Below are 109,324 nucleotides of genomic sequence, written 5' to 3' on the forward strand. Positions count from 1 at the left end.
ACGCGGATCTCGTGGGGCGCGATGCTGCACCAGGCGCAGCTGCACGGGGCGGTGCCGCAGCGGGCGTGGTGGTTCCTGCTGCCGCCCGGTGTCGCGATCGTGGTGGTGGTGCTGGCGTTCACGCTCGTCGGGCGCGCCCTCGAAGCCGTTGTGACGCCGAAGAGGTGACCGGATGCTGGAACTGAGGAACCTCACCGTCCACTACGGGCACAAGCGCGTCGTGCACGACGTGAACCTGACCCTCGCGCCCGGTCAGACGCTGGGGCTCGCGGGTGAGTCGGGGTCGGGCAAGTCGACGGTGGCGATGTCGGTGCTGCGGTTGCTGCCCAGGACCGCGCGGGTCGACGGCGAGATCCTGCTGGACGGCGACGACGTCCAGGCGATGTCGTGGGGGCGGCTGCGGGCGGTGCGGTGGGCGGCGGCGTCGATCGTGTTCCAGGGCGCGATGCACTCGCTCAACCCCGTGCGCCGCGTCGGTGACCAGATCGCCGAGCCGATGCGCCTGCACGGCACCACGGGCAGTGTGCGTGAGCTGCTGGAGCAGGTGGAGCTGCCGGCGGAGAAGGCGCGGGCGTATCCGCACGAGCTCTCCGGCGGGCAGAGACAGCGGGTCATGATCGCGATGGCCCTGGCGTGCGGACCGCGGCTGGTGATCGCGGACGAGCCGACGACCGCGCTGGACGTGGTGGTGCAGGCGCAGGTGCTGTCGGTGCTCACCCGGCTGGTCGCCGAGCAGGACCTCGGGCTGCTGATGATCAGCCACGACCTGTCGGTGCTCGCGGAGACGTGCGCGGACCTGGCGGTGATGTACCGCGGTGAACTGGTGGAGCGCGGTGGCACGCGGGAGGTGATCGCGAACCCTCGGCACCCGCACACGGCGGCGCTGGCGGCGGCGTTCCCGGTGATCGGCGATCCGGCGCACCGGTGGGTGGAGCCGGTGGCCGCTCCGGAGCCGTTGCTCCAGGTGCGTGGGCTCGCGGTGGACTACGGTCGGGCACGCGCGGTCGACGGGGTCGATCTGACGATCGGCCGGGGCGAGATCGTGGCGTTGGTCGGGCAGTCCGGCTCCGGCAAAACGACACTGGCTCGTACCATAATGGGGCTGCGGAAACCGTCCTCCGGTCGGGTGATCTTCGACGGGGTTCCGGTGCCGCTCGGGGGCAAGGCGCTCAAGGCGTTCCGGAGGCAGGTGCAGCTCGTCCTGCAGGACCCGGCGAGCGCGCTGAACCCCCGCCACACGGTGCTCGACGCGGTCGCGGAGGGACTGCGCGTCCACGGCATTCCCGGCGACGAGGAATCGCTGGTCAGCGCCGCTGTCGAACGTGCGGAACTACGTCCGGCGGACCTCTACCTGGAGTCGCTGCCGCACGAGCTGTCCGGGGGTCAGCAGCAACGCGTGGTGATCGCCGGCGCACTGGTGCTGCAACCCCGTCTGCTGGTCGCCGACGAGCCCGTCGCCTCCCTCGACGCCTCGGTGCGCGGGGAGATCGTGGCGCTGCTGCTCCGGTTGCGGCGCGAGCTGGGCCTTGCTTCATTGATCATCACACACGACCTCGGGCTGGCCTGGCAGATCGCCGACCGGGTCGCGGTGATGCATCAGGGGAAGATCGTGGAACAAGGCTCGGTGGAACAAGTGCTGCTCAACCCCACTCACGACTACACGCGCGCGCTGCTGCGTGCCGTGCCTCAGGTCTGACGTGATCCCGATGGAACACGCCCGCTACCGGGCCTCGCTGACGCCTGCCGAGATCGGCCGGGGCGGGGCCGACGGCTGGGTGAGTGTCGACGACGTGCCGACGCTGGCGTGGCTGGCGTGGAACGACCTGGGCCGCCCACCGGGAGTCCTGGGCGAGCTCGCCGAGGCCACGGACCCGCGGCACGTGCTGGCGCTGTGCCGGATCCTCGCCTCCACCTCCCGCGCGGACACCGCAGCGGTGTGGCGCTACTTAGCCGCGGACTGGGAACGCACGGGGGAGCGTTCCGACGGCAGGCAGCGTTTCCTGCTCGACCGGGCGAGGCGTGGTGAGGGCATGAACTGGCGCGACTTCTCCGCGTTGATGGGCACCGACCGCCCAGAAGACGTCGACGCGGCGTTCGACCGCGGCGAGGACATGGTCGGCATCTCGGTGATCGGCCTCGCGCTGTCGTACCCGGATCCGTGGGCGACCCTGCGCCGCGTCGCGCGCGCGTTGGACCACGACCGCACCGAGGTCCGCCGCCAGGGCGCCACAGCCCTGGCGCACGTGGCACGGATCCACGGGGTCGTGTCCCGGGAATGCCTGGAGGTGCTGCGCCGTCGCCACGACAACGTGGCCGAAGACGACCTGTGGACGTTCATCGCCCACCACAAGCTGCCGGCGTGGCTGTGGTGGCGGCGGATCAAGGCCCGGCTGGGGCGGCGAGTTCCGCGCGAACGGCGGCCTCGGTTAACAGGTTGCGCTGTCCCACGGCCCGCCTGAGCGCCTCCAGCAGGTGCTCGCGGGCCCCCGCGTCGTCCCCAGCGGCTCTCGCGATGCGCCCGCGTTCGAACGCGATGTGGCAGCGCATCTCGTCGGGGCTGTACCAGCCGCCGGGCGTCAGCTCCCACGCCCGGTCGCACTCCGCCCGCGCGGTATCCAGATCGCCGTTGCGGCGGGCGAGCTCGGCCCGGCCCAGGTGGCAGTTGGCCTGCACGAGCGGCGAACCCACCCTTCTCGCCTGCTCGAACGCCTCGTCGTAGTCCGCCGCGGCACCCTCGGCGTCACCTGAGACGAGACGGGCACGGGCCCGCACGACGAGCAGCTCGGCGATGTCCTCGGTGGCACCCAGCTCCGTGAGCAGCGTGTACGCACGGCCGATCGCGTCGAGCGCCGGTTCACCGGCCTCCAGCGCGATCTCACCGAGCTGGTGGTGCGCGAGCGCCGCACCCCACCGGTCACCGACCCGTTCGAACCCCTCCGCGCCCCGCCGCAGCAGCTCCCGGCCCGCGATCGGATCACCCTGCATGCGGGCCATCAGACCGTCACCGACCAGGGCCAGTGCCCGGCTCCACGAGTCGGTGCCGATGAGGCGGTTGCGGTGGTGCCAGGTCTGGGAGTCGTTCTCCGGCGCGCCCAGCGCCATGCCCCACATCATCGTCATGATCGGGTAACGCGGCGGCCCGTCCAGCGCGCAGAGCAACGCGTCGGCCTGGCCGATCCTGCCGCTCTGGTCACCGGTCGCGATCGGCCACGCAAGGAGCAGGCACAACGCGTACTCCTGCGCACGACCCGGCGGCGCCGTCTCGCCACACGCGCGGATGACCGCCTCCGCACGCTGGGCGGCCTCGGTGCGCAGCCCCCGGCACCAGTAGTAGGTCGCCAGCGCCGCCACCAGCTCGAGCGCGAGGCCGACGTCGTGGACGGTGGCCCACCTGAGGGCCGCGGTGAGGTTGTCGTGGTCGGCGCCGAGCCTCGTCAGCCACTCGACCTGGTCGTGCGCCCGCAGATGCGGCTCCGCCTCCTGAGCCCTGGCGAGGAACCAGCGGGCGTGACGTTCGGCCAGATCGGGCGCGCGGGTCGCGCAGAACGCGCGGATGGTGTCGAGCATCCGGTACCGCTCACCGGTCACCTCGATCAGCGACTTGTCCACCAGCGACGACAGGGTGTCCACGTCGGAGCCGGTGATGGCGACGGCGGCGTCCAGGCCCGCGCTGCCGTGGAACACGGTGAAACGGGCGGCGAGATCACGTTCGGCCTCGGTGAGCAGGTCCCAGCTCCACTCGACCACCGCGTGCAGCGTGCGATGGCGGGGCGCGGCGGTCCGGCTGCCCCGCGACAGCAACCGGAACCTGTCGTCGAGCCGGGCCGCGATCTCGGCGATCGGCAGCGACCGCACCCGTGCCGCGGCCAGTTCGATGGCGAGCGCGATCCCGTCGAGACGCCGGCACACGTCGGCGATGACCTCACGATCGGCGCGGAACCCCGGTTTGACCGCCTGGGCCCGATCCTCGAAGAGCCGGACAGCGGCCCCGTCGTCCAGCGCGGACACCGGGCTGAGCGTCTCGCCGGTGATGCCGAGCGGCTCACGGCTCGTCGCAAGCACCCGCACGCCCGGACACGCGGCCAGCACCGCGCCGAGAACACGGGCGGCGTCGTCGACGACGTGTTCGCAGTTGTCGACGACCAGCAGCACATCTCTCGTGGCCAGCGCCGCGTGCAGCCGGTCCTCGACGCTCAACGCTCCCGCCGACAACAGCCCGGCCTCCCGGACGCCGGCACCGTCGAGCAGTGCCCGCGCGACATCGGTCGTGGCGCTGAGGTCCACGAACGCCACCTCACCCTGCTCACGGCTCGCGACCTCGACCGCGAGACGAGTCTTGCCGGTACCACCGGGGCCGATGAGCGTCACCAGGCGGTTCTCCTGCAACCACTTGGCCACGCGCCGCAGATCCTCGTCCCTGCCGACGAAACTCGTCAGCTGCGCCGGCACACCCCGGTGCGGCGCCTGCGCCCGCAGGATCTCGACGTGCGCGGCGGCGAGCGCGGGGGAGGGATCCACCCCGAGCTCGTCGGCCAGCAGCTCCCTGCCCCTGGCGAACACCTCGAGCGCCTCGGTCTGACGGCCCTCGCGGTGCAGCGCCCGCATCAACGCCGCGCGGACGTCCTCACGCAGCGGGTGCCGGGCCAGCAGGTCACGCAGATCGCCGGCCGTGCCCGCGGCGATGACGCAGCTGATCCGCAGCTCCTCCAGCCGCTGCCGGGCATCGTCGGCGAACGGCGCGTCCACGTCCGCCAACGCCGGCCCACGCCACAACCGCAGCGCTTCGAGGCCACGCCCGGCGGCGAGCAGCTCCGCACAGTACGTCGCGTCCACTTCGGACGGTCCGGCGACCAGCCGATAACCGGCCGGATGGTGCTCGACCACCAGGCCCGGAACCGTCCTGCGCAGCCGCGAGACCTGGGACTGCAACGCGTTCGCCGCACCGGCGGGCGGCTCACCGTAGAGACCCTCCAGCAGCCGCGCGTGACCGACGATCCCGCCCGCGTCCAGCGCCAGCATCGCGAGCAGAGCCCGTTGACGCGGCGCGGGCACGGCGATCACCACTCCCGCGCCGTCACGCACCTCGACCGGCCCCAGCACCCCGAACCTCACGGGACGCGATTCTTCCGCACCACGCCCGGCGAACCGGCGGATCACCCCAGCGCGCGCAGAACGATCCGCTCCACCACCCGCGTCTTCGCGTCCGCGTAGTCCTGCACCCGCTCCCAGCCCCGCGCCGCCAGCTCCCGCTTCACCGCCTCGTACTCCGCCCGCTCGTCCGCGTTCTCCCGCAACCGGTCCCGGAACGCCAGCATCCGGTCGACCTCCTCACACGCGGGGGAGAAGACGTGCAGGTTCACCTCCGGGTCGGAGTCCCTCAGCAACCGGTGCCGATACCAGCCCGGCTCCCGCAACCGCAGGTGATAACCGGCCTCCACCAACGCCGGCACGTACGCGTCCTCGTCATCGGAATCCGGCACCACCAGCAGAATGTCGATCAACGGCTTCGCCGCCAGCCCCGGAACCGACGTCGAACCCACGTGCTCCAGCCGCACGACCTCCGAGCCGAGCGCGCCGCGAATCCGCTCCTCCTCCCGGGCGTACCAGTCAGGCCACGCCGGGTTGTAGTCCTCCAGCGTGATCCGCACGTCCCCCGCCGGCGTCTCCGTCACGTACTCCACGTCGTCCGACGACGGCCGCCACGCCAGAAAAGCGCGCTCGAGAATCTCCAGCACCACCTCCCTCTTGGCCGCCGCGTAGTCCTGCACCCGCTCCCACTCCCGCGCCGCCAGCTCCCGCTTCGTCAGCGCGTACAACTCCCGGTCGTCATCGTTGACACGCAACCAGTCCCGGAACACCAGATGCCGCCGCACCTGCGCACACCCACGAGGAAACACGTGCAGGTTCACATTCGTGTCCGGCCCCTTGAGGATGCGGTGGTCGTGCCAGTCGTCCTCCCGGACGGTCACCCGATACCCCGCGACCTCCAGCGCGGGCACGTACGACGCCTCATCACGCGGATCGTCCACCACCAGCATCATGTCGATCAGCGGCTTCGCACACAGCCCCGGCACCGACGTCGACCCCACGTGCTCCAGCTCGGCGTCCGGCAACGCGGCCACGATCCGCTCACGTTCTCGCTGGTACAAGCCCGGCCAGGCAGCGTCGTACTCGGACAGCTCGATCTTCATGGCGACCCCCGGACAGGCAACAGGCAGTCGGCCAGAATATCAACTGCCGAACAGGTCACCCGCCGAATCCACCCGATCCAGCACCTCGTCCGCCGTGAACACCAGATCCTCCGGCACCTGACACTCCTCGACCTCGTCCCACGTGATCGGAGTCGACACCGCCGGCCGCTCCCGAGCCCGCAACGAGTACGGCGCCACCGTCGTCTTCGCCGGATTGTTCTGCGACCAGTCGATGAACACCTTTCCGGTGCGCTGCACCTTCGCCATCGTCGCCACCACCAGGCTCGGCATCTCCTTCGCCAGCCGCCGCGCCACCGCCTTCGCGTACTCCGACGTGTCCTTCGCCGGGGCATACGCGTACACCTGCATCCCCTTGTTCCCCGACGTCTTCGCCCACGAGTCCACACCGTCGTCGTCCAGCACCACCCGCACCTGCTCGGCGACCCGGCAACACTCCACCACCGTCGCCGGCGCCCCCGGATCCAGGTCGAACACCAGCAGATCAGGATCCCGCTTACCCCCGCGCGGACCCACCGTCCACTGCGGCACGTGCAACTCCAACGCCGCCAGGTTCGCCAGCCACACCAACGTCGCCAACTCGTCCACCATCACGTAGTTGACCGTCTCGTTGCCCTTCGAGCTGCCCGGCGACTCCAGCCGCATCGTCCGCACCCAGTCCGGACGGTGCTCCGGCGCGTTCTTCTCGAAGAACCACTTCCCGTCCACGCCGTTCGGATAGCGCTTGAGCGTGACAGGACGGTCCTTGAGATGGGGGAGCAGCACAGGGGAGATCCGCGTGTAGTAGTCGATCACCTCGCCCTTGGTGAACCCGAACTCCGGATACAGCACCTTGTCCAGGTTCGTCAGCTTCAGCACGCGGTCCTCAACCCGCACGGTTGCGTCATTGGTCAACGCGACGCACCTCCTCGGGCGACTTGTCCGGCCGCAACCCCCGCCACGCCGGAAACCGCATCCGCCCGTCCGGCGTCCACTGCCGGAACACCACCTCCGCCACCAGCTCCGGCTCCACCCACTTCGCGCCCTTCGCCCGCTCCCTCGGCATCTCCGTCACGAACGGGGACGTCCTGCGCGCCAACGCCTTCAACCGCGGCGTCAACACCGCCAGCTCCGCGTCGTTGAACCCGGTACCCACCGACCCCGCGAACGCCAACCCGCCGTCCTGAGGAATACCCAGCAGCAACGCGCCGATCACCCCGGCCCGCTTGCCTTCACCCATCCGCCAGCCACCGATCACCACCTCCTGCGCCATCAGATCGGTGATCTTGCGCCACACCGGCGACCGCGTCCCCGGCTGATAGACCGAATCCAGCCGCTTCGCCACCACCCCCTCCAGACCCTGCTCACGACTCGCCGCCAGGACCGCCGCGCCATCGGTGTCGTACGACGGGGGAGTCAGCCAGTTCGGACCCCTGAGCTCCAGCTCCCGGAGCAGCTCACGACGCTGACGAAAAGGCAGCTGCAGCGTCGACCGGCCATCGAGGTGCAACAGATCGAACAACAGCAAAGTGACCGGATACTGACGAGCCGCCTTCCGCGCGGCCTCCGACTTGCTCACGTGCATCCGGTTCTGCAACGCGCTGAAACTCGGCCGCCCGTTCTGCAACGCCACGATCTCACCGTCGAGCAACGCCTCCGTCGAACCGAGCTGCTCACCCACACCCTGCAACTCCGGATAAGCCACCGTGATGTCGTTGCCCAGACGCGACCACGCCTGCACACGACCACCCTCGACCCTCAGAATCGCGCGAACGCCATCCCACTTGAACTCATAAGCCCAAAGATCATCATCATCCTGGGGGAGGGGACCGGGCATCGCCAGCATCGGCTTCACCTGCTCGGGCAGCGGCTCCCAATCCGGACGCGCCGGCGCGTGCCGACGCTTCATCATCCAGTTCTTGCCCTGCTCACCCGAGCGGAAGAACACGAACCGACCCTCGACCCGATGACCGTGCAAGATCACATCGACCTCACGGTCCGACCACTTCACCGTCTCATAGCGACCGCGATCCCAGATGAACATCTCGCCGCCGCCGTACTCACCCTTCGGAATCTCCCCGGAGAACTCCGCATACTCCAGAGGATGATCCTCGGTGTGCACCGCCAGCCTGATCACATCAGTCGTCGGCGGAAGCCCCTTCGGCACCGCCCACGACACCAGCACACCATCACGCTCCAGCCGCACATCCCAATGCAGACTGCTCGCGTGATGCTCCTGAATCACAAACGTGTCGTCATCACCGTGAGGAAGCTCCTCAGCACTCGGCACGGGCTCCGGCGTCCTCGCCGGATCCCGCTTGCGCCGGTACTCGTCGAGCCCGGCCATCTACGCCGACGAAGCCTTCTTCTTCGGCGGAGACTTCTTGGCCGCACCCTTCCGACCGGCCTTCGCCTTCTCCACACTGCGCTCCAGAGCCGTCATCAGGTCGATCACATCACCCTTGTCCTCGACCTCCGGCTGCTCCGGCAGCTCAGCACCCTCCGCCTTCGCCGCGATGACCTTCTCCAGCGCATCCCGGTAGTCGTCGGTGAACGTGTCCGGATCGAAGTCCCCGGCCATCGACTCCACCAGCGACGTCGCCATCTTCAACTCCTGCGGCCGCACCTCGACGTTCTGATCCAGGAAGTCGAACTCCGCCTTGCGGATCTCGTCCGGCCACAACATCGTGTGCATCACCAGCACGTCATCCCGCGCCCGGATCGTCGCCAGCGTCTCCTTCTGCCGGATCGTGATCTTCACGACCGCCAGCTGACCCGTCTTCACCAGCGCATCCCGCAACAACACGTACGGCCGCGCCGCAGCCTTGTCCGGCTCCAGGTAATACGTCTTCTGGAAGTAGATCGGATCGATCTCCTCCGCGGGCACGAACTCCAGGACATCGATCGACTTGTCGGTCTTCACCGGCAGCTTCTCGAAGTCCTCGTTCTCCATGATCACCATCCGGCCGTCGTCCAACTCATAGCCCTTGGTGATGTCCGAATACTCCACCTCGTTGCCGCACACCGAACAGACGCGCTTGTACTTGATGCGCCCGCCGTCCTCCCGGTGCACCTGGTTGAAACGGAAGTCGTGCTCCTCGACAGCCGTGTAGAGGCGCACGGCGATCGTCACCAACCCGAAGGAGATGGCCCCACGCCACACGGATCTCATTCTCATTGGGTACCCCTGAAATGCGGTTTTCGCACTATCAGGTCACCCACTTGGCCTAACGATCCGGCAACTGAGCGACCCCCGGCTCACGTGTCCACAGCCGAGAGTGCCGCACCGGAGTGGAGCATCGCTAGTGGGGTGGGGCCCGCAACGTTGCCGGGCGAATTCGCGGTCAGACGGGTGCATCGTGGTGCCGCCCCCGCGCCCTCATACCGGAGTCGTATACGGGCGTCGGGGTGCCCTGCTGAGCGTGAATTACCCAGCCAACGTTCCGGGCCACGCCGCTAGATGTCCTTGAGCGCCCGATACGTCCTGTTGCTCGCCACCGCCGCCCGACGCTCCCGCGCCGTCGCCTCGATGTAGTTCTGACTCGTCGCCAAACTCGCGTGCCCCAGCAACGCCATGATCTCGCTGGCACTCGCACCGTCCTCGGCCAAACGCGTCGCGAACGTGTGCCGCAAAGCGTGCAGATTCGCACCCGTCGGCACCCTGTCGTTCAGCCCCGCCCACCGAAAACACGACTTCACCAGGTACTCCAGCCCGCCCCTGCCGATCGGCTCACCGTGCCGGTCCCTCAGCAACGCGCTGTCCCGATCGAACCGGCCCTGCGGAAAACGCTGCCGGCAGCTCTTCAGATAGGCGTCGACGATCCGCTCCATCGGAGGCTCGATCGGAACACTCCGGTCACGGTTGCCCTTGCCCTTCACGTGCAACCTCTGATCACCCTCCCTGCCGACGATCGACGACAGCGTCAACGTCCGCATCTCGGCGCTCCTCAAGCCCGCGACCAGCCCCAGCGCGATGACCAGCACGTCGCGCTCCGGCCACGGGTCACGACCCTTGCGCGCGCCTTCCGCGGCGGCTGTGAGCAGCTGTTCCGGCGTGTCCTCACCCCGTAGCGGCTTGGGGACGAGCGGAGGGGTCTTCGGGCGGGCGACCGCGCCCATCGGGTTGCCGGCGATGAGGTCCTCGGCCACGCAGAACGTCAGGAACTGGTTCCACGTCGACCAGGCCCGCAGCACGGAGCTCTTGGCGTGGGTGTCGGCGAACAACCCGAAGGCCTGGCGGAGGTTGGCCCCGGTGAGATCGCGGACGGTGAGGTCCTCGACAGGGGAGTGGAGCGTCTCGGCCAGGAGTGTGTTCACGCCGGCGAGATCGCGCTGGTAGGCCGCCGTTGTGTGCGGCGAGTCCTTGCGCGTCCGGCGGGCGAGGAAGAAGGCGTCCTGAGCGGCGAGCACGTGCATATGGATCTTGTACCGCACAGCACCGACAATCCCGTGTCCCGTGCTGGATAATGGCGATTATGCATGAAATGTCCGTTTCACCCGAGTTCGCCGGACGCTGGACCAGGTGGCGTCACTTATCGGGGATCGTGAGCGTAATGAGGCATCTCTACGTACGTCTCACTGACGAGTCGTCGGTGTCGACCGCGCTCCGACATCGCCGGTGTTCAGATGTTGCGGCGTCTGCAAGTACGGCCAGCCTGCCCGCTGGTGGTGCTTGCAGACGCGCAACACGAGCCGTTTCAGCCCCTTCTGAGGACGATCTTCGCAGGTCACCGTTTCGCCGATAATCTACATTATGTCAAGTAACGTGGATCGGGACTTCTGGCGGGGCCTCTCCCGCCATGCTGTGCGCCGTGTCCGGCTGGGGTCGGTACCTGGAATGCGTGCCGTGGTTCGTGGAGCCGGGCGCTGAGGTCGTCGTCGGTCCTTCGTCCGTTTGGACGCGTGGGTCGCTATCGGGCTTGCCTCGGCTGTCCGCTGTCTGTGACCGGCCGCCGATATGAGTTGCTGGTGTGGGGTTCTGCCGGGTGGCTCAGTGAGCCGCCTCCGCAGACCGGTTCGGAGTCGCCCTCGGTGCTTCGTCGTCTGCGGAGTGTCTTCGGCGGGACTGTCGAGCAGTTCGGCGGACCGTCGACGTTGTGGTTGAACCAGAACGCTGTGCTGACGGCGGGCGCCGCGGCGACGTCGCTGCGGGATTACGTCACCGTGGCGATAGAGGCCAATGGGAACCCTGACGGCCGCGCACCGCGAGACTGGGCACCTTGTGCTGTTTGCGCCTGACCACTCGTTGTACTCGTTCGACGGGTTGCCGGATCTGGGTTCGTGGGTCTCGGCGCGTGGCAGGGTGTCCTCTCATGATCGACGACTTCGCCAAGGCGTATCTGCACAGCGATCTGCGTGAGTTGCGTGAGGTGATGCTGTGGAAGCTGGAGGGTCTCCCCGAGGCTGATGTGCGCCGGCCGCTCACCGCGAGCGGTACGAATCTGCTGGGTCTGGTGAAGCATCTGACGTTGACGGAGTCGCGGTACTTCGGCGAGGTGTTCGGCCGGGCGTTTCCTGAGCCGTTGCCGCGGTGGGACGACCTTTCGGCGCGTGGCAAGGACATGCGGGCGGCGGAGCATGAGACGCGTGAGGAGATCGTTGGTCGTTATCGGCGCGCGTGGGCGCATTCCGACGCGACGATCGATGTGCTGGCGGTGGACTCCCCCGGGTTTGTGCCGTGGTGGCCGCGTCCTGACGTGATGTTGTTCAACGTTCTGGTGCATGTGCTGACGGAGACGGCGCGGCACGCCGGGCATGCGGACATCTTGCGGGAGCAGCTCGATGGTGCGACGGGTGTCGGGCCGTGAGGTGGGGGCTCCCCCGCGTTTGGATGATCTTGTCGGGGGTGGTTGCCACACTCGGGGTATGCGCTATGCGATCTATGTGCCGAATTTTGGTTCGTCGCTCGGTGATCCGTCGGTGTTGGTGTCGCTCGCCGTCGCAGCGGAGGAAGCGGGGTGGGACGGGTTTTTCTTGTGGGACCACGTGGTGCGGCCTGGTGAGTCGGTGCTGGCTGATGTGTGGGTGACGTTGGGGGCGGTGGCGGCGCGGACGTCGTCGATCCGGTTGGGGCCGATGGTGACGTCGCTGGGGCGTCGGCGGCCGTGGAAGGTGGCGTTGGAGGCGTCGACGCTGCAGCGGTTGTCGGGTGGGCGGCTGGTGCTGGGTGTTGGTGCGGGTGTGCCTGATGACTTCGTGCCGTTCGGTGAGCGGGTCTCGCGGGCTGCGGCGTTGTCGGAGGGTGTGGCGTTGTTGCGGGCCTTGTTGTCGGGCGGGCCTGTTGAGCATCACGGCGAGATCTTCGACGTGTCGGGGGTGCGGTTCGCGCCGGTGGAGGTGCCGGTGTGGGTCGGTGGGGTCTGGCCGCGGTCGATTCCGTTTCGTGCGGCGGAGCACGCGGCGGGTGTGGTGCCGGCGACGTTCGCGGGTGCCGAGTTGGCGGTGATCTCCCCCGCTGACGCTGCCGCGTTGAAGGCGGCGTTCGTGGCGTCGGGTGGGCCGGCTGACTGCGATGTGGCGATCTGGGGTGGTGGTGAGTTGCGGGGGGCGGTGCGGGAGTACGAGGAGGCCGGGGTGACGTGGATGTTCACCGATGGTGGTGCGCTGGAGCTGGAGGGGTTGCGGGCGTTTGTGGCGGCTGGTCCCCCGCGTTCAGGCGCGTAGGCCTCTGAGGAGGGTGTCGAGGTAGCGGCGGGCGGTGGGGAGCCGGTCGGCGGGTGTGGCGCTGTGGACGTAGGTGGCGTAGGCGATGCCGCACATGAGTGGGACGAGGTCGCCGTCGGCGAGGTCGGGGCGGACGGCTCCGGCTTTCCTGGCGCGGGCGAGCAGTTCGCGGCCGATCGCGATCACCTGCTGTTTGAGTTCGGTGGTGCGTGGCAGTGCGTCCTGGGTGTTGGCCGCGACCTTGGCCAGTGACGGGTCGCCGACCTGGGCGTCGACGAGTCGTTGGAGGAACCCGGCGAACGCCTGCCAGGGGTCGTCTCGGGTCAGTGCTTGCTCGCCGTGGCCGGCGAGGGCTTCCAGGCAGGGCGTGGCGACGGTCTCGAGCAGTGCTTCGGTGGTCGGGAAGTGCCGGTAGACCGTGCCGACGCCCAGGCCCGCGCGGCGTGCGACGTCGTTGAGCTGCAGCGGTGTGCCTTCGTCGACGAGTTCTCTGGCGACGGTGACGATGCGGTCCCAGTTGCGGGCGGCATCCTTGCGCAGCGACGTCATGTTTCCAGGTTAATTGGATACGCCATCCGGAACGTGTGCCGGCGGCACGTGTTGCTCGGTCAGCCTGCGCACGGCCTGGATCGCTTCGGGGTCCTCGGCTGCCCTGATGGGTGCGACGGGCTTCGTCTGTGCTCCGATCACCACGCCCGTCCGCCCTGTCAGCGTCTCGTCGGTCGCGGCCACGATCGACGAGCGTGCCGCGTCCGAGGCCGGTCCCGAGGTGGAGTGTTCGAACTTGCGCCGCACCAGTGGCCACAGCAGCCGCAGTCCGGGTGACACGATCTTGGATTGTCGCAGGGTGTCGTCGGTCATGTCGGTGGCGGCCCCTCCCGGATCGGCCGCGAACACCGACACCCCGCTTCCTCTGTTCGACCTCGTGGTGCGGTTGTTCGCGGCGCGCGACGAACGGCGGCTGTCTCGTGGCGAGTACGAACCCGTGCAGCTGACCGATTCTGCGAGGGATGCGACGTACTCGCTGAACTTGATCGTGCTGGTGCTGGTGCTGCGCCAGAAGGTCTGCGCGACTGACCTCCGGATGGAAGTCCCGCCTGTCGTCCAGCGCATGGGTGAGTGTCGTGCGCGGCTTCTGGGTCGAACGGGTTCACGGCAAGGTTTTGTGCGTCAGCCCGAGAGTCGCGCCGGGGGACGCGGACGCGGGCTCGGTGTTGATGTCGGAGCCGTGTGTGACGCGGGACGAGGTCGCTGCGACGTTGCGGGAGGTGGTGGCGCCGTTGGCGGAAACGTACGGCGTCGCACTCGCGGCTCTGTTGATCGAGCTGTCGGCGACACCGGTGGAGAAGTGTTTACCCGTGCTGGAGCAGCTTGCCCGACATCCACTGGGATCGACGCTGTTCGCCAAGGAGATCTGTGCGCGGATAGGACGTGGTGGTGACGATCTGGCGATCCTGCGGAGGTTGGGCGTCGCCGCAGCTGTGCGGGACGCTGAGACTCTGGACGCGTGGCTGCGGCTGCACGAGCGCGGGTTCCGGTTCCCGGACGATCGTGACTATCCCGACGTGACGGAGTACCTGCTGGCGTACGATCCCCGCGCTGACCGCGGGCCGGCCGGATCTGCTCAAGCGGGCCAGGGCGGCTGCTGACGAGCTGGGTCTTGAATGGCCGCCGCCAGAGCCTGCGCGATCGCGGTCAGGTCGGTCTCGCTGAGGTCGCGCTCCCCCACCCTGCGCAGGATCTCGGCGCGGGAGCACACGACGATCGCGCCGGTGTGGCCGCCGAGGTCGGCGGCGGCGACGATCTCGGGTGTTCCGTTGTGGACCACCAGGATCGGGTCCGGGGTTTCGGTGTAGAGCAGGTGCTCGATGTCCCGTCCGGTGATGGCCATGCTCAGTCTTGTACGGCGCGGGCGTAGCGGGCCGCAAGGGTGCGAACGTGTGCCACGAGCTCCGGTGGTGAGGTGACTTCGAAGTCGAAGCCGAGCATGCCGATCCACACGGCGAGCATTTCGACGGAGTCGGCGCCGGTGACGAGGACGCAGGAGGTGTCGTCGACGGCTTCGACGGTGCCGACGGCGGCGGTGATGCGGGTGGCCACGGCGTCGGCCGGGGCGTGGACGAGGACGCGGGCGGTGAAGCGCCACGCGGCTGAGGAGGTGCTGGAGGCGACGTAGGTGGTGGCGTCGAAGTCGCGTGGGGTGAAGCGCGGGCCGAACGGGGGCTGGGGCTGGGCGATGCGATCGACGCGGAAGCTGCGCCAGTCGGCGCGGTCGCAGTCCCAGGCGACGAGGTACCAGCGGCGGCCCCAGTTGACCAGGCGGTGTGGTTCGACGCGGCGGCGGGACGGTGTGCCGTCGTGGGAGTGGTAGTCGAAGCGGATGGTGTCGCTGTCGCGGCAGACGGCGGCGAGGGTGGACAGCAGTTCCGGGTCGAGGGCGGGTCCCGCGGAGTCGCGTGGGACGGATTCGACGTGTTGCAGGGCGGAGACGCGGTGGCGCAGGCGGGACGGCAGGACCTGCTCGAGTTTGAGCAGCGCGCGCAGGGAGACCTCTTCCAGGCCGGTGACGGCGTTGGTGCGCAGGGCCGCGGCGACAGCAACGGCCTCGTTGTCGTCGAGCAGCAGTGGCGGGAGCTCGGCGCCGGCGCCGAGGCGGTAGCCGCCGAAGGTGCCGGTGGTGGCGTTGACCGGGTAGCCGAGCTCGCGCAGGCGGTCGATGTCGCGGCGCACGGTGCGCTGGCTGATCTGGAGCTCCTCGGCGAGTTCGCCGCCCTGCCAGTCGCGGCGGGACTGGAGGAGGGCGAGCAGGCGCAGCAGGCGCGCCGAAGTTTCCAACATGACTCCAGACTTTAGGACAGGAGGTGGCCGCAATGCCTTCTAGCCTTGGGTTATGACGGAGATCAGGGAATTCCACATCGCGGTCGACGAGGCGGACGTCGAGGAGCTGCGTTTCCGGTTGGCGCGGACCCGGTGGACCGACCAGGTGCCGGGGGCCGGTGCGCGTTACGGGGACGCCGTCGAGACGGTGCAGGAGATGGCCCGGTACTGGGCGGAGGAGTTCGACTGGCGGGCGGTCGAGCGCAGGCTCAACTCCTACCCGCAGTTCATCACCGAGATCGACGGCACGAACGTTCACTTCCTGCACGTCACGAGCACGAACCCCGACGCGTTGCCGTTGCTGATGATCCACGGGTGGCCGGGGTCGGTCATGGAGTTCGTGGACGTGATCGAGCGGTTGCGCGGCGACTTCCACCTGGTGATCCCCTCGATCCCGGGTTTCGGGTTCTCCGGTCCGACGACGGAGACCGGCTGGCACTCCGGGCGGATCGCGAAGGCGTTCGCGGAGCTGATGGGGCGGCTGGGGTACGAGCGGTACGGGGTGCACGGCAACGACGCCGGGTCGCTCATCGCGCCCGAGGTCGGCCGGGTGGACCCCGGGCACGTGGCGGGGGTGCACGTCACGCAGATCTTCTCGTTCCCGTCGGGTGATCCGGCGGAGATGGAGGGGCTGACCGAGGACGACCAGCGGCGGCTCGGGGTGCTGCAGAACTTCTGGCAGGACATGTCCGGTTACGCGAGCCTTCAGCAGTCGCGGCCGCAGAACGTCGCGTTCGCGCTCGCCGACTCCCCGGCAGGGCAGCTGGCCTGGACGATGCAGCTGATGGGCGAACCGGCCGTCACCAGGGACTTCCTGCTGGCGAACGTGTCGATCTACTGGTTCACCCGCACCGCGGGTTCCTCTGCGCGGCTGTACTTCGAGGACGCGCACCGCGAGGACGCGCCGGCCGAGCCGACGACGTTCCCGATGGGTGTGGCGGTGTTCCGCGACGACTTCCAGACCATCCGCCGGTTCGCCGAGCGCGACCACCACAACCTGGTGCACTGGTCGGAGTTCGACACCGGCGGGCACTACTCGGGGCACGACGCGCCGGAGCAGCTGGCCGGTGACCTGGTGGGGTTTTTCGCGAAGAGGTAGCGGTGGCGGGGCGCTCGTACGGGGCGCCCCGCCGCCGTGGAACGCCGCGGCGGCGTGCTGGCCGTGGTGGAGCGGTTGGGCTGGTTCGTCTGGTGCTGGAGGGCCGGTGGCGGTAGGAGTGCAGCCATGGGTGTTCCGCTGGTGGATTTGACCGGGTGGTTCGACGGCACGCGGCGTGCCGAGGTGGCGGCGCGGGTCGACGCGGCGTTGCGGGAGTCGGGGTTTCTGCTGATCACCGGGCACGGTGTGCCGGACGAGCTGCGTGGCCGCACGCGGGAGCTGACGCGCCGGTTCTTCGCGCTGCCGGCCGGTGCGAAGGAGCCGTACGCCGTGCGCACGGGCGGGCGGGGCTGGTTGCCGCCCGACGAGCAGGCCACCGGCAGGGCCGGCGGTGGTATGGCGCCACCGGATCTGAAGGAGACGCTGGCGTTCGGGTCGGACGATCCGGCGGGTGACGACCCGTTCTTCTTCCGCCCCAACGTCTTCCCCTCCGAGGTGCCGGGGCTCGAACAGGCGGTGACCGAGTACGCGGGGCGGATGCGGGCGCTGGCCGAGGAGCTGCTGACGATCTTCGCGGTGGCGCTCGGTGAGCAGGAGGACCTCTTCACCCGGCACACCGGCAAGGCCTCGTACACGTTGAACGTCAACCACTATCCGCCGTTGCGGCAGGTCGGGCCCGCTGGGCCGGGACAGTTCCGCATCGGTGAGCACACCGACTTCGGCACCGTGACGATCCTGGATCGTCAGCACGGTGTGGGCGGGCTGCAGGTGCGCAGCGTCGACGGGGTGTGGGAGGACGCGCCGTTCGACCCGGCCGCCTTCACCGTGAACATCGGTGATCTGATGGCCCGCTGGGTGTCGGACCGGTGGCGTTCCACCCCGCACCGCGTGCTGCCGCCGGACGCCTCGGCGCCGGACGAGGACCTGGTGTCGCTGATCTTCTTCTACAACACCGACACCGACGCGCGGATCGTGTCGCTCGACGGCCGCTACCCCGAGGTCGGTGGTGGCGAGTACCTGCGGGCCAAGCTCGCGGCGATCTCGCTCGGATGACCGGGGCGGACGACTGGGGTGTTTCGTGGCGATCGGTGAGCTCTACGACGTGGTGATCGGCTGCCCGGACCCGGACGGGCTCGCCGAGTTCTACCGGCAGGTGATCGGCGGGAGGATCGCCGACTCCGGCGGCGAGTGGACGACGCTGGTGACGCCGGACGGCAGGCGGGTGTCGTTCCAGCGCGTCGAGGGCTTCTCGCCGCCGCGGTGGCCGGGCCAGGAGCACCCTCGGCAGATCCACCTCGACGTCAAGGTCACCGACCTCGACGAGTCCGAGCCGCTCGTGCTGCGGCTGGGTGCGACGTTGCTGGAGGGCTCGCCCAAGCCGATCGGGTTCCGCGTCTACGCCGACCCCGCGGGGCACCCGTTCTGCCTGGTGACCAACTAGGCGCGCCACACCGTCGCGCTGCGGGTCTCGGTGCTCTCCAGCGTGAGCGGCACCGGTACCTCGTAGCGGGCCTGGGCGGTGAACCGGGTGCGCGGCAGGTGCGCGCGGTCCGGGTCGCCGAGCAGGACGAGCGCGCCCCGTGCCGCGGCCCTGGTCAGGAACGGCAGCACGAGCGCGGTGATCTCCGCGTCGTAGAAGACGTCCCCGGCCAGCACGACGTCGGCGCCGTGGGCGTCGCTGTCGAGCTGGTCACCGGGCAGCGTGCGGACCGCGACGCCGTTGGCCTCGGCGTTGAGCTCCACGGCGGCCAGCGAGAGCGGGTCGATGTCGTTGGCCGTCACCGAGTCCGCGCCCGCCAGCGCCGCGGCGATCGCGACCAGTCCCGAACCGGAGGCGAGGTCGAAGACCTTCTGGTCGCGCACCAGGCCGGGGTGGTCGAGCAGGTGCCGCGCCAGCGCTTGGCCGCCCGCCCACGGGAACGCCCAGAACGGCGGCTGGTCGTGGTCGGTGAGCTCCCACAGGTCCATCGCCTCGGCCGCGCTGTGCAGGACGACCTCGGGCACCAGCGGCACCGGCGTGAGGGTCGTGTTGGCGAGCACGAAGTCGGTGAGCGTGGCCGCGGACATGACGGAGAAGCTTAGGGGCAGCGCCGCCGGGGGCTTCAGAGGCGAAAGTCCGCACGTTCGCGCGGGGTCACGTCCCGCCCGTCACGCGCAGGATGGCGCCCGTCGCGTAGGAGGCCTCCTCCGACAGCAGCCACGCGATGGCGTTCGCGATCTCCTCCGCCTCACCGGGGCGTCCCATCGGCACCCGCCCGGCGACCTTGTCGGGCCGGTCGGGCTGGCCCGACAGCTGGTGGATCTCCGTGCGGATCGTGCCCGGCTGCACGCAGTTCACCCGGATCCCGCGCGGCGCGAGCTCCTTGCCCAGGCCGATCGTCATCGCGTCCACTGCGGCCTTGGTGGCGGCGTAGTGGACGTACTCCCCCGGGCTGCCCAGCGTCGCCGCGCCCGACGACACGTTCACGATCGCCCCGCGGGTCATCCGCCGCGCGGCCTCGCGGGCGACCAACAACGCGCCGACCACGTTCACGTCCACGACGCGGCGCAGGTCCTCGGTGCGCAGCTGCGCGAGCGGGCCCGACGGTGAGGTGATGCCGGCGTTGTTCACCACGCCGGTGATGTCGTCCCCGGCGGCGTCGAACAGCCGCGCGACGTCGTCCTCGTTCGCGGTGTCGGCCTGCACGGCGAGGACGCCGAGCTCTTTCTCCAGCGCGCGGGCCTCGTCGGCGGCCTGGCGATAGCTGATCACGACCCGGTGCCCGTCGCGCACGAGCCTGCGCGCGGTCGCGGCACCGATACCCCGGCTTCCCCCGGTGATCACCGTTGTCATGCCGTTCACCCTATACTCGGTTCCGGATATTTGGGAGCGGATATGACGTTCAGGCGCACGAACCCCCTGGCCCTCGCCGTGCTGGCGCTGCTGTCGGAGCGGCCCATGCACCCCTACGAGATGGCGCAGACCATGCGCGAACGCCACCAGGAGGAGGTGATCAAGCTCAACTACGGCTCGCTCTACACCGTCGTCGAGTCGCTGCGGCGCCACGAGCTGATCGCCGCGAGCGCCACCCAGAAAGCCGGCAACCGCCCCGAACGCACCGTCTACGCGATCACCGAGGCCGGCACCGCGGAGCTGCACGGCTGGCTGCGCGAGCTCATCGCCGTCCCGGCCAAGGAGTACCCGCGGTTCGAGGCCGGGATCTCCCTGGTCGGCCTGCTGCCCCCGCACGACGCGCTCGCCGTCGTCGAGCAGCGTCTCGCGGCGCTCGGCGAGCAGCTCACCGCGCTGGCCGTCCTGCTGGAGAAGCTGGCCGGGATGGGGCTGCCGCAGCTCGCGTGGATCGAGCTCGACTACCGGATGGCCGTGCTGCGCGCCGAACGCGCCTGGCTCACCTGGTTCGCCACCGCCACCCGCGAAGGCACCGTCGGAGGGTACGACGACTGGGAGGAACGACACCGATGAGACTGCTGTTCGAAGTGTCCGGCGTGGTGCGCGCGCCGCTGGAGGACGTGCGGGAACGCATGTTCGCCGATGCCGGTGAGTCCGGGCCGCACCGGCTCGTCGACCGCGCGCGGGGCGTAATCGCCTACTGGGGCGACTGGTGGTACCGCGGCGAGGACTCGCTGCACCCCCATCCCGAGGGCGCGCTGCTCGTGCACCGCGTCCACAACATCGCCAAGCAGGGCAACTGGGCCCCGTACCTGGCGAACAAGCTGTTCATCGGCTACCGGGCACGGCTCGAGGAGGGTCTGCGGCAGCGGATCGCCGAGCTCGAGGCTCAGACCTGACCGTAACGGACCGCCGCGACGAACACGGCCAGCGCGCACAGCACGAGGTTGATCGGCACCGTGGCCCACTCTCCGCGCCGCCCGTGCACGATCGCGGCCCCGACCTGCAGCAACGCCAGCCCCACCGCAGCGACCGGGGTGAGGATCGTGGCGACGCCGGTCAGCCACGGCACGACCAGCCCGAGCGCACCCGCGATCTCCGCCGCGCCGATCGCCTTGACCTGGCCGGGCGAGAAGTCCGCGACCCACCCCAGGCGCGGCTCGGTGAGCAGGTCCTGTTTCGGCTTCGCGACCTTCGTGAACCCAGCCATCAGGTACAGCGCCGCCAGCACGGCGGACACGATCCACGCAGCCACGTCCATGACCGGAAACCTAACCGCGGTTCGACGGGAGAACCACCAGCGTGCAAGCCGGAAGCAGTGAAGTAAGGGTGACCTTATTCCTCACCCGATCGGCCGTATAGAGTGTGCAGATGAGGTGCTCGATACTCTCCGACTTCGCGGGCGAACCGCTGGCCGGCACGGCCGCGACCGCGACAGCGTGGCTGTGCCTGGAGCAGCCGGGCCCGTGGGGCCGCGACGCGATCGTGGAGAGCCACCTCGACCCCGAGCTCGGCGCGGAGCTGCAACGCCGCGCCGCCGGCACCGGTGTCCGCATCCTGCTGATCCGCCGCCCGGGCAGGCACGCCGACACCCGCGTCGGTGGCAGTCGCCGCCTGTACCTGGCCTCGGCAAAGCCCGGCACGTCGTGGCTGGAGCAAGCCGACCTCGCCTCCCCGGAAGAGGCTCTCGAGCTCGACTTCGAGGCGCTGGGGCAAGGCCGCTCGACCGCGTTCGGCACGCCCGTCGAAGATCCGCTCCTGCTCGTCTGCACCAACAGCAAACGCGATGTCTGCTGTGCCTTGTACGGCCGTCCGATCGCCACCGCGCTCAACCTCTGGGAGTGCACGCACACGGGCGGGCACCGTTTCGCGCCCACCGGCGTCCTGCTGCCCACCGGCCACCTGTACGGGCGACTCGACCACCAGTTGGCCGAACGTGTCGTCACGGAGGGCATCCTCGCCGACCGGTGCCGGGGCCGCTCCTGCTTCACCCCGCGGGGGCAGGTCGCCGAGGTCGCCGTCCGCGCCCAGCTCGGCGAGACCCGCGACGTGCTCACCGTCGTCGGCGAGACCGCCGACTCCGCGACCGTGCGGCACACCGACGGCCGGGAGTGGCGGGTGGCACTCGCCGAACAGCCGGTCCCGCCGCGGCCCGCGAGCTGCGGCAAGTCCCCCGACATCGCGATCGCCCTCGTCGCCACCGCCATCGACCAGCTGGTGAAGGTCGGCCGCTAGATTTCGTGTGGTGCCCAGGCTGATCCACCTCAACGGCCCCACCGGCGTCGGCAAGTCGACCATCGCCGCCCGCTACGCCGCCGCCCACCCCAGGACGCTCAACCTCGACGCAGACGAGATCGTCCGGCTCATCGGCGGCTGGCAAGACGACTTCCACGGCACCGTCGGCCTCGTGCGGCCGCTCGCGATCACCATGGCCACCCACCACCTGGCCACCGGGCACGACGTGGTGATGCCGCAGCTCATCGCCCGCCACGCCGAACGGGAACGGTTCGCCGAGGCCGCCCGCTCGGCAGGCGCGCAGTACCTGGAGTTCGTGCTGCTCGCGCCCGCCGGCGTCGTGACACGGCGGTTCCAGCAGCGGGATCACCACATCGACCGCGTCGTCGAGGCGCTGGGCGGGGTGACGGCGGTCGAGCGGAGCTGCGCCCTGCTGGCCGGCTACGTCACGGCGGACTCGATCGTGATCGAGACCGGGGGCGACGACGCCGACCGGACATGCGAAACGCTGATCACCGCCCTGTCGGCGCGGCCCTGAACTGTCGGAGCCGCGCGGCTCCGACAGTGCGCCCCCGCGGTGATCAGCTTGACTCTGCTGATCTCCGTTCCGGTGACGGGCCGGCGCTGGGCACGGTCGCGGAGAACACGCCGATCCCCAGCGCGTACGGGTCGTCGAGGCCCACGGTCTCGAGCGTCTCCACCGGCAGCGCCAGCAGCGAGATCGCCACACCGAGGAAGTAGGCGTCGAGCAGGCCGGTGTCGCGCACGGTCGAGGGCAGCCCGGCCGCCTGCTGCAACGCCGCACCGGCCTCGGCGTTGGCCAGCACCATGCCCGACAACGCCGCGCGCACTCCCGGACGGCGCACGGCCTCCAGGTAGAGCTCGACCATCGCGAGCATCTGGGTCGGGTCGTCGGCCACCGCGCGGCGCAGCAGGGCCGGGTAGAGCTCGGCCACGTCGGCGGGGCTGATGTCGGCCGGTGTGGTCTCGCGCAGGCGGTCGACGGCGGCCCGGTGCAGCGAGGTCATGCGCGCGGCGGCGGCCTCGAGGATCGACTCGCGCGTCGGGAAGTAGTTCTTGGTGGTGCCGATGGGGACGCCGGCCTCGCGGTCGATCGCGCGGTGGGTCAGTCCCCGGCCGCCTTCCACCGCGAGGATCTGGATCGCGGTGTCGCACAGAAGATCACGACGGCTCACGGTCCGGGACACTAGCAAGATCACCACGGGTGTGGTGAACCGGGGCGAACGTGCTGGTCCCGGCGGTCGCGACGACCACGCCGCGTTCGACGACGAGGAACAGCCCGCAGACACAGCGGACGTAGGACACCGCGCCGTGCCCGGAGGCGTGCACGGACGTGGCGGACGAGCAGGACCAGCGGCAGGCGGGGCAGGTGGCGATCATGTGCCCCAGCGTGATGTCATGGTCTAGTGCATTTCAACCCTTACGGAGGGACGGCGGCCGGGCTCGCCGCGAAGCTGGTCAACGCCGACCCGGCCACACCCCTCATCGACGTGCTGAAAGCGTCGGACTACAAGCCGCTGGGCTCGCTCGACGCCCGGCAGGAACGTGACGTAAGAGACTGGGTGGAGCGGCTGCGGCAGGTCTTCCGCGCGCCCACCGTGGACCTGCTCAACGAGCTGCTGGCCGAGTCGTCGACCACGCACTACATCTCCACCCACGACGACCGCGCCCCGCACCTGCACTACGCGCGCGAGGACGCGCCCACCGACGTCCGGGTCAAGGCGTACACGGCCGCGGGCTTGGCGGCGTTGTTCTGCGAGGACGCCCAGCGCATCGGCTGGTGTGGCAGGGACGGCTGCGACACGGTGTTCGTCGACACCAGCCGCAACGGACGCCGCCGCTTCTGCTCCACGAAATGCGCGAACCGCGTCGCCGTGGCCAACCACCGCAGCCGCCAGGCCGGATAGCTCAGCCGGCGTGAACGCGATGCCCGAACCGGGTGTTCTCGAACCGGGTGTTCTCGAACGACGACTCGCCCCCGAACGCGGCCTCCACGAAGTCCTCCCGGCCGCGGAACCACGTGCCCGCGAACGACGCCGCCCCCGCGAACCAGGCACGCCGGAACACCGCGCGGCCGCCGAAACGCACCCCTGAGCAGTCCAGGTCCGAGCCGAACCGGGTGCCGGTGAAGTCGGCGCGGCCGGAGAACCGGGTACCGCGCAGCGTCACCGCACCGGCGGCGTGGATGTTCGAGAACTCGCCGTTCCCCGCACACCGTCGCCCCGCGCAGACCGAGACCGCGGGCGAACACCGACTGCGTGAACAGCACGTGCCGGCCGAAGAACGCGCCGGGCGCCTCGACCTCACCGAGGAACGTCGCCTGGTCGAACCGCGTGTCGCCGAGGAACCGGGCGCCGTCGAACCGTGCCGTGCCCAGACGGCACTGCGAGAGGTCGAAGTCGACGAGCGTGGCGCGCCGCAGGTCGATCTCGCCGCCCAGCCAGAAACCTGGCCCCGGCCGCAGGTGCGCGGCCAGCGTCGCCTGCAGCACCATCCGCCACCGCTGGTCGGCCTCGGTCCCCGGCCACGGCAGCCCGCGCAGCGCCTCACACAGCACGTCCAGCGCCGGCTGCCGGTTCTGCACCGCCCGCCCGCCGTACTCGACCCAGTCCCGCAGGCCGCTCAGCCGCGCATCGGCCTCGGGGGCAGTGAGCCGGCGGCGGATGTCCTCCAGCGGTGACCGTGGTGGGGTTTCTCGCCGCGCGCGTGGGCGACCTGACCACCGCCTGGGACCACTGCCAGGCCGCACTCACGCTCAACCGGCAGCTCCACAACCCCGACGGCGAGGCGGGCACCCTGGACAGCCTCGGGTTCATCGCCCACCGCAGCGGCGACCACCACCAGGCCCTCGACCTCTACCAGCAGGCGCTCACCCGTACCGCGGCCACGGCCACGGCAACGAGGTCCCGGACATCCTCGACCACGTCGGCCATCCCCACGCCGCCCTCGGACAGCACGACCACGCCCGCGCGGTCTGGCAGGAGGCCCTGGAGCTGTACCGCGACCAGGGCCGCGACAACGACGCCGCCCGCGTACAACGGCAACTCGACGGCCTCACCCCGGCACCGGGCGGGTGAGGCCGGCACGCGGCGCGAGCCGCGTGCCCGGTTCACCGCAACCACATCGCGTCGTGGCAATCGGCTGGTCAGCGCGGGTTTTCAGCCGGTGACGTTGTTGAGCTTGCGCGGGTAGTAGCCGTCGGTACCGCTCAGGCCGTACTTCAGGACGCGGTACGTCGTGCCGTAGACGTCGCGCTGCTCGTACGCCCAGTACGCGGTCTTGTAGGGGTCGGCCCACTTGTCGAAGATCACGACGTGACGGGTGGTGCCGGTGCCCACGGGGTCGACGACGATGTCACCCCACCGCATGTCCTTGGCGGCGATCTTGGTCGAGTAGGTGTCGTACAGCTCGACGGTGCGCTGGCCGGGCGCGCCGATCTTGGCGGCCATCGAGACGTAGCCCGAGCAGTCCTGGCGGTAGCCCTCGGCACCCCAGTAGCTGGTCTGGCTGTACGGGACGGGCCCGCCGTTGTTCGCGGTGAGCCAGGTCTTCGCGCGGGCGATCAGGTCCGCCCGGCTGATGGTCGCGGCCTGGGCCGGCAACGCGGAGACCAGGGTCGTGCTCACGGCTACGAGGACGGCGGCGGCCATTGCGAGGACTCTCATGCGTGGAACTCCCATTCCGTAGATCACCTGTCGGCGCTTAGGGTCGGTTCATGGAGCTGACGGAGCTGTGTTTCGCCGGGGTCGCGAGGCAGGCGCACGCCGTGCGGTCCGGCGGGGTGACCGCGAGGGACCTGGTCGCCGATCACCTCGGCCGCATCGAGCGCGTCGATCCGCAGCTCAACGCGTTCCGCACGGTGTTCGCCGAGAAAGCCCTGGCAGAGGCCGAGGCCGCGGACGAACGCCGGGCGAACGGGGAGGATCTGCCGTTGCTGGGCGTGCCGATCGCGGTCAAGGAGGACATCGCGATCGCGGGCCTCCCGACGACCAAGGGCACGAACGCGGCCCGCGCCCCGGAACCGGCGGACTCGGCGATCGTGGCGCGCCTGCGCGCGGCCGGAGCGGTGATCATCGGCCGCACCCGCATGCCCGAGCTGGGGCTGTGGCCCTACACCGAGAGCGGCTGGGCGGGGCCGACGCGCAACCCGTGGTCGCTGACGCACTCCCCCGGCGGTTCCAGCGGCGGGTCCGCCGCGGCGGTCGCGGCCGGGCTCGCGGCGGCGGCCATCGGCACCGACGGCGCCGGGTCGATCCGCATCCCCTCGGCGGTGACGGGCCTGTTCGGGCTCAAGCCCCAGCGCGGCCGCGTCTCGCTGGCGCCCGAGCGCGAGGTGTGGGGCGGTCTCGTGGTGGCCGGGCCGATCACCCGCACGGTGCTGGACTGGGCGTTGGTCGCCGACCAGATCCACGGCGCGGTGCCCGGTGACCCGCACGTCGCGCACCCGCCGCGCACCAGCTTCACCGAGGCCGCCACGACCGATCCGGGGAAGCTGCGGATCGGGGTGTCGCTGCGGCCGTGGGGTCCGGGCATACCGATCGCCGACGAGGTCCGCGACGCCGTGCAGGACACCGCGGCGCTGCTCACCGACCTCGGCCACGACGTCGTGCGCATCGACCCGCCGATGCGCGACGTCGTCGCGTCCACCCAGTTCGCCGTGCGGTACCTGCACAACGCGCACCTGGCGCGCGCCGGTATGGAGTTCCCGGACCTGCTCGAGCCCCGCACCCGCGCGGTCGGCGAGCTGGGCCGGCGGCTGCCGCGGGGACTGGTGCGCTGGGCCCGCAAGGACGACGCGGCGCTGACCGCGCACGCGAACCGGATCTTCACGTCGGTCGACGTGCTGCTCACCCCGGCGCTGACCCGCCCGCCGATCCGTGTCGGCGAGTGGGACCGCCGCAACGTCGTGGCCGCGTTGCTGGCCGCCTCGCACTACACGTCGTTCCTGCAGATGTGGAACGTCGTGGGCAATCCCGCGGCCGCCGTTCCCGCCGGGCGCACGTCGTCCGGCCTGCCGCTCGCGGTGCAGCTGGTGGGCCGCCGCCACGACGAGTGCACGCTGCTGTCGGTGTCCGCCCAGCTGGAACGCGCGCGGCCGTGGGCGGACCGAACCCCCTCCGGCCTCGGTCATGCGAACTAGGATAGTACGAGGACGGACTATCCGAACTGGAAATGGTCAGAGTCCGCGTCTGGACAACTCGTCGAGCAGCTGACTGTCCGCGACGTGCCGCGACTTGATGTGTTCCAGGTAGTCCGCGAACGCGTCCGGCTGCAGGCCGCGTAGTTGTTCGAGCCATTCGACCACCAGGTCCTGCTCCTCGAGGCCGCGACGCGCGAGCTCGACCTCGACGATGCGCCGGTACACCTCGACCGCGAGACGGCTGCCGTCCTGCACCAGGTGGTTGACCAGCTCGGCCCGCAGCGGCGGCCACTCGTCGGTGTGCACGACCAGCGCGCGCATCTTGAGGTAGACGTCGAGGTTGGGCCGGGCGAAGAACGCCTCCTTGCACACCTGCACCGCCCGCTGCGGAGCGCCGTGACGCAGGTGTTCCTCCACGGCCAGGTCGATCAGCCGCAGCGCCGCGCCACGCCCGCCGACGGCGCGCAGACCGCGCTCGACCCATTCGAGGGCGTCCTCGCCGCGGCCGTTGTCGCGCAGCACGGTCGCGACCTGCAGGTAGTGCCAGCCCGAGGACAGGTCCTTCGACAGCACCAGCAGCTGCAGGTCGACGTCCTCGGTGTACTCGGCCAGCTCCTCCATCACCCGCAACAGGGCCCAGCGGGCGCGGTCGTAGCGGCCGGTCTCGCCGAACCCGATCACCGGCAGCGGCTCGAACAACGCCACCGCGCGCTCGCGGTAGTGGGCCAGGCCCTCGTCGTCGAGGGCGTCGGCGTAGGCGGAGAGGCTCACGTCGGGTGCGTCGGGGTGGTGCAGCTGCAGGTCGAGCAGCCAGTCCGCGAGCCGGACCGGGTCGGGACGGGTCTGGGCGCACGCGCGGGCGTGGATGCCCAGCACGCGGTGGGCCAGTTCGGCGAGCTCGACCCGGTGTCTTCGGCTGTTCGCCACTCCGTCGGCCAGCTGGGTGACGATCTGTTCGATCAACCCGACCAGCTCCGGGCCGGGGTCGGTGACCAGCAACGACTGCAGTTCGACCGACACGCCGATGAGGGCCTGCCAGCGGGCGGGCCAGTCCCCGTTCTCACCGTCGGCCTCGAGCAACGCGGAGGCGACGGTGGCGGGCAGCGTGGTCATCACAACATCATTCCCGCGTAGCCCGGTCGAGTGCCACAGATGTCGCCCTAACGGATTTAAGGTTCACCCCGCGTGGTCAGACGCCTACAGGTCAGCGAGTTTGCGGGTCAGCACGGCGCGTTCACGTTCGTTTCCGCACAGGCGAATCGCCTGCTCCAGCTCGGTGCGCGCCTCGTCGAGGCGGCCCAGGCGGCGCAGCAGCTCCCCGCGCACTCCCGGTAGTTGGTGCGAGTCCTTGAACGCGTCCCCGCCCGCGAGGTCGTCGACGATCGGCAGCGCGGCGGCCGGGCCCCGCGCCATGGAGACGGCGACCGCGCGGTTGAGCTCCACCACCGGGGACGGGGCGAGACGGCCGAGCGCTTCGTAGAGCACGACGATGCGGTTCCAGTCGGTCTCCGGCACCGAGGGGGCCACCGCATGGCACTCGGCGATCGCGGCCTGCAGCCCGTAGTAGCCATAGCCGCGGCCGGCGTCGGCGGCCTTGGCCAGCGCCGCACGTCCGCGGGCGATCGCGGACCGGTCCCAGCGGCGGCGGTCCTGGTCCTCCAGCAGCACGGTCTCGCCGTCGGGGCCGCGACGGGCCGGGAAGCGGGCGGCGGTGAGCTCGAGCAGTGCGAGCAGGCTGTGGACCTCGGGTTCGGACGGCATCAGCCGCGACATGATCCGCGCGAGCCGCTGCGCCTCACCAGCCAGGTCCAGGCGTATGACCTCGTCGCCGGAGCTGGCGGAGGAGCCCTCGGTGAAGATCAGGTAGATGACGCTGAGCACCTGCGCCAGCCGCGCGGGGCGTTCGTTGACCGGCGGTACCTCGAACGGCACCTTCGCCGCGCCGAGGGTCTTCTTCGCACGGGTGATGCGGGCCTGCACGGTCGCGGTCGGCACGAGGAAAGCCCGCGCGATCTCGTCGCTGGTCAGACCGCCGATCACGCGCAACGTCAGCGCCACCCCCGCTTCCCGCGACAGCACCGGGTGGCAGGAGGTGAACATCAGGGCGAGGGTGTCGTCGTCGATCTGGTCGGGGTCCCACAGCACGTCGTCCGGCGCGGGCCCGGGATCGGTGGCACCGGTGAGCGCGCCGCCCTCGGCCAGGTTGTGGGCAAGGGCGGCGTACTTCTCGTCACGAGTGCTGCGGCGGCGGAACGCGTCGATCGCGCGGCGCCGCCCGACCGTGAGCAACCATCCGGCCGGGTTGTTCGGCACGCCTTCGCGCGGCCACGTCACCAGTGCCTCGGCCAGCGCTTCCTGGGCGAGGTCCTCGGCCAGCGCGAAGTCGCCGGTGTAGCGGGTCAGCGCACCGACGATCCGAGCCGAGTCGATGCGCCAGACCGCGGCTACGGCCTTGCGGCCGGTGGGGTCGCTCATGGGGCCCCATTAGATCAAACGCCGCAGATCAGAGCTGGCCGGTCCGCTCGCGCCATGCCCGTTCCTTCTTGATCCACTCGTTGTCCGCGGGGAACTCGTCGATCGTGGGGACGCGGCGGATCTCGGTCTTGAAACCGGCGGCGGTCATCGGCGTCCTCTTCGCCCACTCGATGGCGTCGGCCATGCTGGGGACGTTGATCAGGTAGAAACCGTTGAACAGCTCCTTGGTCTCCCCGTACGGGCCGTCGGTGACCACCGGCGGTTCGCTGGAGAAGTCCACGACCACGCCTTCCTCGGCGGGCGCGAGGCCTTCCGCGGCGAGCAGTACGCCGGCCTCGATCAGCTCCTCGTTGAACCGTCCGACGGTCTCGAGCATCTGGTCGAAGTCGATCTCGCCGAGGTTGCTCCAGGCCTCATCGGAGGTCACGCGCCAGATCAGCATGAACTTCATGTTTCACTCCCCAGTGGGATCGCGAGGGTCCGTTGTGGACCCTTTCACGCCAAGGTCGAACGGGCGGGCTCTTCCGTCGACACCCGGCCCGGAATTTCCAGAACTTTCTGTTCGCGCAGGTCAGACGACTGAGCGGCCCACCCCGGCGTCCGGGATGGGCCGCTCGCGTGTCGTTGCTCAGGCCTGCTCGTCCGGCTGGTGCAGCGAGCGCGGCTGCTCCGCCTCCAGCTCCGGTACAGCGGCGGCGGTGCCGACCGAACGCGGCGCGCTCAGCGGGCCGGGCACCTCCTTGCGCGCCACGGCCTCCGCGGCGGCGACGGCCTCGGCGACCTTCGGGTCCGACGCGGTGTCGAACCAGTCGGCGACCGAGGGGTCGTCCTCCTCGGGCCTGGGCCGTTCACCGGTGTCGGCGGGCGGCTCGTAGCGGAAGACGCCGTCGTCGCCGGGCGCGCCGAGCATGCGGGCGAACCCTTCGAGGGCCTTGCCGTAGTCGGACGGGATCATCCAGACCTTGTTCGCGTCGCCCTGCGCCATCTGCGGCAGCGTCTGCAGGTACTGGTAGGCCAGCACCTCCGGCGTCGGGCGGCCGTCCTTGATCGCGGCGAAGACCTTCTCGATGGCCTTCGCCTGGCCCTGGGCCTGCAGGTAGCGGGCGGCGCGTTCACCCTGGGCGCGCAGGATCTGCGACTGGCGCTCGGCCTCGGCGGCGAGGATCGCGGCCTGCTTGGCGCCCTCGGCCGCGAGGATCTGCGACTGCTTCTGACCCTCCGCGGTCTTGATCGAGGACTCCCGCTGGCCCTCGGCGTTGAGGATCATGGCGCGCTTCTCCCGGTCGGCGCGCATCTGCTTCTCCATCGAGTCCTGAATGGACGGTGGCGGGTCGATGGACTTCAGCTCGACGCGGGCGACCCGCAGGCCCCACCGGCCGGTCGCCTCGTCGAGCACGCCGCGCAGCTGGCCGTTGATGTAGTCGCGGGAGGTGAGGGTCTCCTCCAGGCTCATGCCACCGACGAGGTTGCGCAGCGTCGTGATCGTCATCTGCTCGACGCCGATGATGTAGTTGGAGATCTCGTACACCGCACTGCGCGGGTCCGTGACCTGGAAGTACACGACCGTGTCGATCGACACCGTGAGGTTGTCCTGGGTGATCACCGGCTGCGGCGGGAACGACACGACCTGCTCGCGCAGGTCGATGCGGGCCCGCACCTTGTCGATGAACGGCACGATGATGTTCAGGCCGGGCGCCGCGATGGTGCGGAAGCGGCCGAGGCGTTCGATGACGGCGGCCTGCGCCTGCGGGATGACCAGTACCGATTTGACGGCGATGGTCAGCACGAAGATCGCGACGACGGCCACGATCACGGCGGTGATCGGGTCCAACTCGGTTCACATCCTTCTGAGAAGAGCTCTACACCGCGGCGATGACCACGGCGGTCGCACCCGAGATCTCGACAACGGTGACGGCTTCGCCTGCTTCGATCACGGACCCGTCGAGGGTGCGCGCGCTCCAGGTGTCGCCGCCGATCTTGACCTGCCCGCTGTGCTCGTCGACCGGGGTCAGCGCGACGGCCCTGCTGCCGAGCAGGGCCTCGTGGTGCATCTTGATCCCGGATCCGAGCTGCAGCCGTTTCTTGAGCACCGGCCTGGCGCCGACGATCAGGCCGAGCGATGTCACGGCGAAAACGAGCACACTGACCAGCTCACCCGCACCCAGTGCGGACACACCCGCCGCTGCCAGCGCGGCGGCGCCGAGCATGACCAGCACGAAGTCACCGGAGAGAACCTCGGCGACGACGAGCAGTATCCCGACGATCAGCCAGATCAGCGCGGCCATGCGCCCATACATACACCAACACCGCGCGCGTGGCTGCGAGATTCACCGTGCTGGGCCCTCGACCGTAACGAAATCGATCAACCGCTCGACCGCGCCGAGCAGATCGGACTCGATGTCGCGGTAGCTGCTGACCGCGCCGAGCACCCGCTGCCAGCCTTCCCAGGTCTCGCCCCAGCCGAGCTGCGCGCAGACGCCTTCCTTCCAGGGCACGTTCCTGGGGATGACGGGCCAGGCGTCGATCCTGAGCGCCTGTGGCTTCACGGCCTGCCAGATGTCGACGTACGGGTGGCCGGTGACCAGGACGTTGTCGTCGTGGATCCGGTCGACGATGCGCTGTTCCTTCGAGTTGTGCACCAGATGGTCGACCAGGACGCCGAGGCGGCGGTGGGGCGCGGTGCCGAACTCGGCGATGCGCTGCGGCAGTTCGTCGACGCCGTCGAGCGGTTCCACGACGATGCCCTCGACGCGCAGGTCGTGGCCCCAGACGCGTTCGACGAGCTCGGCGTCGTGCTTGCCCTCGACCCAGATGCGGCTGGCCTTGGCGGTCTGGGCGCGCAGGCCTTCGACCTTGACGGAGCCGGACGCGCTGATGCGGGGTTTCTGCTGCTGCGGCGCGGGTTTGACGAGGGTGACGGGCCGGCCGTCGAGCAGGAACCCCGCGGGGTTGAGCGGGAACAGGCGGTGGCGGCCGTGGCGGTCCTCCAGGACGACCTGGCCGTGCTCGAACTTCACGACGGCGCCGCAGAATCCGCTGGCGGGGTCCTCGACGACGAGGCCGGGTTCTGCCGGGACCTCGGGGACCTTCTTGCGCTTCGGGGTGGACAGGATGTCGCGGCCGTAGTCGTGAGATCGCACGACCGCGAACCCTAGCCGTAGAACGGTTTGAAGGCGGTGAGCCACTCGTGGACGCGGTCGAGGTCGACGTCGGCGCCGTGCAGGTCGTGGCCGTCGTGGACGAGGTCCATCCAGTCGAACGCCGGGTCGCCCACGTGGGCCCGCGGGTCGATGGCTTTCGGGCCGTCGGGGCTCTGCAGGACGTTGCCGGGGTGCATGTCGCCGTGCAGCAGCACCTGGTCGACGTCGTCCTCGGCCAGTTTGCGGGCGCGGTGGTGCTCGGTGGCGTAATAGATGCCGGTGCGGCGGGTGAGGACGGTTTCGAAGAGGAAGTCGACGCGGTCACGCAGCGGCGGGAAGCCGGCGGGATTCGCGGTGTGCAGGTGCGGGAGGACGCGCGCGGGGTCGGTGGCGGGGGTGCCGGGGTCGATCTTCTCCAGCAGCAGGGCGCCGCGGGCGAGGTCGGTGTCGAGCACGTCGACCATGGCGGGTGTGCCGGCCCAGGCGGTGAGGGCGCGGGCTTCGAGGGCGGCGACGTCGTGGTCGGGGGTCACCTTCAGCACGGCGTTGGTGCACAGGAAGGTGACGCCGGTGCCGCCGGGCGCGAGCGTGACGACGGTTAGGCCCCAGCGGGCGGACAGGGTGGCGATCAGGCCGGGCAGCGCGTCGATCCACGCGGTGACGTCGTCGCCGAACCGCCGGACGAGGCGGGATCTGGAGTCGTCGTCGATCACCCGGCTCAGGTTAGCGAGCCGGCGCCGAGCCGATCGGGTGCGGTTCAGCAGGTGACGGTGATCGTCCGCTGCGGCCCGTCGATCCTGATGGTGCCGCCGACCGGGATGATGACCTGCGGGTCGGTGTGGCCGAGGTCGACGTCGAACACGATCATCGTGTCCGGCGCGTACTCGGCGAACGCCTTGAGGACCGCCTGGCGCTGCGCGGTGGCGCGGTCGGTGTCCTGGTTGGTGAAGAACCACGACTTGGCCCGCCCGACCAGCACGCCGGCGAACCGCTGCAGCAGCCCGCGTTCCCCCATGTTGCGCAGGATCCGGTAGACCTCGACGTCGGTGGGCATCTCCTCGGAGGTCTCGAAGAACAGGATGTCGCCCTCGTAGTGCTCGGGCGCTTTGATCTCCTTGTCGGCCATCATCAGCCACGACAGGATCTCCAGGTTGCCGCCCCACGACCTGCCTTCCGCCACGTGATCCGGCTGGTGCCAGATCCACCCGCCGCTGGCCTCCAGCACGGGCTCGGTGTCGAAGGTGCCCGGCTCCTCCCACGGCAGATCCTTGTCGCCGTAGGCGAAGCTCTCGGTCAGCCGGTACGGCCCCGGCGTGAACAGCGCGGCCTTGAGCGAGCCGGCGCTGGTGGGGTGCATGGCGCCGGGCCGCCCGAAGTGGACCATGACGCTGCCGCCGGAGAACCCGACGATCCCCCGGTTCCGCAGCCACAGCAGCAGGTTGGTGTTGTCGCTGTGCCCGAAGAACGGCTTGGGATTCGCGGTGATCAGCTCGGTGTCGAGGTGCGGCAGCACGGTGATCTGGTCGTCGCCGCCGATGGTGGCGATCACGGCCCTGATGGTGGGGTCTGCGAACGCCTCGTGCAGGTCGGCGGCGCGTTCCCGCGGGGTCGCGCCCCATCTTGCGGGTGGTGGGGTATTCGACCGGTTCCAGGCCGAACTCGGTTTTCAGGCGGTGCAGGCCGAGTTCGTAGGGCAGCGGGAACAGGCCCGGTAATCCCGCGGCCGGGGAGACGATCGCGACTCGGTCACCGGGCTGGGGCTTGGGCGGGTTGATCATCGGCATGGTTGCCGAGGGTAACGCCGGGTTCCGCGGTCGCGGCCGGTCGCGCGGTGATCAGAAGGCGGGCCAGGGGATGGCGGGCCAGTCACCGGAGGGTTCGGGGTAGACGCTGGCGGCGAGGAGCTTGTCCGTGCGCTCCCCCACGGCGCGGACCTCGGCGCGGGTGAGGTGGTCGTGCAACTGTTCCCCCAGCGTGCCGTCGAGCTCGGATCTGAGACGCCGCAGCGACTCCAGGACCTCCTCGGGCAGGGGCTCGCGGGCCCAGCCCCACAGGACGGTGCGGAGTTTCGGTTCGGTGTGCAGGCAGATGCCGTGGTCGACGCCGTAGACCGCGCCGTCGAGGGCGTGCAGGACGTGACCGCCTTTGCGGTCGGCGTTGTTGACGACGACGTCGAAGGCGGACATCAGGGCGATGCGCGGGTGGTCGGCGTGCACGAGGACCGCGGGGTCGCCGAAGCGGTCGTGGGCGTGGAAGACGGGGATCCAGCCGGGTTTGACGTCGTCGACGCCGATGATGTCGACGAGCTCGTCCTCTTCGCGGGTGTCGATCCAGAGCTGGACCATGCCGCTGCCGAACGGGCCGGGGCGCAGCACGGTCGGCGGCACCAGGTCCAGGCCCGCGCCGGCCGAGATCAGGTAGGTGGCGACCTCGCGGCCCGCCAGGGTGCCGTCGGGGAAGTCCCACAGGGGACGTTCGCCGCGCACGGGTTTGTAGACGCACTGGGCGTCGACGCCGTCGAGCGAGATCTTGCAGAACAGGGTGGCGTTGGAGGCGTCGACCAGGCGGCCCTCGACCTCGATGCGGCCGTGGTTCAGCAACTCCAGAGCCGCGGCGGCGTCCACGTCAGTCTTCTTCGCTGCGGCGGTAGCCGTTCTGCCGCGGGCAGATGTGGCCGTCCGGGTCGAGCGGTTCGGCGCACAGGGGGCACGGTTTGCGGCCGGCGTTGACGACGCGGTCGGCGCGCTCGGCGAAGGCGCGGGCAGCCGACGGGGACAGGAAGACCCGCACGGCGTCGGGGCCCTCCTCGGTGTCGTCGAGGACGACGGCTTCGTCGACCTCCTCCTCGGAGATCGCGAGGAGCTCGATCACGACGGCTTTGGACTCGGCGTCCCAGCCGAGGCCCATGGTGCCGACGCGGAACTCCTCCTCGACGGGCACGTCGAGGGGTTCGGTGTCGAGGTCGTCGGGCGGCGCGTCGTCGGGCACGTCGGTGCCGAAGCGGCGGTGCACCTCCTCGAGCAGCGAGCCGATGCGTTCGGCGAGGACCTGGACCTGCTGCTTCTCGAGCGCGACGCTGATCAACCTGCTCTGCTCGGAGGCCTGCAGGTAGAAGGTGCGGTCGCCGGGCTGCCCGACGGTTCCTGCGACGAACCGGTCGGGTGCGCGGAATACGTGGATGACACGAGCCATGGCCCTTACGACCCTAGGCCACGTGGAGATCGTCGGCAGGTCCTCCCCCACCAAACACTCCGCGTATAGGGTCGGGTTGTGGTGAAGATCGCTTCGTACGGGACGTGGACCTCGCCGATCAGCGCCGGCGACACCTCGAAGCCGGGTGGTGGGTTCCAGTGGGCCGACCTCGCCGGTGAGCGCGTGTGGTGGGCGGAGAGCCGGCCGGCGGAGGGCGGCAGGGTCACGCTGGTGCGTGACGGTGCCGAGGTGCTGCCCGCCCCGTGGAACGCCCGCAACCGGGTGCACGAGTACGGCGGCAGGCCGTTCGTGGTGCTGGCCGAGGACCGGGTGGCGTTCACGAACTGGGACGACCAGCGCGTTTATGTGTTCAACCCGGACGATCCGAGGCCGGTGCCGCTCACGCCCGAGCCGCCGCGGCATCACGGGCTGCGCTACGCCGACCTCTCGGCAGGCCCGGACGGCGAGGTGTGGTGCGTGCGGGAGACGATCACCGGTGACGCGCGCACCGACGTGCGCCGCGACCTGGTGGCGATCACCCCGGACGGCGAGGTGCGGGTGCTGGGCGCCTCGCACCACTTCATGACCGGCCCGAAGATCAGCCCGGACGGCACGAAGTTCGCGTGGATCGGCTGGAACCACCCGCAGATGCCGTGGGACGGCACCGAGCTGTGCGTCGCCGACGTCGGATCCGCCGAGCACCGGGTGCTGTGCGGCTCGCCGACCGAGGCGGTGTGCCAGTTCGAGTGGGAGGGCGACTCCCTGTTGGCGCTGACGGACCCGGACGGCTGGTGGAACCTGTTCCGCGTCGGCCTGGACGGTTCGCGCAAGAACCTCGCGCCGTGCGAGGAGGAGCTGGGCGGGCCGATGTGGCGGCTGGGCAACCGCTGGTTCGCCACGCTGTCGCCCGGCCGGTACCTCGTGGTCCGCTCAGGTCACCTCGCGGTGCTCGACGAGCGGTCGGCGACGGTGACCGACGTGCAGACCGACCTGCCGACGTGGGCACCGGAACTGTCGGTGCGCGACGGCGTGGTGATCTGCGGTGCGGCGGGGCCCACGTCGGAGTTCGCGGTCGTGCGGCTGGACCTGTCCAACGGTGAGCTGACGTATCTGACCGGCGGCGAGTCATCGCCGGAGGACGCGTATCTGCCGGTGCCGGTCGAGCGGATGTTCGGGGAGATCCCGGCGTACGTGTACGCACCGTCCAACCCGGGCTTCGCCGCGCCCGAGGGCGAGCTGCCGCCGTACGTGGTGCACGTGCACGGCGGCCCGACGGGGCGCGCGTTGCCGAAGCTCGACTCCGACATCGCGTACTTCACCAGCCGCGGCATCGGTGTGGTGGCGGTGAACTACGGCGGCTCCACCGGCTACGGCAGGGCGTTCCGGGAGCGGCTGCGTGAGCAGTGGGGTGTCGTGGACGTGGAGGACTGCGCGTTCGTGGCCCAGCAGCTGGCCAAGGAGGGCACGGCGGATCCGCAGCGCCTGGGCATCCGGGGTGGCTCGGCGGGCGGCTGGACGTCGGCGGCGTCGCTGACCTCGACGGACGTGTACCAGTGCGGCATGGTGGCGTTCCCGATCCTGGATCTGAAGGGCTGGACGTCGGAGGGCGGCGAGACGCACGACTTCGAGTCCCGCTACGTGGAGGGCCTGGTCGGCACGCTGCCGGAGGCCGAGGAGCGGTATCGGGAGCGGTCGCCGTCGACGAAGGCTCGGTCGGTGTCGGGTCCGGTGCTGTTGCTGCAGGGCCTGGAGGACGAGATCTGCCCGCCGGAGCAGGCCGACCGGTTCGCCGCCGATCTGGCGGGGTCGGGGATCCGGCACGCCTACCTGACGTTCGAGGGTGAGCAGCACGGGTTCCGCAAGGCGGAGAACATCAAGACGGCGCTGGAGGCGGAGCTGTCGTTCTACGGCCAGGTGTTCGGGTTCGTCCCGCCGGGCGTGCCGGTGCTGGAACTGTCGGAGTGACGTTGCTGTCGCGCGGGGACCGGGTCGCGCTGGTGTCACCGGCCGGCCCGGCTCCGGAGTCGAAGGTCGACGCGGGTGTGGCGGTGCTGCGCTCGTGGGGACTCGAGGTCACCACACCTGTGGTGGAGCGGTGGTCGCTGCCGTATCTGGCCGGGCCGGACGAGGTGCGGGCGGCGGAGTTCGTGTCGGCATGGTGCTCGGACGTGGCCGCGGTGGTGTGCGTGCGGGGCGGCTACGGGTGTCTGCGGATGACCGACCTGGTGCCGTGGAAGGACCTGCCACCACGGGTTTTCGTGGGTTCGTCGGACGTGACGGTGCTGCACGCGGAGCTCAACGCGGTCGGTCGGGCGACGGTGTTCGGGCCGATGCCGGGCACGTCGGACTTCGTGGACGACCCGGTGGCGCAGCAGCGGTTGCGGGCGTTGTTGTTCGAGGGCACGTCGTCGTGGACGGCCGGAACCGCTGTGGTGGCGGGGACCGCGCGTGGGGTGCTCACGGGCGGGAACGCGACGTTGCTGGCAGCGTCGGTGGGCGGGCCGCGGTGGGCGCCGCCGGTCGACGGCGCGATCGCGTTGCTGGAGGACATCGGCGAGGAGCCCTACCGGCTGGACCGCATCCTGACGCAGCTGGTACGGGCGGGCTGGTTCGAGCCGGTGTCGGGGATCGTGCTGGGGTCGTGGACGGACTGCGGTGACGTCGGCTCGGTGCTGCACGACCGGCTGTCGGGGCTGGGGGTGCCGGTGCTGGGTGACTTCGGGTTCGGGCATTGCGCCGGGCAGTGGTCGCTGCCGCTGGGGGTGCGGGCGGTGCTGGACGCGGCGGCGGGGACGTTGACGCTCGCCTGATCGGTGAGGCCTTCGCGGCCGGCGTGGCGGTGCTCGGGTTCCGGCGGCTGGGCGCGGTGGCGGGGAGGCTGATGCCGGTCAGACCGGTTGGGGGGCTTCGCGGGCGGCGCGGCGATGGTCGCCACGCCTCGGTTCCGGCCGCTGGGCGCGTTGCCGTTGGTCTGAGCGGTTGGGGCCTCGCGGGTGGCATGGCGGTGGTTGTCGCCGCTGCTGGGCCGACAGCTCGCCGCCGGCCCAGCCGTTCTGAGCTAGTTGTTGAGTGCTTCCCTCGCGGCGATGGCGGCGCGGCAGGCGTGGACGAAGTCCCAGAAGACCTCGGTCGTGGTGTGCCGGCGGTCGGAGCGGGAGTTCTCGGCGAACATGGCGTTGCGCAGCGGCGTGGTGAGTTCCAGCTGGCCGCCCTGCCTGGAGCGGGTGCGGTTGGCGATGTTCGCGCGGTCGTAGCCGCCCAGTATCGGGTGGTCGACGGCGTCGACGGTGTGGAACCCGGCGCGGCGCAGCCTGGTCAGCAGTTCCAGGCGCAGCAGCGCGTCGCGGCCGCCGACGAGCACGGCGCGGTCGTGGTCTTCCAGCCCGGCGGCCGCGGCGGTGCAGCCGTGCAGGCCCAGGGCGTGGGAGGCGCCGGAGACGAGGGTGCGGGCCACGCGGTCGTCGCAGTTGGACGAGGTGACGTGCAGCTCGTCGTTGGCGATCGACCGCAGGCCCTCGAACATCCAGTAGTCGTGCGTCTGGCCGATCGGCACGCGGGTGGAGGGGTGGTAGCCCGCGATCGCGAGGCAGAGTTCCGAGGTGCCGATCTCGATGCCGCCGCCGTGCGGGGCGAGGATCACCGAGGGCGTGCGGGGCCGGTGCCGCTTGAATCGGCGCCGGTAGTCCACCCGTTCCACCAGGCGTGGATCGGCGTAGAGGTCGGAATTGGACGCGTAGACGTCTAACGCCGTCCACTGGGGCTGGGGTCTCATGGCGGGCGGAAGCCTACCTGGCGTCACCCGGTCGGCCGCCGCCCGCCGGGTGAGTCACGCGTCGATCTGCTTGGGCGCTTCCTCGCCCGAGCTGATGGCGATCTTGCGGGGCTTCGCGCGCTCGGCGATCGGGATCCGCAGCGTCAGCACACCCGCGTCGTACTTGGCGTCGATGTGGTCGGTGTCGAGCGTGTCGCCCAGGAACAGCTGGCGCGAGAAGGCGCCCAGCGGCCTCTCCGACACCTGCATCTCGACGTCCTTGCCGACCGGCCGGCGCTCGGCCCTGACGGTGAGGACGTTGCGCTCGACGTCGAGCTCGATCGCGTCCGGTGTCACGCCGGGCAGGTCGAAGCACACGACGAACTGGTCACCGTCGCGGTAGGCGTCCATCGGCATCGCCGTGGGCCGCGACCACGTCCCCGGCGTCCCGAAGACCTGCTGCGTCAGCCGGTCCAGCTCGCGGAACGGGTCAGTGCGCATCAACATCTGACACCTCCTGTTTATCCCTCTGTGGACTGTCAATGCGCTGTGCCTCCGTTGTAGCATGTCGTCGGAACGATGACAAGCCCATCGGTCATCGGAAGGATGACATGACGAGTGACTACGAAACCGTCCGCAAGACCGCCTCGTCCCCCGGCGATGCGAACCAGGTGCTCGCCGCGCTGATGTTGCTGCGGCAGCTGCGCGACGAGCTGTCGGGCTGGGAACCGCAGCTGATCGAGGCGGCTCGCGCGCTGGGGACGAGCTGGGCCGATCTCGCGCCGGCGCTGGGGGTGGCGAGCCGGCAGGCGGCGGAGCGCCGGTATCTGCGGGTGCGGCGGACCGGCGAGGCCGGGACGGGTGACGAGCGGGTGCAGGCCGAGCGCGACCGGCGGGCCGGCGACAGGGCGGTGGCGGCGTGGGCTCGGGAGAACGCGGGCGTGCTGCGGATGCTGGCCGCGCAGGTCGGGCAGCACTCGCCGGAGGTGCGGCAGGCGCTGGGCAGTGAGGACGCCGCGGGCCTGCTGGGGCCGCTGGCGGACGCGCAGCACGGCTTGCGGGCCGGGCAGCCGGGGCTCGCGGAGCAGATCGCGGAGATCGGGGCGCAGACCGACCAGGTGCGGACGGACGCGCTGAATCGCCGCGGCTAGCGTGGAGGGCATGCGCGTCAACGCGGTCACTGTCGGCACCTCGAAGCCGCGAGAGCTTGCCGGCTTCTACGCGCGGTTGCTCGGCGCCGGGGTGGGCGGTGCCGATGACGACTGGGTCGAGGTGCGGGTGCCGGGCGGGTTCACCCTGGGATTCGAGCGGAAGCGGGTGAGCGGACGGCGTCACAGCACCTGGACGTCGAGGTCGACGACCTGGACGAGGCGGTGAGGCGCGCCGTGGCGTGTGGGGCGGTGCCGGCCGGGGTGCAGCCGCAGGAGGACGTGCGGGTGCTGTTCGATCCGGACTGGCACCCGTTCTGCCTCTTCTTGGGCTAGAGCCGCTGGGCGAGCAGTCGTCCTGGCCAGGTGCCGTCCTTGGCGGTGAACGTCGCGATCGGGGTGAAGCCCTGCTTCTCGTAGTAGGCGACGAGGCGGTGGTCGTCGCCGTCGTAGCAGTCGACACGCAGGAGTTCCGCGCCGGCGGCGCGTGCCTCGGTGCGGGCGTGGGCCAGCAAGGTGGCTCCGACGCCCGCACCGGCGAAGGCGCGTGCGGTGACCAGCAGGGACACGTAGTGCTCGGGTTCCGTCGCGGGTGGCACGTAGTCCGGGGACGTGGTGGACGTGATGACCACCCCGGCCACCACCCCGTCGACGACGGCGAGCCACACGGTGCCGGACGACGCGAGCTGGGTGAACCGGTCGACGGCGGCCGGAATGGCGGACCAGTGGCCGGTCCCCCACTGGCCGGTGCGCCCCCGGGAGGCGAGCCAGTCCTGGGCGTCGTCGAGCATCCGCATGATCGCCGGCACGTCGGCCGGTCCACCCCGCACCACATCCATGGCTCTACTGGTACTTCTTGAGCTCCCGCTTGGCCAGCGACATGCGGTGGACCTCGTCGGGGCCGTCGGCGATGCGCAGGGTGCGGGTGGCGGCCCAGAGTTCGGCGAGGGGGAAGTCCTGGCTGACGCCGGCGCCGCCGTGGGCCTGGATGGCCTTGTCGAGGACCCATTCGGCCATCAGCGGGGTGCCGATCTTGATGGCCTGGATCTCGGTGTGGGCGCCCTTGTTGCCGACGGTGTCCATCAGCCACGCGGTCTTCAACACGAGTAGCCGGGCCTGTTCGATGCGGACGCGGGACTCGGCGATCCACTCGTGCACGACGCCCTGGGCGGCGATGGGCTTGCCGAACGCGACGCGGGAGGCGGCGCGCCTGCACATCAGTTCCAGGGCGCGTTCGGCCATGCCGATCAGGCGCATGCAGTGGTGGATGCGGCCGGGGCCGAGCCGGGCCTGCGCGATGGCGAAGCCCTCGCCCTCCCCGGCGATGAGGTTGGACGCCGGGACGCGCACGTTGTCGAAGACGATCTCGGCGTGGCCGCCGTGCGCGTAGTCCTGATAGCCGAAGACGTGCATGGCGCGCTTGACGGTGATGCCGGGGGTGTCGCGCGGGACGAGGATCTGCGACTGCTGGCGGTGCCGGTCGGCTTCGGGGTCGGTCTTGCCCATCACGATGAAGATGGCGCAGTTGGGGTTCATCGCGCCGGAGGACCACCACTTGCGGCCGTTGATGACGTACTCGTCGCCGTCGCGTTCGATGCGGGTCGCGATGTTGGTGGCGTCGGAGGAGGCGACGTCGGGTTCGGTCATGCAGAACGCCGAGCGGATCTCGCCGTCGAGCAGCGGCTGCAGCCACTGCTTCTTCTGCTCGTCGGTGCCGAACATGGCCAGCACCTCCATGTTGCCGGTGTCCGGCGCGGCGCAGTTGAGCGCTTCGGGGGCGAGGTGCGGGCTGCGGCCGGTGATCTCGGCCAGGGGCGCGTACTGCAGGTTCGTCAGGCCCGCGCCGTGCTCGGCGTCGGGCAGGAACAGGTTCCACAGGCCTTGCTTGCGGGCCTCGGCCTTGAGTTCCTCGAGGACGGGCTGGCGTTCCCACGGGTCGGCGGCGTCGTGGAGTTGCTGCTCCAGCACGGCTTCGGCCGGGTAGACGTGGGAGTCCATGAAGGCCAGCAGGCGGGAGCGGAGTTCCTCGGTCGTGGCGTCGTAGGCGAAGTCCATGTCAGAGCTCCTTGTGGGCGGCGGCGAGTCCCTGCCGCACGAGGGGGACGGTGAAGGCGCCGAGCTTTTCGAAGCCGGCTCCGACGGTCTTGCCGCCGGCGAAGCGGTAGTGGATGCCTTCGACGATGACGGCGAGCTTGAAGTAGCCGAAGGCGATGTACCAGCCGAGGCCGGAGGTGTCGGTGCCGGTGCGGGCGGTGTAGCGGGCGACGAGCTCGTCGGGGGTCAGGAATCCCGGCAGGGAGGGGACGCTGCCGGTGATGGGGTCGTTGTCGACGCCGAGGCCCGCCCAGTAGACGTGGAGCAGGCCGAGGTCGGCGAGCGGGTCGCCGAGGGTGGCCATCTCCCAGTCCAGGACGGCGCTGATCTCGAGCGGGTCGCGGGTGACGAGCGCGTTGTCGAGGCGGTAGTCGCCGTGGATGATCGCGGCGCGAGCCGAGGCCGGGATGGTGTCGGCGAGCTTGGCGCGCAGGTCGTCGATGCCGGGCAGGTCGCGGCTGCGGGAGGCGTCGAGCTGCTTGCCCCACCGCGCGACCTGGCGGGCGAGGAATCCTTCCGGCCGGCCGAAGTCCTGCAGGCCGACCGAGGCCGGGTCGACGGAGTGCAGGTCGGCGAGCACGTCGACCAGCCGCTCCGAGAGCGTGCGCGCCATGTCCGGGGTGAGCCACGGGCACTGCGACCGTTCGCGCAGCGCGGCGCCGGGCATCTCCTCCATCAGGTAGAACGGCGCGCCGATCACGGAGGTGTCCTCGACGAGCAGCTTCGCGCCCGGCACCGGCACGGTCGTGCCCGCCAGCGCGGAGATGACGCGGAACTCGCGCGCCATGTCGTGCGCGGTCGCGAGGACGTGGCCCAGCGGCGGGCGGCGCAGGACCCACCGCTGGGTGCCGTCGGTGACGCGGTAGGTGAGGTTGGAGCGGCCGCCGGGGAACAGTTCGCCGGTGAGCGGTCCTGTGCCGAGGTGGGCGGCGAGTGCCCCGAGGTCGAGGCCGGGGAGGTCGGTCACAGGGTCACTCCGAGGGTGGCGAGGTTGGCGCGGGTGTCGTCGGCGGTGGTGTGACGGAAGGCGTGCATGCCGGCGGACTTGGCGGCTTCGACGTTGACGGGGGCGTCGTCGAAGAACACGGCGCGGCCGGCGGGGACCCCGATCTGGCCGAGGGTGTGGTGGTAGATGCGCTCGTCGGGTTTGCGCAGACCGACGCGGCCGCTGATCACGATGGTGTCGAACAGCTCGATCAGCAGGTCCTTGGGATAGCCCTCGCCCCAGCTGTTGGACAGCAGCGCGGTGTGCAGGCCGGCGGCGCGGGCTTTGCGGACGAGCTCGACCATCGCCGGATCGGGGGTGGCGCCGCCGAACATGCGCCGCAGCAGCCCTGTCTCCTCGACCTTGGCGCCGCTGGAGGTGATCAGCTCGGCGGCGAGCAGCCGTTCGAACTGCGCGACCGTCAGCTCGCCGGTCTCCAGGCGGTGGACGGGGTTGCCCGGGAGCGCGTCGCGGCTCATCCACTCGCGCATGACGCGGTTGTAGACGTCCCGGTCGATGGCTTCGGCGTGCAGCCACGCGCCGACGAACTCGGGCACGGAGACCGTCATGACGCCGCCCCAGTCGAAGACCAGTGCGTCGACGAGCGGTTCCGGAAGTGTCGTGTCACCCACGAGTCGGAGGGTACCGACCGGTCGGTATGTCGGCAACCGGTGATCGGGAACATCGACTTTCGGATGATGGAACAAGTCGTCCTTCAGCCGTTTTATCCCTTTGCGGATGTCGATACGTTCGAGTCCGAAGGGGGTTGTAACTACACATGGCAGGGAAGCTGGCGGTGGCCGTGGCCGCCGCGATGACGCTTGCCCTCGCCGGGGTCCCGCGGGCGGGGGCAGACGGTGGGGGCAGGGTCGTCCAGACCGACAAGGGTGCCGTGTCCGGCACTGTGACCAGCGGTTATCGCCTGTTCGGCAGCATTCCGCACGCGGCCGCGCCGGTCGGGCCGAACCGGTGGCGTGATCCGCGGCCGGTGGCGCCGTGGCGGGGAGTGCGGGACGCGTCGAAGCCCTCCCCGGCGTGCGCGCAGACGCCGCAGCTGGGTGAGCGGGGCTCCGACGTCGAGGACTGTCTCTACTTGGTGTCGGGCTACGAGTTCGCGGAACGGGACATGCCGATGATCTTTCCGGACATGCTGCCGTTCCCCGGCGGTTACGGGGCTTATCACGCCTCGGAGCTGCCGTTGCTGTTCGAGTTCGAGGGTGTGCCGCTGACGCCGGGTCAGAGGGCGCTGTCGGACTACGTGGTCACCGCCTGGGGGCGGTTCGCACGGACCGGTGATCCGGGCTGGGAGGCGCAGGTGCTGTCGCTGGCCGCGGGGGCGGTCGGGCCGGCGGACTTCACCTCTGATCGCCGGTGCGATTTCTGGGGACAACAGTGAGAGGTGTTCAACCGATGAAACGACTGCTCACGACGGCGGTGGTGGCCGCGTTGGCGTTCACCACCACGCAGGTACCGGCAGTGGCCGAAGGGACCGGCCGGGTCGTGCAGACCGACAAGGGCGCGGTGTCGGGCACCGTGACCAGCACTTATCGCACGTTCGGCAACATTCCGTTCGCCGCTCCCCCGGTCGGTGAGAACCGGTGGCGTGATCCGCAGCCGGCGGCGGCGTGGCAGGGCGTGCGGGACGCGACGGTGCCGAGCCCGGACTGCGCGCAGACGCCGCAGCTCAACCAGCCGGCCTCGGAGACCGAGGACTGCCTCTACCTCAACGTCACGACGCCGGCGAAGGCGGCGACGAAGCCGCGACCGGTCATGGTGTGGATCCACGGCGGCGGGTTCACCAGTGGTGCGGCGCGCATGTACGACGCGCGGTGGCTCGCCACGAAGAACGACGCCGTGATCGTGACGATCAACTACCGGCTCGGCGTGTTCGGCTTCTTCGGTCATCCCGGTTTGCCGGACTCGGGCGCGTACGGGATCTCCGATCAGCAGGCGGCGCTGAAGTGGGTGCAGCGCAACGCGCGTGCGTTCGGCGGCAACCCCGGCAACGTGACGATCTTCGGTGAGTCGGCCGGTGGGCTGAGTGTGTGCGCGCAGCTGGCGTCGCCGCGGGCGGCCGGTCTGTTCCACAAGGCGATCATCCAGTCGGGGCCGTGCGCGACCACGTTCCCCGGCCAGGAGTCCGGATGGAGGTCGCGCGAGGACGTCGAGAAGCTCGGTGCCGCGCAGCCGCTGGGCTGCCAGGACGTCGCGTGCCTGCGCGACCTGCCGGTGGCGAAGCTGCTGGAGGTCCACAACGTGTTCACGGTGCCGGCGTACGACACGCGGGTGCTGCCGGTGGACCCGGCGGTGGCGCAGCAGACCGGCCGCATGCACCGGGTGCCGACGCTGGTGGGGTCGACGCACGACGAGGCGACGTTGCTCATCGCGATGATCTGGCCCGCGACGGTGCCCGAGACCGAATACCGGACGCTGATCGCCGGGCAGTACGGCGAGAACAAAGCAGACCAGATCGTGGCGCGGTATCCGGTCAACGGCAACGGCGACGCCCGCGACGAGATCGCGACCGTGCTGACCGACGGGTCGTGGGCGTGCACCACACACGACACGCGGCAGCAGCTCGGGCGTCGGGCGAAGGTGTCGGGCTACGAGTTCACGGACACCAACGTTCCGATGATCTTCCCGGACATGCCGGAGTTTCCCGGCGGGTACAAGGCGTATCACGCCTCGGAGCTGCCGTTGCTGTTCGACTTCGGGGTGCCGTTGACGCCGGGGCAGCAGAAGTTGTCGGACTACATGATCGCCGCGTGGGGACGGTTCGCCCGCACCGGTGAGCCGGGGTGGCGTTCGCAGGTGCAGTCGCTGGCGCCTGGAGCAATCACCGGCACCGATTTCGCCCGTGATCACCAGTGCGGGTTCTGGTCGTCCACCATGTAACGCATGCCCGGCTACCGCGAGCTCGCCCGTGACGGTGAGTTCCGCGCCTTGTTCGTGGCGCACGTGGTGTCGGTGGCCGGAGACCAGTTCGCGAGGGTCGCGCTGACGGTGCACGTCTACCACCGCACCGCCAGCGCGGGCCTGACCGCGCTGACCTACGCGTTGACGTTCCTGCCGGACCTCGTCGGCGGGCCCCTGCTCTCGGGGCTCGCCGACCGGTTCGCCCGCAAAGAGGTGATGGTGGCCGCCGACCTGGTTCGAGCGGCCCTCTTGTCGTTGATGGCGATACCGGGGACGCCGCTGTGGGTGCTGGCGGCACTGCTGGTGCTGGTGCAGTTCGCCGGGGCACCGCACGGAGCGGCGCGCGCGGCGCTGCTGCCGCAGATCCTGCCCGACGAACGGTATCCGCGCGGTCAAGCGGTGCTGAGCACGGTGACGCAGGCGGCCCAGGTCGCCGGGTTCCTCGCCGGCGGGGCGCTGGTCGCCTGGCTGGGACCGGAGCTGGTGCTCGTGGCCGACGGGGTCACGTTCGGCCTGTCGGCGTTCCTCATCGGGGTGTTCCTCCTGGACAGACCCGCGCCGCACCGCCCGCACGAGCGGGCCTGGCCCGCCGACCTGGTCGGCGGGGCACGACTGGTGTGGGGTGATCGGCGGTTGCGGGCGCTGGTCGCACTCGCCTGCGTCTCGGGCTTCTACATCGTCGGCGAGGCGCTCGCCGCGCCGTACGCCGCCCAGCTGGGAGCGGGCCCGGCGGGAGTCGGGTCCATCTTCGGTGCCTACGCCGCGGGTGCGGCGGCAGGCATGCTCCTGGTGGCACGGCTGAGCGAGCGGCGCCAGCTTCAGGTCATGCCGTGGCTGGCGATCGCCGCGTGCGCTGTTCTCGTCCCGGCCGCGCTGCGGCCGGGACTGGCCGTCAGTGTGGGGTTGTTCGCGCTGTCCGGTGCGGCCAGTGCATATCACCTGGTCGCGAACACGACGTTCGTGCGCGCGGTACCGGACGCGTCGCGCGGGCAGGCGTTCGGCCTGGCCGTGACCGCCTTGCGGGTCTCCCAGGGCATCGGTGTGGCCCTGGCCGGACTGGCCGCGGAAACCCTCGCGGTCCACCAGGTCGTCGCCGCCGCCGGAGCACTCGGGGTGCTCGCGGCGAGCGGTGCGGCGACCGTGTGGTGGCTCAGCGGGTCTCGCTGGAACGCCAGTCGTTCGGACGGAACCAGTCGTTCGGACGAACCGGGCGGGGGGAAGAGGTACGAACGATCATGACGCTCTCCTTCAAGGGATGCGGAATTCGTGAGTACTACTCAGGGTGAGGTCCCCCACATGGAGCCACGACTTTGCGTTACCCGGTAGCTACAGTTGTTTGTTCCTGACAGTGGTGTGGGGGTGGCAGCGTGCCTTGGCTCGACCCGCGCCGATGGAGGTTATGGTCGCTTCCTCCTGTGGTGCTGGCCTATGTCGTGACGGTGGATGTTTCGGCGTCCCTCGTCACGCTCGCCACCGCATGGCGTACCCCTGCCGAGGCGTTCGTCTCACCGCTGTTCCTGCTGCTCGCCGCCGGCGCGGTGCTGCATCTTGAAGCGGCTCAAGGAATCGAACGGATCCGCGAGATTTCCCGCGAGGGTTCCCCACACGCCCACATGCAGTCCGTGTGGCTGTTCGCGGGCGTGCTCGTATTGCCGATGCCACTGCTGGTCGCGCTGATCACCATCAGCTACCTGCACGCGTGGCTTCGGGTCTACAAGCGGCGGGCGGTCCTGTTCCGCAAGGTGTTCTCCGCAGCCACTGTCGTACTCGCCTGCGCTGCAGCGCAACTGGTTCTGGGATTCTTCTCGGACCAGCCTCTTGACGTTGACGGCCCCCTCGGACTGCTCGCCCTGGCGAGCGCGGGCCTGGCGTACTGGCTCGTGAACTACGCGCTGGTGGTTGGCGCCATCGTGATGACCAACCGCGACCAGCCCGCCCGCGCAGCCCTGGGCAACGCCTCCGATCAGCTCATCATCCTCGCCTCGATCGGACTGGGTTCGGTGCTGGCCATCATGATGAGCAACCGGCCGTGGCTGACACCGATGCTGCTGCTCACGGTGCTGGCCCTGCACATGGGGCTGTTGCTGCCGCAATTCCGCGTCGCGGCACGCACCGACTCCAAGACCGGGCTGGTGGACGCCACCTTCTGGCACGACGTCGCCGGACGCGAGATCGAGCGGGCCCGCCGTCTGCTGTCCACCGTCGGCGTGTTGATCCTGGACCTCGACCACTTCAAACAGATCAACGACACCTACGGCCACCTAGCCGGCGACCGCGTCCTGCGCGCCGTGGCGGACGCGTTGAAACACTCCGTGCGGTCTTACGACCTCGTGGGCAGATTCGGCGGTGAGGAGTTCGCCGTGCTGCTGCCCGGCGTCAGCACCGACGAAGTCCGTGCCACCGCCGAACGCATCCGCTTCGAGATCGCGAGCCTGCACATCGTCGTCGACGACCGCCTGGGCCACGACCAGGTCGTCTCCGGCCTGACCGCGTCCGTGGGCGCGGCGGTGTTCCCCGACACCGCCACCGAGCTCAGCCCGCTGCTGCTGGCCGCGGACGAAGCGCTCTACCAGGCCAAGAACAACGGCCGTGACCGCGTCGCGACCGCCCGCGTGCACTAGGCGTCCAGGAACGTCGCGATCCGCTTCACGACCGGGCCCGGCTCCTCCACCCACGGGTAATGCCCCACACCCTCGTGCACGTACATCGTCACGTCCGGGAACAACTCCGCGAGCTCGGCACAACGGCGGACCGGCGAGATCGGGTCCTCCCCACAGGCGTAGATCAGCACCGGGTGGTCGAAGTCCGCCAACGCCCGCCGCAGGACGCCCGGCACGAACGCCCCTTCGGCGTTGTAGCCCAGCGCCACGTGGTACTTCCACTGCCCCAGCTCCGCGTTGGCGTGGGCCTGGGCACGCCCGTCCCACCGGGCGTAGAGCAGCGGCGACGCGGCGACCCGGTTCTCCACCGACGTGTCACCGGCCGCGGTGCGCTGCAACGCCGTCGTCGCGCTCTCGAACCACGGCTCGTCCGCACGGGCGGCGAGGAAGGTGTCCCAGTCGCTCTGCTCCGGCGACAGACCAACGCTGCGCAGGGCCGGAGTGAGCAGCACCAGCTTCCCCACGCGGTCCGGGAAATCGGCGGCATACCCCATCGCGATCCCCGCACCCGCGGAATGACCCAGCACATCGACCACGTCCAGGCCCAGATGGCGGCGCAGCATCTCCACATCCCGCACCAGCATGTCCCGGCGATACGTGAACGGATCCGCCGGCTCAGCGGACTCACCGGTGCCCCGGTTGTCCAGAACCACCAACCTGCGGTGCGCGTCCAGACCGCCGAGATTCTCCAGGTACCCAGAAGACCTGCCAGGACCACCGGCCAGAACGACCAGCGGCGCACCCTCCCCCGCCTCCCGGTAGGCGAGTTCGGTGCCGTCGAACGAGGTGAACCGTGCCATGCTGCACATCATGCCGAAGATCGCCACCGCCGACCTCGTCGACCGGCCGCAGCTGCTCGAGTTCCTCCGCCCCCGCCACCACGGCGTCCTGATCACCCGCCGCTCCACCACCGACGGCGTGCAGGTCTCCCCCGTCTCCTGCGGCGTCGACACCGAAGGCCGCATCGTCGTGTCGACGTATCCGCAGCGCGCGAAAGCCCGCAACGCACGCCGCAACCCGTCCGTCACCATGTGCGTGCTCTCCGACGACTGGGACGGCCCCTACGTCCAGATCGACGGCACCGCCGAGGTCCTCGACCTGCCGGACGCACTGGAGGACTTCGTCGACTACTACCGCTGCATCGCGGGCGAACACCCCGACTGGGACGAGTACCGCGCCGCCATGCTGCGCCAGGGCAAAGCACTGATCCGCATCACCATCGACAGCTGGGGCCCCATCGCCACCGGCGGCTTCCCGCCCGAACTCGAAGCCTGAGCCCTTAGCCGGACCAGTTCCCACCCCACGCCACCGGCTTCTCCAGCAGCTGGCAGTATCCGCCGTGCGGGCCCTCGATCGACGCGATCATCCCGATCGGCAACGGTCCAGGGCCGAACGACACCTCACCGTCCAACTCGGACACACGCGCGCACGCGGCCTGGATGTCGTCGACAGCGAAGTAGACGCTCCAGTTGGACTCGGCACCCAAGCAGGAGTTCATGGTCCCCGCAACCGGACGCGGATCACCATGCCGCGCCGACGTGTACAAACCCAGACCCGGCTGCCCCTCCGCGGCGTCCCAGCCGAGCTCACGCTTCCAGTACGCCCCGTCCTCATCCGGCGCACTCGTCAGCAACTCCACCCAGCACGGCTCACCGTGCCGCGGCGGCGGCGCCCACGGACCGTGCAACACCCGACCACTGTCCACAGAGGAATTGGCCATCAACGCGCGCGGCTCGTCACCACCGAAGAACAACCGCCAACCCTCTTCACCCGCAACAACCTGCGCCGCGAGTCTGTCACCCACCCAACCCGTGAACGAGCCACCCGGCTCCGCGATCACCGTCCACCCGAGCACACCGGCGAAAAAATCCACCGACGACTCAGGCTCGGCAACACTCAACTCAAGACGACGCAAACCACAAGACGACACGGGCATCCCATCAAGGCGGTGATCAGGAGCGCGCACCATCCTCTGCTCCGACCACCCGAGACGACAATGCACCATTCGGCGGCATGCGCTCCGCGTTCACCACGTCACGCAACGGCACCGGCCTGCCGAGGTGAAAACCCTGCCCCACCCGCACACCCAGCTTCTTGAGAGCCTCCACCTGCGACGGCCGCTCCACCCACTCCGCCACCGCGGACAACCCCAGCCCGTTCGCGATCTGCACGATCCCCGACACCAGCACCGCGTCCGCGTCACTGGTCTCGATGCCCTTCACGAACTCACCGTCGATCTTGATCCCCGTGATCGGCAGATGCTTCAGATGCACGAACGACCCGAACCCCGACCCGAAGTCGTCCAACGTGATCCGGCACCCGAAACTCCGCAACTGCGTCGCCAGAGTCACCGCGGCGTCCAAATTGGTCACCGCCGCCGTCTCCGTGATCTCCAAACCCAGACGCCCGGGCGCGACACCCGCCGAACCCAGCTTGTCCAGCACGAAACCACCGAAGTCAGGATCCTCCAACGTCCGGCCCGACACGTTGACGTTGAACCGCAGCCGCGAATCCGGCTCCTCCACCAACGCGTCGATCGCGGTCGACAACACCCACCGATCAACCTCGAGAATCAGGTTGCTCCGCTCAGCCACCGGCAGGAAGTCCGCCGGACCGAGATACGGCTCCTGCCCGTCCTCCAACCGCAACAACAACTCGTGACCAAGAGTCGTACCGGTGCTCAGCTCCACCATCGGCATGCCGTACAACGCCAGACCACCACCGGCCAGCGCCGACCTCAGCCGATCCAGCACACTCACCCGCTTCACCGTGTCCGCGTAGTGATTCGGCTCGTACACCGTCACCCGGTCCCGGCCCGCCGCCTTCGACGCGTACAACGCCAGATCCGCGTTCGCCAGCACCAGCTCCCACGAGTCACCAGGACCGAACTCCGCCAGCCCCGTGCTCACCGTGATCCGCGCCGGCGTACCGATCCCCGCCAGCGGAAAACCCGCCACCGCTTCCTTCAGGTTGTCCGCCACACCCGACGCGTCCTCCAAGGACGCACCCGGCAGCACCACCGCGAACTCGTCACCACCCAGCCTGGCGATCAACCTGTCACCGAGCCGCGACTGCAGAGCACTCGCCAGCATCCGCATCACCCGGTCACCAACCGCATGACCACGCAGATCGTTGACATCCTTGAAGTTGTCCAGGTCCAGAACGAGCAGAGCACCCGAACCGTTGTTCGCCAGCTCCTGCTCCAACGCCCTCGTCAGAGCCCTTCGGTTCGGCAGACCCGTGAGCGGATCCTGCTCCGCCATCCTCACCAGCTCGTCGTGCACCCGCGACGACTGAGTGACATCGTGCGCGGTCCCCAACGCCCGCACCGGCGTGCCGTCGTCGTCCACGACGACCTCACCGAAACACTCGAACACCCGCTCCTTGCCATCAGGCCGCAGCATCCGATGCGTGTACGTGAAGACCGAACCCGTCTTCAGCGCCGCGTCGAGCGTCTCCTCGATCATCGGCAGGTCGTCCGGGTGCACCAGCCGCGAGTACAACTCGAAGTCGAACGCCGTCCCCGGCGCGAACCCGAACATCTCCAGCAGAGTGTCCGACCAGGTCACCTGGTCCTCCGAGATGGACCACTCCCAGGTACCCATCCGCCCCAGAGCCTGAGCCCGCCGCAGAGCATCCGCCTCCTGGGTGACCGTCAGCTCACGATCACGCCACACCGACACGTCCACGACCTCGTACATCAGGTCGTCACCCAGCCGCGAGCACCGCACCTCGAGCCACTTCGGACCCGGCGCCAGCACCTCCCTGGTCGGCGCGGGCGCCTCAGGCACCCCCGGCAACAGGGCAGGCAACGACCGCCCGTACGCCTGCTCGACCGGAACACCGAGCACCGCACCCAACGCACGGTTGCACCACAACAGGTTCCCGCGCGCGTCCGTCACGGCATAGCCGACATCCGCTCGGTCCAGCACCGTGCGGCAGTAGGAGGTCACGCGCGTCATGATCGTCCGATCACCGGACGTAAGCAACCCGCTACGCCGGTAAGTTCGCTGTTTTGCGAACGGCTATCGCAGCCGCTCCAACCCCTTGGCCGACTCCACCAGCTCCGCGGCCAGCTTCCGCAGCTCCTCGTTCTCCGCCCCGTCCTGCGCCGCCGTCACCACGTCCTCCGCGGCACACCGCAGCTGGAACAACCTGTCCTGCAGATCAGCCAGCTCGGCGGTGGACAACACGACGGCGTCCTCCGGAAGCCCACCCCGCTGCAACGCCGCCCTGCGCTCATACGCACGCTGACGACACGGCTGCGCGCAGTACCGCCTCGGCCGGCCTATCCGCCCACTCCCCGGCAACCGCCTCCCGCACCACGCACAGTGCTTGGGCTCATCCGCCTCCATGGAGCGCTCCATGGCGCGCGACGGTAGCGGGTGGCGGGTGGTGGGCTCCAGCGACGCGCCAGAAACCCCGACCTTCGTAGGGGACCGGACAGTACTGGTTCGACGATTGGTGTTGGTTTTGGGTTGGGTTTGGTTTTGTTGCGATGGGTTCGTTGGGGTGCGGGCGCCTTGCGCGGGCGGTGGACGAGCGTTGGTTTCGTCATCGTGGCTTCGTGACGATTGTGGTTCCGGTGGTGAAGGCTGGGACAGTGGACCGTTAGGCTTGAATTTAGTCCACACTGAAACAATAGAGATTAAGAAGAAAGTGTCACGCCACCCACTGTCCACCCTGGAGCCACTGGTGGAAGGCACACTCAAGGGGTGACCCACCCGTACCTCGCCGGCCCGCACCCCCGAGCCTTCGCCCACCGCGGCTGGCACGTCGACGACCTCAGCGGCATGGAGAACTCGCTGAGCTCGTTCCGGCGTGCCGTACGGGAGGGCTACCGCTACATCGAGACCGATGTGCACGCCACGGCCGATGGTGTCGTTGTGGTGCACCACGACCACACCCTCGACCGCACCACCGACGGGCAGGGACGAGTGGCCGACCTGCCCTGGACCGAGGTCCGGCAGGCACGGGTCGGCGGACGGGAGCCCATCGCCCGGCTCGCGGACGTGCTGGAGGAGTTGCCGGACACCTTCTTCAACATCGACGTGAAGACCGACCGCGCGGTCGAGCCGATCCTCGGGCTGCTGCGCAAGGCCAAGGCGCTGCACCGGGTCTGCCTGGCGAGCTTCTCGGACAACCGGCTCGCCCGGCTGCGGCGCAGTGGCGGGCCAGAACTGCTCACCTCCATGGGACCGCGGTCCGCCGGCGCGCTGTGGGCGGCCGGGCGGATTCCGTTCGCCGGGCTGGCGGTGCGCGGGCAGGTCGCGCAGGTGCCGGTCAACCAGGGACGGCTCACCGTCGTGGACCGCAGGTTCGTCCAGGCGGCACACCGGCGCGATCTTGAAGTGCACGTCTGGACCATCGACGACGAGGCCGACATGCGGGCGTTGCTCGACATCGGAGTCGACGGGCTCGTGACCGACCGGCCCGACGTCCTGCGGGAAGTACTCCGGTCGCGCGGCACCTGGTAACAGGTTGGACAGTCGATCATTGGACGTATCAGCGGACAAGTACAGTCCGCCGACATGAAGGTCAAGGGCGACGACGCCGCCGACGCCAAAACCGCCCGCCGCCGGGAACAGCGCGGCTGGGTCTGGTACGACGTGGCGAACTCCGTGTTCCCCACGTCCGTGGTCACAGTCTTCTTCTCGCTGTACCTCACGAGCATCGCGACCAACGCCGCCAAGGCCGACACCGCGCTCAACGGTGCCACCCCCTGCGCCAACGACAGCGCGTTCGAGCGCTGCGACGTCACGATCCTCGGGCTGCAGTTCCCCGCCGGCTCGCTGTGGGGCTACCTGCTCTCGATCGCGACCGTGATCCAGGTCGTCGTCCTGCCGGTCATGGGCGCCATCGCCGACCGGACCCAGAACAAGAAGAAGATGCTCGCCGCCTTCGCCTTCACCGGCTCCGCGGCCACCATCGCCCTCGCGGCCGTCGAAGGCACCAACTGGAAACTCGGCGTGCTGCTGTTCGTCATCGCGAACATCTGTTACGGCGCCAGCGTCGTCGTCTACTACGCCTTCCTGCCCGAGATCGCCACACCCGACGAACGCGACGGCGTCTCCAGCCGCGGCTGGGCCTACGGCTACCTCGGTGGCGGCGTGGCGCTCGCGATCCAGCTCGCCATCACACTCTCCGCCGACTCCCTCGGCATCACCTCGGGCGACGCAGCGCGCATCGCGTTCGTCATCTCCGGCGTGTGGTGGGCCGCGTTCACGCTCATCCCCCTGACCCGCCTCACCGAGCACCAGCCGCCGCACGGCCGCGAACACGGCGCCTCCGTGGTCTCCGCCGGCTTCAAGGAGCTCGGCACCACCATCAAGCAGGCCAAGGCCTTCCCGCTCACGCTCGCGTTCCTCGGCACCTACCTGATCTACACCGACGGCATCGCGACCGTCGCGAACGTCTCCGCCCAGTACGGCAGCGTCGAGCTCAAGTTCGAGCAGCAGACGCTGATCACCGTCATCCTGATCGTCCAGTTCGTCGCCTTCCTCGGCGGCGTGCTGCACGGCCAGGTGGCCAAGCGCGTCGGCGCCAAGAAGACCATCCTCGGCTCGCTGCTGGTGTGGATCGTCGTGATCACCGCGGCCTTCTTCGTGAAGACCGGCGACGAACTGCAGTTCTACCTCGTCGCCGCGGGTATCGGCATCGTGCTCGGCGGCACGAACGCCCTGTCCCGCAGCCTGTTCAGCCAGATGGTGCCGCCCGGCCGCGAAGCCCAGTACTTCTCGCTCTACGAGGTCGGCGAGCGCTCCACCAGCTGGCTCGGCCCGCTGGTCTTCGCCGGTGTCGGCCAGGCGACCGGGAGCCTGCGGCCCGCCATCCTCGCGCTGATCATCTTCTTCGTCGCCGGCTTCGTCCTGCTGATCTTCGTACCCGTCCGCCGCGCCATCAAGGCCGTCGGGAACGAAGAACCGAAGCTCGTCTGACCGGTGCGGTGGCGCTGACCGCGGTCAGCGCCACCGCGTTCACGACATCCGCGCCCGCGGCTTGCGGACCGGCGCCAGCGCGCTGAGCACGAGCAGCACCACGAGCGGCAACGCGAGGATCAGCGCCTCTCCCCCGACGAGCAGGAACGCCAGCGGCGCCAGCTGCAGCACCGCGAACAACGACAGCGCCCGCCCCAGCACGAAGTCGCCGCGCACGAACGCGACCACGCGCAGAACCACCGTCACCAAGGCGATCGCCAGCAGCCCGGTCCCCGTCGCGAACCCGCCGAGCAACCCCAGCAGCAACGCTCCCCCGCCCCACCACACGAGCCTGCGCCCCGGCGGCGTCGGCGCCTCCCGGTGGAAACCCAGGCACAGACACAGGAACGTCACCAACGCCGGCAACTGGAACAGGCTCCACAACAGCGCGTACTCCGGCTGCACCAGCCCGATCACCGCCAGCACCACCGGGGCGAACGCCGCGATCTTGGCCAGCGTCTTCCGGCCGCTCAGCAGCGCCGCGAACGCCACCAGCGGCCCCAGGTCCAGCACTCGCCACCAGGTGATCAACGGTGCCCACTCCGGGTTGCCGTACGCCACAGCCAGGCTCGTGATCGCCGACCCCGCGTAGAACACGCCGAGCAGCAGCCCGATCATGCCCAGCGCCCGCACGACCTCGCCGCGCCACACCACCCTCGCCGGCACGCCCGTGAGCGCCGCGCCGGCCGCCAGATGCGTGCGCACCGCGAGCCCGAGAACCGCCCCGGTCTCACCCCACCCCGGCCAGCTGTGCTCCAGGTCGAGATCGTCCGTGCGGTCGGCCAGGAAGATCCCGACCATCTCCTCCTCTCGGTCCTGCCGGTACCACTTCGGCAGCACCCGCAACAGCCGCCGGTACCGCCGCTCCAGATTGCTCATGCCCTGCTCGCCCATGGTTGGACACCCCTCCCCCTCAGCACCGCCGAAGCCGCCCGCACGTTCGCGCTCAGTCGCGCGACCTCGGCCTGCAGCGCCCGCACACCCGAGTCGGTGAGCTTGTAGTAGCGCCGCAGCCGGCCCTGGTGCACCTCTTCACGGTCGCGCTCGGCGAGCCCGTCCGCCACCAACCGGTCCAGAACGCCGTACAGCGTGCCCACGCGCAGCACCATCCGTCCCTCGGACAGCTGCTCCACCGCCTGCACGATCGCGTAACCGTGCAGCGGCTCCTCCGCCAGTGCGGTGAGCACGAGGAACGCCTGTTCGGACATGACCCGACCACTCATGTAGCTGAATATATCGCGACGCGAGCTATATCGGCAACCGGAATGACCGAGGGCTGGTTTATTTTCAGGCAACACTGAAGCTATTGAGTACGCTGGTGGGGAGCCGTCCGAGGCGTTCACGCTGCGGGAAGTCGCCGACCGGCACCCGCGCCACCTCCCTGCCCGTCCGGTAGTCGACCACCGACACGGCGTCCAGGTTGGACAGCGTGACGAAGCAGTGGTTGCCGTCGACGCTCGTCAGAGACCAGTACGGCAACGCCCCCACCGGGTAGTGGACGTAGTGGTCGGCGGTGAGGCCCGGCCGCGAGACGATCGCGGTGTAGTCGTCGATCGTGCCGGCCATGCACAGCTTGTCCGCTCCCCCGTTGAGCGCCATGCCGTGGTGGGCGGAGTTCTGCGGGTACTCGTCCTCCTTGAGCCTGCGGCCCGCGTCGCTGAACGGCATCTCCACGGTCCTGGTGACGCGGCCGCTGACGAGGTCGAACTCCGCGAACCCGTTGAGGTAGGACAGCTGCAGGTAAACGGTCCTCTCGTCGGGCGTGATCACCGACGGCCGCACGCCGTACTCGAAGTCGTACGACCGCACCTGCTGCAGGGTCTGCGCGTCGACGACGGTGATCCGCTTGGCACCCTTGGCCCAGTTCATCCACTTCGGCAGCGCCGGGTTGCCGATGCTCATGTTGTAGATGCGCTGACCGTTCGGCGAGTACATGTTCTCGTGCGGATAGGCGCCGGTCGCGAACGAGCCGAGCACCCGGCCGTCGGCCACGTCGAGCACCTGGGCCTTCTCCGCGGTGATGGCCGAGATGACGTACTTGGTGCCGTCGGGCGACAACGTGGCGTGGTCGGCCTTGTAGCCGTCGAGTTGGGTGCGCCACTTCTGCTGCCGTGACGCGACGTCGAACGCCACGGCGTCACCGAGGTTGCCGCGCGAGACGACGAGCGTGCGGCCGTCCGGCGTGAGGTGGGCGTCGTCGACGAACTTGTCCCCCACCTGGCCGCGGATCGCCTCGTAGGCGGCGCGGCGGACCGGGTCCATCTCGTCGATGCGCTGCTGCTTGTCGGCGGCGACGTCCATCGTGCCGACGTTGGCGAAGGTGCGGCCGTCGAGGAATGTGACGGTGCCGGCCTGGGCGTTGCCGACGATCACGACGTCGCGCAGGGTGTCGGCCGCGCTCGCCGCGGGTGCGCTGGTGAGCCCCAGGCAGACGACAGCCAGCAGGAGACGTGCAGGGTTCATCGCCTCTGGTCCTTTCGGGTGCGTCGTTGGTACCTGACACCTGAAGGATTCTCACCTTTGGGTGATGATCGGGACCGCCATTCGCGCGATGCCGAGAATCAGTCAACACTGAAGTCATCAATGCCGCTGAGTCGAGACGATGTTTCGACAGGCGGCGCAGCGGCAACATCCAGCCAACGGATCTGCGGCTGACACGGAGGGACGCACGATGGGCAGGGATACGCCGTGGGGATTCCAGTTGATCAGGAGCCAGGCACTAGGGTGACCCGCCGTGGACGCCCTTCCCGATCCGACAGATGCCCTCTCCGCCGTACCTGTCGCGGGTTCCCGGCGCACGACGCCGGTGGTGGGGCACCTCAAGTTCTTCTTCGGCCCCATGGACTGCGGCAAGTCGACGCTCGCCCTGCAGATCGACCACAACAACTCGCGGCAGGGCCGGCGAGGACTTCTGCTGGTGCGGCACGACAGGTCGGGGCGCCCGCAGATCTCCAGCCGCATCGGCATCACGCGCGAAGCCGCGGAGATCCGCGACGACGATCTCCGCCAGCTCGTGCGCGCGGAGTGGGCCGAGGGCCGGCGGGTGGACTACCTGATCGTGGACGAGGCGCAGTTCCTCTCCCCCGAGCAGGTGGAACAACTGTCGGAGCTCGCGGACGACGTCCAGGTCGACGTCTACTGCTTCGGGCTCGCCACCGACTTCCGCGGCGAGATGTTCCCGGGATCGCGGCGGCTGTTCGAACTGGCCGACGAGCTGAAGGCCATTCAGGTCGAGGTGCTGTGCTGGTGCGGCGTGCCGGGACGGTTCAACGCGCGAGTGCGGGCCGGTCGGGTGATCCGGGCCGGGGACACCGTGCTGGTCGCGGACACGGTTTCGGACACGGAACAGCACCGATCGGGTACAGAGAGCAACGGTGTAACCGATACCACGGAAACTACTGTCCGTTATCAGGTGCTCTGTCGGCGTCACTTCCGGTTGGGCGACCTAGGCCCTGACGTCGCACAAAGTGGTCAGCTCCGACTGGCCTAGCCGGTTACACACGGCCGCCGCTAGGCCATTAGAGTGACGCATGAGCACAGTAGCTTGATAACGCGTCACGATCCTGTGGCGATCGCATCCATTAGTAGGAAGCCTTCGTTGACGAGTGAACGACGTCACTGTGGGCGACCATGAGAGCGAACCGGAAACAAACGGAGCAATCCGGGCGTTGCACACGGTGAGCAAGAAGCCTGGGCCCCGGCCCTGAGCCGAGCGAAAGGACACCGCCATGGCCGACCGCGTTTTGCGTGGCAGCCGGCTCGGAGCAGTCAGCTACGAGACCGACCGCAACCACGATCTCGCTCCGCGCCGGGCAGCGCGGTACGCCTGTCCGAAGGGACACGACTTCGAGGTCCCCTTCTCCGACGACGCCGAACTGCCGCCGACCTGGGAATGCCGTCTCCACGGCACCGAGTCGAAGATCATCGATGGCGTCGAGCCGGAGGTGAAGAAGGTCAAGCCGCCGCGCACGCACTGGGACATGCTCCTGGAGCGCCGGTCGATCCCCGAGCTCGAGGAGCTGCTCGACGAGCGCCTCGAAGAGCTGCGCGGACGCCGCACCCGCACGGCCTGACCCATCACAGACGCTTCAAGCCGTCCCGGTCTCCCGCCGGGGCGGCTTTTTGCGTGTCAGGACCCCTCACCGGCCGTAACGCCGCGTCGCCGGCTCTCGAACCTCGGGTTGTGACGTCGAGGCCGCTCAGGAACACCTGCGGCGGGCGATCGAGCGCCGTCCGGGGTTGCTCGCCGCCGACGGGCGGGACGAGGCGGTGGGCGTGGTCGCCCGTGCCATCCATGACGACGATCCCCTCGCCACGGCGTTGTGCGCGCTCGTCTGGGCGCGCGCCGGCGCGTGGGAGGCGGCGTCCAGCCACGCCCTGCTCGCCCTTCCCGTGCTGGAGCGCGATCCGGACCGGCTCTACGTCGTCCCGCGGTCGCTACGTCTGGCCGGCGACCCCAGCACGGCGCTGACCGTCGTCGAGGAGGCCTGCCAGACATGGCCGGCCAGCATCGACCTGGCCGTGCAGCACGGGGAAACCCTGTTCGCCGAGCACCGACCGGCCGAGACGAAGGCGGAGTACGTCAAGATCGCCAAACGGCTCCGCCGCGGGGTTCACCTCAGCCCCGATGGGATCAGCCTGCTCGGGTGGTGCCTGCGGCGCATCGGCCGAGTACCGCGAAGCCAGCGCGTTGTTCCTGCAGGCGCGGAGCACGGCGCCGATCGCCGACAGCCTGCGCCGCGACCAGGCCGCGCTCGACGACGTGCTGCATCGCACAAGCCAGAGTCTGCCGCTGACCCCGCACCACGAGTGATGGTTCGTGCGGGGTCAGGTCTCCTGCCGCGCCGGCTTGCCGCGCACCAGTTCCCTGCCCCACCACAGGCCGATGGCCGCGAGCACGGCCCAGACCGACAGCGCCACGATCGACCGAGGTGACCCCAGGTCGCTCAGGGCGTCACCGAGCACCGCGGCCAGCACGGTCGACGGCACCAGGCCCAGCGCCGTGCCGAGCGCGAAGTCCCGTGCGCGCACGGACGTGACGCCCGCGCCGTAGTTGGCCAGCGTGAACGGCAGGACCGGCAGCAGCCTGACCACGAGCGTCGCCTCGACACCCCGGCGCGCGAACACCTCCTCCAGGGTGTGCAGCCGCTCCCCCAGCCATCCCTTGACCGCGTTCCTGCCGAGCCCGCGGGCGATGCCGAACGCGATCATCGCGCCCGCGGTGAACCCGGCGATCGCGAGCACACTCCCCCACGCCACGCCGAACAGCAGTCCGGCCGCCGTGGCGAGCACGGGTTTCGGGAAGAACACCGCCGTGCCGAGCGCGCAGACGGCGACGAAGACCACCGGCGCCGCGTTCCCCGCGTCGTCCACGAGCTCACGCAGCCTCGCACCGTCGGGGATCTCGGCGAGATGGGCCAGCACGGCCAGCGCGGCGACGAGCAGGACGAGGAAGATGAGGCCCGCACGTCGCATCCGTCCAACGTACCCGGCAAGCTGGAGCGCATGACTGTCGCGCTGCCCTCTGGTGAGACCATCCCCGCACTCGGCATGGGCACGTGGATGATGGCCGAGAAGCCGTCCAGGCGCGCCGACGAGATCGCCGCGTTGCGTGCGGGCCTCGATCTCGGGCTGACGCTGGTCGACACCGCCGAGATGTACGGGAACGGGGAGTCAGAGGCACTCGTCGGCGAGGCCGTGCGGGGCCGCCGCGACGAGGTGTTCCTGGTGTCGAAGGTGCTGCCGTCCAACGCCTCCGCCAAAGGCACCGTGCGCGCGTGCGAGGACAGCCTGCGCCGCCTGGGCACCGACCGCCTCGACCTGTACCTGCTGCACTGGCGCGGCAGCGTGCCGCTCGCCAGGACCGTCGAGGCCTTCGCCGGGCTGGTCGCGGCGGGCAAGATCCGGTACTGGGGCGTCAGCAACTTCGACCTGGCCGACATGCGCGAGCTGACGGCGCTGCCGGGCTTCTGCCAGACCAACCAGATCCTCTACAACCTCTCGCGGCGCGGCCCCGAGCACGACCTGTTGCCGTGGCACGCCTCCGCCGGGATGCCGATCATGGCCTACTCCCCTGTCGAACAGGGCAGGTTGCTGAGCTCGCCGGTGCTGGCGGAGGTCGCGCGCCGCCACGACGCCACGCCCGCTCAGGTGGCCCTGGCGTGGGTGCTGCGGCTGCCGCACGTGAACGCGATCCCCAAGGCGGGCTCGGCCGAGCACGTCCGGGAGAACGCCGCGGCACTGTCGTTGCGACTGTCCTCAGAGGACTTGGCCGACCTGGACAGGGCCTTTCCCCCTCCGGACGGTCCCGAACCGCTCGCGATGCTCTAGATTTCGGCGGATGAGCTGGACTGGCATCGAGAGCTGGGCCCGCGAGAAGGCGCCGAAGCTGTACGCCGCCCTGCTGCCGCCCGCGTCGGAGGCGGACATCGCCGCAGCGGAAGAGACACTCGGGTTTCCGCTGCCCGCCGATCTCGTCACGTGGTGGCGCCAGTTCGGCGGCATCGCGGAAACCTACACCCACTGGCCGATCGTCCCGCCGCACTGGCAGCCGCACGGGCTTGACGACGCGCTCCGGCTGCGGACGCAGATGATCGAGGCCATCAGCGGGATCGCCTTCGCCACGCCGGACGAGGAGAAGGACTTCGAGGCGACGGCGCTGCGGGCACCGGCAGGGACGCCGTGCGTGGACCTGTGGCTGCCCGCGTGGCTGCCGGTGGCCGGGGACGGCGCCGGGTACGAGCTGTTCGTGGATCTGCGTGCCGGTGCGCGGCACGGCTGCGTGATGGAGTGGGGCAAGTACAGCGGCGCGGACGGCGAACCCGTGTGGCCCAACGTGACCGCGATGCTCGACGAGACCCTGCGCGCGCTCGGCGGCTCGCGTGAAGAACATCGCCTGGTGTTCGAGCACAACTACTTCTTCTGGGAGTGAGACGTCCGTCCCACTCTCACCGCGGCCTCACCGGCTGTTCGGTAACGTGAGCCGGTCTTGCCGGCCGGACACGAGGAAGCGAGGTGAGCGACACATGCCAGGCGACAGTAGCCCGCGCGAGTCCTCTCACCTCGTGCACGCTTGAGTTCTGGCGTGTGACGCACACCCCTGACAAGGGGAGTCACACGATGCACGTCTTCGACATGACGCTGCGGATTGCCGAGAGCATGGGCCTCGGCGCGTTGATCGGTTTCGAGCGGCAGTACCGCTCGCGCATGGCGGGCCTGCGCACCAACGCCCTCGTGGCGGTAGGGGCCGCGCTGTTCGTGCTGCTGTCCGCACAGGGTTTCGACGGCCAGGGCGACCCCACGCGGGTCGCCGCACAGGTCGTGTCCGGCATCGGGTTCCTGGGCGCGGGCGTGATCCTGCGCGACGGGTTGTCGGTGCGCGGGCTGAACACCGCGGCCACGCTGTGGTGCGCGGCCGCGGTGGGCTCACTGGCGGGTGCCGGGCTGCACGTCGTGGCGGCGGCCGGCACCGTCGCGATCATCGCGGTCAACGTCGGCCTGCGGGAGCTCGGCCGCGCCGTGGACCGGAAGGACGACGAGGCCTAGCGGGGCTGGTAGGTGAGGCAGTTCGCGTGGTGGCCGCCCTGGCCGGGGCCGACGCGCACGCTCTGCGCCGTGCACTCGAGCGAGGAGTTGTGCACGCAGTCCGTGCGAGAGCAGGCACCCACCTGCGCCACGACCTTCTCCAGACCGCCCTTGGTGCTCAGCGGGATGAAGGTGCCGCAGTCCGCCTCGCCGTTGTCGCCGCGCACGGTGATCGCGAAGGCGTGACAGCCGTCGTGGTTGTACGAGCAGTCGCTCACGGTGCAATCGTGGACGGCGGGCATCGCCGGGTTCTCGAGAGTGGTCATGTCCGCTCCTGCCGTGGTGGGAAAGGTTCGGTGAATCGGACGATGCCACCACGGCAGAAGGCCCGCAATTCGAAATGAATTAGGCGAGCCTATCCTTTCGTGAATCCGGAAATGTCATTCTGGCCATCGCGTGCGTCCACGCCGCACAGCGACGGTTCCGGGTGTGGGGGCGATCATCAACAGCGCCTCCGCGCATGGGGGAGCTGCCGTGTCGGCGGCAATGATCCACTGTGCGAGACACGAGGTGTTGCGTGGCGATGATCACGACAGGCGACGGGCAGCTGGTGTCCTATGTGGACGACGGCGGTGACGGTCCCGCGGTCGTGTTGCTGCACAGCTTTCTGATGGACGTCACGATGTGGGCGCCGCAGGTCGAGGCGTTCGGGCGGGACTACCGGCTGATCCCGATCGACGAACGCGGCCACGGTGGGACGCCGGCGACCGGGCCGTTCGACCACTGGGACGTGGCCGGGGACGCGCTCGCGGTGCTCGACGCGCTGGGTATCGGCGACGCGGCTGTCGTCGGGACGAGCCAGGGCGGGTTCATCGCGATCAGAATGGCGTTGCCGGCACCGGAACGGATCACCGCGCTGGCGGTGCTGGGCACGTCCGGTGAACCGGAGGACGAGCAGATCGCCGCCACGTACGACCTGCTCACCGAGGTGTGGATCGCACAGGGACCGGACACGGTGGTCGAGGCGACGGCCAAGATCTGCCTGGGCGACCACGACCCTTCGGAGTGGACGCCGAAGTGGAGCGCCGTCGAGCCCGACCGGCTGCGGTTGATCTCGAACGCCCTGGTCAGCCGCGACGGCATTCTGGACCGCGCCGGGGAGATCACCGCGCCCGTGCTCGTGCTGCACGACACGGCCGATCTCGCCTGTCCCGTCGCGAAGGCCGAGGCGCTGCCCAAGGCCGAGCCGCTCGTCACGATCGAGGGTGGCGCGCACTTCCTGAGCCTCACCCACGCCGCCGACGTGAACCCGCACCTGGAGCGGTTCCTCAGCGCACGCCTCTGACGGCCCACGCCCTGGCCGTGAGCTCGATGGGGCCCTGCTGAGGGAGACGGGAGCGGAGCAGTTCGCGGATCTCCGCGCGCTGCTCCGCGGGCAGGGTCGCGGCGTAGGCGGGTGCCGCACCGGTGCCGCCCTCGAACGGTTCCCAGAAGTCGGCGAAGTCGCGGAACACGGTGGGCACCACGATGCCGGTCACCTCGACGTCCTTCAGCCCGGCGCCGGTCCACAACGCGCGCAACGGGTCGGGGTCGCTCACGTCGGCGAAGCGCAGGCCCTCGTCCTGGGACTCGGCGCCGGGGTCCACGTCCTTCGCGGCGTCCCAGAACAGGCGCATCATCTGCATGCCGCTGCGGTAGTCCCACAGGTACGACCCCACGTACGGGGCCACCCGCGCGAACTCCGCCACGGCACGGGCGACGTCGGGCACGAAGGTGAGCACGAGCCCGCTCACCACCACGTCGGCGGTGCGGTCGCCCAGGTCGACCGCGGTGCCGACCTCGAACTCCGCGCCCGGCACGCGTTGCCTGGCGAGGGCCAGGAACGCCGCGGACGGGTCGACGCCGACGACCGCCGCCGGGTGCGCCTCGGCCAGCACGGTCTCGGTCAGCGCGCCGGTGCCGCAGCCGACGTCGAGCCATGTCCGGCCGGGCGGAACGTCCAGCCAGCGCAGGAACTCCGCCGCGACCGGCCGGCTCCACCTGCCCACGTAGCGTTCGTACGCGTCACCACCGTCCCACATGGGCTGAAAGCTAGCGCAGCGGACGGAAACCCGCCCGGATCTCCGCGGAGAAGAGCCGCGGCTGTTCCCACGCCGCGAAGTGCCCGCCCGCCTCGGCCCGGTTGTAGTGGATCAGGTTCGGATACGCCCTCTGCGCCCAGCTGCGTGGCGCCTGGTAGACCTCCTCGGGGAACACGCTGACCGCGACCGGCAGCGTGACGCCCTTGGCGGCGATCACCGACTACTTGCTCTCCCAGGACAGGCGGGCCGAGGAGATCGCGGTGCCGGTCAGCCAGTACAGCGAGATGTTCTCGACGACGTCCTGGCGGGTCAGGCCTTCTCTCCCGCCGTCGAACGCCCTGGCGATCAGCGCGAGGCTGGCCAGGTTGTGGTCGATCATGAACGACGCCAGCCCGACCGGGGAGTCCGCGAACGCGCTCAGCGTCTGCGGGCGCAGGCCCATCATCCGCGCATAAGCCTGTCCCTTGCTGTACCGGAAGAGCACGTCCTGCCACGCCTTGAGCTCGTCTCCCCGCAGGCCGGGAGGCTGTGGCCCACCGGCGCGGGCGGCGTTGTCGACGTCGACGGGGACTGCGCCGGGCAGGTTCGTGTGCACGCCGAGCAACCCGGCGGGCCTCCGCAGCGCCATCAGGTCCACGATCAACGCGCCCCAGTCGCCGCCCTGCGCCGACGTACCGGTCGTAGCCGAGGCGGTTCATCAGCTCGATCCACGTGCGGGCGATGCGGTCCGGGCCCCGCCCGGTCGCCGTGGCCTTGCCGGAGAAGGCGGCCGGGTACGTCATCCGGGAATAACCGGGGTACAGTCCGGTTAAAGAGGATGACACGTCAACTAGCCAGGTGGGTGTGCTGTGCGGATCGCTGTTCTCGGTGCGGGCCACGTCGGTCCCGTCCTCGCGCGCCTCGCTCTCGCGGCGGGCTACCCGGTTGCCGTCGCGGGCTCGGGTGATCCGGCGCGGATCGCGATGATCACCGAGTTCCTGGCGCCGGGTGCCGTCGCGCTGGCGGCCGCCGACGCCGTCGCCGACGCGGACCTGGTGGTGCTGGCGATCCCGTGGCACCGGTTCGGGACGCTCGAACCGGGGATGTTCGCGGGCAAGGTCGTCATCGACGCGATGAACCACTGGCCGCCCGCTGCCGAGCCGTTGGGAACGAGCGAGGAGGTGGCCGCGCGGCTCGTCGGCGCGCACGTCGTCAAAACGCTCAACCACGTCGCCTACCAGGACATGGAACCGCCGGACGGCCGCGCCATCGGCCTGGCCGGTGACTCACCCGCGGCGCTGGACGCCGTGTCGGAGTTCCTGTCCCGCATCGGTTTCGAACCCGTGCCGGTGGGTCCGCTGACCGCAGGCCGCCTGCTGGAACCCGGCAGCCCGGTGTTCGGCGTCGACGCCGGTCGCCCCGATTTCGAGAAGCTCGCCAAGGAGATGTCATGACCACCACGTTCGGGCTCGACACGTTCGGCGACGTCACCCACGACGCCGAGGGCAGGCCGCTGACGCACGCCCAGACCATCCGCAACCTCGTCGAGCAGGGTGTGCTCGCCGACCAGGTGGGCCTCGACTTCTTCGGCATCGGCGAGCACCACACGCCGGACATGCCGCTGTCGGCGGCCGACGTGGTGCTGGCCGCGATCGCCGCCAGGACGTCGCGCATTCACCTGGGTTCCGCCGTGACGGTGCTCAGCTCGGACGACCCGGTGCGCGTGTTCCAGCGCTTCTCGACGCTGAACGCGGTGTCGGACGGCCGCGCGGAGATCATCCTGGGCCGCGGGTCCAGTGTGGACTCGTTCCCGCTGTTCGGCTACGACCTCGCCGACTACGAGGACCTGTTCGAGGAGAAGACGCATCTCTTCGCGGAGATCCTCAAGGGCGGCCCGGTGACGTGGCAGGGCAAGACCCGCGCGTCGCTGCACGAGCAGGACGTCGTCCCGTTCACCGAGCCGTTCCCGACGTGGATCGGCGTGGGTGGCAGCCCGCAGTCCGTGGTGCGCGCGGCGTCATACGGCTTCTCGCTGATGCTCGCGATCATCGGCGGCCACCCCAGCCGCTTCGCCCCGTTCTCCGAGCTGTACCTGCACGCGCTGGAAAAGTTCGGCCACGCGCCGCTGCCGATCGGCATCCACTCCCCCGGCCACGTCGCGCCGACCGACGAACAGGCTCAGGAGGAGTTCTGGCCGCACTACCTCGACGTGATCAGCCGGCTCGGCAGGACGCGCGGGTTCGCCACGCCGACCCCCGCGTCGTACGCGCACGAGGTGGGGCCGCACGGCGCGCTGTTCGTGGGGTCGCCGGAGACGGTCGCGGAGAAGATGGCCAGGACGATGAAGACGTTGCGCGCCAGCCGGTTCCATCTGAAGTACGGGATCGGCGGGTTGTCGCACGAGTCGTTGACGCGGACGATCGAGCTGTACGGGACCGAGGTCGTGCCGCGGGTGCGGGAGCTGCTCGGCTGATCAGCTGCTGCAGCTCCTCGCGGCGGATCACCTCGGCCGGAACCGGTGGCGCGCCGTTTTCTCGTCCAGTTCGGAGACGAACCACGACTGCTCACCCGGCAGGCGGGTGAGCACGTCGGACCGCTCCCAGCCCTGGTCGCTCGCGGACTCCTCGGTGGTGCCGGTGAGCCGGAGCAGTGCGACGAGTCCTCTGCCCCGGCAGCGGACCTCCAGGTAGCGGTGGTGGCCGGCGGCGAGCCTGTCCGTGACCACAGTCAGGTCCGCCTCACCGAGCGGCAGCACCGTGCGTTCACCCGCCGGCCGCGCCGTCGGCAACCACTCCCCCGGCCGCAGGAAGGTCTCCCGCTTCTGCGGCCACGACCGCACCGTGGAGCGGATCACCGAGTAGGCGTTGCGCACGTCCACTGCGTCCTCGACGTTGTGAAAGAGCGCGAAGTACTGGTGGTCGCCGACCGGCTCGGCCCGCCGCTTCGCGTTCCTGAGGTGAATCAGCGCCGTCAGCTGCTCCGCCTCGTGATCGTGCAGCCGCACGGCGAACTCGTGGTCTGAGGCCGGCTCCGGCACGACCGCGCAGGCAGAGTCGAGGTCCAGCACGTCGGTCTGTTCGCGGAAGACCGCGTAGCCGCCGGTCAAACCCGCCTCGTCGCGCCACCGCTGCTCGATCCGCGCCATGGTCTCGGTGGCCACGGCCGGTTCCGTTTCCTCCGCGCGCCACGTCGGTTCGTCCGGCAGGCGGTCGAGCAGATCGGTCTCCTCCAGCCCTCGGTACGCGTACCGCGAGATCTGCTGCGGCCGCACCCGCGACTCCGGATTCTTCGCGGTCAGGACCACGGCGAACGGCGTGCCGTCGGCGGAGACGACGTGGTGGCGCCACCGAGCTGCCATGCTCGCGTCGATCATGTGCTTGAGCTGGACCGCCTCGGCTTCACCGATCTCGAGGTAGTCGTCGGTCCAGTCTCTGCCGCTGTTGAGCCGGTACAGCTTGTCCGTGTGCACCCACGTGTTGTGACCCACATACTCTTCCTCGCGGTGGCCCGCCGGCCGCCGCACAAGCATCGCGGCCTGTTCCAACGCTCTGCTGTCGCCCTTGAAGACCGCGTAGTACCTGTGGTCGGCCAGTTCCCGCTCGAAATCCATGAGATCGCCCCCCAGCTGATCCGTTGGACCGAGTCTAGGCCCCGCCTCACTTCTTCGAGGACGCGATCTCGCACTCCTTGACGTGCTCCAGGCCGAGCGAGATCGACGCCGCGTCGTTGTTCGGACCGCCGAACGCGTAGCCGACCTGGTTGCCGCCCGGCTCGTTGTGCACCTCGACGTAGCGGACACCCTTGCCGCGCAGGCACTGCACGACGCGATTGGCGAAGTCGACGGCCTCCGGGTTGTTCACGTCCTTCTCCCACGGTGGCAGCGGGAACTTCGGCTCGCACACCTTCAGCGCCTTGTCGACCTCCTCCTTGGAGGGCTCCGGCCGGCCGCTGCCCACCGGGGAACGGCCCTTCTTGTCCACGCCGTGCTCCTTCATGCACTGCACGTACGGCGCGCTCAGAGCCTCGTAGTCCTCCGGGGTCATGTCGAGGCGTTCGCGTGGGCGTTGCTCCTGGGTTGCCGAGGTCGGTGCCGCGCTGCTGCCCGGCGTCGAGATGGACGCGACCTGCGGTTGGGCCGGCTGGGATCCGCAGGCGGTCAGGGTCAGCAAGAGCAGGGCCAGGGAGGCCTTCTTCATCGGGGATTTCCTTTCGTCACGCGGAGAGCGCCCGGGTCGGGGTGAGCCTCGCGGCGCGGATGGAGGGGTAGAGGCCGGCGGCGGCGCCCACGACGAACGCGGCGAGCACGCCGGAAACCAGGACGGGCAACGGAATTACCAGCGGCCAGCGGTGCAGGGCGGCGTACCCGGCGACACCGGCCGCGCCGAGCACGGTGCCCGCGAGACCTCCCAGCCCGGAGAGCAGGACCGCCTCGGTGAGGAACTGGGCGCGGATGTGGCCGCGGGTGGCGCCGAGGGCTCGTCTGAGGCCGATCTCGCTGCGGCGTTCGAGGACGGAGATCACCATCGTGTTGGCCACGCCGACGCCGCCGACCAGCAACGCGACGCCCGCGAGGCCGAGGAACAGCGCGCTGTAGGAGTTCTGGGTGGCGCGTTTGGCGGCCAGGGCGTCGGACGGGCGGCTCACCTGCACCAGGCCGGGGATCTCGCCGTAGAGCGTGGCGGGCAGGACGGCGCGGACGTCCTCGATGGACTCCTCGTGGGCCTTCACGTACACGACGGTCGGGTGGCCGTCGAAGCCGAGCGAGGTCCGGGCGGCCTCCCAGCCGACGAGGACGGAGCGTTCGATGTCCGGGGCGAGCGGCATCGGGTCGAGCACGCCGACGACGGTGAACCAGCGGTCCCCCACGAACACCGCGGGCTGCTCACCGACGTCCTGGATGCCGAGCCTGGCCGCGGCGACGTGACCGAGCACCACCGCCGGGAAGTCCGGGCGCGGCAGGAACTCACCGCTCTGGACGCGGCCGTTGACGGCTTCCAGCAAGTTCGGGGTGGTGGCCAGGACGGTGATGTCCGAGCTGTGGCCGGGGTCGAGCAGGTCGTTGCGGCGGACCCGGACGTGCGTGTTCGCGACCGCCGCGGCGGCGGTCACCGGGGCGATGCGGCGGACCATCGCGACGGAGGCTTCGGGGAGGAGCACCGGGTCTTCCTGGCGCGGGGCGGGTTGGGCGCGCAGGAGGTTCGTGCCCAGCGCGGTCAGTTCGTCGAGCAGTGCCTGCTGGCTGGAGGCGGGGATGCCGGTGACCACGACGACGGTGGCGATGCCCAGTGCGATGCCCAGGGCGGACAGGGCGGCCCGCAGCCTGCGGGTGCGGATGCCCAGGGAGCCCAGGGAGAGGAGGTCGGCGGGTGAGAGGCGGGTCATCGCTCGCTCCCGGTGGTGAGGCGCGGGAACCGGATGGTTGCGGGGTCGGCGGAGGTCCCGGCGGCTCGCGCACCGGCACCGTGGGCGCCACCCGTGTCGGCGGAGGTCCCGGCGGCACGTGGCTCGACCTGCCCGGCGCCACCCGTGTCGGCGACCGCACCCGTGTCCGCGACGATCCGCCCATCCCGCAGTTCCACGCGACGTGGCAACGAAGCGGCGATGTCCCGATCGTGCGTGATCAGCGCGATCGTCGTCCCCTGCCCGTTCAACTCCTTCAGCAGCTCCAGCACGGCCTGGCCGTTGGCGGTGTCGAGGGCACCGGTCGGTTCGTCGGCCAGCACCAGGGCCGGTTGGTTCACCACGGCGCGGGCGATGGCGACGCGCTGCCGCTCCCCTCCCGAGAGCTGGTGCGGCCGGTGGTCGGTGCGATGACCGAGCCCGACCCGTTCCAACGCCTCCACGGCCAGCGAGCGACGGTCCTTGCGCCGCACACCGGCGTACAGCAGCCCGGTGGCGACGTTCTCCACGGCGGTCAACGCGTCGGACAGGTGGAACTGCTGGAACACGAAACCCAGGCGGCTCCCCCGCAGCGCGGACAGGCGGCGGTCCGACAGCGACGAGACGTCCTGGCCGTCGATCTCCACCGTGCCCGACGACGGCAGGTCCAGGGTGCCGACCAGGTGCAGCAGGGTGGACTTGCCGGAACCGGACGGGCCGACGATCGCGACCAGCTCCCCCGCGCCGATCCGCAGGGAGACGTCGAAGAGGGCGGTGACGCCGCCGGGGTAGTGCTTGCTCACCGAGCGCAGCGCGAGCACCGGGGTCATTGAGCGGTCACCACTTCGAGGCCGTCGGTGATGCCGTCGCCGGAGATCTCCACCTTGTCCTGCGAGTACAGGCCGGTCTGCACGGCCTTCAGGGCACCGCCCGGCAGCTGCACCGCGTAGCCGCCCTCCTTCAACGCGACGAGTGCGGTCAGCGGCACGGTCAGCACGCCCGTCCGGCTCTCGGTCGTGATCTTCAGGCGGACGGGTGCGGTGTCGAGGTCGGCGACGTCGGCCGGGTTGTCCGGGGTGACCAGGACGTCGACCTTCTGGCCGCCGTTGTTCTCCTGGGCGGGTGCGGTGGTGACCGAGGTGACCTTGCCGGGGATCTCGCGGGAGTCCGGGCGCACGATGACCACCGGCATGTCGGCCTTGACCGCGCCCGCCTCTGACACGGGCACCTGCATGGTGACCAGGCGCGTGGTCGGCGTGAGCTCGAACAGTTCCTCGGTCGCCGGGGCGCCTGGCTGGGCCTTCACCGTCGCCACGCGCATCGGGCGGTCGAGCACGAGGACGCGGCCGGGTTGCAGCACGCCGGTCTGCTCGACGCCGAGGGTTCTCTGCCACTTCTTCAGCGCCTCGACGACCCTCGGGGTGAGCTCGGCCTTCGTGGCGTCGCGCGGACGGGTGCCGACCTGGTGGCCCAGCGCGGCGAGGTTGTCCATCAGGACGGCGACGTCGGAGCCTTTGACGCCGGGTGTGTCCAGGGCGCGGAACAGCGGGGTGGCACCGAAGAACACGACCACCGGCTGGTCGTCCACCCGGTAGAGCTCCTTGCCCAGCTCGGTGACCTGTCCGGCGGCCGGCAGCTTCGTGACGGTGCCGGCGCTTCCCTTGACCGGCCTGGCCGCGCCGAAGCCGAGGTTGGCCTGCAGCGCGCGGGTGTTCGCCAGGTCGCCCTTCTGCACGGTCGTGGTCCTGACCGCCGGTGGTGGCGCCGCGGCGGGCTCGTCGGGTCTGCCGCGCACCACCAGCAGCACGGCGGTGGTGACGACCACGACGAGCACCGCGGCTGCGATGACTGTCTTGCGCATGCCGTGGATCTTGATCAGCACTTGTGAGGATCCTGTGACGAACCGGTGACCGCCCCGAGGGCGTCCGTATCCTCGGCCCGTGAGCGCTCTCATCCTGGTCGCGGAGGACGACGAGAACCAGGCCGAGCTCGTTCGGCGCTACCTGGAGCAGGATCACCACCGCGTTGTCGTCGTCCACGACGGACGCGACGCGCTCGACGTGGTCCGCGACCAGCGGCCCGAACTCGTCGTGCTCGACCTGATGCTGCCGGGGCTGGGCGGCCTGGACGTGTGCCGCGCCTTGCGGGCGGACTCGGACGTGCTGGTGCTGATGCTGACCGCGCGGTCCACTGAGGACGATCTGCTGCACGGGCTCGGGATCGGCGCGGACGACTACATGACCAAGCCGTTCAGCCCGCGTGAGCTGGTGGCGCGGGTGCGGACGTTGTTGCGGCGCCGTCCGGCCGCGCGGGCCGCGCCGTTGCTGCGGGTCGGGCCGATCGTGGTCGACCCGGTGCGGCACGAGGTGACGGTGCGCGGATCGCTGGTCGAGTGCACGCCCGGCGAGTTCGGTCTGCTCGCGGTGCTGGCGTCGGAGGTGAACCGGGTGTTCACGCGCGAACAGCTGCTGGACCGAATGCACGGCGACAGCTACCTGACCACGCGCACCATCGACACGCACGTGAAGAACCTCCGCCGCAAGATCGAAACGAACTCCCGCACGCCCGAGCACCTGGTCACCGTGTACGGCATCGGCTACAAGCTCACCGCCGGGCGCGCCGATGCGCCGTAGCGTCTTCACCCGGCTGCTCGTGGTCGTGGTGCTGATCGCGGTGTGCTCGATCGCCGCGACCGCCTGGCTCGCGACCCAGCTCACCAGGGCGTCCATCGCCCGCGAGCAGGGCAGGGAGCTGGCCTCGGACAACAGGATCTACGCGACGCTGCTCGCCTACGCCACCGGCCACCGCGACTGGTCCGAAGTGGACGGTTACCTCGACTCGCTGGTCGACGAGAACCCGCACCGCCGCATCGCGCTCGTCACCAAGGACGGCAGGAAGATCGCCGACAGGGGCGGTGACGGCGGCCAGCTGCCCGCGACGGCCGCGGCGGTGGTGGACGCGCTCGCGGTCGACCCGGTGCTGGTGCCGGACGCGCCGGCGGACCGGATCGACAAGCGGGTGCTGGGGCCGTTCCGCACGCCGATCGACTTCCGCGACCGCGAGGACCGGACCGGGTCGTTGTACTGCCTGCGGCTGGTCAAGAAGGAGCAGGCGCGGCTGGACTGCCGTGAGCACCAGCTGCCGTTCGACACCGCCGCCGACTTCCACGCCCTGCTCGACCTGGAGGACCTGGTCAACGCGTGCCTGGCGCGCAAGTCGCTGCCGTCGGTTGACCTCGACCCCGACTACACCCCGGCGCAGAAGCAGGCCACACCGCCCCCGGACGAGCCGGCGGTCGCGGCGTGCGTTGCCGCGTCGCGCAAGGAGCAGCTCGCGCCGTACGTGGCATCGCCCGTGCTGCTGTACCTGACGAACCCGTCCGGCACGCCGACGACCGCGATCTCGTTGTCGGGCAACGGCTGGCAGATCGTGGGTGCCGCGGCCGCGGTGCTGCTGGTCGCGGTCGGGGTGGCGGCGTTCGCGGGCGCCCGGATCACGCGGCCGTTGCGGGCGTTGACCGCCGCCGCGCAGCACCTGTCGGGTGGCAGCGACATCCCGCCGGTGCCGGTGCGCGGGCAGGACGAGATCGCGGGCCTGACCAGGGCGTTCAACACGATGGTCGTGAACAGGGCGCAGCTGGAGCAGGCGCGCAAGGCGATGGTCAGCGATGTGGCGCACGAGCTGCGCACGCCGTTGAGCAACATCCGAGGATGGCTGGAGGCGGCCGAGGACGGGGTGAGCGACCTCGACCCGGCGCTGGTCACGTTGCTGATGAAGGAAGCGCTGGTGCTCCAGCACGTGGTGGACGACCTGCAGGATCTCGCGATCGCCGACGCCGGGTCGTTGCGGCTGACCGTGGCGCCGGTGCCGGTGCGGGCCGCGCTGGAGCAGGTCAGGGCGGCGCACGAGGTACGGGCCGCGCAGGCCGGGGTCGCGCTGTCAGTGTCGGCCGAGGAGCTCACGGTCGACGCGGACGCGTTGCGGTTGCGGCAGATTCTCGACAACCTCGTGGCGAACGCTCTCCGTTACGTGCCGTCCGGTGGCTCGGTGTCGGTCAGCGCGGCACGCGACCACGACGACGTGGTGATCGCGGTCGCGGACACGGGGGCCGGGATCTCCGCCGAGGACCTGCCGCACGTGTTCGACCGGTTCTGGCGCGCGGACAAGTCGCGAGCCCGCAGCACCGGCGGCAGCGGGCTGGGGCTCGCGATCGTGCGGAAACTGACCGAGGCGCACGGCGGTACCGCCGGCGTGACCAGCACGCCGGGGCAGGGCAGCACGTTCACCGTGCGCCTCCCGATCAGGGCAGGGGCAGGCGCCGCAGAGCCGGTTTGAGCACCTTGCCCGAACCGGTGCGCGGCAGTTCGGCCACGACGTCGACGTGGACCGGGATCTTGTACTTCGCCAGGCGGGGCAGCAGGAACTCGCGCAGTCCCGCCGGGTCGAGGGAACCGCCGGAGCGCGGGCGGACGAAGGCGCGGCCGACCTCGCCCCACCGCGGGTCCGGCACCCCGACGACGGCGACCTCGGCGACGTCGGGGTGGTCGGAGATCGCGTTCTCCACCTCGGCCGGGTACACGTTCTCCCCGCCCGAGATGTACATGTCCTTGACCCGGTCGACGACGTGGAGGTAGCCCTCGTCGTCGAGCCGCCCGACGTCGCCGGTGCGGAACCAGCCGTCGCCGGTGAACGCGTTCGCCGTGGCGACCGGGTCGTTCCAGTAGCCGGGCGTGACGTTCGGGCCCTGGACCTCGATCTCCCCGGAGTCCGCCAGCCGCACGTCACCGAGGAACACCGGCACACCCGCCGAACCTGCCTTGCGCACGCTGTCGCCCGCCTCCAGGAACGTGGCTCCCGGCGCGGTCTCGGTGAGGCCGTAGCCCTGGCAGAACACCAGGCCACGGTCCTGGTACGTGCGGATGACCGCGTCCGGCACCGCGGATCCGCCACACAACAGCACCCGCAACGAGCTGAGATCCGCGGTGCGCCACCGCGGGGAGGCCGCGAGGTCGGCGTACATCGTGGACACGCCGAACATCCACGTCACCCGCTCCCGCTCGATCAGCTCCAGGCAGGCTGTGACGTCCCACCGTGAGGTGATCACGCTGCGGCCGCCCTTGACGAACGTGGGCAGCAGCGTCTGGGTCAGCGCCGCCACGTGGAACAGCGGCGCGGACACCAGCGCGACCTCGTCGGCGGCGATGTCGACGCCGACCATCAGGTTGAACGTGTTCCACAGCAGGTTGGCGTGGCTGAGCACGGCACCCTTGGGCCTGCCGGTGGTGCCGGAGGTGTAGAGGATCAGCGCGCTGTCCTCGATGGCCACCGGCACGTCCAGCGGATCCTCCGCGCCACCGGCGAGCCGGTCCTCGTAGTCGTCGAGCGAGACCGTCGAGGGATGGTCGGACCGGAAGCGCGGCGCGTGGATCAGCACGCGGGCACCGCAGTCCGCGAGCTGGTAGTCGATCTCCGCGGCGGTGAGCCGGAAGTTCAGCGGGACGAAGATCGCGCCGAGCAGGTGCGTGGCGAACATCGTCTCCGCGAACGACGGGTGGTTCGGGCCCAGGTAGGCGACCCGGTCACCGTGCCGCACCCCGAGCTCTTCGAGGCGCCGCGCGAGTTTCGTGGTGCGCCGGTCCACCTCCTCGTACGTGGTCGAGACGCCGTCGAACGTGAACGCCTCACGCCGGGGCGCCATCCGGGCCCGGCGCGCCGGCCAGCTCCCCAGTCCCGCGTTGCGCACTCAGATCTCCTGTCAGGCTGCTGCGGCTGGTCTCCCGCAGTGCGAGCGTGCACAGCACGGTCAGCACGCAGAAGGCCGCGAGGATGAACGAGATGGCGGTCGTGCCGGCCGAGACCTGCACCTGCGCGAACAGCAGCGGTGCGAGGCCCGCGCCGAGCCCGGCGAGCTGGTAGCCCAGCGAGGCGCCGGTGTAGCGGCTGCCGGTGGAGAACAGCTCGCTGTACAGCGCCGCCAGCGGGCCGTACATCATCGGGTGCAGCACTGCCTGGCCGACGACCAGCGCGAGCACGATGAGCCCGTTGTCCACCAACGGGAACAGCGCGAACCCGAACGCCGCCATCAGCACCGCACCGGCCAGCACCACCGGCCGCCTGCCGAACTTGTCCGACGCCGCCGACCAGCCCAGGATGCCGATCACCGCGAGCGCCGAGGACAGCGTGAGCGCGTTGAGGATCGTCTGCCTGGTGTTCCCGGCCTGCACGCCGTACGCGAGGATGAACGTCGTGAGCGTGGACTGAGCGACGAACGCCGACAGACCGACACCGACGGCGAGCAGCAACGTTCGCGGGTGGTTGCGCAGGACGTCCATCAGCGGCACGGAGGCGCGCTTCTTCTCGGCCTGGAACACCGGGGTCTCCTCCACCCTGGTGCGCACGAACAGGCCGATGGCCAGCAGCACCAGGCTGATCAGGAACGGCACCCGCCAGCCCCACTGCAGGAACGCCTGCTCCCCGACCAGCGCGGCCGTGCCGCTGAGGGCGACGGTGGACAGGACCATGCCGCAGGGCGCGCCCGCGTTGGTGAAACTCGCCCACAGCCCGCGCCGCGAGGTGGCGTGCTCCGCGGACATCAGCACCGCGCCGCCCCACTCGCCGCCGACCGAGATGCCCTGCACGACGCGCAGCAGCACGAGTCCGGCCGGAGCGAGCCAGCCGACCTGGGCGTAGGTGGGCAGCAGGCCGATCAGGAAGCTCGCCACACCCATCAGGCTCATGGTGAGCACGAGCATCTTCTTGCGGCCCAGCAGGTCGCCGTAGTGTCCGAAGAGGACACCGCCGAGCGGACGGGCGAGGTAGCCGGTCGCGAACGTGCCGAAGCTCGCGATGGTGCCGACCAGCGGATCGAGTGAGGAGAAGAAGACCTTGTTGAACACCACCGCGGACGCCGTGGCGTAGAGCAGGAAGTCGTAGTACTCGATGACGCTGCCGAGGAAGCTGGATGTGACGGCGCGGCGTAACTGCGTTGTTGTCGCCATGACGTTCACCTCACGCGTAGTGGCGGTAGATCCCGCGCGCGACGCACGCGGGCTTGTCCGATCCCTCGATCTCGACCGTGAAGTCCACGGTCACCTGCACGCCGTCGCCCTTCACGTCCTCCACGGACGCGACCCGGCCCTTGAGCCGGATCTTCGACCCGACCGGCACCGGAGCCGGGAACCGCACCTTCTCCAGGCCGTAGTTGATGCTCATCCGCACGCCGGAGACGTCGAGCAGCTCGGTCATCAGCGGGATGAGCAGCGCCAGGGTGAGGTAGCCGTGGGCGATCGTGCCGCCGAACGGACCGGCGGCCGCCCGCTCGGGGTCGGTGTGGATCCACTGGTGGTCGTCGGTGGCGTCGGCGAAGGTGTTCACCCGGTTCTGGTCGATCTGCAGCCAGTCGGTGCAGCCGAGGTCCTTGCCCGCCAGGGCTTTGAGCTCTGCGATGCCTTCGACGGTCGTGGTCATGCGTCCTCCTTGACGAGTCCGAGCAGGCGGGCGGCGTTGTGCTTGAGGATCTTGGGCCGGACCTCGTCCTTGACGTCGATCGCGGCGAAGTCCTTCAGCCAGCGGTCCGGCGTGATCACCGGGTGGTCGGAGCCGAAGAGCACCTTGTCCTGCAGCACCGTGTTGGCGTAGCGGACGAGCTGCGGCGGGAAGTACTTCGGCGACCAGCCGGAGAGGTCGATGTACACGAACGGCTTGTGCGTGGCGACCGCGAGCGCCTCGTCCTGCCAGGGGAACGACGGGTGCGCCAGCACGATCTTGAGGTACGGGAAGTCGACGGCGACGTCGTCAACGAGCATCGGGTTGGAGTGCTTGAGCCTGATCCCGCCGCCGCCGGGCACGCCGGCACCGATCCCGGTCTGCCCACTGTGGAACAACGCGGGGACGCCCAGCTCCTCGATCGCCTCGTACAGCGGGTACGCCATCCGGTCGTTAGGAGAGAAGTCCTGCAGGCTCGGGTGGAACTTGAAGCCGCGCACGCCGTGCTCCTCGACGAGCCTGCGCGCCTCACGAACGGCGGTGCGACCCTTCCACGGGTCGACGCTCGCGAACGGGATCAGCACGTCGGGGTGCGCAGCGCACTGTTCGGCGACCTCCTCGTTGGTGATGCGCGGGTGCCCGGTGGCGTGCTCCGCGTCCACGGTGAAGATCACCGCGGCCATCTTGCGCTCGCGGTAGATCGCGGCGGTCTCGGCGATCGTCGGCTGGCGGTGCCCGGCCTTGAAGTACTTGGCGGAGGCCTCCATCAGCTCCGGGCTCAGCGAGCTGTGGCCGTCGCACGAGATCTCGGCGTGCGTGTGGACGTCGATGGCGGTCAGTTCGTCGACGTTCATTCCGGGAACGTTCATGGCGCCACCGGCATCGGAATGCCGTAGGTCTCGGGCTCGAAGCTGGGCAGCTTCTGCGCGATCTCCTCCGCGCTCCAGCCGCCGTCAGCGAACTCGACCTGCTTCTCGGCGGGGTGCGACCACAGCGCGAGCCGGTCGCCGCCGATGCCGATCGCCTGGCCCGTCACGCCCTTCGCCGCGTCGGACGCGAGGTAGACGATGAGCTCCGCGACGTCCTCGACGGTGCCGAGCCCCTCGTCGCGCCGCACCCACGCGGGCAGTGGGGCGCCCGTGCGCTCCGACTCCTCGATCAGCGGCGCGAACGCGGGAATCGTCCTGGTCATCTCGGTGGCGGCCACCGGGATGACGGCGTTGACGGCGATCTCCGCCTTCGCCAGCTCCATCGCCCAGGTGCGGGCCATCGCGGCGATCCCCGCCTTCGCGGCGGCGTAGTTCGTCTGACCGAAGTTGCCGCGCTGCCCGGCGGGCGAGGAGATCAGCACGAGACGGCCGCCCGTGCCCTGCTCGCGCATCCTGATCGCGGCCGCGCGGGCGCAGGTGAACGTGCCGCGCAGGTGCACGTTGATCACGGCGTCGAAGTCGTCGTCGGTCATCTTCCACAGCACGCGGTCGCGCAGGATGCCCGCGTTGGTGACCAGCACGTCGAGCCTGCCGAACTCCTCGACGGCGGTGTCGACGAGCAGTTGCGCGGCCTCGGTGGAGCCGACCGGCGCGATGACGGCCTTGCCGCCGATGCGCGCGGCGACCTCCTCCGCGACGTCGTCGACGTCGTTCACCACGACCTTGGCCCCGTTGCGCGCCAGGGCCTCCGCGTAGGCGAGGCCCAGACCGCGGCCGCTACCGGTGACGATCGCGACCTTTCCCGACAGATCCATCCGACTTCGTCCTCTCCTGGGGGTCGCCACCAACGTAAGGCATATTCGTGACGCTCGTCTAGATTCTGCCCAACATGTATCGTGACAGCGTGACCCCGCAGTCGCTCATGCTCAACTTCCTCGGCCTCTACGTCTTCGGCCGCGACACCGCCGTGTACTCGGGCAGCGTGATCGACGTCTTCGGCCGCGTGGACGTCTCCGAGGACGCGGTGCGCTCGACGCTCACCCGGATGACCGCCCGCGGCCTGCTCACCAAGCACCGCAACGGCCGGAAGGTCTACTTCGGACTGACCCCGCGGGCGACCGAGGTGCTCCGCGACGGTGAACGCCGCATCTGGCAGACCGGGGCGCTCAACACCGACTGGGACGGCACCTGGACGCTGATCGGCTTCTCCCTGCCGGAGAGCCGCCGCAGCGAACGGCACGACCTGCGCTCCCAGCTGATGTGGGCGGGCTTCGGACCGGTGCAGAACGGCCTGTGGATCGCGCCGGGACACCACGACGTCACCGGGATGGTCGAGGAGCTGGGCCTCGCCGAGCACGTCACCGTCTTCACCGCCCAGCACGCCAAGCCGACCGAGGCCGCCGACCTCGCGCACCGGGCGTTCGACACGGCCGCGATCGCCGCGCGCTACCGCGACTTCCTCGCCCGCTGGGGCGGACCGACCCCGCTGGAGACGCTCCCGGACGACCTCGCCCGCCAGCTCGTGCTGCACTCCGACTGGCTCGAGCTCGTGCGGCAGGACCCGCACCTGCCGGCCGAACTGCTCGACGCCGAGTGGCCCGCGATCGAGGCCGAGCAGCTGTTCCAGTCACTCGCCCGGCGTTACGCGCAGACCGCGACACCGCTGGCCGAAGCGGCCATCGAGTCGATCACCATCGCCTGACGGTGTTCCCGATCACTGGAAGGTCTGGACCAATCAGGCCGTAAACCTGCTACAACGGAACTGTGGAACTCGCGCACGCCGAGCCACGTTGGTCCGCTGGAGAGGAATCCGGTGATCGTTCCCATGCCCGCGAGCGCACCCCGTCGCACGGGTGCGTTCCCACTGACCGAAGAAGTCGCCGTGCGCGTGACCGGACAGGCCCGCACGGCCGCGGCGCTGCTGCGCGAGCACATCTTCCGGCAGACCGGCTACCTGCTGGCCGAGTCACCGGACGGCATGCTGATGGTGACGCACGACCCGGCCATGCGCGGCCTCGGCCCGGAAGGCTACGCGCTGCTGGTCAGCAACCACGCGGTCATGCTCCGCGCCGGCACCCAGGCGGGCCTGCGGCACGGCGTCCAGTCGTTCCGGCAGCTGATGACCCGCGACGGCACCGTCCGCGCGGCCGACGTGCAGGACTCCCCCGCGTTCGCCTGGCGCGGCGTCACGAGCGCCCTGCTGCCACCGGCCGAGATGCGCAAGGCCATCGACAAGATGGCCGCCTACAAGCTCAACGTCCTGCACGTCTTCCCAGAGGGCGATCCCGACCACATCCGCGAGGTCGTCGAGTACGGCCTCGACCACGGCATCACCGTCGTGCCCGAGATCAGCCCTGCCACGATCGACCTGCTCGAGCTCTTCCCGAGCCGGTGGGTGCACATCGGCAGGGCCAAGCTCAGCGGCAAGCTCGCCGCTCTCCTCGAACGCCACAACCGCCTGCCGGTGCGGTGGCACGACGGCAGCGACCACACCGACGTCCTCGGCCCGCACGGCCGGCTCACCGAGGGCGACGACGGCCTGCGCGCCGTCGCGAACGCCGGCTGGGTCGGCGGCCACTTCACCGCAGCGGCGGTCACACCAGCCCGGTGAGCCGCTGAACGACGGCGGCGGGCTCCGGCATCTCCGCGATCTCGGCCCTCACCCTCGCGGCCACCGTCCGCGCGGCAGGGTCGACCAGCAGATGGCCCGCCGCCTCTGCCACGGCGTCCGCGGTGATCTCCTCGCCGACGAGCTTCTTCCCGGCACCCACCTCGGCGAGCATGTCCGCGTTCACGAACTGGTCGGCGCCCTGTGGCAGAACCAGTTGCGGCAACCCCGCGGCCAACGTGCCGAGCACCGTGCCGGTCCCGCCGTGGTGCACGACCAAACCGGCCTTCTGGAGCACCTTCGCCTGCCTGGTTTCAGTCTGCACTGAAGTTATCGAGGATGCCAACATGCCAGCCTGGATAGGCTCGGCCGATGGACGGTAGTCGGCAGATCCGTGTGCGCCAGGCGTTCGACGACTTCTTCGGGCCACCGGCCGTGCAGTCAGGGGACTGGGTGCTCGACCTCTTCCTGCGCACGGCCGAGACTGTGCCCGCCTACCGGAAGCTGTTGCGGGAGAACGGGATCGAGCCGGCGGGTATCAGAAGCCTCGACGACTTCCGCACGCTGCCATTGCTCGACAAGCCGAGCTACCACGAGCGCTATCCGTTGCCGGAGCTGTGCAGGGACGGCGCGCTGACCGGCTGCGACATGATCGCGGTGTCGTCCGGGTCGAGCGGGCGGCCGACGATCTGGCCGCGGGCGCTCGAGGACGAGCTGCACGTGGCGCGGCGGTTCGAGCAGGTGCTGGTCACCGGGTTCGGGGCCGACGAGCGGGCAACGCTGGCGGTGGTGTGCTTTCCGCTCGGCACCTGGGTCGGCGGGCTGTTCACGCAGGCGTGTGTGCGGCACCTGGCGGCCAAGGGGTGCCCGATCACGGTGGTGGCGCCGGGGAACAACAAGGCGGAGATCCTGCGGGTGCTGCCCGAGCTCGCGCCGCACTTCGAGCAGGTCGTGCTGCTCGGGTATCCGCCGTTCGTCAAGGACGTCATCGACACGCCGGGCGTCGGCTGGGGCGCGTACAACATCAAGCTGGTGCTCGCGGGTGAGGTGTTCAGCGAGCAGTGGCGAGATCTGGTGTCGGAGCGGGCGGGCGTCGCCGATCCGGTCCGCGACGTCGCTTCCCTTTACGGCACAGCGGATTCCGGAGTGCTGGGCAACGAGACCGCGGTGTCGGTGAGCATCCGGAGGTTCTTCGCGGAACGGCCGGAGCTGGCACGGGAGGTGTTCGGCGACTCGCGGCTGCCCACGCTGGTCCAGTACGACCCGGCCAGCAGGTTCTTCGAGGTGCACGACGGCACGCTGGTGTTCACGGCGGACGGCGGGATTCCGCTGATCCGGTACCGGATCGCCGACGAGGGCGGGATTCTCGGGCACGACGAGCTGCTGGCCTTCTGCGCGGAGCACGGGTTCACTCCCCCGCCGGGGCCGCAGCTGCCGTTCGTCTACCTGTTCGGACGATCGCTGTTCACGGTGTCTTTCTTCGGCGCCAACGTGTATCCGGAGAATGTGACCGTCGGACTGGAACAGCCGGGGATCCGCGACACGGTGACGGGCAAGTTCGTGATCGAGTCGGTCGAGGACGCCGACCGCGACCGGTCGTTGCGGATCACCGTGGAGACCGCGCCCGGTCAGACCGCGGACGCCGCGCGGATCGCCGAGTCGATCAGGGCGCAGCTGCTGCGGCTCAACAGCGAGTTCGCGCACTACGTCCCGGCCGGGCGGCAGCTGCCCGAGGTCGTGCTGCGGCCCGCCGGCGATCCCGAGCACTTCCCGGCCGGCGTGAAACACAGGTACACGCGACGGTCGTGAAATGAGCTTTTGCACCACGGAGCAATAGCTTTTCCGGACTTCCTTCCTCGCCTTAAGGTGACGCCGGGCTGAATTCAGTCACTGGGTGAGGGAGGAATCCTTGAAGTTCGTTCGGCGTATTTTGCTGGCCGTGGTTCCCATCGCGTTGCTGCTGGGCCTGGGGGTCGCGGCTCCGGCCGCACAGGCGGCGGCTCCGGTCGCGCAGACCGCTGCCGTGGGGGCGGCCTACGACAGCGTGACGGGGCAGGCGCTGGCCCAGTGGGAGTGCAAGATCAGTCACGTCTGCTTCTGGGACGACTTCCAGGGCAAGGGCAGGCGCTGCATGTGGGAGAACCGGGACGACGACTGGACCAGCGGCCCCGAGAAGTGCTCCTGGGCGACCAGCACGGAGGTCAAGTCGGTCTACAACCGGGGAACGTCCGCGTCGCTGACGGGGGTCGTCTTCTACCGCAACACCGGGTACAACAACCGCATCGGTTGCACCAAGCAGGGCCAGAAGGGCGATCTGGCCGGGACCTACCAGGTGCGCTCGCACCAGTGGACCAACGGCCGCTGCGGCTGACACCGCAATCACAGAACCGGGCGCGGGGCAACGGCCTCGCGCCCGGTTTTCGTTGCGGAATTCGGCGGAGTGACACGGCCGGTAATGTTCTCCACGGTGACCTGGGCCTGGGGAGGTTGCTGTGTTGCGCATCCATTTTTCCGCTGGTGATCTGGAGCGTACGCAGATAGCAGAAAGGGTGGACCCGCTCTGGGAGATGGTGTTCAGCCGGTTGCGGCTGACCGAAGGGGACAGCGGTGTCCTGCTGGAGCCCTGGCTGCGCGACGTCCGGCGCAACGGGGACAGACAGGTGATCCGTTCGGGCGTGCGGCTGCTCGCGGTGCTCTCACCGCTCGGGCCGTACTTCCCCGACTTCCTCACGCCGCCGGAGGGAGCGGACGGCCTGACTCCGGCGCTCGAAGCCATTCGCGGGACACCGCGTGCCCGGCTGCGCGAGGAGTTCAGGCTGCTGGCCGGCGTCAGCCCGACTCCGTCGTGGACTCGTCCGCTGGCGGAGGGCTGTGACGGTGCGCTGGCCGAGCTCACCGAGGCGCTGGCCCGGTACCACGCCGCGGTGATCGAGCCGTACAGCGCGCTGATCGACGAGGCGGTCGAGACGGATCGGCTGCACCGCAACGGGACGGGCTCGGTCGAGGGCCTGCTGCACGGGATGTGGCCGTTGATGAACTGGCGGCCGCCGGTGCTGGAGGTGCAGTACGCCCACAACCGGGAGCTGCACCTGAACGGGCGGGGATTGCGACTGGTGCCGTCGTACTTCTGCCGCCGGACTCCCGTGGCGTTCGCCGATCCCGGACTGCCGCCGACGCTGGTCTATCCGGTGCACCACGACTGGACCTGGCACCGGCAGCTCGCGAGTGGACGGCGCGAGCTCGGGGCGCTGTCGGCGTTGCTGGGGTCCACGCGCTCCGCGGTGCTGGCCGCCGTCGGGGCGGGCGCCACGACCACCGAGCTGGCGGAGCGGCTCGGGGCTTCGCCGTCCGCGGTCAGCCGGCACACCACGGTGCTGCGAGAGGCCGGGCTGCTGACCACGGAGAGGCAGGGGTTGTCGGTGCTGCACCAGCGAACGGTGCTGGGGTCGGCGTTGCTCGGGCGCAACTGAGGTTCGCCGGACGCGGAATCCGTGGCGGCCGCGACCGCCACGGCGGTCCACTGGTGTGGTGACGGCTTACGACGAGATCGCGGACTGGTACGAGGAAGAGTTCCTGGCGGGGCAACGCGGACGTGACCCGCTGGGCATCGACCGCGCGATCAGGGATCTGCTCGGCGAGGGCAGCGGCGTGTGCCTGGAGATCGGCTGCGGGACCGGGGTGCACGCCGTCCTCGTGCGGGAGCTGGGGTGGACGCCGGTCGGCGTGGACCTGTCCGCGGGGATGCTGCGCCACGCCCGTGGCCGGCTGCCGGTCGCGCGTGCCGACGCGGGGCGGTTGCCGTTGCGGGACAACAGCGTTCCCGCCGTGGTCTCGGTGATGGTGCACACCGACATGCCCCAGTACCCGGCCGTGCTGCGCGAGGTGGCCAGGGTGCTCGAACCCGGAGGGGTGTTCGTGCACGTCGGTGTGCACCCGTGCTTCTGCGGCGGGTTCGCCGATCGCAGCGATCCCGCCGCGGTCCTGCTCAAGCCCGGCTACCTCGACGGGCACCGGACCAAGGAGTCGTGGACCGAGCAGGGCATTCGCGACAAGGTCGGCGCCTCGCACTGGCCGTTGCCCGCCCTGCTCAACGCGCTCCTCGACGCCGGGCTGACGCCGCGGCGGTTCACCGAGGGAGGGACTCCGCTGCCGCTCGTGCTCGGCGTCGCGACCACAACGCCACCAGACACGCACCGAACGCCCCGGCCGTGAACAGCACGTGGATCACGCCGCCGAACCTCGTGGCGAACGTGACGTCCGACCGCAGCGGCACGGAGTCCACCATCAGGGCGTCGGTGAACATGCCGGTCGACTGCACGACGCTGCCGTCCGGGCGCACCACCGCGCTCACCCCGCTGATCGCCGCGACCACGACGGCACGGCCGTGTTCGACGGCACGCAGGCGGGCCATGGCGAGCTGCTGGTAGGTCATCTCACCGCGGCCGTACCAGGCGTTGTTCGTCGGCACCACGAGGAGCTGCGCGCCCGCGGCCGCGCTCTCGCGCAGGACGTAGTCGTAGGCGACCTCGTAGCAGATGCCGACGCCGACACGGGTGTTCGCGATGTCCAGCACGCCGGGCTCGGTACCGGCGCGGAGGTCCTGCTGGTCGGCGAACGGGGTCACGAGGCGGGCCAGCGGGCGCAGCGGGATGTGCTCGGCGAACGGGACGAGCTCCTGCTTCGCGTACGACTCCCCCGCACCGGTGCCGGGATGCCAGCCGATGACCGAGTTCTCCCCGCCTCGCAACCCGCTCACCAGCACGGGCACGCCCAGGTCGTCGACGGCGCGGTCGATCACCGGGTCGCGGTCGCGGGTCCTGGTGGCGCTCTCCGGCCACACCACCAGGTCCGGCTTCGGCAGCGCACCGCCGCGGATCAGCGCCGTCAGCTCGGCGGTCTTGCGGAGGTGGTTGGCGCGCAACGTGTCCTGCGCGTTCAGCAGCCCGAGCCCGATGTCGGGGGCGTTGCCCTGGACGACCGCGACGGTCCGCTGGCCGTTCTGCGCGTCGACGGCGACCAGCGGGCCTGCCGCGAGCGCCGCCGCGAACGGCACCAGCGCCCACCCCGCCCGCACGCGCGGCAGCCAGGCCGCCAGGCCGAAGCCGGTCAGCACGACCGCGAACGTCACCAGCGGGGCGCCGCCGATCACCGCGAGCTGCCCGAACGGCCCGTCCACCTGGCCGAACGCCACACGGCCCCACGGGAAGCCGTTGAACGGGACCAGGCCGCGCGCGGTCTCCTGCAGCACGAACAGCGACGCCGCCCACACCGGGGCCACCGGCAGCCGCGAGACCAGCGGGAAGAGCGCCAGGGCAGCGCAGACGAACAGGGCCATGATCGCCGACAGCGCGAGCCACGGCGCCGGGCCGAACTCGGTGCCGAGGAAGTGCTCGATCCACAGCAGGTGCGGCAGGAAGAACGCCAGCCCGAACACGAAACCCAGACCGGCCGCACGCCGGGCACGCACACCCTTCAGCGCGAGCCACAGCACGACGAACGCCGGGACCGCGAGCCACCACAGCGTGCGGGGCGGGAAGCTCAGGGCCAGCGCGGCACCGGCGAGGGCGGCCGCGCCGTAGCGGGCGAGGTCAGCTCTGCGCAACGGACACCCGCGCCTGACGCAGCACCAGGTACGCGCCACCCACCAGCGCGACCCCGAGCACGTAGGCCGTGATCAGCTCCGGCACACGGCCCGCGAAGTTGCCCGCGAGCGGCGGCACCAGCAGCGCGAACACGCCGGCCAGCACGGCGACCCTGGTGCGCCACGGACCCGCGGGCAGGCAGGCGGCCAGCGGCAGCACCGCCCACAGCAGGTACCACGGCTGGATCACCGGCCCCAGCACCACGATCAGGCTCATCATCATCCCCAGCGCCGTCACCTCGGGGATCCCGCCGCGCAGCTGGCGGCTCAGCACCACCGCGGCCCCGCACAGGATCAGCACGAACCCCGCGACCCGTGCCGAGGAAATCATCGCCTGCCCGCTCGCGGGCCCGAACACCGCACCCGCCAGATAGCCGGGCCAGTTCGTCGGCGCCATCCAGCTGTTGATCTTCGACGGGGTCCCGAGCGCCTGCACCCAGCCGAAGCCGGAGCCACCGGCGAGCGAGGTCGCGACGGACACCCCGGCAGCGGCGACGACCATGCCCGCGCCGGCGGCCACGAACCGGACCCAGCCCCCGCCAAGCCTTCGTGCCAGCGCCGTTCCCACCACCGCGAGCGCCACCAGCGCGGGCAGCTTGACCTGCGCCCCGAGTCCGATGAGGACGACACCGGCCGTGAACGGCCACCACCGCAGCTCCGGCAGCGCGTGCAACGCGATCACCGTGCCGGACAGCATGAGACCGAGCATCAGCGCGTCGTTGTGGACGCCGCCGACGAGGTGCCACAGCACCAACGGGTTCAGCACCCCCAGCCACAGCGCCGTGCGCGCCGGCGTCCCGGCGATCGCGGCCAGCCTCGGCACCGCCCACACCACGAGCAGCAGGCCCAGCACCGCGGCCAGCCGGTGCAGCACGATGCCCGCGACGGGATCGCCGCCGGTGACCTGGGCGATCGTCCGCTCGACCGCGGTGAACAGCGGCCCGTACGGGGAAGGGGTCTCACGCCAGTAGACGCCGACCCGTGCGACGGCCTCCGCGCTCGCGCCGGCCGCCGGGCTCACGACGTTGGGGTCCAGGCCGCGTGCCGCCACGTCGCCCTGGGCGAGGTAGCTGTACACGTCGGCGCTGAACAGCGGCGGAGCCACGAGCAGCGGCGCGCACCACCACGCCAGGGTCCGGCGCAGCCACCGCGCGTCCGGCCTGGCGCGGCCGAGCAGCGCCCACGTCAGGACCACGAGCCCGGCGCCCGCGATGGCCAGGGCGAGCGCCATCGGCACCGCTCTGGTCGCCCACGCTCCCGCGGTGAGCAGCACGGCACCGCCGAAACCCGTCCAGCGCAACAGCTCCGGCGCCGGGGTCGTGGTGGTGACCGGCGCGGTCCGGCGGTGGGTCAGGGTCGACGGCATCTGCACGGAAGAGACAGTGCTTTCCGGACAGATCGTCATGCGTCCGACTGCGGTCGCGTTCGTCCGTACGACCAGGGGATGAAATTTTCTAGCTCGAAGTCGGTCAACCCGCGAAGTCGTGGGTCATCCACACGGTTCCCCCGGCGTCGCGGATCACCACGATGCCGATGCGCGAGAAGGACTTGCTGAGAACGTTCTTGCGGTGACCGTCGTTCGGCGGCTTCTCGTCGATCATGCTCTGGGTCAGGTTGAGCGCCATCCTGGAGATCGGGTCGACGGCGTCCTTCACCGGGCCGCCCATGCCGACGTTCTCGCCGACCGAGCTCCACTTCACGCCCGCCGCCGTGCTGCGCTCCCCCAGGCCCTTCTCGCCGGAGCACTGGTGCGACAACCCGCAGCCGTTGGCCGTCATCGCCCTGGTGTGCCGGTCGGCCGCGACGACGAGCGCCGGGTCCACCTTCAGGGCGGGCAGGCCGTGCGCCGCCCTGGTCTCGTTGATCAGCGCGAGCACGCGCTCTTCCGGCGTGACCACGCGAACGGGCTCCGGAGTCGGCGTGGTCGTGGTGGTCGACGGTGTGGATGTCGAGGTCGTGGTTGTGGTTTCCGCGACGGACGACGTGGTGGTCACCGTAGTGGGCGGTGGGGTGTCCGGGATCGCGACGGCGGCCGGCGGGTCGGACGGGAACAGCACCATGGTGCCGACCACGCCGACGAGGGCGCAGACCGCCACCGCGCCCGCCACCGCGAGCACGGGCTTCGTGGAGGCGAGACCGGCCAGGCCGGACGGTTCAGCGAGGTGCGAGGCGGGTGCGCCGAGGTCGGAGGCGTGCGCGACGGGGTCGAGCGCCGGGTCGCGGAGGTTCTCCAGCAACCGCGGCAGGTACGCCGCCGGCACCGTCAGCAACGCGGCGCCGGTCAGGATCCGCTCGACCGGCATCGCGTCGTCCACCCCGCGCCGGCACCGCCCGCACTCGTCGACGTGCCGCAGCAGCCGCTTGCGCCACAACGGGTTCGGCTCGCCGGCCCATCCCTGCGCCGCCTGCCCGAGGCCGGGGCAACGCGGTTCGGCCGACAGCGCCCGCACGAGGTGCCGGATCGTCTCCAGGCGGCCCTTCAGCCTGCTCAGCCGCACGGTGACCGCGTGTGCGCCGAGGTCGAGCGCGTCGGTCACTTCTGCGCGGGTCAGCTGCCCGACGCGCTCCAGCGTCCACAACGCCAGCAGCTCGCGGTCGGCGGGGTCGAGCCAGCGCGCTGCCTCGTCGACCTCCCGCCGTTGCTGGGCGAAGTGCAGGCGGGACAACGCCACCTCGACGAACTCGGCGCCCGGATCGGCGCGGTCGTACTCCTCGAGCGGCGCCGGGGCCAGGTCACGGCGGCGGTGGTGCTCGCGGACCTGGTTGATCGTCACGGCGACCAGCCACGACCGGAACCGCTCCGGCTCGCGCAGGGAGTCGATGCCGCGGATCACCCGGAACATCGTGTCCTGCACGACGTCGTCGACGTCGGCGTCGGCGGACAGGGCTCTACCGGCGACGTTGTAGACGAGCGGGAGACAGGCCGCGACGACCGCGTCGAGCGCCGCACGATCACCTGCCCGTGCGGCGATCACCTGCTCCGCGTCCAGCTGGCCCAGCCACTCCCGACCCGTCACGTCCAACACCCTCACTCAGTCGACGACTTCCGTACGCCATGGGGAGACCGGGCAGTCTCACGTCAGGTCACAGAAACCGGACCGTGAAGTGAGCCAGGTCACACGGCGACGACCGCCACCCCGGTCCGGCCGCCGTCGACGTCGAGCACGGTGCCGTGCACGAACGCCGCCTCGTCCGAGGCCAGGTAGACGGCGGCGGCGGCGATCGCGTCCGGATGCCCTGACCGGCCGGCGGGCGTTCCCCGCATCATCACCTCGCCGGGGTGGTCGGTCGCGGTGTCCCGGTCGGGCGACACGATCACGCCGGGCGAGATCGCGTTGACCCGCACACCGCGCGGCCCGAACTCCGCCGCCCACGCGCGGGTCATCGTCTCCATGGCGCCCTTGGTCGAGCTGTACAGCGAGCTGACGGGGACGGCGAGGCGGGCGATCCACGAACCGAGGTTGATGATCACGCCACCACCGGCGCCGATCATCGCCGGGACGAGGGCCCGGGTGAGGAAGAACGGCGCCTTCACGTTGACGCCGTAGACGCGGTCGAACGTGTCCTCGTCGGTCGTCGGGGTCGTCGTCGGCGGGTAGATGCCGGCGTTGTTCACGAGGATGTCGACCCTGCCGTTCACCACCTCCGCGGCCTGCGCGGCGAGCCGGTGACTCGCGGCCGCGGTGCCGTCGAGATCGGCGCGGACGAAGTCGGCCCGTCCGCCCTTCTGCCGGATCTGGTCGACGACGGCCGCGCCGCGAACCTCGTCGCGGCCGGAAACGACGACGTGTGCTCCTTCCGCCGCGAACGCGACGGCGATCGCACGGCCGATGTTGCTGGTGGAACCGGTGATGAGGGCCGTTCTGCCCTGCAGACGTTGTGCCATGCCCTCGAAGTTAGGTGGGTATTTTTGGACCAACAAGTCCAGAACCTTCAGCCGCGGAGATGGTCGATGAGCGTGTCCAGCGCCGCCTCCAGGTGGCCGACGGAGCCGGTCGTCCTGAGCAGCTGCACGCCGCCCTGGATGCCCGCGATGAACGCCGCGGCGGTGCGACCGGCGTCCACGCCCGCCCGCACCAGACCGGCCGCCTGCATCTCCGCGATGCCTAGGCGGATGTGCGCCTCCCACTGCCCGACCAGGGTGCTGACCACCTCCGTCGCCCCCGGTGTGCTGCCCACCTGACTCATCAGCGCGCCCAGCGGGCACGACCGGCCCTGAGCGCGGTAGCGGGCGACCACCGAGTCGCGCCACCGTTCCCACGCGGGCCACGAGGTCAGTGCGCCGAGGTGCGGCTGCTGGTCGTCGAGCACCCGGTCGGCCTCGTAGCGCGCGACGGCGAGGAAGAGCTCCTCCTTGCCGTCCGGGAAGTAGTGGAAGATCTGCCCCTTGCTGGTGCCGGTGATCGCCCTGATGTCGTCCAGCGTCACGCCCGCCGGGTCGTCGCTGCGCAGATGCGCCGCCGCGCCCTCGACGATGCGTTGCCTGGTCGCACGGCCCTTTGCCGTCAGTGCCATGCCCCGACACTACGTTTTCTGGACTGGATGGTCCACTGTGGTTGACTGGCGTCATGCTGCCCTGGGAAGGCGAACTGGCCGGCCGGCTCGACCGGCACACCGTCGTGTCCGAGCTGCTGCGCGGCAACCCTCTCGGCGATCCGCACGAGCGGCCGCTGTGGGTGTACGTGCCGCCGGGCTACGACGAGACCATCGAGCTGTACCCGACGGTGTACGTCATCCAGGGCTACACCGGGCATCTGAGCATGTGGGCCAACCGCACGCCGTTCCGCCAGCCGTTCGTGGAGACCGCCGACGCGGTGTTCGCGAACGGCACGCCGGGTTGCATCGTGGTCTACGTCGACGCGTGGACGTCGTACGGCGGCTCGCAGTTCGTCGACTCCCCCGGCACCGGCCGCTACCACTCGTACCTGTGCGACGAGATCGTACCGTGGGTGGACGAGCACTACCGCACGATCGCCGGGCCGCGGTCCCGCGCGATCATGGGCAAGTCGTCGGGCGGGTTCGGCGCGATGATCACGCCGATGCTGCGGCCCGACCTGTTCGGCGCGCTGGCCACGCACGCGGGCGACTCGCTGTACGAGCTCTGCTACGTCCCGGACTTCGGTCAGGCCGTGCGCGCGTTGCGGGACTACGACCACGACATCCAGGCGTGGTGGGCGGACTTCCAGAGCCGTCCCGCGTTCACCAGGCCGGAGGACATGACGCTGATCGGCACGCTGGGCGTCGCGGCGTGCTTCTCGGCGAACGAGGACGGCACGCCGCAGCTGCCGTTCGACCCGGTGACCGGTGTGCTGAAGCCGGACGTCTGGCAACGCTGGCTCGACTGGGACCCGGTGCGCATGGTCGCCACGCACGCCGACGCGGTCCGGTCGTTGCGGGCGGTGTGGATCGACGCGGGCCGCAGCGACGAGTACTTCCTCGACCTGGGTGCGGAGGCGTTCCGCGCCGCGCTGGCCAAGGCCGGGGTGCCGGAGGAACGCGTGCACTTCGAGCTTTTCGACGCGGGCCACGGCGGGATCGACTACCGTTACCCGCTCTCACTGGGGTGGTTGGCGGAGAGGCTGGCTCGCTGATGCGGGAAGTGACGTTGCGAGAGCTCGAAGACTCCGATCTGGACACGGTGTTCGAGATGATGCGTGATCCGGAGTCGGCGTGGATGGCCGCGTTCACCGCGGAGGACCCCGACGACCGCGAGGCGTTCGACGCACACATGCGCAAGATCCGGGCACGTACCGACGTCACCAACCGCGTGATCGTCGGCGACGGGCGGATGGTGGGCACCATCGCCTGTTTCGTGATGGACGGCGACACCGAGATCACGTACTGGGTCGACCGGTCGGTCTGGGGACAGGGCGTGGCCGGGCGCGCGGTGGCGCTGATCCTCGAAGAGGTGACCGTCCGGCCGTTGTACGGGCGCGTCGCCAGTGACAACGTCGGCTCGCTGAGGGTGCTGACCAGGGCGGGCTTCGAGAAGATCGGTACCGACGTCGGCTACGCGCCGGCGCGGAAAGCGGAGATCGAGGAGACGATCCTGCGGCTCAGCTGACGAACTCCTCGGTGCCCAGCACGCCGAGCAGCTGGAGCTTGTCGAACGCCTCCGTGCGCGGTGGTGCCGTCAGCACCAGCAGCATCTGTGACTGGTCCTCGGTGAAGAGCGCCTGGCAGTCCACCTCGATCTCGCCGAGCTGCGGGTGGACGAGCACCTTGTGGTCCTCGAACCTCTTCGCGACCTCGTGCCGGTCCCAGATCGCCGCGAACTCCGCGCTTTCCCGTTGCAGCACGCGGACCAGCTCACCGGCCCGCGACTGCGCGCCCATCGCGGCGTGGGCGGCGCGCAGGTTCGCGACCTGGGCACGACTCTGCCGGTCGCGGTCGTGCTCGGGGTAGATCAGCCGCTCGCCGGGATCGGTGAACCAGCGGTAGATCCCGCTGCGCGCGAGACCGGTGAAGCGGGACGAGTCGCCGTAGAGGGCCTCGGCGAACCGGTTCTGCACGAGGATCTCGCCGAGGTTGTTCAGGATCAGCGCGGGCGTGTCGTTGAGCCGGTCGAGCACCCGTTGCAACGCGGGCGCGACGTGCGTGCTGATGACCTGGGGCGACGGGGCGTTGCGCCCGGCGACGAGGAACAGGTAGTCGCGCTCGTCGTCGCTCAGCCGCAGTGCGCGGGCCAGCGCGGCCAGCATCTGCTCGCTCGGCTGCGGGCCGCGTTGCTGCTCCAGGCGCGTGTAGTAGTCCGTGGACATCGCGGCGAGCGACGCGACCTCCTCGCGCCGCAGCCCAGGGGCTCGCCTGCGCGCACCCACGGGCAGGCCGACGTCTTCCGGTCTGAGCTCTTCCCGGCGGCGGCGCAGGAAGGCCGCGAGTTCCGCACGATCCACACACCCAGTATGGAGGCCTTCTCGTGGCCAACCAGGGATCGCCGATCCCCCGATGAGCGCTCTCTGCCGCCGCTCGTGCGCTCTGCCCGAAGCTCGGTGCATGGACATCACCGGAAACACCGTCTTCATCCCCGGCGCCACCAGCGGCATCGGCCTGGCGCTCGCCCTCGCGCTGCGCGAGCGCGGCAACACCGTGATCGTCGGCGGCCGCCGCACCGAGCTCCTCGAGCAGATCGCCGCCGAGCACCCCGGCGTCGAGACCGTGCGCATCGACACCACCGACGCCGACAGCGTCCAGATGGCCGCCAAGGATGTGCTCGCCCGCTTCCCGTCGTTGAACGTGCTGATCACCATGGCCGGTGTCATGCGCGTCGAGGACTGGCACCGCCCCGAGTCGTTCCTCGCGTCGGCCGAGGACATCATCACGACCAACGTCCTCGGCCCGATCCGCCTGATCGCCGCGTTCGTCGAGCACTTCCAGACCCGGCCGGACGCCACGATCATGACCGTCTCGTCCGGCCTGGCCTTCGCACCGCTCAAGGTGACGCCGAGCTACAACGCCTCCAAGGCCGCGATCCACATGCTCAGCGAGTCCGTTCGCCTGCAGCTCGCCGACACGTCGGTGCGGGTCGTCGAGCTCGAGCCGCCGTCGGTGCAGACGGATCTCCTGCCGGGCCAGGCGGACAACGACCACGCCATGCCGCTCGACCAGTACATCACCGAGGTCATGAGCATCATCGAGACGCAGCCCGACGTGCGGGAGATCCAGGTCGAGCGGGTGAAGTTCCTGCGCTACGGCGAAGCGCGTGGCGACTACGACCAGGTCGTCGCCACGCTCAACGCCACCGATCCGCACTAGCTCACGTGCTGCACCTTCAGGTTGGGATCGCGGGCGATCTCCTGTTCGGAGAACCGCCCGCTCACCCACTTCTTCTGCACGTAGAGGTGTGCCTGGTCGTGGTGGTGCGGTGAGGCCTTGTCCGCCGACTGGCCGTAGACCAGGAGCGAGCTCATCCGCGGGCCGTTCTTGGTCAGTTCCACGGCCATCACGAAGCTGGTGCCGTGCGGAATGCGGGGAATCCGGTCCAGCGGCCGTGGCACTCCGGGTACCGAGATGACGTTGAAGCAGCCTTCCGGGCCGCGGCAGCCGTGGATCGGGATGCCCTCGTAGTGCTGGACGTCGTCGAGTTTCACGTCGACGGGGAGGCCGGCGTTCGCGAAAGCCCTGACGGTGTCGGCGAAAGCACGTCCGATGCCGGGGTCCGCGGTGTTGAGGCCGCGCGGTGTGCGGGCGGGATCAGCGGGGTCGTACGGCACCAGCCAGAAGTCGATGCCGGGCCGCCGGGCCAGGCTGATGAAGGTGCGCCAGAAGAACGCTCCCCTGCTCTGTTCGCCCGTGTCGCCGGTGCCGCTCCACTTCGCCAGCGTCGCGCAGGCCTCGCGGGCGTCGACCCCGTGCAGCGTCGGATTGGCCTGGCACAGCGCGACAACGGCTTTCAGCCCTTCCTCCGCGGTGAGGTTGCGGTTGCCGAACATTGACGCTTCCAAAGTGGACAGTGTGAAGCCGGGACGGCCCAGCCCATCGCTGCCGTCGAGCCGGTCCGCGATCATGTCCAGGCCGATGCGGGTGCGGGGTGAGCGTTCGGTGCCGGTGTCGCCGACGATCGCGGGATAGCCGGTCAGCGGGGCGGCCGGGTTCGCGAGCCACGGGCTGTCGTTCATGTTGCTCACGTGGTCGTCGCGGAACAGGTGCGGCAACCTGGCGGGGCCGAGCGTTCCCGGTCGCACGGCGTCCGCGTCGGTGCCCCAGCCGCACGACGAGCGGCTGCCGTCGAGGATCACCAGGCCGACGTCCGGCCCGGTGCCGCAGCGGGCCCGCAGCTCGTCGGTGACGTGCGGGACGATCTGGACGTCGCTGTAGTACGCGGCGCCGGTGGAGTCGGCGGCGAGCGTGTTCACCCACGGCAGGGCCTGGTGGCGGACGAGTGCCTGGTGCAGGTCCTTGACGCTGCGAGCGCGGGCGATTGCCAGCCACTGGTCGAACACCGCGAGGTTGCCGAAGTTGGCGTCCCGCAACACGTGCGCGTTCGTCGTGGTCCACTGCAACGGGCCGGGATCGGCGACCACCGGGCCGTCCGGGGTGCCGTAGAGCGTTCTGGTCACCGGCTTGACGCTGCCGTCGGCCTGGCGCACGGGCACCGTGACCTGTTCCGCCGTCATGCGCTGCGGCCGGCCGTCGACGAGATAGCTGGTGGGGTCACCGGGAACGAGGGTGAGCCTGCTGATCGTGATGGTCCTCGCCTCGGATGCGGTGTGGGTCCAGCCGAGCCGGTCGTTGTGGCCGATGTTGACCAGCGGCACGCCGTACAGCCCGGCACCGCTCACGTTCAGCTCGCCGGGAATCGTCAAATGCTGCTGGTAGAACCGCATGTCGTCGTCCCACATGAAGTGCGGGTTGCCCAGCACCATCCCGGTGCCGCCGGTCGCCGTGCGTCCCAGCCCGAACCCGTTGCTGCCCGGCCGTTGCTCGGGACGTCGCACCAGCTTCGTCGGAGCCGGTGCCCCAGGAGGCTGGGCGGCCACCACGGCTTCCTGCAGCCCTTCACCACCGGTGATGCCCGCGATCTGGTGGACGCGCCGCCACACGTCGAGCTCGGTGATCGGCCGCACCCAGGCCGCGCCCCGGCACCGGGCGTCGGGCAGGTCGGCGACCCCGGTCCTGGCGAGGTAGCGGTTGAAGCCGGTGACGTAACCGCGCACGAGGTCCCGCGCCTGCCGGGACTGGCCGGAGAGGGCTCGCTCGATCACGCCGGACTGGTTGACCCGCTGGTGGTAGAGGTCGCTGACGAGGTTGTTCTCACCGGACTCCGTGGTGGCGTCCTGGCCGAACCACCGCGAGCGCCGCGCCTCCAGCGTCACCACGATGTCGGCCATCATGCACGCGTTGTCCTCGGCGAACGCGTAGCCCAGGCCCAGCCCCAGATTCCGGTGGTCGGCCGCGCGCACGTGCGGGATTCCGTAGGACGTCCGCCGGATCGTGGCGCCCTCTCCCCCGGCGTGGCTCACGGCGGGTAAAGCGAGAAGCAACGTGAGCGACATGACGATCAGCCGCATGGTTCCCCCTATTCGTTGTGCAGAACGGTGGCGATCGAGAGGCGTGCCGCGCCCCTGGACGGCACGAGTGCGCCGAGCACGGCGATCACGACTCCCGCGAGAGCCAGCAGCACGAGCGCGGGCGCGTGGTAGACGTTCATCAGGATGTCCACGGCATCGGCCTGGCCCGCGTGCGCCATGGCGGGAACGACGAGTTGGTGCACCACAACGCCCACAGGCACGCCAACAAGTCCGCCGACCACGCCCAGCGCGCCCATCGAGGTCACCAGCATCACGGTGACCTGGCGCGGGGTCATGCCGATCGACTTGAGCATGCCGAGGTCGCGGCGGCGTTCGCGGGCGTTGAGGACGACGGTGTTGAAGACGCCGAGTGCCGCCACCGCCCCGAGAACCAGCGTCAGCACGGTCGCGGCGCTGATGAGGATCACCGCCGTCGACGACGAGCCGTCGCGCGGTGGCAGGACGCGCAGACCCGGATCCCCCGCCGCGATCGCGGCCGTGAAGGTCTGCCGGTCCGTGCCGGGCGTGAACCGGACCTGGTAGGAGTGCGCGCGGGTGCCGGGCGCGAGAACGTCCAGGGCGGTCCAGTCCGCGAAGATCTGGTCCTCGTTGTTGGTGAGGACGACGCCGACGATCTTCAGTTCGGTCCGGTTCTCGCCCGCCTGCACGGTGATCGTGTCGCCGACGCCGAGCCCGCGCTGGTTGAGGAACCGCGACGGGGCCACGACCTGGCCCGGTCCGTCCGGCCAGTGCCCCGTGAGCACGCGCGGACCCAGTGCGCCGGTGTCCCCGCGGTAGAAGAAGATCATGGCGTCCTGCGTGCCACCGGCGACCTCGGTTTCCAGCTGCGACACCGCCATCACCGCGTTCGTGCCGGGCAACGAGCGCAGCATCTTCTCGTCGTCGCTGTCGCTCAACGTGGCGGCGGGCGGCTCCCCCGTCTCGGGTGTCCGCATGACCGGCATGCCCGGCGGCCGTCCTGCCAGCACCTCGACACGATCGGTGTAGGACGGACGGACCGCGTCGTCGTACGCCGCGACCGACATCGTGACACCGGCGGCGAGCGTCACGGTCATGACGCCCAGCACCACCGATGCCAGCGTCAGCGCGCTGCGGCCGGCGCGGGCGAACGGCACGCCGAGGCCGAGGCTGACCGAGCGCGGCAACCGCGTTCCGCTGAGCCAGCGCTGGATCCGCAGCGCCCGCCCGGTGTGCGTGGTGATGCCCGCGCTGATCGCCCTGGCGGCCGGCAGCCCGCGGGCACGCAACGCCGGGACGAGCGCCGCCGAGATCACGAGCGCGGGCATGCCCAGCAGTGCCACGGCGTTCACCCACGGCGCGAAGCTCAGCTCGGTCACGCCGAAGCCCTCGACCGCGTCCTGCACGACCGGTTTGGCGAAGACGTTGCCCGCCACCGTGCCGAGCACGCAGCCGGCGACCGCGGGGATCGAGACCATCACCAGGTACACCGCCATGACCTGGCCCGGCGTGAAGCCCAGCGCCTTGAGCACGCCGATGTGCCGGAAGCCCGCGACGACCGCGCCGCTGACGACGTTGGCGACGATGAGGACCGCCACCACCAGGCCGAGCACACCGAAGATCATCAGAAACGGGATGAACACGCCGAGCTCGGACGTGGCCTTGTCCCTGACGGTGAGGTGCGACAGGGTGCCCAGCAGCGCGCCTTCCGGAAGGCCGGCGGTCACGGTCTGCTGTCCCTCTGCGACCTCGGCCGCGGTGGCGGCCTTCTGGAAGCGGTAGAGCATCTGCAGCGCGGTCGGCTGCAACGCCTTGACCTGATCGGGAGTCACCCAGGCGTCGGCGGAACCCGTGACGGAGTGGGCGAAGCCGACCACCGTCAGCTTCGGGCGTCCGGCGGCGGTGATCTCGAAGCCCACGTCCGTCCGGCCTTCGCCACCCGGCACGCGGTTCAGGACGATCTCACCGGGCGCGGTGGCCCATCTGCCCCGCCACACGGACAGGCGGTCGACCGAGCCGCCGGGATCCGCCCGTCCGGCGACGGTGAGCGTGCCCATGAACACCTCGCCGGTCGAGGTGTCCAGAGTGGACTGGAGGAACGGGCCGGCCGACTCGGTCTGCCCGCTCCTGAGCTGGTCCTCCGACACCTTCGCCGGATCGAACGCCGCGGTGAGGTGCGCTCCGCGCTGCGTGGCGAACGCCCGGTCGAACGGCGCGGCGGCGGATTCGAGCAGTCCGAGGGCCATCACGAGCGTCGCGGTCGAGGCGCACACGACGACGCCGATCACGATCGTCTGCAGCATCCGGCGGCGCACCGCGGCCCACGCCGCGCTCCACACCGCGGTCACAGCGCCTTCTCCTGGGTGCGCTCCAGGCTCTGCTCCCGCTCGATCCTGCCGTCGACGACCTCGATCACCCGGCTCGCACACCGGGTCGCGAGCCGTTCGTCGTGCGTGACCAGCAGCAACGTCTGGCCGATCTGGTTGAGGTCGAGCAGCAGGTCCATCACCTGCTCGCCCGACCTGCTGTCCAGCGCGCCGGTGGGTTCGTCGGCGAGCAGCAACGCGGGCCGGTTCATCAACGCCCGTGCGACCGCGACGCGCTGCCGTTCCCCGCCGCTCAGCCGGGCCGGGTAGACGTTCTTGCGGTTCTCGATGCCGAGCTCACCGAAGAGCTCCAGCGCCCGCCTGCGCGCCTGACCCGCCGGAGTGCCGGTCAGCTGGGCGGCGAGCGCGACGTTGTCCAGCGCCGACAGGTCGTCGAGCAGGTTGAAGAACTGGAAGATCATGCCGATCCCGCGCCGGCGGAACAGGGCGAGACCCGTCTCGTTCAGCGAACCCAGGTCCGTGCCGTGCACGACGACCGAGCCGGACGTCGGCCGGTCCAGGCCCGCGATCATGTTCAGCAGCGTCGACTTGCCGCTGCCGGACGGACCCATCACCGCGACGGCCTCCCCGGCGCGCACGGTGAGCGACACCCCGTCGAGCGCTGTCGAGTCGCTGTACTCCTTGCGCAGGTCCGATATCTGGACGACCGCGTCGTTGTTCATGGCCGCCATCCTGTTCGGCGCGACGGGACCGGGCATCAGTCCGGGGAGGTAACCTGCCCGGCGGGGTCATCCCGGGGATGTAGCCGCTGCATCCGGGGAGTGATGCGCGCACGTCACGCGCTCTGGGAAGGTGAGTCGGGTGTGGGAGTTGATCGTGGCCGTCCTCGCCTGCCTGACCGCCGGTTTCCTCGCGGTGCGGCTGGCGGTGGCGAAGCGCGCGTACGCCCGTGCGATGGAGGAACGCGGCTGGCTGCTTGAGCGGGAACGGGAAAGCGCCGCCCGTGGGGCCGTGGACGCCGAACGAGCCAGGATCGCAAGGGAGCTGCACGACATCGTGAGCCACAACGTGAGCGTCATGGTCGTGCAGGCCGGTGCGGCACGCCGGGTGCTCGCGACCGGGGCCGAGGAGGCGACCGGCGCGTTGCTGGCGGTGGAGTCGGCCGGGCGCGACACGATGACCGAGCTGCGGCACATGCTCGGCCTGCTTGCACCGTCGGCGGACGGCGAGGACCTGCTGTCGCCGCAACCAGGTCTGAGCAGGCTCGGCTCGCTGGTCGACCGGATGTGCTTCGCCGGGCTGCCGGTCGAGGTCCGCATCTCGGGCGAGCCCCGCGAGCTGCCGTCCGGAGTGGACCTCACGGCGTACCGGATCGTCCAGGAGGCGCTGACCAACGCGCTCAAGCACGGCGACGGCGGAAAGGCGGACGTGACCATCAGGTACGCGGACCACTCCCTGCGGGTCGAGGTGCTCAACAGCGGCCCGAGTGTGCTGTCGGGAGCCGCGGTGTCCACGAAGGACGGCGAGGGACGCGGCCTGCTCGGCTTGCGGGAGCGCGTCGCCGTGCTGGGCGGCGACCTCGACGCCCGCAGACGGCTCGGCGGCGGGTTCCGCGTCCGGGCGAGGATTCCGCTGTGACCGCGCCACGGGTGGTGATCGCCGACGACCAGGCGTACGTGCGCATCGGCTTCCGCATGATCCTGACCTCGGGCGGCATCGACGTCGTGGGCGAGGCGGCCGACGGCGCCGAGGCGGTGACGGCCGTGCGGGACCTCAAGCCGGACGTCGTGCTGATGGACATCCGCATGCCCACCATGGACGGCCTCGAAGCCACCCGCCGCATCGTGCGCGAGTCACCGGACTGCCGCGTGCTGATGCTGACGACGTTCGACCTCGACCGGTACGTGTACGACGCACTCGCCGCCGGTGCCAGCGGGTTCCTGCTCAAGGACGTCACCGCGGAGCACCTCGTCGCCGCCGTGCGCCTGGTCGAGACCGGTGACGCGCTGCTCGCCCCGTCGATCACCCGCAGGCTCGTCGAACGGTTCGCGTCCGGCTCGCCTGCCGCGCGAGCCCCTGTCGTGCACCGGGATCTGGCCGCGCTCACCCCGCGCGAACGGGAGGTGCTGACACTGGTCGGGCACGGACGGTCCAACGCCGAGATCGCCGACGACCTCACCCTCAGCGAGGCGACGGTCAAGACCCACGTGGCCCGCATCTTCGCCAAGCTGGCGCTGCGCGACCGGGCCCAGGCCGTGGTGCTCGCCTATGAGACCGGGCTGGTCGCACCGGGCGGCTGAACGCTCAGCGCCGGCAACGCCGTGTCGCCCTCGACACCGTCGCCCAGGCCGCCGTACCCGCCTACGAAACCGGGCTGATCGCGCCGAGCGGTTCAACGCCGAACGCGAGCAACGCCGTGTCGTCCTCGACGCCATCGCCGAAACCCGCGAGCAACCGGCCCGCCGCGGCGATCACCGACACAGCAGTGGCCGGTGCCAAGCCGGCCAGGTCGTCTCGCAGCTCCTCCTCGCTGTAGCGGACGGCGCCGTCGACTCGTGCCTCGGTCAAGCCGTCGGTGTAGCACAGCAGCACGTCGCCCGGCGTCAGGCGGAGCTCGGTCGTGACGACGCGGGCGTCCGGCAGCACGCCGACCAGTTGCCCGCCCGGCAGTTCCACCAGCTCCGCGGTGCCGTCCGCGCGCAGGAGCAGCGGCGGGGTGTGCCCGCCGGTGGCCAGCGTGACGGTGGCGCCGTCGCCGGCGGGCCGGATGCAGCCGTAGATGACCGTGCACAGGCGCGATTTCGCGTGGTTGAGGACGGTGTTGAGGTTCTTCAGCACGCTGACCGGATCCGGGTTGTTGATCGCCGCGGCGCGCAGGGTGTAGCGCGTCAGCGAGGTCACCACCGCCGCGTCCACGCCCTTGCCGGACACGTCGCCGAGGAAGAAGCCCCAGGTGTCGCCCCCGAGCGGGAACACGTCGTAGAAGTCGCCGCCGACCTGGTCGAGCGACGCCGGGTGGTAACGGGCCTCGACCTGCACTCCGGGTATCACGGGCAGCGCGGGCGGCAACAGGGTCTGCTGCAACGTCCTCGCCAGCTGCTGGGCCTTGTCACGTTCCCGTTCGGCCTGCTGCCGGGCGCGCAGCAGCTCCTCCTCGTACGCGCGCCGGTCGCGGGCGTCGAACACCGTCGTGCGGATCAGCTGCGCCTCGCCGCCGGGACCGTTCTTGACGGTGGAGGTCAGCAGCACCGGCAGCCGCGTGCCGTCCGCGGTCCTCACCTCCAGCGCGACGCCGCCGATCTCGCCCTGCATCTGCAGCAACGGCGCGAAGTGCGTCTCGTAGTACATCCGGCCGCCGACCGTCAGCAGCTCGGGGAACCGCCTGCGGCCGACGAGCTCGTCCCGGTCGTAACCGAGCCAGGCCAGCAGCGTCGCGTTGATCTTCGCGATGGTGCCGTCCAGCAACGTCGAGACGTAGCCGCAGGGCGCGTTGTCGTAGAGGTCCTCCGCGCTGTCCTCCAGCAACGCCGCGAACGTCCCGCTGTCCCACGTCATCGGGTGTCCACGAACTCCAGGATCGCCTTCGCGGTGATCTCCGGTGCGCTCAGCTGCGGGCAGTGTCCGGTCGCGTTCAGCGTGACCAGCTCGCTGCCGGCGATCTGCTCGTGCGTGTACTGCCCGACCTCCGGCGGCGCGATGGCGTCGACGGCGCACTGGATCACCAGCGTTGGCACGGTCACCCTCGCCAGGTCGGTGCGGTTGTCCGACAGGAACGTGGCGCGGGCGAACACCCGCGCGATCGCCGGATCCGTGCGGCAGAAGCTGTTCTTCAACTCCTCCGCGAGCTCGGGCCGATCGGGGTTGTCCACGATGACCGGTGCCATCGCGGCGGACCAGCCCAGGTAGTTCGACTCCAGCGCGGCGAGCAGCTCGTCGACGTCCTCCCGGCTGAACCCGCCGCGGTAGTCGTCATCGTCCACATAGCACGGTGAGGGCGTGAGGAGGACCAGCTGCGCGAACCGTTCCGGCTCCCTGTTCGCGGCCAGCACGGCGATCATGGCGCTGACCGAGTGACCGACCAGCACGACATCGCGCAGGTCGAGCGCGCTGCAGATCTCCAGCACGTCGTCGGCGTACCCGTCGAGGCCGCTGTAACGCTCGGCGGACCACGCGCTCACGTCCGAGCGGCCGCACCCGGTGTGGTCGAACAACACCACGCGACACCGTTCGGCCAGGTCCGGGACGATTCTGCGCCACAGGTTCTGATCGCAGCCGAAACCGTGTGCGAGCAGCACGGCTGGACCGGTCTCGTTGCCGGTGACCACGACGTTGTTCCTGCGCAGGACGTCCACCCCGCCGATACTAGGTGTGACGGCGGCCATCGCGGGTATCTATCCCTCGAACTTGCTCCAGGAAGGAACGACAATGCCGCGCCGTCTGGTCGTACTGCCGCTCGCCCTGCTCACCACCGCGGCCGCGCTCGACGTGCTGCACGTGTTCACCGGACTGCCCGCTGCCGTGGCGTGGCACCTGATCACCGCTGGCCTGCTGCTGGGCATCGCAGTGGCGTCCGCCGAGTGGCTCGACCGGATCTTCGCCGAACCGGCCACCCGCACGTCCGGGCATGATCTCGGCATCGCCGCTGTCCTGGTGCTGTTCGGCGTGAGCTGGGTGCTGCGGCTCGGCCAGCCGGAGTGGGAACCGACTCTCGCGGCGGCGTTCGCCGGGTGGGCGGGTGCGTTCGGCTGGCTCGCGCTCTCGCTCGCCGGGCGCCGGACTCGGGTCGCCGCGCATTCCTGTTGATCACCGGTAGCGTGGGCGCATGCCGCAGATCACCGTCGAGCACTCCGCGGAGCTGAGCGGGGCGTTCGACCGCCGAGCCTTCGCCCTCGCGCTGCACCAGGCCCTGTCGCCGCTGGTCAGCTCGGAGGTGGCCGCGTTCAAGACGCGGTTCCGCCAGATCGAGGAGTGCGTGATCGGCGACGGCTCCCCCGCGGCGATGATCCACGTTCGGATCGGGCTGTTGTCGGGACGGCCGGCCGAGCTGAAGCAGGAGGTCGGGCGGGTGGGCATCGAGCTCGCGCGTGAACACCTCAAGCCGGTGGAGGGACTGCCGACGCAGCTCACGCTCGAGGTGTACGACATGGATCGCGAGCAGTACCAGAAGCTGGTGGTCTGACGGTCGCACCGGCCCCGGGCTCGGGACCGGTGCGCTCCGAGCGGTCGTCAGAACCGCCACTGCTGGTTGGACTGCCCCGAGCAGGACCACAGGATGAGCTTGGTGCCGTTGGCGGAACCCTGACCGCTGGCGTCGAGGCACAGGTTGGACAAGGCGTTGGTGATGGTGCCGTTGGCGTTGACGTTCCACTGCTGGTTCGCGCCGCCGGTGCAGTCCCAGATCGCCACCTGCGTGCCGTTGGTCGTGCCCCAGCCCGAGGCGTCCAGGCACTTCGTGCCGTAGACCACCAGCTGCCGGTTCGAGGTGTAGGCCCAGCTCTGGTTGGTTCCGCTGTGGCAGTCCCACAGCTGGGTCTGGGTGCCGTTGGTGGTGGTCGCCCCGGGAACGTCCACGCACCGGCCTGACGGGACGCCGGCGATCCGCTTGCCCGCCACGGGATCACCGATGCTGCCGGGCACGCTGCGCAGGGCGCTGTACCAGGTCGCGGCCATCTTGTCGTAGCCGGTCGCGGTCGGGTGGACTCCGTCGATCAGGTCGTTGGTGGTGAGCGCGGAGTGCATGTCGACCAGGCGCACCCGCTTGCCCGCGTTCACCTTGCTCTGCACCATGCCGGGGATCGTGGCGTTGTAGGCGCGGGCAGCGGACTCCTGCCCCGCGTTCGACAGCGGGATGATCGTCGCGACGAACACGTCGGCGTTGGGCGCGGTCGCGGTGATGCGGTCGACCAGGGCCGACAGGCGGGCGGGCGCGTTCGCCAGGTCGTGGTTCTGGAGCACGTCGTTGGTGCCGATGTGCAGCAGAACCGTGCGCGGAGTGGTGTTGCGGAGCCAGGTTTCGACGTTCGCGTGGATCTGGTCGATGCGCCAGCCGGGGTGGCCCTGATGGTCGTGGTCCCCGAGCGACGCCGGGCCGTTGAACTCCGAGCCGACGAAGTCCACGCGGTAGTTCGCGCTGGTGGCCCGCTGCCACAGCCCGATGCGGTAGCCGCCCGGTACCTGCGTCCCCTCGGTGATCGAGTCGCCCAGCGGCATGACGCGTGTTCCGCCGTTGGACTCCGCGAGCGCCGGTGCGGCGGGCAGTGCGGTGGCGACCAGCGCGGCGGCGCAGACGATGAGCCGCCGTAACTTTGCGTGCATCTGTTCTCCCGTCCCAGGAAACCATGGTGCGTTAGCGCTAACACTGGATAACGCAGCGACTTCACGTCAAGGGCCTGACCACCTGAGACGACAAGAATGGCCGCACAAGCTCTTCCCTTGTGGTGCAGGAAATTTGAGATTTGCAAGTTTCAGTTGTCTCAGCTGGCACAACGTTCTTGCCGTCGCTTTGCCTAGCGTTAGCGCTCACATCACATCTGCCTGGGGTGCACGAGAACTACACCTCCTGCCGTGGTTCGGAGTCCTTGCCCAGCGGTCCGGCCCACTGCTGCGGCCGGAACGCCCGTGCGATCTGCGGGGTGATCTTCAGGCTGTCCGGCCCGTGCCGGCGCGCGATCACCACGTTGAACAGCAACCACAACGCCCACGCCAGCAAGGCGATGGTCGGCAACGCCGCGATGGTGACGACAACGGTGAGGTTCATGCCGGCTGTCCTCGGCGCAGCGCGAGCTCGGCGAGCACCGCGGCTCCGTCCGTCAGCACCGCGTCGTCGAACACCGCGAGCGGCGAGTGGTTGCCCGTCCGGCCGTCTCCCGCGCCGAGCAGCACGAACGTGCCGGGCACCTCGCGCACGACTCGGGAGAAGTCCTCGCCGCCGGGCAGCGGGTTCTCCAACAGCCCCGGAAGGCTCCGTGTGGAAGCTCCGCCACCAGGAGGTGCTCCGCGCGCTGCACGACGGACGCCGGACAGCGGTGGACATCGGGGCCGCGATCGGGCGCAGCGGTGCGCCGCTGGCTCAACTGGATGATGGAGGACGGCCTGCTGTCGTTCCGCTGCGAGGTCGCGCAGCCCATCACCGGATGGCCGATCGCCACGACGTTCTGGGCGCGCGTGCCGCCCGACCAGCTCGACGAGACCGCCACGAAGCTGGCCACACGGACGGAGGTGCGGCTGTGCGCGGCGGTCACCGGGTCGGACAACCTGATCACGACGCTCTGGTTGCGGTCGCTCGGCGACATCCAGCGCGTGGAAGCGGAGCTCGCGACCAGCCTGCCTCAGCTGACCCTCACCGACCGCGCCGTCACGTTGCGCGCGGTGAAGCGGATGGGTTGCCTGCTCAGTGAAAGCGGGCACATCACCGAGGTGGTGCCCATCGATCCGTGGGCACCAGGCATCTCGGCCTGATGTTCAGGCTCCGCAGGAGTCCCTGACGACCAGCCGGGTCGGCAGGATCACCGGGTCCTCGCGGCCAGCGCCGGTGATCATGGCCATGATCGCTTTGGCGGCCGCCACACCGAACCCCGGTTTGTCCTGGGCCACCGTGGTGAGCGCCGGATCGACCACGGAGGCGATCTCGATGTCGTCGAACCCGACGATCGCCAGGTCGTCCGGCACGCGCAGTCCCGCGGCACGGGCGGCCAGCAGCGCTCCGACCGCCATCTCGTCGCTGGCCGCGAACACAGCCGTCGGCGGCTCGTTCAGTGCGAGAAGTCGTTGCATGGCAACGGTTCCACTCGTCCGGTAGAAGTCACCGGCGACGACGTACTCGTCGCGCGGCGGCAGACCGGCCTCCCGCAGTGCATCGCGGTAGCCGGCGACACGGGCCCGGGAGGGCTGGTTGCCCGGCGGGCCCGTGATCGTGGCGATCCGGGTGTGACCGAGTCCAGTGAGGTGCCGGGTGGCCGCCCGCGCGCCGCCAGCGTTGTCGGAGGTCACGTAGGTGGCTCTGGGGCCGTCGACGGCTACGTCCAGCGCGACGCACGGAACTCCTGACTGCGCGAAGGCTTCGAACGCCTCGGCGTCGGAACCGCTGTCGATCAGGACGAGCCCGCCGAGGTGGTGGCGGCGGGTCATGTTCACGTAGCCGACCGGATCAGCGAGCGACGCGCCGACCTCGCGGGCGTCACCGCTGGTCGCGAGCATCAGCAGGTGGTAACCGTGGACGCTGAGCGCGGACTTCAGCCCGATCAGCAGGTCCTGCAGGTACGGGTGCCGCCAGCCGGGCCTGCGGTGGTCGGTGTCCCAGACCAGTCCGATCATCGTGGACTGCTTCGTCGACAACGCCCGCGCGGATTCGTTGGGCTGGTAGCCCAGCTCCCGCGCGACTCGCAGCACTCGTTCCCGCGTTTCCTCGTTGACCGTTTCCGGCTGGTTGAAGACACGCGACACCGTCGCCACGGACACACCGCAGAGCTGGGCGATCTCACGCCCGGTCGCCATCGGACCTCCGTTTCACCGTAAGCGGTTACATCATCGTACGAGCAGCAGTTTCCCTGTTCAAACGACTGCCACAGTCGACTCGTTTATCGTTTTGTTACTTGACGGGCTCGGTGTGACCCGGTTGTCATGGGCCCCGCACATCCCCGGCAGTGTTCGGCCGCCAGATCGTCGGCGGCACCATGCCGGGCGCCGTCAAGGGCTGACCTCGCGAAGGAGATCGGTGTGAGTTTTCCGGACGGCTTCCGCTGGGGTGTGGCGACCTCGGCCTATCAGATCGAGGGGGCGGCGCGGCTCGACGGCCGCGGTCCGTCCATCTGGGACACGTTCGCGGCGGTGCCCGGCGCGGTCGCGAACGGCGACAACGGCGACGTGGCGGCGGACCACTACCACCGCTGGGCCGAGGACGTGCGGTTGCTCGTCGACCTCGGCGTGGACGCG

124 protein-coding genes and 3 pseudogenes (2 of these 127 only partly in view) are annotated in these 109,324 nt (G+C 70.1%); 54 read left to right on the plus strand and 73 right to left on the minus strand.

What is annotated here, in order from left to right:
* The 3 genes in view from C8D87_RS00970 to C8D87_RS00980 are tightly spaced (at most 4 nt apart) and all read left to right on the plus strand, a layout consistent with a single transcriptional unit that may run on beyond the window.
* Positions 1-168, plus strand: the 3' portion of a protein-coding gene (locus tag C8D87_RS00970; protein ID WP_109636965.1) for an ABC transporter permease. 696 nt of this gene lie to the left of the window's left edge; 168 of the gene's 864 nt are visible here — the last part of the coding sequence; its start codon lies beyond the left edge, outside the window; the stop codon is at positions 166-168.
* 4 nt (positions 169-172) lie between these two features.
* Entirely contained in the window at positions 173-1,696 is a 1,524-nt protein-coding gene (locus C8D87_RS00975; protein ID WP_112225179.1) for an ATP-binding cassette domain-containing protein, read from the plus strand.
* Between the two features lies 1 nt (position 1,697).
* Complete coding sequence (locus C8D87_RS00980) at positions 1,698-2,459, plus strand: hypothetical protein (protein WP_112225180.1); 762 nt, start codon at positions 1,698-1,700, stop codon at positions 2,457-2,459.
* On the opposite strand, the gene C8D87_RS00985 is transcribed toward C8D87_RS00980, so the two are convergent.
* From C8D87_RS00985 to C8D87_RS01015, 6 genes are all read right to left on the minus strand, one after another.
* Positions 2,380-5,112 carry a BTAD domain-containing putative transcriptional regulator gene (locus tag C8D87_RS00985; RefSeq protein WP_146771594.1) on the minus strand — a complete coding sequence of 911 codons (2,733 nt, stop codon included), beginning with the start codon at positions 5,110-5,112 and terminating at the stop codon, positions 2,380-2,382. The genes C8D87_RS00980 and C8D87_RS00985 overlap by 80 nt on opposite strands.
* Before the next feature lie 41 nt (positions 5,113-5,153).
* On the minus strand, positions 5,154-6,191 hold the full coding sequence (locus tag C8D87_RS47345) for a GrpB family protein (RefSeq protein WP_233441840.1): 1,038 nt from the start codon (positions 6,189-6,191) through the stop codon (positions 5,154-5,156).
* Positions 6,192-6,230: 39 nt separating this feature from the next.
* A complete protein-coding gene (gene ligD, locus C8D87_RS01000) occupies positions 6,231-7,103 on the minus strand; it encodes a non-homologous end-joining DNA ligase (RefSeq protein ID WP_215732126.1) in 873 nt (290 codons plus the stop codon).
* Positions 7,093-8,535 carry a non-homologous end-joining DNA ligase gene (gene ligD / locus C8D87_RS46690; RefSeq protein WP_112225183.1) on the minus strand — a complete coding sequence of 481 codons (1,443 nt, stop codon included), beginning with the start codon at positions 8,533-8,535 and terminating at the stop codon, positions 7,093-7,095. The genes ligD (C8D87_RS01000) and ligD (C8D87_RS46690) overlap by 11 nt, the downstream gene beginning before the upstream one ends.
* Positions 8,536-9,360 (minus strand): non-homologous end joining protein Ku, encoded by an 825-nt coding sequence (gene ku / locus C8D87_RS46695; protein WP_109636958.1) that lies wholly within the window; start codon positions 9,358-9,360, stop codon positions 8,536-8,538. It abuts the gene before it with no gap.
* 284 nt (positions 9,361-9,644) lie between these two features.
* Complete coding sequence (locus C8D87_RS01015) at positions 9,645-10,622, minus strand: tyrosine-type recombinase/integrase (protein WP_109636957.1); 978 nt, start codon at positions 10,620-10,622, stop codon at positions 9,645-9,647.
* Positions 10,623-11,500: 878 nt separating this feature from the next.
* On the opposite strand from C8D87_RS01015, the gene C8D87_RS01020 reads away from it, so the two are divergent.
* Positions 11,501-11,995, plus strand: coding sequence for a DinB family protein (locus C8D87_RS01020; protein ID WP_112225184.1), 495 nt, complete (start codon positions 11,501-11,503; stop codon positions 11,993-11,995).
* Positions 11,996-12,053: 58 nt separating this feature from the next.
* Complete coding sequence (locus C8D87_RS01025; protein WP_170166271.1) at positions 12,054-12,851, plus strand: LLM class flavin-dependent oxidoreductase; 798 nt, start codon at positions 12,054-12,056, stop codon at positions 12,849-12,851.
* On the opposite strand, the gene C8D87_RS01030 is transcribed toward C8D87_RS01025, so the two are convergent.
* Together C8D87_RS01030 and C8D87_RS01035 are read right to left on the minus strand one after the other, a co-directional pair.
* Positions 12,840-13,400, minus strand: a complete 561-nt coding sequence (locus C8D87_RS01030; protein WP_112225186.1) for a TetR/AcrR family transcriptional regulator — start codon at positions 13,398-13,400, stop codon at positions 12,840-12,842. The two genes, C8D87_RS01025 and C8D87_RS01030, sit on opposite strands and share 12 nt — an antisense overlap.
* A gap of 9 nt (positions 13,401-13,409) precedes the next feature.
* Positions 13,410-13,754: a hypothetical protein gene (locus C8D87_RS01035; protein ID WP_215732127.1), complete on the minus strand. Its 345-nt coding sequence runs from the start codon at positions 13,752-13,754 to the stop codon at positions 13,410-13,412.
* Positions 13,755-13,975: 221 nt separating this feature from the next.
* Here C8D87_RS01035 and C8D87_RS01040 point away from each other — a divergent pair, with 221 nt between their 5' ends.
* Complete coding sequence (locus C8D87_RS01040; RefSeq protein WP_146771595.1) at positions 13,976-14,500, plus strand: hypothetical protein; 525 nt, start codon at positions 13,976-13,978, stop codon at positions 14,498-14,500.
* Here the strand turns inward: C8D87_RS01040 and C8D87_RS01045 are convergent.
* On the minus strand, positions 14,476-14,742 hold the full coding sequence (locus tag C8D87_RS01045) for a hypothetical protein (protein ID WP_112225188.1): 267 nt from the start codon (positions 14,740-14,742) through the stop codon (positions 14,476-14,478). The genes C8D87_RS01040 and C8D87_RS01045 overlap by 25 nt on opposite strands.
* A gap of 2 nt (positions 14,743-14,744) precedes the next feature.
* Positions 14,745-15,689 carry a helix-turn-helix transcriptional regulator gene (locus tag C8D87_RS01050; RefSeq protein WP_112225189.1) on the minus strand — a complete coding sequence of 315 codons (945 nt, stop codon included), beginning with the start codon at positions 15,687-15,689 and terminating at the stop codon, positions 14,745-14,747.
* Between the two features lie 52 nt (positions 15,690-15,741).
* On the opposite strand from C8D87_RS01050, the gene C8D87_RS01055 reads away from it, so the two are divergent.
* The 3 genes from C8D87_RS01055 to C8D87_RS01065 all read left to right on the plus strand — a co-directional run bounded on the left by C8D87_RS01055 (position 15,742) and on the right by C8D87_RS01065 (position 18,268).
* Positions 15,742-16,827 (plus strand): epoxide hydrolase family protein, encoded by a 1,086-nt coding sequence (locus C8D87_RS01055; RefSeq protein WP_112225190.1) that lies wholly within the window; start codon positions 15,742-15,744, stop codon positions 16,825-16,827.
* 126 nt (positions 16,828-16,953) lie between these two features.
* Positions 16,954-17,880 (plus strand): isopenicillin N synthase family dioxygenase, encoded by a 927-nt coding sequence (locus C8D87_RS01060; protein WP_112225191.1) that lies wholly within the window; start codon positions 16,954-16,956, stop codon positions 17,878-17,880.
* 25 nt (positions 17,881-17,905) lie between these two features.
* A complete protein-coding gene (locus C8D87_RS01065; protein WP_112225192.1) occupies positions 17,906-18,268 on the plus strand; it encodes a VOC family protein in 363 nt (120 codons plus the stop codon).
* Here C8D87_RS01065 and C8D87_RS01070 read toward each other — a convergent pair.
* Positions 18,265-18,894 carry a class I SAM-dependent methyltransferase gene (locus C8D87_RS01070; RefSeq protein WP_112225193.1) on the minus strand — a complete coding sequence of 210 codons (630 nt, stop codon included), beginning with the start codon at positions 18,892-18,894 and terminating at the stop codon, positions 18,265-18,267. The genes C8D87_RS01065 and C8D87_RS01070 overlap by 4 nt on opposite strands.
* Positions 18,895-18,961: 67 nt before the next feature.
* Positions 18,962-19,660, minus strand: a complete 699-nt coding sequence (locus tag C8D87_RS01075) for an SDR family oxidoreductase (protein WP_109637106.1) — start codon at positions 19,658-19,660, stop codon at positions 18,962-18,964.
* 42 nt (positions 19,661-19,702) lie between these two features.
* On the opposite strand from C8D87_RS01075, the gene C8D87_RS46700 reads away from it, so the two are divergent.
* Together C8D87_RS46700 and C8D87_RS46705 are read left to right on the plus strand one after the other, a co-directional pair.
* Positions 19,703-20,290, plus strand: a complete 588-nt coding sequence (locus C8D87_RS46700; protein ID WP_215732128.1) for a PadR family transcriptional regulator — start codon at positions 19,703-19,705, stop codon at positions 20,288-20,290.
* Positions 20,287-20,616, plus strand: coding sequence for a hypothetical protein (locus C8D87_RS46705; protein ID WP_211337350.1), 330 nt, complete (start codon positions 20,287-20,289; stop codon positions 20,614-20,616). Before C8D87_RS46700 ends, C8D87_RS46705 begins: the two co-directional genes overlap by 4 nt.
* On the opposite strand, the gene C8D87_RS01085 is transcribed toward C8D87_RS46705, so the two are convergent.
* A complete protein-coding gene (locus C8D87_RS01085) occupies positions 20,607-20,978 on the minus strand; it encodes a DoxX family protein (RefSeq protein ID WP_112225194.1) in 372 nt (123 codons plus the stop codon). The genes C8D87_RS46705 and C8D87_RS01085 overlap by 10 nt on opposite strands.
* Before the next feature lie 110 nt (positions 20,979-21,088).
* Between C8D87_RS01085 and C8D87_RS01090 the strand changes: the two genes are divergently transcribed.
* Together C8D87_RS01090 and C8D87_RS01095 are read left to right on the plus strand one after the other, a co-directional pair.
* On the plus strand, positions 21,089-21,952 hold the full coding sequence (locus C8D87_RS01090; protein WP_112226195.1) for a sucrase ferredoxin: 864 nt from the start codon (positions 21,089-21,091) through the stop codon (positions 21,950-21,952).
* A 10-nt stretch (positions 21,953-21,962) separates the two neighbouring features.
* Positions 21,963-22,490, plus strand: coding sequence for an AAA family ATPase (locus tag C8D87_RS01095; protein WP_170166272.1), 528 nt, complete (start codon positions 21,963-21,965; stop codon positions 22,488-22,490).
* Positions 22,491-22,533: 43 nt separating this feature from the next.
* Here the strand turns inward: C8D87_RS01095 and C8D87_RS01100 are convergent, their stop codons facing one another.
* Both C8D87_RS01100 and C8D87_RS01105 read right to left on the minus strand, forming a co-directional pair.
* Positions 22,534-23,148 carry a TetR/AcrR family transcriptional regulator gene (locus tag C8D87_RS01100; RefSeq protein ID WP_233441841.1) on the minus strand — a complete coding sequence of 205 codons (615 nt, stop codon included), beginning with the start codon at positions 23,146-23,148 and terminating at the stop codon, positions 22,534-22,536.
* A complete protein-coding gene (locus C8D87_RS01105) occupies positions 23,135-23,353 on the minus strand; it encodes a hypothetical protein (protein WP_112225197.1) in 219 nt (72 codons plus the stop codon). Before C8D87_RS01105 ends, C8D87_RS01100 begins: the two co-directional genes overlap by 14 nt.
* 26 nt (positions 23,354-23,379) lie before the next feature.
* Here C8D87_RS01105 and C8D87_RS01110 point away from each other — a divergent pair, with 26 nt between their 5' ends.
* Positions 23,380-23,880, plus strand: coding sequence for a CGNR zinc finger domain-containing protein (locus C8D87_RS01110; protein WP_112225198.1), 501 nt, complete (start codon positions 23,380-23,382; stop codon positions 23,878-23,880).
* A 1-nt stretch (position 23,881) separates the two neighbouring features.
* On the opposite strand, the gene C8D87_RS45585 is transcribed toward C8D87_RS01110, so the two are convergent.
* On the minus strand, positions 23,882-24,142 hold the full coding sequence (locus tag C8D87_RS45585) for a pentapeptide repeat-containing protein (RefSeq protein WP_170166273.1): 261 nt from the start codon (positions 24,140-24,142) through the stop codon (positions 23,882-23,884).
* Between the two features lie 202 nt (positions 24,143-24,344).
* Positions 24,345-24,467 (minus strand): annotated as a pseudogene (locus tag C8D87_RS49055) (pentapeptide repeat-containing protein); the annotation flags it as partial.
* A gap of 182 nt (positions 24,468-24,649) precedes the next feature.
* Between C8D87_RS49055 and C8D87_RS01120 the strand changes: the two are divergent.
* Positions 24,650-25,165 carry a tetratricopeptide repeat protein gene (locus C8D87_RS01120; RefSeq protein ID WP_233441842.1) on the plus strand — a complete coding sequence of 172 codons (516 nt, stop codon included), beginning with the start codon at positions 24,650-24,652 and terminating at the stop codon, positions 25,163-25,165.
* Here C8D87_RS01120 and C8D87_RS01125 read toward each other — a convergent pair.
* Positions 25,132-25,638: an NlpC/P60 family protein gene (locus tag C8D87_RS01125; protein ID WP_211337349.1), complete on the minus strand. Its 507-nt coding sequence runs from the start codon at positions 25,636-25,638 to the stop codon at positions 25,132-25,134. The genes C8D87_RS01120 and C8D87_RS01125 overlap by 34 nt on opposite strands.
* Before the next feature lie 50 nt (positions 25,639-25,688).
* Between C8D87_RS01125 and C8D87_RS01130 the strand changes: the two genes are divergently transcribed.
* Complete coding sequence (locus tag C8D87_RS01130) at positions 25,689-27,113, plus strand: amidase (RefSeq protein ID WP_112225200.1); 1,425 nt, start codon at positions 25,689-25,691, stop codon at positions 27,111-27,113.
* Positions 27,114-27,149: 36 nt separating this feature from the next.
* Here the strand turns inward: C8D87_RS01130 and C8D87_RS01135 are convergent, their stop codons facing one another.
* The 11 genes and pseudogenes from C8D87_RS01135 to C8D87_RS01180 all read right to left on the minus strand — a co-directional run bounded on the left by C8D87_RS01135 (position 27,150) and on the right by C8D87_RS01180 (position 35,920).
* Complete coding sequence (locus C8D87_RS01135) at positions 27,150-28,226, minus strand: hypothetical protein (protein ID WP_112225201.1); 1,077 nt, start codon at positions 28,224-28,226, stop codon at positions 27,150-27,152.
* A gap of 84 nt (positions 28,227-28,310) precedes the next feature.
* Positions 28,311-29,588, minus strand: a complete 1,278-nt coding sequence (locus C8D87_RS01140; RefSeq protein ID WP_112225202.1) for an RNA polymerase sigma factor — start codon at positions 29,586-29,588, stop codon at positions 28,311-28,313.
* Between the two features lie 28 nt (positions 29,589-29,616).
* Entirely contained in the window at positions 29,617-30,039 is a 423-nt protein-coding gene (locus C8D87_RS01145; protein ID WP_112225203.1) for a YciI family protein, read from the minus strand.
* Positions 30,040-30,216: 177 nt separating this feature from the next.
* The gene (locus C8D87_RS01150; protein ID WP_109637101.1) at positions 30,217-31,410 is read right to left on the minus strand and encodes an SPFH domain-containing protein; all 1,194 of its coding nucleotides are present in this window, start codon (positions 31,408-31,410) and stop codon (positions 30,217-30,219) included.
* Positions 31,411-31,447: 37 nt separating this feature from the next.
* Positions 31,448-31,873 carry an NfeD family protein gene (locus C8D87_RS01155; RefSeq protein WP_112225204.1) on the minus strand — a complete coding sequence of 142 codons (426 nt, stop codon included), beginning with the start codon at positions 31,871-31,873 and terminating at the stop codon, positions 31,448-31,450.
* 42 nt (positions 31,874-31,915) lie between these two features.
* A complete protein-coding gene (locus C8D87_RS01160; protein WP_109636938.1) occupies positions 31,916-32,728 on the minus strand; it encodes a DUF3097 domain-containing protein in 813 nt (270 codons plus the stop codon).
* A gap of 11 nt (positions 32,729-32,739) precedes the next feature.
* Positions 32,740-33,441 carry an aminoglycoside phosphotransferase family protein gene (locus tag C8D87_RS01165; protein ID WP_170166275.1) on the minus strand — a complete coding sequence of 234 codons (702 nt, stop codon included), beginning with the start codon at positions 33,439-33,441 and terminating at the stop codon, positions 32,740-32,742.
* 44 nt (positions 33,442-33,485) lie between these two features.
* Positions 33,486-34,112 carry a S66 peptidase family protein gene (locus tag C8D87_RS01170; protein ID WP_325049635.1) on the minus strand — a complete coding sequence of 209 codons (627 nt, stop codon included), beginning with the start codon at positions 34,110-34,112 and terminating at the stop codon, positions 33,486-33,488.
* Between the two features lie 21 nt (positions 34,113-34,133).
* A pseudogene (locus tag C8D87_RS48465) lies at positions 34,134-34,337 on the minus strand (LD-carboxypeptidase); the annotation flags it as partial.
* 226 nt (positions 34,338-34,563) lie between these two features.
* Positions 34,564-35,352 carry an SCO1664 family protein gene (locus tag C8D87_RS01175; RefSeq protein WP_112225206.1) on the minus strand — a complete coding sequence of 263 codons (789 nt, stop codon included), beginning with the start codon at positions 35,350-35,352 and terminating at the stop codon, positions 34,564-34,566.
* A 1-nt stretch (position 35,353) separates the two neighbouring features.
* The gene (locus tag C8D87_RS01180; RefSeq protein ID WP_109636934.1) at positions 35,354-35,920 is read right to left on the minus strand and encodes a DUF3090 domain-containing protein; all 567 of its coding nucleotides are present in this window, start codon (positions 35,918-35,920) and stop codon (positions 35,354-35,356) included.
* A gap of 78 nt (positions 35,921-35,998) precedes the next feature.
* Here C8D87_RS01180 and C8D87_RS01185 point away from each other — a divergent pair, with 78 nt between their 5' ends.
* Together C8D87_RS01185 and C8D87_RS01190 are read left to right on the plus strand one after the other, a co-directional pair.
* Positions 35,999-37,885, plus strand: a complete 1,887-nt coding sequence (locus C8D87_RS01185; RefSeq protein WP_112225207.1) for a prolyl oligopeptidase family serine peptidase — start codon at positions 35,999-36,001, stop codon at positions 37,883-37,885.
* A complete protein-coding gene (locus tag C8D87_RS01190) occupies positions 37,882-38,730 on the plus strand; it encodes a S66 peptidase family protein (protein ID WP_112225208.1) in 849 nt (282 codons plus the stop codon). The genes C8D87_RS01185 and C8D87_RS01190 overlap by 4 nt, the downstream gene beginning before the upstream one ends.
* Before the next feature lie 248 nt (positions 38,731-38,978).
* On the opposite strand, the gene C8D87_RS01195 is transcribed toward C8D87_RS01190, so the two are convergent.
* Positions 38,979-39,692 (minus strand): poly-gamma-glutamate hydrolase family protein, encoded by a 714-nt coding sequence (locus C8D87_RS01195; protein WP_112225209.1) that lies wholly within the window; start codon positions 39,690-39,692, stop codon positions 38,979-38,981.
* Positions 39,693-39,746: 54 nt separating this feature from the next.
* Positions 39,747-40,178, minus strand: a complete 432-nt coding sequence (locus C8D87_RS01200; protein ID WP_112225210.1) for an Hsp20/alpha crystallin family protein — start codon at positions 40,176-40,178, stop codon at positions 39,747-39,749.
* 104 nt (positions 40,179-40,282) lie between these two features.
* On the opposite strand from C8D87_RS01200, the gene C8D87_RS01205 reads away from it, so the two are divergent.
* Genes C8D87_RS01205 through C8D87_RS47355 form a run of 3 tightly spaced genes read left to right on the plus strand, consistent with a single transcriptional unit; the run spans position 40,283 to position 41,155 of the window.
* Positions 40,283-40,822: an HSP18 transcriptional regulator gene (locus C8D87_RS01205; RefSeq protein WP_112225211.1), complete on the plus strand. Its 540-nt coding sequence runs from the start codon at positions 40,283-40,285 to the stop codon at positions 40,820-40,822.
* A gap of 10 nt (positions 40,823-40,832) precedes the next feature.
* Positions 40,833-41,048 (plus strand): hypothetical protein, encoded by a 216-nt coding sequence (locus tag C8D87_RS47350; protein WP_233441843.1) that lies wholly within the window; start codon positions 40,833-40,835, stop codon positions 41,046-41,048.
* Positions 41,045-41,155, plus strand: coding sequence for a VOC family protein (locus C8D87_RS47355; RefSeq protein ID WP_233441844.1), 111 nt, complete (start codon positions 41,045-41,047; stop codon positions 41,153-41,155). The genes C8D87_RS47350 and C8D87_RS47355 overlap by 4 nt, the downstream gene beginning before the upstream one ends.
* Here C8D87_RS47355 and C8D87_RS01215 read toward each other — a convergent pair.
* Genes C8D87_RS01215 through C8D87_RS01230 form a run of 4 tightly spaced genes read right to left on the minus strand, consistent with a single transcriptional unit; the run spans position 41,152 to position 44,530 of the window.
* Entirely contained in the window at positions 41,152-41,658 is a 507-nt protein-coding gene (locus C8D87_RS01215) for a GNAT family N-acetyltransferase (protein ID WP_112225212.1), read from the minus strand. The genes C8D87_RS47355 and C8D87_RS01215 overlap by 4 nt on opposite strands.
* A gap of 4 nt (positions 41,659-41,662) precedes the next feature.
* A complete protein-coding gene (locus tag C8D87_RS01220; protein ID WP_112225213.1) occupies positions 41,663-42,874 on the minus strand; it encodes an acyl-CoA dehydrogenase family protein in 1,212 nt (403 codons plus the stop codon).
* 1 nt (position 42,875) lies between these two features.
* Entirely contained in the window at positions 42,876-43,880 is a 1,005-nt protein-coding gene (locus tag C8D87_RS01225; RefSeq protein WP_112225214.1) for a phosphotransferase family protein, read from the minus strand.
* Positions 43,877-44,530, minus strand: a complete 654-nt coding sequence (locus C8D87_RS01230) for an HAD family hydrolase (RefSeq protein ID WP_233441845.1) — start codon at positions 44,528-44,530, stop codon at positions 43,877-43,879. The genes C8D87_RS01225 and C8D87_RS01230 overlap by 4 nt, the downstream gene beginning before the upstream one ends.
* A gap of 146 nt (positions 44,531-44,676) precedes the next feature.
* Between C8D87_RS01230 and C8D87_RS01235 the strand changes: the two genes are divergently transcribed.
* The 4 genes from C8D87_RS01235 (at position 44,677) to C8D87_RS01250 (ending at position 49,435) form a co-directional block, all read left to right on the plus strand.
* Entirely contained in the window at positions 44,677-45,294 is a 618-nt protein-coding gene (locus C8D87_RS01235) for a carboxylesterase family protein (RefSeq protein WP_112225215.1), read from the plus strand.
* Positions 45,295-45,308: 14 nt separating this feature from the next.
* Entirely contained in the window at positions 45,309-46,793 is a 1,485-nt protein-coding gene (locus C8D87_RS01240) for a carboxylesterase/lipase family protein (protein WP_112225216.1), read from the plus strand.
* Between the two features lie 3 nt (positions 46,794-46,796).
* Positions 46,797-48,053 carry an MFS transporter gene (locus C8D87_RS01245; protein WP_112225217.1) on the plus strand — a complete coding sequence of 419 codons (1,257 nt, stop codon included), beginning with the start codon at positions 46,797-46,799 and terminating at the stop codon, positions 48,051-48,053.
* Between the two features lie 128 nt (positions 48,054-48,181).
* The gene (locus C8D87_RS01250; protein WP_233441846.1) at positions 48,182-49,435 is read left to right on the plus strand and encodes a GGDEF domain-containing protein; all 1,254 of its coding nucleotides are present in this window, start codon (positions 48,182-48,184) and stop codon (positions 49,433-49,435) included.
* Here the strand turns inward: C8D87_RS01250 and C8D87_RS01255 are convergent.
* Entirely contained in the window at positions 49,432-50,274 is an 843-nt protein-coding gene (locus tag C8D87_RS01255) for an alpha/beta fold hydrolase (RefSeq protein WP_112225218.1), read from the minus strand. The two genes, C8D87_RS01250 and C8D87_RS01255, sit on opposite strands and share 4 nt — an antisense overlap.
* A 10-nt stretch (positions 50,275-50,284) precedes the next feature.
* Here C8D87_RS01255 and C8D87_RS01260 point away from each other — a divergent pair, with 10 nt between their 5' ends.
* Complete coding sequence (locus tag C8D87_RS01260; protein ID WP_112226197.1) at positions 50,285-50,749, plus strand: PPOX class F420-dependent oxidoreductase; 465 nt, start codon at positions 50,285-50,287, stop codon at positions 50,747-50,749.
* A gap of 4 nt (positions 50,750-50,753) precedes the next feature.
* Here the strand turns inward: C8D87_RS01260 and C8D87_RS01265 are convergent, their stop codons facing one another.
* The 3 genes from C8D87_RS01265 to C8D87_RS01275 all read right to left on the minus strand — a co-directional run bounded on the left by C8D87_RS01265 (position 50,754) and on the right by C8D87_RS01275 (position 53,841).
* Positions 50,754-51,479: a VOC family protein gene (locus C8D87_RS01265; RefSeq protein WP_112225219.1), complete on the minus strand. Its 726-nt coding sequence runs from the start codon at positions 51,477-51,479 to the stop codon at positions 50,754-50,756.
* Complete coding sequence (locus C8D87_RS01270) at positions 51,427-53,427, minus strand: putative bifunctional diguanylate cyclase/phosphodiesterase (protein ID WP_233441847.1); 2,001 nt, start codon at positions 53,425-53,427, stop codon at positions 51,427-51,429. The genes C8D87_RS01265 and C8D87_RS01270 overlap by 53 nt, the downstream gene beginning before the upstream one ends.
* Before the next feature lie 72 nt (positions 53,428-53,499).
* A complete protein-coding gene (locus C8D87_RS01275; RefSeq protein WP_045316915.1) occupies positions 53,500-53,841 on the minus strand; it encodes a hypothetical protein in 342 nt (113 codons plus the stop codon).
* A gap of 348 nt (positions 53,842-54,189) precedes the next feature.
* On the opposite strand from C8D87_RS01275, the gene C8D87_RS01280 reads away from it, so the two are divergent.
* The gene (locus C8D87_RS01280) at positions 54,190-54,951 is read left to right on the plus strand and encodes a glycerophosphodiester phosphodiesterase (protein WP_109636919.1); all 762 of its coding nucleotides are present in this window, start codon (positions 54,190-54,192) and stop codon (positions 54,949-54,951) included.
* Positions 54,952-55,005: 54 nt separating this feature from the next.
* A complete protein-coding gene (locus C8D87_RS01285) occupies positions 55,006-56,412 on the plus strand; it encodes an MFS transporter (protein ID WP_109636918.1) in 1,407 nt (468 codons plus the stop codon).
* A 39-nt stretch (positions 56,413-56,451) separates the two neighbouring features.
* Here the strand turns inward: C8D87_RS01285 and C8D87_RS01290 are convergent, their stop codons facing one another.
* The 3 genes from C8D87_RS01290 to C8D87_RS01300 all read right to left on the minus strand — a co-directional run bounded on the left by C8D87_RS01290 (position 56,452) and on the right by C8D87_RS01300 (position 58,914).
* Positions 56,452-57,330: a hypothetical protein gene (locus C8D87_RS01290; protein WP_146231560.1), complete on the minus strand. Its 879-nt coding sequence runs from the start codon at positions 57,328-57,330 to the stop codon at positions 56,452-56,454.
* Positions 57,327-57,674 carry a PadR family transcriptional regulator gene (locus tag C8D87_RS01295; RefSeq protein ID WP_233439539.1) on the minus strand — a complete coding sequence of 116 codons (348 nt, stop codon included), beginning with the start codon at positions 57,672-57,674 and terminating at the stop codon, positions 57,327-57,329. The genes C8D87_RS01290 and C8D87_RS01295 overlap by 4 nt, the downstream gene beginning before the upstream one ends.
* A 64-nt stretch (positions 57,675-57,738) precedes the next feature.
* On the minus strand, positions 57,739-58,914 hold the full coding sequence (locus C8D87_RS01300; RefSeq protein WP_112225221.1) for a YncE family protein: 1,176 nt from the start codon (positions 58,912-58,914) through the stop codon (positions 57,739-57,741).
* A gap of 271 nt (positions 58,915-59,185) precedes the next feature.
* Between C8D87_RS01300 and C8D87_RS01305 the strand changes: the two genes are divergently transcribed.
* The 3 genes from C8D87_RS01305 (at position 59,186) to C8D87_RS01315 (ending at position 61,264) form a co-directional block, all read left to right on the plus strand.
* Positions 59,186-59,941 carry a thymidine kinase gene (locus tag C8D87_RS01305; protein WP_112225222.1) on the plus strand — a complete coding sequence of 252 codons (756 nt, stop codon included), beginning with the start codon at positions 59,186-59,188 and terminating at the stop codon, positions 59,939-59,941.
* Between the two features lie 238 nt (positions 59,942-60,179).
* Positions 60,180-60,524: an RNA polymerase-binding protein RbpA gene (locus C8D87_RS01310; RefSeq protein WP_030466135.1), complete on the plus strand. Its 345-nt coding sequence runs from the start codon at positions 60,180-60,182 to the stop codon at positions 60,522-60,524.
* 554 nt (positions 60,525-61,078) lie between these two features.
* The gene (locus C8D87_RS01315) at positions 61,079-61,264 is read left to right on the plus strand and encodes a hypothetical protein (RefSeq protein WP_112225223.1); all 186 of its coding nucleotides are present in this window, start codon (positions 61,079-61,081) and stop codon (positions 61,262-61,264) included.
* 14 nt (positions 61,265-61,278) lie between these two features.
* Here the strand turns inward: C8D87_RS01315 and C8D87_RS01320 are convergent, their stop codons facing one another.
* Entirely contained in the window at positions 61,279-61,926 is a 648-nt protein-coding gene (locus C8D87_RS01320) for a TVP38/TMEM64 family protein (protein WP_112225224.1), read from the minus strand.
* Positions 61,927-61,956: 30 nt separating this feature from the next.
* Between C8D87_RS01320 and C8D87_RS01325 the strand changes: the two genes are divergently transcribed.
* From C8D87_RS01325 to C8D87_RS01335, 3 genes are all read left to right on the plus strand, one after another.
* The gene (locus C8D87_RS01325) at positions 61,957-62,781 is read left to right on the plus strand and encodes an aldo/keto reductase (protein ID WP_112225225.1); all 825 of its coding nucleotides are present in this window, start codon (positions 61,957-61,959) and stop codon (positions 62,779-62,781) included.
* Between the two features lie 10 nt (positions 62,782-62,791).
* Positions 62,792-63,382, plus strand: coding sequence for an SMI1/KNR4 family protein (locus C8D87_RS01330; RefSeq protein WP_112225226.1), 591 nt, complete (start codon positions 62,792-62,794; stop codon positions 63,380-63,382).
* A gap of 188 nt (positions 63,383-63,570) precedes the next feature.
* The gene (locus C8D87_RS01335) at positions 63,571-63,996 is read left to right on the plus strand and encodes an MgtC/SapB family protein (protein WP_109636909.1); all 426 of its coding nucleotides are present in this window, start codon (positions 63,571-63,573) and stop codon (positions 63,994-63,996) included.
* Here the strand turns inward: C8D87_RS01335 and C8D87_RS01340 are convergent.
* Positions 63,993-64,301: a DUF1540 domain-containing protein gene (locus tag C8D87_RS01340; protein ID WP_112225227.1), complete on the minus strand. Its 309-nt coding sequence runs from the start codon at positions 64,299-64,301 to the stop codon at positions 63,993-63,995. The two genes, C8D87_RS01335 and C8D87_RS01340, sit on opposite strands and share 4 nt — an antisense overlap.
* 257 nt (positions 64,302-64,558) lie before the next feature.
* On the opposite strand from C8D87_RS01340, the gene C8D87_RS01345 reads away from it, so the two are divergent.
* On the plus strand, positions 64,559-65,320 hold the full coding sequence (locus tag C8D87_RS01345; protein WP_112225228.1) for an alpha/beta fold hydrolase: 762 nt from the start codon (positions 64,559-64,561) through the stop codon (positions 65,318-65,320).
* On the opposite strand, the gene C8D87_RS01350 is transcribed toward C8D87_RS01345, so the two are convergent.
* From C8D87_RS01350 to C8D87_RS01360, 3 genes are read right to left on the minus strand one after another with little or no spacing between them, the layout of a single operon-like run.
* On the minus strand, positions 65,304-66,056 hold the full coding sequence (locus tag C8D87_RS01350; protein ID WP_112225229.1) for a class I SAM-dependent methyltransferase: 753 nt from the start codon (positions 66,054-66,056) through the stop codon (positions 65,304-65,306). The genes C8D87_RS01345 and C8D87_RS01350 overlap by 17 nt on opposite strands.
* A 10-nt stretch (positions 66,057-66,066) precedes the next feature.
* Positions 66,067-66,273, minus strand: coding sequence for a hypothetical protein (locus tag C8D87_RS01355; protein WP_112225230.1), 207 nt, complete (start codon positions 66,271-66,273; stop codon positions 66,067-66,069).
* Between the two features lie 3 nt (positions 66,274-66,276).
* A complete protein-coding gene (locus C8D87_RS01360) occupies positions 66,277-66,684 on the minus strand; it encodes a hypothetical protein (protein WP_146771596.1) in 408 nt (135 codons plus the stop codon).
* A 220-nt stretch (positions 66,685-66,904) separates the two neighbouring features.
* Between C8D87_RS01360 and C8D87_RS01365 the strand changes: the two genes are divergently transcribed.
* Together C8D87_RS01365 and C8D87_RS01370 are read left to right on the plus strand one after the other, a co-directional pair.
* Complete coding sequence (locus C8D87_RS01365; RefSeq protein WP_112225232.1) at positions 66,905-67,489, plus strand: NADPH-dependent F420 reductase; 585 nt, start codon at positions 66,905-66,907, stop codon at positions 67,487-67,489.
* Complete coding sequence (locus C8D87_RS01370) at positions 67,486-68,508, plus strand: LLM class flavin-dependent oxidoreductase (protein ID WP_112225233.1); 1,023 nt, start codon at positions 67,486-67,488, stop codon at positions 68,506-68,508. Before C8D87_RS01365 ends, C8D87_RS01370 begins: the two co-directional genes overlap by 4 nt.
* A 27-nt stretch (positions 68,509-68,535) precedes the next feature.
* On the opposite strand, the gene C8D87_RS01375 is transcribed toward C8D87_RS01370, so the two are convergent.
* The 5 genes and pseudogenes from C8D87_RS01375 to C8D87_RS01395 all read right to left on the minus strand — a co-directional run bounded on the left by C8D87_RS01375 (position 68,536) and on the right by C8D87_RS01395 (position 73,275).
* Entirely contained in the window at positions 68,536-69,645 is a 1,110-nt protein-coding gene (locus C8D87_RS01375; RefSeq protein ID WP_112225234.1) for a hypothetical protein, read from the minus strand.
* A gap of 46 nt (positions 69,646-69,691) precedes the next feature.
* The gene (locus tag C8D87_RS01380; RefSeq protein ID WP_112225235.1) at positions 69,692-70,231 is read right to left on the minus strand and encodes a hypothetical protein; all 540 of its coding nucleotides are present in this window, start codon (positions 70,229-70,231) and stop codon (positions 69,692-69,694) included.
* A gap of 16 nt (positions 70,232-70,247) precedes the next feature.
* Positions 70,248-71,417, minus strand: coding sequence for an ABC transporter permease (locus tag C8D87_RS01385; protein WP_112225236.1), 1,170 nt, complete (start codon positions 71,415-71,417; stop codon positions 70,248-70,250).
* Positions 71,418-71,575: 158 nt separating this feature from the next.
* A pseudogene (locus tag C8D87_RS01390) lies at positions 71,576-72,244 on the minus strand (ABC transporter ATP-binding protein); the annotation flags it as partial.
* Complete coding sequence (locus C8D87_RS01395; protein WP_146771597.1) at positions 72,241-73,275, minus strand: efflux RND transporter periplasmic adaptor subunit; 1,035 nt, start codon at positions 73,273-73,275, stop codon at positions 72,241-72,243. The gene C8D87_RS01395 and the pseudogene C8D87_RS01390, both read right to left, overlap by 4 nt.
* A gap of 79 nt (positions 73,276-73,354) precedes the next feature.
* Between C8D87_RS01395 and C8D87_RS01400 the strand changes: the two genes are divergently transcribed.
* Positions 73,355-74,047 (plus strand): response regulator transcription factor, encoded by a 693-nt coding sequence (locus tag C8D87_RS01400; protein ID WP_112225239.1) that lies wholly within the window; start codon positions 73,355-73,357, stop codon positions 74,045-74,047.
* Positions 74,037-75,749 (plus strand): sensor histidine kinase, encoded by a 1,713-nt coding sequence (locus C8D87_RS01405; protein ID WP_112225240.1) that lies wholly within the window; start codon positions 74,037-74,039, stop codon positions 75,747-75,749. Before C8D87_RS01400 ends, C8D87_RS01405 begins: the two co-directional genes overlap by 11 nt.
* Here the strand turns inward: C8D87_RS01405 and C8D87_RS01410 are convergent.
* From C8D87_RS01410 to C8D87_RS01430, 5 genes are read right to left on the minus strand one after another with little or no spacing between them, the layout of a single operon-like run.
* A complete protein-coding gene (locus C8D87_RS01410) occupies positions 75,715-77,157 on the minus strand; it encodes an acyl-CoA synthetase (protein ID WP_112225241.1) in 1,443 nt (480 codons plus the stop codon). The genes C8D87_RS01405 and C8D87_RS01410 overlap by 35 nt on opposite strands.
* The gene (locus tag C8D87_RS01415; protein ID WP_112226198.1) at positions 77,096-78,412 is read right to left on the minus strand and encodes an MFS transporter; all 1,317 of its coding nucleotides are present in this window, start codon (positions 78,410-78,412) and stop codon (positions 77,096-77,098) included. The genes C8D87_RS01410 and C8D87_RS01415 overlap by 62 nt, the downstream gene beginning before the upstream one ends.
* A gap of 10 nt (positions 78,413-78,422) precedes the next feature.
* On the minus strand, positions 78,423-78,881 hold the full coding sequence (locus tag C8D87_RS01420; protein ID WP_112225242.1) for a MaoC family dehydratase: 459 nt from the start codon (positions 78,879-78,881) through the stop codon (positions 78,423-78,425).
* Complete coding sequence (locus tag C8D87_RS01425; protein WP_112225243.1) at positions 78,878-79,753, minus strand: amidohydrolase family protein; 876 nt, start codon at positions 79,751-79,753, stop codon at positions 78,878-78,880. Before C8D87_RS01425 ends, C8D87_RS01420 begins: the two co-directional genes overlap by 4 nt.
* A gap of 11 nt (positions 79,754-79,764) precedes the next feature.
* Positions 79,765-80,643 carry an SDR family oxidoreductase gene (locus tag C8D87_RS01430; RefSeq protein WP_112225244.1) on the minus strand — a complete coding sequence of 293 codons (879 nt, stop codon included), beginning with the start codon at positions 80,641-80,643 and terminating at the stop codon, positions 79,765-79,767.
* An 89-nt stretch (positions 80,644-80,732) separates the two neighbouring features.
* Here C8D87_RS01430 and C8D87_RS01435 point away from each other — a divergent pair, with 89 nt between their 5' ends.
* Both C8D87_RS01435 and C8D87_RS01440 read left to right on the plus strand, forming a co-directional pair.
* Complete coding sequence (locus C8D87_RS01435) at positions 80,733-81,530, plus strand: PaaX family transcriptional regulator (RefSeq protein ID WP_233441848.1); 798 nt, start codon at positions 80,733-80,735, stop codon at positions 81,528-81,530.
* Between the two features lie 111 nt (positions 81,531-81,641).
* Complete coding sequence (locus C8D87_RS01440) at positions 81,642-82,439, plus strand: glycoside hydrolase family 20 zincin-like fold domain-containing protein (protein WP_112225245.1); 798 nt, start codon at positions 81,642-81,644, stop codon at positions 82,437-82,439.
* Here the strand turns inward: C8D87_RS01440 and C8D87_RS01445 are convergent.
* On the minus strand, positions 82,423-82,761 hold the full coding sequence (locus C8D87_RS01445; protein WP_325049607.1) for a glycosyltransferase: 339 nt from the start codon (positions 82,759-82,761) through the stop codon (positions 82,423-82,425). The genes C8D87_RS01440 and C8D87_RS01445 overlap by 17 nt on opposite strands.
* 47 nt (positions 82,762-82,808) lie before the next feature.
* On the opposite strand from C8D87_RS01445, the gene C8D87_RS01450 reads away from it, so the two are divergent.
* The 4 genes from C8D87_RS01450 (at position 82,809) to C8D87_RS01465 (ending at position 86,648) form a co-directional block, all read left to right on the plus strand.
* Positions 82,809-84,245 (plus strand): phenylacetate--CoA ligase family protein, encoded by a 1,437-nt coding sequence (locus C8D87_RS01450; protein WP_112225247.1) that lies wholly within the window; start codon positions 82,809-82,811, stop codon positions 84,243-84,245.
* 100 nt (positions 84,246-84,345) lie between these two features.
* On the plus strand, positions 84,346-84,807 hold the full coding sequence (locus tag C8D87_RS01455; protein ID WP_170166277.1) for a peptidase inhibitor family I36 protein: 462 nt from the start codon (positions 84,346-84,348) through the stop codon (positions 84,805-84,807).
* A gap of 178 nt (positions 84,808-84,985) precedes the next feature.
* Entirely contained in the window at positions 84,986-85,906 is a 921-nt protein-coding gene (locus tag C8D87_RS01460; protein WP_233441849.1) for an ArsR/SmtB family transcription factor, read from the plus strand.
* 58 nt (positions 85,907-85,964) lie between these two features.
* Positions 85,965-86,648: a class I SAM-dependent methyltransferase gene (locus C8D87_RS01465; protein ID WP_112226200.1), complete on the plus strand. Its 684-nt coding sequence runs from the start codon at positions 85,965-85,967 to the stop codon at positions 86,646-86,648.
* On the opposite strand, the gene lnt is transcribed toward C8D87_RS01465, so the two are convergent.
* The 5 genes from lnt to C8D87_RS01490 all read right to left on the minus strand — a co-directional run bounded on the left by lnt (position 86,563) and on the right by C8D87_RS01490 (position 92,592).
* On the minus strand, positions 86,563-88,038 hold the full coding sequence (lnt, locus tag C8D87_RS01470) for an apolipoprotein N-acyltransferase (RefSeq protein WP_233441850.1): 1,476 nt from the start codon (positions 88,036-88,038) through the stop codon (positions 86,563-86,565). The two genes, C8D87_RS01465 and lnt, sit on opposite strands and share 86 nt — an antisense overlap.
* Complete coding sequence (gene mptB / locus C8D87_RS01475) at positions 88,025-89,443, minus strand: polyprenol phosphomannose-dependent alpha 1,6 mannosyltransferase MptB (protein ID WP_170166359.1); 1,419 nt, start codon at positions 89,441-89,443, stop codon at positions 88,025-88,027. Before mptB ends, lnt begins: the two co-directional genes overlap by 14 nt.
* A gap of 103 nt (positions 89,444-89,546) precedes the next feature.
* Positions 89,547-91,094: a sigma-70 family RNA polymerase sigma factor gene (locus C8D87_RS01480; protein ID WP_170166278.1), complete on the minus strand. Its 1,548-nt coding sequence runs from the start codon at positions 91,092-91,094 to the stop codon at positions 89,547-89,549.
* Between the two features lie 98 nt (positions 91,095-91,192).
* Positions 91,193-91,963 carry an SDR family NAD(P)-dependent oxidoreductase gene (locus tag C8D87_RS01485; RefSeq protein ID WP_112225252.1) on the minus strand — a complete coding sequence of 257 codons (771 nt, stop codon included), beginning with the start codon at positions 91,961-91,963 and terminating at the stop codon, positions 91,193-91,195.
* 47 nt (positions 91,964-92,010) lie between these two features.
* A complete protein-coding gene (locus C8D87_RS01490; RefSeq protein WP_109636885.1) occupies positions 92,011-92,592 on the minus strand; it encodes a TetR/AcrR family transcriptional regulator in 582 nt (193 codons plus the stop codon).
* A gap of 53 nt (positions 92,593-92,645) precedes the next feature.
* Between C8D87_RS01490 and C8D87_RS01495 the strand changes: the two genes are divergently transcribed.
* Positions 92,646-93,668, plus strand: a complete 1,023-nt coding sequence (locus tag C8D87_RS01495) for an alpha/beta hydrolase (RefSeq protein WP_109636884.1) — start codon at positions 92,646-92,648, stop codon at positions 93,666-93,668.
* Positions 93,669-93,676: 8 nt separating this feature from the next.
* Positions 93,677-94,141, plus strand: coding sequence for a GNAT family N-acetyltransferase (locus C8D87_RS01500; protein WP_325049637.1), 465 nt, complete (start codon positions 93,677-93,679; stop codon positions 94,139-94,141).
* Here the strand turns inward: C8D87_RS01500 and C8D87_RS01505 are convergent.
* On the minus strand, positions 94,134-94,973 hold the full coding sequence (locus C8D87_RS01505) for a helix-turn-helix transcriptional regulator (protein WP_109636882.1): 840 nt from the start codon (positions 94,971-94,973) through the stop codon (positions 94,134-94,136). The two genes, C8D87_RS01500 and C8D87_RS01505, sit on opposite strands and share 8 nt — an antisense overlap.
* A 100-nt stretch (positions 94,974-95,073) precedes the next feature.
* Here C8D87_RS01505 and C8D87_RS01510 point away from each other — a divergent pair, with 100 nt between their 5' ends.
* On the plus strand, positions 95,074-95,832 hold the full coding sequence (locus C8D87_RS01510; RefSeq protein ID WP_109636881.1) for an SDR family oxidoreductase: 759 nt from the start codon (positions 95,074-95,076) through the stop codon (positions 95,830-95,832).
* Here C8D87_RS01510 and C8D87_RS01515 read toward each other — a convergent pair.
* Genes C8D87_RS01515 through C8D87_RS01525 form a run of 3 tightly spaced genes read right to left on the minus strand, consistent with a single transcriptional unit; the run spans position 95,829 to position 101,115 of the window.
* Positions 95,829-98,087, minus strand: coding sequence for a penicillin acylase family protein (locus C8D87_RS01515; RefSeq protein ID WP_112225253.1), 2,259 nt, complete (start codon positions 98,085-98,087; stop codon positions 95,829-95,831). The two genes, C8D87_RS01510 and C8D87_RS01515, sit on opposite strands and share 4 nt — an antisense overlap.
* Positions 98,088-98,095: 8 nt before the next feature.
* The gene (locus C8D87_RS01520) at positions 98,096-100,414 is read right to left on the minus strand and encodes an ABC transporter permease (RefSeq protein ID WP_112225254.1); all 2,319 of its coding nucleotides are present in this window, start codon (positions 100,412-100,414) and stop codon (positions 98,096-98,098) included.
* Positions 100,411-101,115: an ABC transporter ATP-binding protein gene (locus tag C8D87_RS01525; protein ID WP_233441851.1), complete on the minus strand. Its 705-nt coding sequence runs from the start codon at positions 101,113-101,115 to the stop codon at positions 100,411-100,413. Before C8D87_RS01525 ends, C8D87_RS01520 begins: the two co-directional genes overlap by 4 nt.
* Before the next feature lie 139 nt (positions 101,116-101,254).
* Between C8D87_RS01525 and C8D87_RS01530 the strand changes: the two genes are divergently transcribed.
* Together C8D87_RS01530 and C8D87_RS01535 are read left to right on the plus strand one after the other, a co-directional pair.
* A complete protein-coding gene (locus C8D87_RS01530; protein ID WP_215732130.1) occupies positions 101,255-102,031 on the plus strand; it encodes a sensor histidine kinase in 777 nt (258 codons plus the stop codon).
* Positions 102,028-102,693 (plus strand): response regulator, encoded by a 666-nt coding sequence (locus C8D87_RS01535; RefSeq protein WP_109636878.1) that lies wholly within the window; start codon positions 102,028-102,030, stop codon positions 102,691-102,693. The genes C8D87_RS01530 and C8D87_RS01535 overlap by 4 nt, the downstream gene beginning before the upstream one ends.
* Positions 102,694-102,754: 61 nt before the next feature.
* Here C8D87_RS01535 and C8D87_RS01540 read toward each other — a convergent pair whose 3' ends face one another.
* Together C8D87_RS01540 and C8D87_RS01545 are read right to left on the minus strand one after the other, a co-directional pair.
* Complete coding sequence (locus tag C8D87_RS01540; RefSeq protein ID WP_109636877.1) at positions 102,755-103,948, minus strand: PP2C family protein-serine/threonine phosphatase; 1,194 nt, start codon at positions 103,946-103,948, stop codon at positions 102,755-102,757.
* Positions 103,945-104,775: an alpha/beta fold hydrolase gene (locus tag C8D87_RS01545; RefSeq protein ID WP_233439532.1), complete on the minus strand. Its 831-nt coding sequence runs from the start codon at positions 104,773-104,775 to the stop codon at positions 103,945-103,947. The genes C8D87_RS01540 and C8D87_RS01545 overlap by 4 nt, the downstream gene beginning before the upstream one ends.
* A 43-nt stretch (positions 104,776-104,818) precedes the next feature.
* Here C8D87_RS01545 and C8D87_RS01550 point away from each other — a divergent pair, with 43 nt between their 5' ends.
* Together C8D87_RS01550 and C8D87_RS01555 are read left to right on the plus strand one after the other, a co-directional pair.
* The gene (locus tag C8D87_RS01550; RefSeq protein ID WP_109636875.1) at positions 104,819-105,196 is read left to right on the plus strand and encodes a hypothetical protein; all 378 of its coding nucleotides are present in this window, start codon (positions 104,819-104,821) and stop codon (positions 105,194-105,196) included.
* Between the two features lie 19 nt (positions 105,197-105,215).
* Complete coding sequence (locus tag C8D87_RS01555; protein WP_112225255.1) at positions 105,216-105,572, plus strand: 5-carboxymethyl-2-hydroxymuconate Delta-isomerase; 357 nt, start codon at positions 105,216-105,218, stop codon at positions 105,570-105,572.
* A 47-nt stretch (positions 105,573-105,619) separates the two neighbouring features.
* Here the strand turns inward: C8D87_RS01555 and C8D87_RS01560 are convergent, their stop codons facing one another.
* The 3 genes from C8D87_RS01560 to C8D87_RS01570 form a co-directional block, all read right to left on the minus strand.
* A complete protein-coding gene (locus C8D87_RS01560; RefSeq protein WP_109636873.1) occupies positions 105,620-106,708 on the minus strand; it encodes an RICIN domain-containing protein in 1,089 nt (362 codons plus the stop codon).
* A gap of 235 nt (positions 106,709-106,943) precedes the next feature.
* On the minus strand, positions 106,944-107,150 hold the full coding sequence (locus tag C8D87_RS01565; protein ID WP_109636872.1) for a hypothetical protein: 207 nt from the start codon (positions 107,148-107,150) through the stop codon (positions 106,944-106,946).
* Entirely contained in the window at positions 107,147-107,341 is a 195-nt protein-coding gene (locus tag C8D87_RS01570) for a hypothetical protein (protein ID WP_411711324.1), read from the minus strand. Before C8D87_RS01570 ends, C8D87_RS01565 begins: the two co-directional genes overlap by 4 nt.
* Positions 107,342-107,449: 108 nt before the next feature.
* Here C8D87_RS01570 and C8D87_RS01575 point away from each other — a divergent pair, with 108 nt between their 5' ends.
* The gene (locus C8D87_RS01575; RefSeq protein ID WP_233441852.1) at positions 107,450-107,851 is read left to right on the plus strand and encodes an Lrp/AsnC family transcriptional regulator; all 402 of its coding nucleotides are present in this window, start codon (positions 107,450-107,452) and stop codon (positions 107,849-107,851) included.
* Positions 107,852-107,854: 3 nt separating this feature from the next.
* Here the strand turns inward: C8D87_RS01575 and C8D87_RS01580 are convergent, their stop codons facing one another.
* Positions 107,855-108,886 carry a LacI family DNA-binding transcriptional regulator gene (locus tag C8D87_RS01580; RefSeq protein ID WP_112225256.1) on the minus strand — a complete coding sequence of 344 codons (1,032 nt, stop codon included), beginning with the start codon at positions 108,884-108,886 and terminating at the stop codon, positions 107,855-107,857.
* A gap of 216 nt (positions 108,887-109,102) precedes the next feature.
* Between C8D87_RS01580 and C8D87_RS01585 the strand changes: the two genes are divergently transcribed.
* Positions 109,103-109,324 carry the 5' end (the start) of a GH1 family beta-glucosidase gene (locus C8D87_RS01585; protein ID WP_112226204.1) on the plus strand. Its footprint extends 1,146 nt past the window's final position, so only the first 222 of its 1,368 coding nucleotides appear in the window; it begins with the start codon at positions 109,103-109,105; the stop codon falls past the right edge of the window.

The sequence above is a fragment of the Lentzea atacamensis genome, assembly GCF_003269295.1.
Taxonomy (GTDB): domain Bacteria; phylum Actinomycetota; class Actinomycetes; order Mycobacteriales; family Pseudonocardiaceae; genus Lentzea; species Lentzea atacamensis.

Coding starts and splice junctions, on each gene's coding strand:
- C8D87_RS00975 (WP_112225179.1), top strand. CDS start 173: ATGCTGGAACTGAGGAACCTCACCGTCCACTACGGGCACAAGCGCGTC.
- C8D87_RS47345 (WP_233441840.1), bottom strand. CDS start 6,191: ATGAAGATCGAGCTGTCCGAGTACGACGCTGCCTGGCCGGGCTTGTAC.
- ligD (WP_112225183.1), bottom strand. CDS start 8,535: ATGGCCGGGCTCGACGAGTACCGGCGCAAGCGGGATCCGGCGAGGACG.
- ku (WP_109636958.1), bottom strand. CDS start 9,360: ATGAGATCCGTGTGGCGTGGGGCCATCTCCTTCGGGTTGGTGACGATC.
- C8D87_RS01020 (WP_112225184.1), top strand. CDS start 11,501: ATGATCGACGACTTCGCCAAGGCGTATCTGCACAGCGATCTGCGTGAG.
- C8D87_RS01025 (WP_170166271.1), top strand. CDS start 12,054: ATGCGCTATGCGATCTATGTGCCGAATTTTGGTTCGTCGCTCGGTGAT.
- C8D87_RS01030 (WP_112225186.1), bottom strand. CDS start 13,400: ATGACGTCGCTGCGCAAGGATGCCGCCCGCAACTGGGACCGCATCGTC.
- C8D87_RS01045 (WP_112225188.1), bottom strand. CDS start 14,742: ATGGCCATCACCGGACGGGACATCGAGCACCTGCTCTACACCGAAACC.
- C8D87_RS01050 (WP_112225189.1), bottom strand. CDS start 15,689: ATGTTGGAAACTTCGGCGCGCCTGCTGCGCCTGCTCGCCCTCCTCCAG.
- C8D87_RS01055 (WP_112225190.1), top strand. CDS start 15,742: ATGACGGAGATCAGGGAATTCCACATCGCGGTCGACGAGGCGGACGTC.
- C8D87_RS01060 (WP_112225191.1), top strand. CDS start 16,954: ATGGGTGTTCCGCTGGTGGATTTGACCGGGTGGTTCGACGGCACGCGG.
- C8D87_RS01070 (WP_112225193.1), bottom strand. CDS start 18,894: ATGTCCGCGGCCACGCTCACCGACTTCGTGCTCGCCAACACGACCCTC.
- C8D87_RS01075 (WP_109637106.1), bottom strand. CDS start 19,660: ATGACAACGGTGATCACCGGGGGAAGCCGGGGTATCGGTGCCGCGACC.
- C8D87_RS46700 (WP_215732128.1), top strand. CDS start 19,703: ATGACGTTCAGGCGCACGAACCCCCTGGCCCTCGCCGTGCTGGCGCTG.
- C8D87_RS46705 (WP_211337350.1), top strand. CDS start 20,287: ATGAGACTGCTGTTCGAAGTGTCCGGCGTGGTGCGCGCGCCGCTGGAG.
- C8D87_RS01085 (WP_112225194.1), bottom strand. CDS start 20,978: ATGGACGTGGCTGCGTGGATCGTGTCCGCCGTGCTGGCGGCGCTGTAC.
- C8D87_RS01090 (WP_112226195.1), top strand. CDS start 21,089: ATGAGGTGCTCGATACTCTCCGACTTCGCGGGCGAACCGCTGGCCGGC.
- C8D87_RS01105 (WP_112225197.1), bottom strand. CDS start 23,353: ATGATCGCCACCTGCCCCGCCTGCCGCTGGTCCTGCTCGTCCGCCACG.
- C8D87_RS01125 (WP_211337349.1), bottom strand. CDS start 25,638: ATGAGAGTCCTCGCAATGGCCGCCGCCGTCCTCGTAGCCGTGAGCACG.
- C8D87_RS01130 (WP_112225200.1), top strand. CDS start 25,689: ATGGAGCTGACGGAGCTGTGTTTCGCCGGGGTCGCGAGGCAGGCGCAC.
- C8D87_RS01135 (WP_112225201.1), bottom strand. CDS start 28,226: ATGACCACGCTGCCCGCCACCGTCGCCTCCGCGTTGCTCGAGGCCGAC.
- C8D87_RS01140 (WP_112225202.1), bottom strand. CDS start 29,588: ATGAGCGACCCCACCGGCCGCAAGGCCGTAGCCGCGGTCTGGCGCATC.
- C8D87_RS01145 (WP_112225203.1), bottom strand. CDS start 30,039: ATGAAGTTCATGCTGATCTGGCGCGTGACCTCCGATGAGGCCTGGAGC.
- C8D87_RS01155 (WP_112225204.1), bottom strand. CDS start 31,873: ATGGCCGCGCTGATCTGGCTGATCGTCGGGATACTGCTCGTCGTCGCC.
- C8D87_RS01170 (WP_325049635.1), bottom strand. CDS start 34,112: ATGGTCCACTTCGGGCGGCCCGGCGCCATGCACCCCACCAGCGCCGGC.
- C8D87_RS01180 (WP_109636934.1), bottom strand. CDS start 35,920: ATGGCTCGTGTCATCCACGTATTCCGCGCACCCGACCGGTTCGTCGCA.
- C8D87_RS01195 (WP_112225209.1), bottom strand. CDS start 39,692: ATGAGACCCCAGCCCCAGTGGACGGCGTTAGACGTCTACGCGTCCAAT.
- C8D87_RS01200 (WP_112225210.1), bottom strand. CDS start 40,178: ATGTTGATGCGCACTGACCCGTTCCGCGAGCTGGACCGGCTGACGCAG.
- C8D87_RS01205 (WP_112225211.1), top strand. CDS start 40,283: ATGACGAGTGACTACGAAACCGTCCGCAAGACCGCCTCGTCCCCCGGC.
- C8D87_RS47350 (WP_233441843.1), top strand. CDS start 40,833: ATGCGCGTCAACGCGGTCACTGTCGGCACCTCGAAGCCGCGAGAGCTT.
- C8D87_RS01215 (WP_112225212.1), bottom strand. CDS start 41,658: ATGGATGTGGTGCGGGGTGGACCGGCCGACGTGCCGGCGATCATGCGG.
- C8D87_RS01220 (WP_112225213.1), bottom strand. CDS start 42,874: ATGGACTTCGCCTACGACGCCACGACCGAGGAACTCCGCTCCCGCCTG.
- C8D87_RS01235 (WP_112225215.1), top strand. CDS start 44,677: ATGGCAGGGAAGCTGGCGGTGGCCGTGGCCGCCGCGATGACGCTTGCC.
- C8D87_RS01240 (WP_112225216.1), top strand. CDS start 45,309: ATGAAACGACTGCTCACGACGGCGGTGGTGGCCGCGTTGGCGTTCACC.
- C8D87_RS01245 (WP_112225217.1), top strand. CDS start 46,797: ATGCCCGGCTACCGCGAGCTCGCCCGTGACGGTGAGTTCCGCGCCTTG.
- C8D87_RS01255 (WP_112225218.1), bottom strand. CDS start 50,274: ATGGCACGGTTCACCTCGTTCGACGGCACCGAACTCGCCTACCGGGAG.
- C8D87_RS01260 (WP_112226197.1), top strand. CDS start 50,285: ATGCCGAAGATCGCCACCGCCGACCTCGTCGACCGGCCGCAGCTGCTC.
- C8D87_RS01265 (WP_112225219.1), bottom strand. CDS start 51,479: ATGGTGCATTGTCGTCTCGGGTGGTCGGAGCAGAGGATGGTGCGCGCT.
- C8D87_RS01275 (WP_045316915.1), bottom strand. CDS start 53,841: ATGGAGCGCTCCATGGAGGCGGATGAGCCCAAGCACTGTGCGTGGTGC.
- C8D87_RS01285 (WP_109636918.1), top strand. CDS start 55,006: ATGAAGGTCAAGGGCGACGACGCCGCCGACGCCAAAACCGCCCGCCGC.
- C8D87_RS01290 (WP_146231560.1), bottom strand. CDS start 57,330: ATGAGCAATCTGGAGCGGCGGTACCGGCGGCTGTTGCGGGTGCTGCCG.
- C8D87_RS01295 (WP_233439539.1), bottom strand. CDS start 57,674: ATGAGTGGTCGGGTCATGTCCGAACAGGCGTTCCTCGTGCTCACCGCA.
- C8D87_RS01300 (WP_112225221.1), bottom strand. CDS start 58,914: ATGAACCCTGCACGTCTCCTGCTGGCTGTCGTCTGCCTGGGGCTCACC.
- C8D87_RS01310 (WP_030466135.1), top strand. CDS start 60,180: ATGGCCGACCGCGTTTTGCGTGGCAGCCGGCTCGGAGCAGTCAGCTAC.
- C8D87_RS01315 (WP_112225223.1), top strand. CDS start 61,079: ATGGGATCAGCCTGCTCGGGTGGTGCCTGCGGCGCATCGGCCGAGTAC.
- C8D87_RS01320 (WP_112225224.1), bottom strand. CDS start 61,926: ATGCGACGTGCGGGCCTCATCTTCCTCGTCCTGCTCGTCGCCGCGCTG.
- C8D87_RS01325 (WP_112225225.1), top strand. CDS start 61,957: ATGACTGTCGCGCTGCCCTCTGGTGAGACCATCCCCGCACTCGGCATG.
- C8D87_RS01330 (WP_112225226.1), top strand. CDS start 62,792: ATGAGCTGGACTGGCATCGAGAGCTGGGCCCGCGAGAAGGCGCCGAAG.
- C8D87_RS01335 (WP_109636909.1), top strand. CDS start 63,571: ATGCACGTCTTCGACATGACGCTGCGGATTGCCGAGAGCATGGGCCTC.
- C8D87_RS01340 (WP_112225227.1), bottom strand. CDS start 64,301: ATGACCACTCTCGAGAACCCGGCGATGCCCGCCGTCCACGATTGCACC.
- C8D87_RS01345 (WP_112225228.1), top strand. CDS start 64,559: ATGATCACGACAGGCGACGGGCAGCTGGTGTCCTATGTGGACGACGGC.
- C8D87_RS01350 (WP_112225229.1), bottom strand. CDS start 66,056: ATGTGGGACGGTGGTGACGCGTACGAACGCTACGTGGGCAGGTGGAGC.
- C8D87_RS01360 (WP_146771596.1), bottom strand. CDS start 66,684: ATGGCGCTGCGGAGGCCCGCCGGGTTGCTCGGCGTGCACACGAACCTG.
- C8D87_RS01370 (WP_112225233.1), top strand. CDS start 67,486: ATGACCACCACGTTCGGGCTCGACACGTTCGGCGACGTCACCCACGAC.
- C8D87_RS01375 (WP_112225234.1), bottom strand. CDS start 69,645: ATGGATTTCGAGCGGGAACTGGCCGACCACAGGTACTACGCGGTCTTC.
- C8D87_RS01380 (WP_112225235.1), bottom strand. CDS start 70,231: ATGAAGAAGGCCTCCCTGGCCCTGCTCTTGCTGACCCTGACCGCCTGC.
- C8D87_RS01385 (WP_112225236.1), bottom strand. CDS start 71,417: ATGACCCGCCTCTCACCCGCCGACCTCCTCTCCCTGGGCTCCCTGGGC.
- C8D87_RS01395 (WP_146771597.1), bottom strand. CDS start 73,275: ATGCGCAAGACAGTCATCGCAGCCGCGGTGCTCGTCGTGGTCGTCACC.
- C8D87_RS01405 (WP_112225240.1), top strand. CDS start 74,037: ATGCGCCGTAGCGTCTTCACCCGGCTGCTCGTGGTCGTGGTGCTGATC.
- C8D87_RS01415 (WP_112226198.1), bottom strand. CDS start 78,412: ATGGCGACAACAACGCAGTTACGCCGCGCCGTCACATCCAGCTTCCTC.
- C8D87_RS01420 (WP_112225242.1), bottom strand. CDS start 78,881: ATGACCACGACCGTCGAAGGCATCGCAGAGCTCAAAGCCCTGGCGGGC.
- C8D87_RS01425 (WP_112225243.1), bottom strand. CDS start 79,753: ATGAACGTCGACGAACTGACCGCCATCGACGTCCACACGCACGCCGAG.
- C8D87_RS01430 (WP_112225244.1), bottom strand. CDS start 80,643: ATGGATCTGTCGGGAAAGGTCGCGATCGTCACCGGTAGCGGCCGCGGT.
- C8D87_RS01450 (WP_112225247.1), top strand. CDS start 82,809: ATGGACGGTAGTCGGCAGATCCGTGTGCGCCAGGCGTTCGACGACTTC.
- mptB (WP_170166359.1), bottom strand. CDS start 89,443: ATGCCGTCGACCCTGACCCACCGCCGGACCGCGCCGGTCACCACCACG.
- C8D87_RS01485 (WP_112225252.1), bottom strand. CDS start 91,963: ATGGCACAACGTCTGCAGGGCAGAACGGCCCTCATCACCGGTTCCACC.
- C8D87_RS01490 (WP_109636885.1), bottom strand. CDS start 92,592: ATGGCACTGACGGCAAAGGGCCGTGCGACCAGGCAACGCATCGTCGAG.
- C8D87_RS01495 (WP_109636884.1), top strand. CDS start 92,646: ATGCTGCCCTGGGAAGGCGAACTGGCCGGCCGGCTCGACCGGCACACC.
- C8D87_RS01510 (WP_109636881.1), top strand. CDS start 95,074: ATGGACATCACCGGAAACACCGTCTTCATCCCCGGCGCCACCAGCGGC.
- C8D87_RS01515 (WP_112225253.1), bottom strand. CDS start 98,087: ATGCGGCTGATCGTCATGTCGCTCACGTTGCTTCTCGCTTTACCCGCC.
- C8D87_RS01525 (WP_233441851.1), bottom strand. CDS start 101,115: ATGAACAACGACGCGGTCGTCCAGATATCGGACCTGCGCAAGGAGTAC.
- C8D87_RS01540 (WP_109636877.1), bottom strand. CDS start 103,948: ATGACGTGGGACAGCGGGACGTTCGCGGCGTTGCTGGAGGACAGCGCG.
- C8D87_RS01545 (WP_233439532.1), bottom strand. CDS start 104,775: ATGGCCGCCGTCACACCTAGTATCGGCGGGGTGGACGTCCTGCGCAGG.
- C8D87_RS01550 (WP_109636875.1), top strand. CDS start 104,819: ATGCCGCGCCGTCTGGTCGTACTGCCGCTCGCCCTGCTCACCACCGCG.
- C8D87_RS01555 (WP_112225255.1), top strand. CDS start 105,216: ATGCCGCAGATCACCGTCGAGCACTCCGCGGAGCTGAGCGGGGCGTTC.
- C8D87_RS01560 (WP_109636873.1), bottom strand. CDS start 106,708: ATGCACGCAAAGTTACGGCGGCTCATCGTCTGCGCCGCCGCGCTGGTC.
- C8D87_RS01565 (WP_109636872.1), bottom strand. CDS start 107,150: ATGAACCTCACCGTTGTCGTCACCATCGCGGCGTTGCCGACCATCGCC.
- C8D87_RS01580 (WP_112225256.1), bottom strand. CDS start 108,886: ATGGCGACCGGGCGTGAGATCGCCCAGCTCTGCGGTGTGTCCGTGGCG.